Below are 115,343 nucleotides of genomic sequence, written 5' to 3'. Positions count from 1 at the left end.
AGGGAATGTTTTTGATAAATTGGAGATAAATATAGATTTGCACAACATCTGCTCCGATATAAAGGATGATAGGTGCCGAAAGCGTGTTAAATAAATGGAGACTATGGATAATAGAAAATACGGCAACCTGTGTCGTAATGGTAGGAATAATGGTGGCAACAAGAAAAGATATAATAATGATTTTCTTGCCTCTGAAATCAAATCGCCCAATTGCATATGCTACCATAGTTCCGAGAATAACATTTCCTATCAGGGACACTGCTGTGATTACAAACGTGTTAAGAAATGCTTCGCCCATATGCGCCCGTTCAAATACGATCCGGAAATTTTCGAAATTCGCAAAGCTTTTCGGTAAAGCAAAGGGGCCCCCAGTACCGAATTCCGATTTATCTTTAAATGCATTAACCAAGACAACATAGGGCGGAAATACAACCACGAAGGTCGCAACTAATAGGATAAGGTATTGAATTCCTCTTAGAAATGGCTGTTTTTGCATACCTTAATCCCCCTTTCGATTAATAACCTTGCTTTGTACACCGAGCACCAGCACTGTTATAAACAGCAAGATGACACTCATTGCAGATGCCAAACCATAGTTATTAAATTGGAATGCTGTTTCAACCGTTTTGAAGACAAAGGTGGTGGATGCACCAGCCGGTCCTCCCCCAGTCAAGACGAAAGGCAAATCAAATACGGACAACGCGCCGCTAATGGTCAAAAACATATTCAACTCGATGATTTTGGTCAAATTAGGCAGCGTCAGATACCAGAATTGCTCAAAACCGCTTGCGCCATCAATTTTAGCAGCTTCGTAAATGTCTCCCGGAATCGCTTGAAGAGCGCCGATATAAATGACCATGTTATATCCCATAAATCTCCAGAAGCCCACAGACGCTAGAGAATAGTTTACAATGTCCGTGTTTCCCAACCAGCTTGTTTTCAGCATTCCGAGACCCAATACGTCAAGAAGGGCGTTCAGGGATCCGTTTGTAGTATCGAATACAAATTGAAACATAAAGGCTACGGCAACCCCATTCATAATAAATGGAAGAAACATCACAACTCGGAAGAAATTGCGCCCTTTCAATTTGCTGTTTAAGATCACAGCGAAGAATAGCGCTGCGATGTTTTGAATGACCCCAACTAGAAAATAGGGGAATTGATTCAGAAAAACACCGAAAATCTTAGGATTTTTAAAAACTTCTACATAGTTATCCCAACCGATAAGTTTTTTTTCAGGACTGATTCCATCCCAGTTTGTAAAGCTCAGGTAGAACAGTTTGACGGCCGGATAAAACGTAAACGTATACAGCAGAGTCATCGGGACACACAAGAAGCCTAAGATGATGATCCACTTCTGGGTTTTGTACGATAAAGTACTGAACATATAAAGCTTCCCTTCCTTCCTCCGAACGGCTTCATTTAGAAAGCAAAATGGATTACCATAAAGTCTGAGATAATCCATTTTGCTTTTTTCAGCCTATTATTTTTCTCTAAACTTTCTTCTTAGAATTAATAACCCAGCGATTTTTTGGCGTCTGCCCACTGCTTGTTATATTTATCAAAGATGGCTTTGCTGTCGCCAAGAACAAAATCCTGAACGATGGCCTGCGGCTCGATTTGCGCTTTGTTCTGAGTTGCTGTTGCTTGATCACTGTCCGCTACACCTTCGAGGAATGTCGGGTTATAACTCTTGAATTCAGCCAACTGTTTCAACTCCGGCTGCTTGTCTTTAAGGACTGGAATGAATCCTGAAAAATTATCATAGCCAGAGTCTACAATAAGCCAGTTCAAAAACGCCTTTGCAGTTTCTAGGTTTTTACTGTTCTTATTGATGCCGTAGAACCAGTCTGGAGACAATGGAGCCATCTGCTTGCCCGAATTATCAAAAGGCATCGGGAAGAAGCCGATATCTTCTGATTTAGCACCGTTTTCAATGATTTGATTAATCACCCAGTTCCCTAGGTAATACATCGCAAATTTACCGGATGCAACATCTTTTTTGGACTGTTCCCAATTGGTGGAGTTAATATCAGGTTCCAGATAGCCCTTCTGATGCATGGTTTTCAAGATGCCCATGGACTTGCCGTACGGACCGTCCAAGGTGTATGGCGTATCGCTTTTAACTCGATCGTTGCCAAGTGCTGCATTACCCGCGATCAATGTCGGCAAATCCCACACCCAGGAACCGAGAGGCCATTTATCCTTAAAATTGGAGGCTAGCGGTACAATGCCCTTCGCTTTCAGCTTTTCACTGGCAGCATAGAACTCATCCAGCGTTTTCGGTATGGCCGTAATGCCCGCGTCCGCAAAAGCTTTCTTGTTGTATACGATACCGGAAGTATTGGTGCCTTGAGCAATACCGAACAACTTGCCGCCGGTGGCTTTGAAGTCTTTGAAGTAGATTTTATCGTTCAAACCCATATCATCCAAAGGCGCAAAATATTTCGGCAAATCAGCGTTCGGGATCGTTGGAATCAGCACGATGTCCGGGTAATCACCAGTAGAGATTCGTACTTTAACATTTTTGTCATAATCCCGTATTGCTTCGAATTCAATGTCGGCGTTCGGATACTTCTCTTTAAAGCGTTTCGCGTAGTCTTTATACTCCTTATCAATCATATCCGTCCTGTTTGTTAAGAATGTCACTTTCCCTTTAATGTTATCCTTCGGGTTAGTGGTCGATTTTGCCGTTTCTGTTGTCACTGGCTTCTTGGTTTCGGAAGCTGTGCCGCTTCCCCCTTCGTTTCCGCACGCAGCTAGAAAAGATAAGGACATAGTCGTGGCAAACGCTACAGTTAAGATTTTTTTCATCTCTTTACTACCCCTCTCACATGTTTTTGGTTCCGCTTACATTTCATATTATAGACCTGCGTCTATGTCTAAAACAGGAGTCTATGTTGTGATTTATAGTCTTCAATTGTTCTATTTGTTTGTGATTTCATTTTTCTGAGCATAAAAGATAGCCTACTATTTTACCAATAATACAACCGTGGAGATAGGGGTTCTGTTGTTAAAAATAGTCCTCAAATGTTATTTCAAAATTTAGCTGCACATCCTGCAAAATGACAATTCAACACCTTTAAACCGCTTTCATTTTTATGTTATGATCCTAATCGAGTAATGCTTGCGGCCGCACATTACCTATTTCGAGTTATAGGAGTGATATAATGAAGCAACGTATTACTTATGTTCTACTGCTTTCAATGTGTTTCGCACTTCTCTCTAGCAGTATAGTTTCCGCACACACTGTAAGCACCTCCAACAGTTCAGCAAACCCGAAAACCAAGGAAGTTTACAACTGGTTGGCACATTTGCCAAACCGAACAACAGACAAAATTGCTTCCGGTTATTTTGGCGGGTACAGCAATAGCGGCTTTTCCACCACCCAGCTAGAAGAGCTAAAAAGCGCGACTGGTCAGTATCCTGCTATATTCGGCTGTGATTACGGATCCGGGTGGGCGACGGCAAGCGATCCCACCACATTAATCGATTATTCCTGCAATTCCACGCTGAAGACATACTGGAGTAATGGAGGTTTAATCACACTGAATACTCATTTTCCAACACCGGGAGCTGCAAATGGTGGAGGATTAAATACAAAACTGACCAATTTCAGCGATCTGTTGAATCCTACGACGGATACCGGGAAGCGCTGGAGAACCTATTTGGATAAAGTCGCCGCAGGATTAGCTGATTTACAAAACGCCGGTGTGATCGTTTTGTGGAGGCCTCTTCATGAGATGAACGGCGACTGGTTCTGGTGGGGAAATCAAGACGCCACCACCTTCAAGAATGTCTGGATCGATATGTATAATTACTTTAAGAACACCAAAGGTCTCAACAATCTGATCTGGGTTTATGCTCCCGATTTCAGCAGAGGTAACCGCACCTCCTATTATCCTGGCAGCAACTATGTAGATATTGTCGGTTTGGACGCTTACGACGATAATCCGGAAGTCAATGTAACAGGTTACGATGAGCTGACTGCGTTAGGCAAACCGTTTGCTTTAGCTGAAATAGGACCAGATACCCTTGGAACTTTCGACTATACGAAATGGATGAGTGCGATCAAGAACAAGTTCCCAAAGGCGGTCTATTTTTATGCATGGAATGACGATTGGTCTCCGCATCGCAATGTGAATGGCAGCAATCTGATGAATGATGCATGGGTTGTCAACCGAGGAGAAATCAACCTCAGCTCCCTGACAGAATCGGGTTCGGGATCTACAGTAACGCCAAAAGTGCTTTACAATTTTGAAGGAACCGCCGAATCATGGACAGGTACTAATCTTACAGGTGGACCTTGGTCGGTAACGGACTGGAAAACGAGCGGAAGCTATTCCTTAAAAGCAGATGTTAATTTGTCGGCCTCCAGCAAAAAATATACATTGAACAGAGCGGCAACCCATAATTTAAGCGGAGGGTATACTACCTTAAAAGCCCGTGTGTCCCACGCTTCCTGGGGTACGATCGGTTCTGGCATGACGGGTAAGCTATACGTTAAAACCGGTAGCACCTATACCTGGGTAGATGGAGGAACGATTTCAATTAACAGCAGTTCGGTCACCACCTTATCCCTTCCACTATCCTCCGTCACCCATTTAACGGATGTTAGGGAAATCGGTATCGAGTTTACCGGCGCATCCAATGGGAGCGGCTCCACGGCCGTTTACGTAGATCAAATAACACTCGAATAAGAACAATTACAAAACAACCCCATCCGCTTATCAAGCAGATGGGGTTGTTTGATTCTTTAAGAAGAATTCCCTGCTTACAGCTTCATCAAAAACTGAAGAGCCAGGTCATGGAACTCAGGCAAATGCTCATGTCCGTAATCCGGATAAATCTCTATCTGTTTGACCGAATTGATTTTATTATAAAGGGCAAATTGGCTTGATGGAGGACATATCGTATCCATCAGTCCAGTTGCCATAAGAACCTCGCCTTGAATCCTGTCCATCAGATGTTGCAGATCAATATATCCAAGCTTGGTAAACACTTCTTTTTCCCGCTTGTGACGAGGGTCGAAAAATCGGAAATATGATTTTAATTCCGCGTAGGCATCCTTCGCCAAATCCATTTCCCACACTCGCTGATAATCGCTTAAGAACGGGTATACCGGAGCCAATCTTCGGATTCTTGGCTCAAGTGCAGCACATGCTAGCGTGAGGGCTCCGCCTTGGGACCAGCCCGTGGCTCCCACCTGGTCCGGGTCTACCTCCGGCATTCCCATAACAATACCGGCTAATTGGGCTGTATCCAGAAAAATGTGGCGGAACAGCATATGATCCGGGTGATCGTCCAGACCACGGACAATATGGCCATTTAAGGTCGTCCCCTTTACGCCTCCCGGATCTTCAGAAAGGCCGCCTTGACCACGGGCGTCCAAGGAGAATACGGAAAAACCAAGGGCTGCATAGAGCAGCTTATCGTTCCAATCTCCACTGTTGTAAGCATAGCCATGGAACTGAAGAAGCGCCGGATGTTTGCCAACTGTATGCTTTGGTCGAACGTATTTTACGTGGATTCTCGCCCCGCGAACCCCGGTAAAATATAAATGGAAGCATTCTGCAAAGGGTACTTTGAATTCACTTGGTATAATCTCCACTTGAGGATCTACCGCTCTCATCTCGGCTAAGGCTCTCTCCCAATAGGCATCAAAATCTTCCGGTTTAGGATTGCGTCCTTTGTACGCATACAACTGTTCTAACGGCAAGTCTATAACTGGCATCTTTTTTCTCCTCTTCTACTCTGCACGGCTCTACCACAGTCTTATTTAAAGCTAATGTCGTCTCCCGGCACCAATTCGGAATTAGTTTTCATATAATCCAACAGTTCATTCAATTGGGCATATGCCACGGCTACATAAGTATCGGCTGCGCCATAATAAATGGCTATGCGGCCCGTCTCCGCGTCATGTAATGTCGCACAAGGAAATGCAACATTAGGGACGAACCCAACAGTTTCGTATGGAAGCTCAGGCGTCAAAAGATAATCACGGGTTCTATATAAGACTTTAGAGGGATCCTCTAGGTCAAGTAAAGCGGCACCTATACTATACACGAACCCATTACAAGTCCCAGATACGCCATGGTAGAACAACAGCCACCCTTCCGTTGTTTCAATAGGAATAGGACCTGCGCCGATCTTAACAGCCTGCCACCAACCGGATCCGCCTTTCGCCATCACGCGACGGTGTTTGCCCCAATGCACGAGGTCAGGGCTTTCGCTCACGAAAATGTCACCGAACGGCGTATGACCGCTGTCGCTTGGACGGCTCAACATGACATACTTATCGTTAATCTTCTTAGGGAACAACACCCCATTTCTGTTAAACGGAATGAACGGATTTTCCAAACGCACAAAATTTACAAAGTCCTTGGTCATTCCAAGTCCTAGAGACGCTCCACCGAAATCGGTGCAGAAAATGATGTAATAGACATCATCAATTCTGACCAACCGCGGGTCGTAGGCATATCCCGGTTGATAAGGATATCCCGCTTCGTCTACCCACTTGATTTCCTCGTTATCGATCTCCCATGCCAGACCGTCCTTGCTGCGGCCCATATGAAGGTGCGGCTTGCCATGTTTGTGATCTGCACGAAATACGCCGATAAAGGAATCCCCATATGGCATGACAGCACTGTTAAAAATACGAGCTGTTTTGGGGCTTGGGTTCCAGTTGATAATCGGATTACCTGTATGTCTCCAAATGATCGATGCATCATTCTCCGTTTTGCTTTGCCATGGTATATTGGGCAGTGATTGACCGATGATTTTTGCTTGGTTAGACATGTGTCTACCTCCATTATTTATAAAATTCATTTCATAGCCTGAGGGGGACAGAATGTTACTCTGCTGTTACATAATCAACATAAACTGTTGCCGTGCCGCTGCTGCCTTCGGGCGCAGATAGCTCCACTCCAACGGATTGAACGAGATTCAGACTCTCCATGGAAGCTTCGTCCAAGTTCAAAGTAAGGGTTGTAAACGAATCTGCAGACAAAACTGTTTCACCGGAATCGTACCACTTCCAACCGCTTCCTGTTTTCATATATAATTTCCCGATAACACCGCTGCCTGCATTCGATGTGCCGCCGTAAACAACCTTCATTCTTGCTTTAATGGAAGTGGACTCGCTCATGTTGATAGGAGCATTTTTGAACAGCTCGTATTTTGGGCCGGTTCCCAACGGAATTTCCACTTTTAAAGATTTCGCCCCATGTTCAGCCGTTACATCGCTGATTGCGACTCCAGATACACCCTCCGAATGGCTCCAAAGTTCCGTGTCACTTTCGAAATCATAGAGGATACCCGCAGTAATAGGCGTATTTCCGCCTCCACCTCCACCTCCATTATTTCCTTCACCGCTGCCGTCTTGCATAACGTGGATATCGTCAAAGTATAGCTGGCTTCTAAGCTTAGCTCCATCCACTGCATTTACATAGATCGAGAATTCTTGTACAGTTTTTCGGTTATTCACATCCAAAACCGCATCGGAGTGGCTTTCCCAGGAAGCAGGTGCAAACTGTCCAAACGGAATCTCCACCCAACGTGCTGTTGTATTACTAATCGAAGGATAAGCCTCAAAATAAATACCGCCCGCCTTAATCTGTATGACCAACTTCTGTCCGCTGCCGTCAGGCTTTAACCAGAACTTTAACTTGTTAAAGGCGGACCAATCTACACCGCCAATGTTTTTGGTTATGCCTCCATATCCGGAGCTACCCAGTGTATAGGTGTATTTCACTCCGTACTGGCCGGCAGCCTTATTCGTCGAATCAAGAGAAATTTGGACAGGATCTCCTCCTGAGCTCACTTGGTACTTCTCTCCTAAGGAACCATCGTTGCCTTGATACCCTTCGAACGTGTCGACCACGGACGGATCGTTGAGATCCTTGTATGCATGTATAAATTTGATATTGTCTACATAAACCGGACCGGAATAATTCATACCGCTTCCCACAATGGAGAGCGCCAAGCTGGTTGCATTCGCCAATTCCGCAGGATTATCCAAATCAATTTCAGCTGAGTACATGCCGTAAACTACATCACTTACCGTCTTTGTTCCTAGCGCTGATAGCTTCTTCGTCGTCTTGTTCATTCCGTATTTATCATTCCAGTTCGGAGGCAGCATAACAACCGCTTGAATGGAGGCGTCGGCATTGCCTGCAATAGGCATCATCAGCTCCACCTTTAATTTATTTACATCAGGAAGATAGACCTGCCCGGTTACATTAGGGAACTCCAACTTTAACTCCTGCCAGGTCTGGCTGGAATCAGGTATTTCCACATTGAGCTTCAGCATCCCATTATCCTGGACCACGGCATGCTCCAAAGAAGTGATGTTCGCTTGCCATCCCCCATTACTTTGTACGCCGTCTATACCTGTGTCAAATGTATATTGGCCCAATACAGCTTCCATTATTTTAGCCGTTGCTGTTTGCTCCATGATGGATCCGTCGATGGCATAAGCTTTGACTTTAAAGCTTACATTCGAACCAACCTGTTCCACCTTAGAAGGAGTCCAGTGAGCCGTATAGTAACCGCTAGCCTCCAACTGCATAGGAAATTCCGTTGGGTTATCTAACACTGAATAGACCACTTTGGTCACCGTCTGATTAAGGACCTTTGCCCTTATAGTGCTTTTATCCGCCGTTACTTTCCCAAGCTCTGTAGGAGACACAATATGCATGAACGGTTGTTCGCTTTGTACCGCTTGAACATTGAGATCATATACACCATGAAGGCGGGAATTAAAGGCCGAGTAGAGATCATTATAATAAAGTACAAAATCATCCAAAAGTTCACTGTCCTGACCCTGATAATTACGGATTGGAAGGTACAGCTTCTCCAATTCAAAATGGGCCCATGTCAGCATATACGCCATTCTCTTGGCATCAGGATCTGATTTAAGGGCGCCAAGAAGATCGGTAAAGAACTGTTTGTTCACATTACCCGTGAATTTAAAGCCGTTCGGGTTATATCCGAATTCTGTCAGAGCCGCGACTTTGTGGTGGATATCCGCCAGTTGGGAAATCAGTTTGGCATCCTGCTGTACCTTCCCCATCCATTCCTTTGCATCTGTTAAAGGACCGTAAGCATCAAACCCCATGATATCGACATAATCATCACCAGGGTATGTCTTCATGTAATTATCGGCATTTTCATTAAAGTGAGCATTTGGCGAATAGGCGTATAAAAAGTTTCGAACACCTTTTTGCTCACGGAGATATTCCACCGTATAGCGGTAAATTTCTTTGTACTGGCTTGGTGTTGTAAAGGCAGCGCCCCACCAAAACCAGCTTCCGTTGTTCTCATGCCACGGCCGGAAAATGACCGGGATGGAATTTCCGTCGGCATCCTTGAGATGATTAGCAAAATCGGCGATCATATCCAGATAATCATTGAATTCCGCATGCTTGCTGCCTCCCGGCAATATATTAGCAACCACGGAACCAGCAGTATCGTTAAAACTGCCTCCTGTCACGAAATTAGGCATGTGAGCGCTTAAAGTCAAAACGCCATCCCGTTCATAGGCCTTCTTCATCACATCGATCAGGTTATCCCGGTTCTGCTCCCGGTTATTTGAAGCTGCTCCGGGCTTCTCTTTTCCTTCAAGACTTAGCGTATCCCAGCCATATAATGCGGGAAAATCACCGACAGCATTGTATACATCGGACTCGGTTCCATCACGTTTCGTAATTGTGATCCCTTCCGTAGTGGCATGCTCCTGCCCCAATAGAATGTTATTACCGCGCAGTCCCTGCAAATAGGCGAACAAGGACCGGGTTTTTGCAGTGGCGTCTTTATCGACTAGATTGACGTCCGAAGTGTCAAACTTGTCAGTGGAGATGATCGGTTGATTATGATTTGGAACAGGTCTGGTACTGGTGCTAGGACTCGAATCGGGATTCCCTGAGCCAGCTGAAGACGGAACCGGCGAAGCTGGTCCATCCAATTTATACGTTCCTTGATCCATCAATTTGCCATTCACCGTTACCCCGTCCGTCTGAAAGATTGCTTCTGTGATTTTACCTTCGCCGGTAATGTTAGTACCTTTTGCTTCTGTACCAACCTTAAGATTGGCTATCATCGCTTCTTTCGATATCTTAACGTCCGTCGGGCTGTTCAAATCAACATTTCTAATGAATGTTCCTTCCGACATCTCAAGCTTGGAAGCACTTTCGATTTGGATAGAGTCAACTTGCGTTTTACCAGTCAACCATACGCGAACCTTACCGTCTTTACGGTTGACGTTAACATCATGAAGAACGGAATCTTTAAACACAACCGTATTTTCACCGCCTCCGGCGATGATCGTACGGCCCTTTACCGTAACCCGCTCCAGCTGAACTTCGCCGTTTCCGATTCCGGCAGTCAAGTACAGATCACCTGGAATCACGGTATCTTTAAGTACTATACCATCAGAGTTCAAGAGCATATTTCCACTGACGGATACAGAAGCATACTCGCCGGATGCCGTTAGAATAACACTTGCCAGCCTATGTAGAAGCGATAAAACCTCAGCTTTGCTAATCGGCGCAAACGGACGGAAGGCTCCGTCTTCATATCCGTTTATGAAGGAAGACAGAGCATTTACGCCTACTTTGGCATACTCCGAAATTTGGGAAGCATCATGAAATCTCGTATCTGATGAAGAAGCTGATTTCATTTCAAAAACCCGGGCCAACAAAACTGCCGCATCCTGACGGGTTATAGAAGAAACCGGATCGGCCATGTTGTTCGGAAATCCCTCATAATAACCCGCTCCCCTTGCAATAAGCAGCTGTTTGCCGAACCAATCGTCAGGCCGCACATCAGCGAACTGTTGTTTTGATTCAAGGGAAAAATTGAAAGCTTTATTGATCAGCGTGACGAATTCTGCCCTAGTAATTTCGCTGTCTGGTCGAAATGTACCATCCGGGTAACCATCAATTAACCCTTGAGACATCCAAACTACCATATCTTTTTCCGCCCAATGACCTGAAATATCCGAAAATACAGGCATAGAGGAAGTGGAAGTAACCTGTGCACCGACCGGTAAAATCAGCGTAAATATCAAAATAAAAACCAAAAGCCCAGCAAACCAACCTTGCAGCTTTAACATCGAAACCCTCCCTTAGATATATTTGTAAGCGATTACCTTCCTTATAATATCGATTTATGACCACACCTTCTATGTCTTCATTTGTGATTTCTGGTCCTGTATTGTTATCATTTTTAAGCGTGACAAACAAAACACCCCGACTTTCTCCCTAAAGGGAAACAGTCGGGGTGTTTTAATGTTGCAAGCTTTAGAGATTTATTTCTGTTCTTTTGTTTCAAATCCTGAGATCGGTAGGCACCATAGTACTGCTCTTGAAAACCGTCTACCAGCATAATCCATTCTTTCTTGCCGTCATGTTCCACCATGTACAAGAATGGACCCTCCGTCAGCGAAGTCGTAAGCAGCCCTGAGATTCGCTGCGTGTCATAAAATCCGAAAAGCTTCACATTCATCAGTGATCGGACCGAAATTCATCGTCCCCAAATAAAGCCTGCTTACCTTTAAATCTGAACGCCCCAAATGTATATCATTCATTTCAGTACTGCCTCTTATCGATTAATCACAGATTCAGAATGCTTGTAATATCGTAGTCGCGCTTAACTGAAGCAGTGTCTATTCCTCTACATGCATACCATTTGCCAACAATTTCTGTGAAACATACAGGCAGCGCACATTAATAAGTTTCTTGTAAAAGCTACTATTTGAAAGATTTCATTTCCTCGATCACCGAATCTTCATATGCGTGCATTTTTCCGTTGATGATATCTTGGACATTAACCGGTTCGCCAATTGTAGCTGACTCCAATGCCGCAAATACCACGCCTAAGGCTTCAAGCCCCCGTTCAGCGCTCGAGATCGGCTCCTTATGATCCGTAATCGCCTCCCATAATTCCACATAAGAATAATCGGTTGGATAACATGAAGACCCTTCCATCTGCATTTGTTTGTGCGAATGATTTTATTGCTATTAACGTGATGAGGATATTAAAAAATAAGAATATACAAATACCAGAGGATATTGTTATCAGCGGGTTTGATAACTCGCCTGAGTCGCAGATCGTAGAACCCCATTTATCAACCGTCCATATATTCCGGGACGAAATAGGAGTTCTGGCTGCTGAAATATTGTTATCCAGGGTCGAGAACCCTCTCAAGCCTCCTCAAATTACTCACGTTCAAACGAAGCCGATATTTCGTAAATCTACGGGTAAGTTAAACTAATCGTAATTTATGGTTTCAATGAAAATATATACTTACACGACTTTTTGGATGGAAAACCTATTTAAATTAAGTAATTATTAAAAATAGGTTTCATAAAAGGGGTTACTAATGAGAGCCACAATAGCAACAAAAAATCTTATTCATGTTCATCGCGGTTGTTCTAACCGGAATATCAACCAATTGTTGTAAGTCACGGAGTGCAAGAGAATCTTCTACAGAAAGCTTTCTGTACAAATTTTGAGCCTCAATAAAAACTTCTGCGAATTCATTCGTTCGAAATAAATTTTATAATCATGCTAATCTTCGACTTTTCCCACCTTCTTTTAACACCTGTTTGATGACTAAATCTGTTTCATATCTCTAATCTCTTTGTGTTTTTCGTGTTTGTTTTCTGTTCCGGAGCGTTTGAAAACTACCAATTTTTTATCTGTTGTTTGCTTTGGCAATTTTAATATACGAACGAATCTATTAGCCAAAAGTTGCAAAAGCCCTTTATCAAAACATTAGTCATTAACTATGAAAATACTGATGTCAACTACAACAACGTCAATTATCTTCTTACAATTTTGCACTCATTATAAGGATTTAGTTGCATAAAATTTTAAATGGAAGCGATAAAAAGGAGGCGGATGTACGTGAGAACGCTACGGCAACATCATCAGCATGTCATTGACAAGCTTACTAATGAGTTACACAATGATGATCGTTATTCGGCCATGATTGTTGGTGGTTCAATTGCTAAAGGATGGGAACAGGAGAATTCCGATGTAGATATTTTTCTGGTCTGTACAGATGAGGAGTTTCACCGCCGTGAGAAGCTCCACGAATTTCACTACTTTCGTACAGACCTATGCAATTATCCAGGAGGATATGTCGACGGTTGGGTAATCAATTCGGATTACCTGAGACGGGTTGCTGAATTCGGCAATGAACCGAGTCGAGCGGCGTTCACCGATGTAATTATTGCTTTCTCGCATTCCACCGAGATTCCGGCACTATTGTCCCGCATCGTGGAGTATCCAGTTACAGAGCAACTACATCGTATTCAAACGTTTTACGCTCACTTTGAGGCCCTTCGATGGTACGTTTCTGAGGCGGGGAAGCGAGACGATCCGTACTTACTCAATTGGGCCATAACCGATTTAGTCCTTTATGGCGGGAGAATGATACTTGCCCACAACAAAATCTTATATCCTTATCACAAGTGGTTTATGAAGACGCTTCAGAGCGCACCCGATAAGCCCGAAAACCTTATGAATCTCACCTTCCAAGTGCTGCAAAACCACAGTGTAGCCAATGCAGAAGCATTCTGCGAATGCGTCCTTGGCTTCAGGGAATGGGAGTCTCCACCTGAAGGATGGCCGAGTGCCTTTCGAGTGGAAAGTGAGTGGCATTGGATGCGGGGTTGTGCACCAGTAAGAGATTGGTAGAGTGGGTAACACTGCAACCAAATTGATGTACCAGTGAAAAGTGAGCGTCAATACTGAAGCGATTCGATTCCAACATATTTGATAATAAGAAACCACTCCATTGTCAGGAGTGGCTTTGTCTTTATATACTGATGTATATTTTGTGATCAAACTGTACTTTGTGTTTAGATACGCCACGGTGAAACGTTTCATAATTACAAGATAAAATTTTCGTAGAGTAAGGGCGTGTCATTATCGCTTGTCTCCTGAAGGAAGCAGCCAAAAGCGACCTTCACGCTGAAACACATCAACCGGATTTTCGAAGAAATCCGTCAATAGTTCGGTCGTCAGCACATCTCGTACGTTGCCTCCCATGAAGATTTCCCCTCTTCTCATCAATATCGCCTTGCGAAAAATGGGTAAAATCTCCTCGGTATGGTGGGTCACATACAATAATGTTGGTGCATCATTGCTCATCGCAAGTGTTTCAATCGCTGCCAAAAGCTGCTCGCGCACAAATAGATCAAGCCCATTGCACGGTTCATCCAGGATGAGCAACTTCGGCGAAGCTATGAGCGCCCTTGCAATCAGCAGCTTTTGCTTCTCCCCCTGAGAGCAAGACTGAAAGGTCCTTCCCTTAAGATGCAAGCAGCCTAGTTGATTCATTAGGGTTTCAACCTGCGTCCAATCTGAATCGTCAGGATTATCATACAATCCGATTGTTGCATACTTTCCACTTACGACAATAAATTCAGCCTTATCATTCATGTGCAGTTTCTCTTGCAGAGACAAGCTTACCCAGCCTATCATAGTCCGCAATTGGCGCAAGTCAATGGATCCAAAAGCTTGGCCAAATACGGAAATCGAACCTGATGTAGGCCAGATGTAGCCAGTTATAACATTTAATAAAGTCGTCTTTCCGGAACCGTTGAGACCTAGAATAGCCCAATGCTCTCCTTTATTGACCGTCCAATTAATGTGTTTGAGGAGTTCATTCTCACCTCTCCGATAGCAAACTTGCTCAATACGAATGACTTCGTCCACGATCTAAATACCTCTTTCTATTCAAAAATCATCATATCATTAGCTGTTTAAAAGTAAAAAAGACCGCCCTCCTGTCTTATTTACAGAGGTTTCAAGTGGTATTATTTACGAATTTGGCTTAATGGCAAATATATGGGATCCTCAGGAAGTTACTTCTCCGCTTGGTTTTTTTCCGATAAGTTTACTGTGGGTCATTAAGTTTACATACGGAAGATTCTTTGTGTACCTCATGATAACCGCCATGGTGGATTTATTATGGGCGTTTGTGATCGCTCCCTTTTTTGAAACAGTTGGTATATTGGGTGTTGATTCCAGAACAGGCTATTATTTGTATGCCATAAGTTTAATACATGCCGCATAAAACCAAAAGTGCACTATGATAAGAAAATGAAAGTAGTTCGTGCAAAAAGCCTAAAATCGCCTCAATTATGATAAAAGGAGAAGATATTTTGAAATGCAATTTTTTAATTAAGGATTCTGAAAATGAAATTGTAGGTTCTACTACAGATCTAGTCCTAAAAAATAAAAAGCCTAGATTTCAAGTGCCCGGGGTTGATATAAGTCATGAATTATCATTTACAGCATGTATAGATGGACATTACTCAGTTGATATGATTATTGATGGTCAAAAAAGTGCAACTTACCTGTTTTCAATTATTAACCACGATATTAATTCTTAATTCTAATTCGAAAGATATAAATGATAAACCATTTCGGGAAATTCTAGAGCATTATACCCAACCTTTGTTGCCCACTAAATGAAAAAATTCATTGATATTAATTAGCATATAATAAAGTTTATTACTACTTAAATCTCCCGATGTATGGGGGATTTTTCGCCTTATCTAGGTCAGTGTTTTTCAGTTCTTGAAGAACTTCTTAAAAAGAATTAAAACCCTCAATCAAAAAGTAAGTTTATATCATAAATATTGTTTATTTAATAGAAATAATTGGTGTCTTCCACAACAAAAAGTAGGGTTTTCTCGGGATTGCAAAACCACCAAGAAGGGCCCCTACTCTATGATAACTCCTGTGCTTCAAATCGAACAATCGCCAGAAGATAAGAAAAATTATCGCAATTGTTAACTATGAACGAACACTAGATACCCGCCATGGCTAATCAATGATCTCATGGTTCCAAGAGACCAAATAACTAGTTTTCAAATGCTGCTTTTCGAGCCTTACCAACGCTGTGAAGGGTTGCTTGAAGAAGAACCTTCAATCCCATATACAAAGACAGTATGAGCCTCAGAGATGTAGCCGGTTTCTTTGAAATTATGTTTGGGACTCAATACTCGCCCGCGGCCGTAAGGAGCATTACGGGCACTTTCCTTGAATATGGTGAAAAGTGGCGAAGACACACATCGAATCCTATTGAACGGACAAATAATGAGCAAGAAAATGTATGCGTCCAATTAATAGTTTGATGAACACGAATGTTGTTGAAAAAATTGTTTATCTCGAAATTCTAGATACTTTTTACAAACTAAAAAAAGAAATCAGAGTTTGAAAAGACTGACTCGTCTGTAGCAAGCTACGTAAGAGGCAGTCCTTTCAGCAAAAGATAATAAATTAAGAGAATTTCTAATACATAGAATTAGTGCAACAAGCTCCTACTGCTCTCTCATTACATCTAACTACTCTTGCAACTATTTGTCCTAAATCGTAACAATTTGAGTATTCATATTCAACTTTATAAAATTGGGAAATACAAACTTGGCTACCAAACTGACAATAGTATCCTGTGAAATCACTTTGAGCTACGGATAAAAGACCACATTTACAAGCCATTTGAATCACTCCTTTAGATTTTTTAATAGTTATATATAGAAGTTGGCCAACACTATATAACACAAAATAACCAAGGGAAATTAGGTTATTTTATAAAATTATAATAGCTTAATAACTTCTAATTTATAAGTATCCACTTGTTGTAATTACTTAATAATATCTCATTCTTACAAATGTGATGTTTCCTTACAATTTCAATAGACAAAAATGAAGATTCAAAAGAACAGAGAGACAAAGTATCCTAAACTTCACATCTCTGTTCAAAATAAGATATATATTTGATGAAAAACTAAGGGAACCTCAATCTATTATCCTTTTCATAAAGATTAATGCAAACTGGAAATTAATAATAGCTGTTACTACTTTGCTTTTATTGTGGAAAATAAAAGAAATATTGTAAATCTATAGATATTATTATAAGATGATTTAATGCGAAGTATAGGTCAAAAATTAATAATAATAAAATTACATTAACAGATTTAAAGACTAAATTATCTATTTGGGTCTTACACAAATGTGAATGTAGATTAGTTTAAATGAATTTATCTATTTATTTCCATAATATCTGTATATTGGTTATATATTTAAATTTTAAGTAATACAAGTTCCATCATAAAGGTCTTTTATATGATCAATTTTGTTTAAATATAAGTAACAAACAAATGTAACGTTGTAGACTCTAGTGTAGTTCAAACTCTCGGATTTTAAATGAAGTATTTGAAACACCAATTAAAAAATCTTCTTATACATTTTTTCTTTTTCACAAATTTCATTTGACATACTAAAACACTATTCTAATCAGGGAGTGTATAATATTGAAAAAAGATACTCTAATTACTGGGACAATAATTCTTACATTTGCCGCTTTTATTGCTCGTTTTCTAGGAATAGTACAGAGAGTTCCGTTAAAGCACCTTTTAGGCGATACTGGTTTGGGTACCTATTCTATAGCATACAATTTATATTTTATTCTATTCACTATAGCCACTGCGGGCTTGCCAAGTGCCGTTAGTAAAATTGTATCTGGGAAAATTGAAAACGGAAAATTTGCAGAAGCAAATCGATTCTTTCAAGCTGCTATTTGGTTTTCTTTAATTTCTGGGTTTATTATGATGATTTTTTTATTTTATTGGGCACCAACACAAGCATCACTAAGTAGAGATGATAATGCGGTAGGAGCAATTAGGGCAATAGCTCCATCGCTTCTAATCCTTCCTTGTGTTGCTATAATTAGGGGATATTTTCAAGGGCAACACATGATGTTGCCTAATGGTTTGTCCCAAGTTATAGAGCAAGTAATACGAGTAACAAGTGCAATTTTATTAGCCTATTGGTTTATTAGAATAGGTTGGGGTCAGGCATGGGGCGTAGTAGGAGCCTCTCTAGGTGGAGTTTTAGGAACACTTGGTGCGCTAGTGGTGATGGTTTATTTTTTAAAACGCATACGCAAAAACTTCACTATTGATGTTGAAGAACAGAAAAATGCTAAATCAATTCGTTTTCGTGAGTTATACAAAGATCTTATTCAGATTTCTTTTCCGATTGTAATATTTTCGATTACAGTTCCAACCATTAATTATATTGATACAACTATAGTTAAACCTCTAATACATGGGTCTATTGGAGATTTAGAAGCACAAGTTATACTAGGTTATTTGGGAGGTAGAGCTCAATCTATTGCAGGTTTACCTATTATTTTGGCAATATCTATTAGTCAGTCAATTATACCGATAATTTCTTCGCATTTTGCAAAAAAAAACTTAGTAGAAGTGAGAGTACAAGCCGAAAGAGCATTACAGCTCTCTATTCTAATGGGACTACCAGTTGTTTTAGTAATTATAACTCAAATAAACCTATTAAATATTTTAATATTTGGCGATACTGGGGGATCTAATATCATTATTATTTTGACAGCAACCTCGATATTTCAGGTTTTCATGCAGACATCAGGTGCTGTACTTATGGGAATAGGCTCAATGAGACCGCTTGTAACCCAAGTAATTATAGGCATTTCTGTAAAACTACTTTTAAGTTATACAATGTCGCCTATATTCGGTATATACGCTATTTTATTTGCAACAACATTTACTTTCATTATAATGTCAATATTAAATTATCAGTCATTGAAGAGGCAGGTGCCTAAGTTGACTGTATTCACATGGAGAAAATGGGTTAATTTATTTTTCATTACTTGCATAATGTTGATAGTTGGGATAATGACCCAATTTATTTTTAGTAAGATGCTGGGACAATTACAGTTCACTTTATTATTTATTGTTATACAAATCAGTATAGCCTCGACAGTACTGTTTCTTATTTACCTTAGTTTGGTAAGTAAATTAAAATTAATTAATAAAATAGATATAAAAAAATATCCAACTTTTATGCAATATATACTTAGAAGATTACATTATTTATTTTAATATTGTAAAACTACATAAAAAAATCGAAAAAGCTCTTACCCTCTTCCAATTTAAGATTGCTAAGTTTCCATTGTTCATCTGTTTTGCTTAGAAGACTCGTTTATCTTTCTGCAATACTCCATTGTTGGTTTAAGGTACACATTCTAACCATTGGATGTAAATCTTAGTCGGTCCGATGCCAACACGGATTCGAACGTTCATGGACGCGGCTACTTTTTTCTGAATCATTAAGGCCAGTTCATCTGGTGTGCAACCGAAATGCTTTATAGAACCAGTAACGTCAAGGAATTGCTCGTCGATCTAAAAAACTTCTACGAGATCTGTATATTCTTCGTAAATATCAGTGATTGCGAGAGATACGTCAATATAGCGCTGCATATTCGACGCATTACGATGTTGTCGGGGCACAATTGGAGAGCCTCCCCAAGTAGTTGAGCGGCTGAATTGTCGAAACTCTTCGCAATGGGACAAGCAGCAAGTATGATGCCGGATCGACGTGCAGGATCACCAGCAACAACTACGGGTAAATTTTCTAAACCGGGATGAGTAGCCTTTTCAACGCTTGCGTAGAACGATTGGCAGTCCGCAAGGAAAATCATCCGTTCCTTTGCCAACATAATCAGCTTCTATATAAGAACATTTGTTTGCATTATATGCTGAAATTTTTCATTGAATAACTCAAAGAAAATAAAACAAACCGGAACCCCTTATTGGGAGTTCCGGTCCTATAAACACTAAACAACTTCATTCTACCGCCCATCCCGAAACCGCACAATCCGCTTCGCCTGCTGAGCAATCAATAAGTCATGCGTAATCAAAATAATCGTCCGACCTTGTGCATTTAATCTCTTTAAAATGTTTAAAATCTCCACACCTGTCTTCGAATCTAACGCTCCCGTAGGTTCATCCGCCAAAATGATCGGAGGATCTCCCGCCAACGTTCGCGCAATCGCAACACGCTGCTGCTGTCCACCAGATAACTCTGATGGAAAATGCTTCTTGCGATCCAGTAAGTCCACCGCTTCCAGTGCATGCAAAACAAGCGGCTCTCTTTCCTTTTTGCTCATTCCCCGATAAATCAAAGGCAACTCCACATTCTCATAGGCACTTAATCTTGGGAGTAGGTTAAAACTCTGAAAAACAAATCCAATCTTCCGATTACGAATCTCAGCAAGTTGAGAATCTTTCAGCACATATATTGCTTGACCATCCAGGTCATAGATACCTTTATCTACAACATCCAAACACCCAATGATGTTCATCAGTGTGGATTTGCCAGAACCTGACGGTCCCATAATAGCCACGAACTCTCCATGATCAATATCTAACGAGACGTCATCTAATGCTTTAATCGTTTCCTCGCCCATCGTATAATATTTGCTAGCCTTTTCGATATGAATTAAGGTCATAATCTTCACCCCCATTACTTGCACAGGGTCCAAATAAATGAAGAATGCGATTCTAATCCTTATCTTTTCGCCTTATAAAACTCATGATACAGCTTCATCAACGCCCGCTTCTCAATGCGCGACACATAGGAACGGCTGATGCCGAGTTCCTTCGCAATCTCCCGTTGCGTCCGCTCTTCTCCACCAAGCTCCAGCCCAAACCAGCCAACGACGACTTCCTTCTCGCGATCATCTAAAATTTCCAAATTACGGTAAATTTTACTTTTCTCTATCTTAAGCTGAACCTTATCCACGACATCATCGGCCTCCGTACCAAGGATGTCAATCAAAGTAATTTCGTTCCCCTCTTTATCCGTTCCAATGGGATCATGCAAGGACACATCTTTCCGCGTTTTCTTCAGCGAACGCAGATGCATCAGGATCTCATTCTCAATAAGCGAGCCGCAAAAGTCGCGAGCTTCGTCCCTTTGTTCGGCGAGAACGGGCAAATTGAAGGATCTGATGGAAAGTTCAATCCTGACGAAACTGTAACTCGTGCGGAAATGGTATCTATGGTTATATGTATGTAGTCCTTCGGTATGAAAGTGAAGTGTGAAGGGGAAAATATGGATAGACAAGCGAAATTGGAATGGAGTGAAATGAATGCAGGTTTCCGAAAAAATTACTGGAACTCAGCTCGGACTCTTGATGTTTACTTCTGTCGTGTCCACAATCATCTTATCCGTTCCCGGTACGATGGTGGCGCTTGCCAAGCAGAATGCTTGGTTATCCGTGTTTCCCGCTATGCTGACAGGAGTGTTGTCCATCTGGCTTATGACGACGCTCGCCGACCGCTATCCGGGATTGACGATTGTTCAATACAGTTCTAAAATTGTCGGGAAATGGCCGGGAAAGCTGTTGGGTCTCTATTACACATATTACTTGTTCTTTTATAATTCGGTTAATCTCCAACAGCATGCCCAGTTTATGAATACGGTTCTTATGCCGACAACTCCGCCATTGATCATTATCTTAGGCCTCGCATTATTGTCAAGTCTGGCTGTTTTCACTGGAATTGAGGTTATCGGAAGATGCAATGAGCTTCTTACGCCTCTCATTATCATCTTTTTGATACCACTCTTTATTATTGCTATTGGTGATTCGGATCCCGGACAACTGAAGCCTGTTTTAAATGAGGGAGTACTTCCTATATTCCAAGGAGCTGTTGTTCCATCTGGATGGATGAATCAGTTCTTTTTTTTGGGGTGGCTCCTACCTTATTTAAATCAACCGCAAAAGGCGCGAAAAATATCGTTGATCATGCTGCTCAGTATTGCAGCCCTTATTCTGGTCATTGATTTGCTGACGATTATGGTCTTTGGTTCGATTGCCGGGAATATGAGCTTTCCATTTCTAAGGGTCATTCAGTATATCGGCATTAGTGGATCTTTTGAGCGTCTTGAGTCGCTGGCTGTTGCATTATGGGTAATAGGGATATTTATAAAGGGCTCGGTTCTGCTTTTTATGTTTTGTCTCACTATCAGTCAGCTTTTCGGGATCAGCAACTCCCGGGAAATTATCTCCCCAGTTACCGTCTTATCCGTCGTGGGATCGATTTGGATCTTCAAAAGCTCAGCTGAATTTCAAGACTGGATGAAATTTACCTTTCCGATCATGGCTTTTTTTACGCACAACCTGGTGCCGTTAGCTCTTCTATCGGTAGATATCGTCAAAAGTAAATTTAGCCGATCACTGCTTTAAAATCATTTGTCCAATAGGTCGAAAAACGATTATATAGGGCAGAACAAAGGATGGTATATCCACCTTCGCCATGAGCAGAGAACCGATAACAGCCGATACTCCCATTAAACTACCGTAGACTGCAGCTTCTTTCTTTTGTTGTTTTTTCCGCAATGCTTGTATTCTAACAAAGGACCATACGAGCAGTATACATACATATACGCCAATTTGAACGTTCATTTCGTGATCTCCTTTTCTTTCAATAGTATAGGAGCTCCTGACATCCCTGATCCTCTTAAAGTTAATTCTACTGATATTGTGACTTCTGCCTGGGGATACTTTCGATCCCATTGATTCTTAATCGATTGCCATTGTTTGAAATGATTTCGGAAAAGATGTCGGCCAAACCCTACACTATCTACCTTGTACTTCTTTTGAAGCTTGAACAAACAAGCTTGGGCTTGTTCTTCAAGCGATTTTTCCAACGCTTTCTCCACAATCTTGAGGTATTTGGGTTGACTGACATCCAACGACGTATTATTTTCAACAAGGCTTCCTCCCCCCTTCAGTAAAATATTGAATTTTACATGATCATCATAAATTTCAGAGGTAATCGTTCGCTCGGCATGACTGATAGACATGCCTACAGTCCCCCCGTGTTCCGGCAAATCTGCAATGATCCTTCCCATTTTCTTCTTGTTCGTCAGCCATAGCAATCCACTCGTTTCTTTATCATCCAGAAAACCGACTAATTTGAAATCTTTAAAAATTGCCGAGCCAGCCAAATTATATAGTTTACTTTTGCTTTCATCCATTCCTTCCGAAGAAACCGAAGGTTCGATGGCCCCCATGATCGGATTCACCCCTTCATTGGATGAAGTCATATAAAGATCCCGGATTGTAACCCCAAGGCCAGTCCCCAGCAGTTCCATTTCCTTGATCGCTTCGGCAGACGCTTCTTCAAAAGGGTAATGAACTTGAAAAATTTTCCTACCCTCAACCCCTTTTGCTACCAAAATATAGGTTTTCAACCGGCTAAGCGGATCGCGGCTAAAATGATCTATCACACCCTCAATGCCATGTTTGGCCAATGATTCTCCAATAATAATCACACTGCGATGAGCGTAATACAGCTTGCGTGATAATTTGTTCTGTATGCCTAGGATCAATTCACTCGAATTTTTTCCAACAGCCGATACAACAAAAAATTTTTCTTTCTCACTTCCTCCCCGTGGAGCGCCCGGACTAGTTCCAGGGATTGAGATTTGTGTTGTTCCCCGTATTTTCCCGTCATCCGTTAAGTCAAAGGCAGAGCCCGTCACGAATGCAAGATCATTAATCTCCTTACGGTCCCAACAACCGGTTGCTGTGAATAATAGTAACAATAATCCGGTGCAGATGAACGGCTTCATTACGCTGTTCCTTTCTTCATCATTCAGTATCTTCATTGTTCCCGATTGGTTGCGATCCATGACTTGGACTAGGTCTCTGTCCTTTTGATAAACGTATCGACTGCATAGATCCGAAGGTCCGAGGGCGCAGCGATTGAGCCCATATTGGCGCCCGGATCAATACATCCTTCAGGTCCTTCAACGTAATTGGGGCAACCGGAGATAAATAGGGAACACCGAACGAGCGAAGAGCTGTGAGATGCAGCGCTATTCCCAAAAATCCAAGCACAATTCCATACAGTCCTAACGTACCCGCCAGTATAATCATTGGAAAGCGAAGCAATCGGATTCCGTTTGCAACATTAAATCGTGGAATCGTAAACCCTGCAATTCCGGTAGTAGAAACGACAATGACAACTGGAGCCGAAATAATTCCAGCCTGAACTGCTGCTTGGCCGATGACTAATGCCCCTACAATGCTGATCGCTTGCCCGATTTGTTTGGGCAAACGAATCCCAGCTTCCTTCAACGCTTCGAATATGATTTCCATTAACAATGCTTCGACCAAAGCAGGGAAAGGAACCGGTTCTCTTGCGGCTCCAATGCTCATTACCAGACTTGTTGGAATCATTTCCTGATGAAAGGTCGTAACGGCCACATAAAGGGACGGAGCAAATATGGCAATAAATACGAAAACAAAACGAATCCAACGAATAAATGTTGCCACAGGCCAACGAATGTAGTAATCTTCGCTTGCCTGCATCCCGGACCAGAATGTCATCGGAACAATTAACGCAAATGGGGAAGAATCGACAAGAATAGCTGCTCTGCCTTCCAGCAGACAAGCAGCTACGACATCCGGCCGCTCCGTAGATTGTATTTGAGGAAAAACTGTAAGAGGAAAATCCTCAATAAATTCCTCGATATAACCGGAATCGAGCACCCCATCAACCTGTATTCCGCTTACCCTCTTGCGAACTTCTTCTACTACAGAGTCAGCAGCTATTCCCTCTATATACGTGATGACCACTCTGGTTTGGGAAAGCTCTCCTAAGGTAATATATTCCATTTTTAACCTTGAAGTTTTCAATCTGCCGCGAAGCAGCTTTATATTAATAGAAATATTCTCGATAAATCCGTCTCTTGAACCGCGAATGACAGGCTCAGAAGGAGGTTCCTCCAAGCTTCTGTGCACATTAATATTTACCGCAAAGGTTAATGCTTTGTTTTCCCCAAACGTCAGCACAGCAACATGGCCATCTAACATATATCGCACAAGATCATTTAGTTTAGATGTTGTATTTGTTATGCCAATGGAAATCATTCGATCGTCCAGAGCTTCAATTTCTTCGGGTATTAAATCACTATCACTGGAACGAGCGAATAATAAGGGTTTTAGCACATGGTCTTCAAGATTTTGTTTGTCGACTAAACTTTCAATGTATACGACCAACCACTGGGTTTGCCCGTTCAGCCGAATCTTACGGTATACGATATCCGAGCAGTTATGGAAAATGTTTTTTAACATCGTTTCATTTTGCTCTATATCCAAGGTTAGACTGACGCTGTCGTCTTCAATAACCGGAAAATCATTTATCTTTTTTTGATACTCCGGTTCCATGCTCATCCATTTCCTTAACCATTTCATTGAATAATCCCCCCCTCCCCGGTAATGAAAAGACGTATATATTTTCCCTTTTTTCCAACATATATATTCAGATATCGGAATTATCACGTTAAGCCGCCTCAAACAGTCGATTTCTAGGTATGGAGAAGGCAGTAAAGGATTTTGAGCAGGGGGTTTGAGCGCTTTTTATGATCAGAGATTAACGACTGAAAGGTTTTGGAGAAACAATAAGCCGAGGTGAACATTTTGTTCCAAGGTAAAAATCTTCTGACTGAAATATTGGGGGCAAGCATCCTAATGTCCTGGGTTAGTTGAATATTCAAAAAAACAATTATTATATGGTCGAACCAAGCATAAATATAATAAATGGTTGTATGGACTTGAATTAAACTCGAAACCAAACCGCCCTTACGAAGATGCAAGGAGTGACTACGATGTCCAACTATTACGAGTTGCCACGCAGCACCCCTGAAGCACAGGGAATTTCCTCATCATCTATTTTGTCTTTTTTAAACGCAGTGGAAGAGCGCAAACTTCAGCTTCATGGGTTTATGTTCCTTCGTCATGGCCATGTCGTAGCTGAGGGTTGGTGGTCACCGTATCACCCCTCTTGTCCTCATTCGGCTTACTCCGTAACTAAAAGTTTTACTTCCACCGCTGTCGGTTTTGCAATACAAGAAGGACTCTTATCCGTTGAAGATCAGGTACTCCCTTTTTTCCCCAATTTACTGACAAAAGGTATTAAACTTAATATGGGAACGTTAAAGGTTAAGCATCTACTCACCATGTCGACCGGACATAATCAAGACCTTCTTCGTTTTAAAGGCTTATTTCAATTTTTGAAAGACAAAACTGTGTTAAGTATAGGGAACGAAAAAAACGAAAACTGGGTGAGGGCTTTCTTCGATTTCCCGATAGAAATTTCACCCGGGACTCAATTTCAATATAATAGCGGGGCTAGTCAAATGTTGTCCGAAATCGTAACAAGAGTGACAGGCCAAACACTGCTTAACTATTTGCAACCTCGGCTATTTGAGCCATTGGGGATTCAACGGCCAATATGGGAATTTTCTCCGCAAGGGACAAACACCGGAGGATGGGGTCTTCGTCTCAAGACAGAGGATCTTGCCCGATTTGGTCTTTTATTTTTACAAAAAGGAGTTTGGGACGGCAAGCGTCTATTATCTCAATCATGGGTTGAAGAAGCGACTTCCAAACAAATCGAAACAACCCCAATCCAAAATAAACCGGATTGGGGTCAAGGATATGGATACCAATTTTGGCGCAGCCGTCATGATACGTATAGAGCCGATGGAGCGTTTGGACAATTTATCATTGTGCTGCCAAATAAAGATGCTGTGATAAGCATAAATAGCGGAGAAAAAGCAATGCAAGAAGTGCTGGAATTAATATGGGAAATGTTGTTACCCTTTATGAAGAGTGAAGCATTGCCCAATGATATTCCATCACATCTCTCGCTTGTCCGCAAACTAAAGTCACTTTCGATACTTCAGAAGCCTTGGAGTGAAGGGCAAACATATATTTCTAAATATTGTTACAAAATGGAACCCAACGACGATGAGGTTGAATCAGTATTATTCGATTTCCACTACGATAAGTGTATTTTCAAGTGGCGGAATCCTTCAGGTGTAAATCAAATTGTTTGCGGCCTGATAGAATGGTATATAGATGACAAAATACTCCCTGGAGAAATAATAGCGATAAAAGGCATATGGTCCAATGAGAAAACTTTTATCATTCATTTGGTCCGCATTTTCAGTGGATATCACGATAAGTTATATTGTCATTTTGAAATAGGCCGAGTGTATCTGGAATATTCCCATAATAATTTTATCTTCTCTAAAGAACGCAAGTTGGTCGGAAACCTTGAATTTTCGTAAGATTTTGATCGACCTAAAGTAAAGCCTCAGGTATTTCTAAATTTATTCATCTTTTATTGTTAAGATAACTTAAGAGCGTTTGAAAACATGTATCACGATAAAATTGATGCAATTCCAAGAGTTCCGAAATGTTAAACCTTACCCAAGGGCTGCCCATAAACCCTTTGAACACCGAATAGTCTTTGAAAGCGAACACAGAACCCGCCAGCGGGATGTACTTGAAAACGATGAGAAAAATAATACCCGGTATGGCTATCACATATCACATACAGAGGTCAATACACCTTCATTCAGATGAGTCAACCTGATTCCTCCTAGAATTGCCTGTTGTATTCGCTTACACCTGCTTAAAATAGTCCCATAATTGAGATTAAAATGGTTCCATTCCCTAAAACTTAATCGTAGTGACATTAAAGTACTCCCATATAACTAACATGTCCCGTGAGTTCAGAACCTTCAATAAGAGTTGTTTATGCCAAACTTATCCATGAGTATCTCTTTGAATAAGTTTTTGTCAATTTCTTTTTTATCTTCTTTTCCATCAATCCATTCGGTGAACGAGGTATCCGTTAGAATTATGTTTCCTCGTTGATTTTGCCTAGTGATTAATGGTTTCTTATTAAAACGTGATTCTGGATGCTCCGCTATTATTCTCTGTACCTCATTCAGTTCCGAAAGATCCTTAACTACAACTGTGGAATCAAACACATACCCTAGTTTCCAACAATCATGTTTGTGTTTCAACTTCATATACAAAAAGTAATCACCGTACTCACTGTCCGCTTTTTCTACTTTAAATTTACCATTATTGGATATAACAATGTCCCCATTTAATGGAACTGGCTTTAACGGTAAGTTCCCTCCAAATCCGGTGTCGACCAAATATTGTTGTCCATCGTGAGTTATGATATTGAGTACATGCGTTCTTCCTGTCGCGCTCCATCGTTCTCCAATATGGTCATAAGTAACACCTCTAACCAGGGTTGTATTAAAGAAATTTTCAGTTAAAAATAAATATAAAATAAAATTTAGCTCATAACAAAGCCCTCCCTCATTTCTTTTGATTATTTTGTCGATTAGATTCTCTTTTGTAATGTCAGTGGTTCTATTTTCAATTACACATAAATTTTCAAATGGGATTTCTCTTGCAGTCTTTTCAAGAACAATGTCTAAGTTTTCAAAAGTTATTATTTCGTTTTTTAAGATACCTATTCTATGACGAAATAGCAAATCTAACTTGTCCATTAATCATTTACCTCCTAACAAACTGTGTACGAAATAATTTTAACATGAACTGAATAGGCTGCCGTTCATTTTTAGCGGCAGCCTTAGTTTGGAGTTGTTTAGCTCAAGCTCAACGGCATTATTTTAACGCTTTTATCCGTTATCACAACTTCATCTTTTTCTTTTAATACCTCTGGTTGTTCTACGAATATCATTACACGCTACACAAGCGTACCATCACACAATATTCTCCCACAGATCTTGGACACCAGCACTGGTGTGAAGAAGCTCACAGTGACCCTATTTGGCAATATCTATATCTTTCTTTCGCCTGCCGCTCCGGCGATTTACAATCGACACTCCCAGCAGCATTAAGGCCGATCCGGCAATTTGCGCAACCGTAAGGACATCGCCGATCATGACGGTCGCCAGCACTAAGCCGGCAACGGGAACGATGTACAGGAAGACCGCCGCTCTGGCAGGCCCGATCCTTTTTACCCCGAGATAATAGAACCAGTTGGCCAGCACGCTCGGAAATAAAGCCATGTAAAATTGACTTACCCAAAAATCCAAGCTCAAGTGGGTCCAATGAACCGCAGCTAAATCGCGTACGGAAAAGGCGCCGATAACAACCGATCCGAACAGCATCGCATACGCTGTCGCAACCAACGGGGAAATTCGCTGAAGGATTTTCTTTCCCATTAGGGTGTAAATGGACCAACAAGCGGCTGCGGCAATAAACATAAAATCGCCTGTGATCCGATGAATGTCTCTTACTTCCCCGAGTACCACACTCAAAAAGAAGACGGCCGATCCGGCCAACGTGATGCCAAGTCCGGTCACCTGCTGCCATCGGAATTTCTCCTTGAGGAAAATCACCGCAAGCACTACTGTTATCGCCGGACTTAAAGTCGGAATGATCATGCTTCCGTCCGACGCCTTGGAGTAGGCCAATCCCCAGAAAAGCAGCAAATTGTACGCCGCCACACCGACAAGCCCGAGGACGAGTACCCCGGCCCAATTTCCGTTCGGCGTAACTTGCACGGTTTTGTCCCTGCTTCGTAATATAATCAAAAGCAATACGGCGAAGAAGGCGCCCAAACCGAAACGGATGAAGGCGGCCGCCGAGGGCGGGACATCGCCCACAACGATTTTCGATGTCACAAAAGCGCTGCCCCAAAAAATTGCCGTCGCGGTAAGCATTGCATATGTCGCGGCTTTGCCGAACGTCGGCGTTTGTGCCGGTACTGCTGCCGTTTTCAAGGTAAACCACTCCCTTTCGGTCATACGCTTGGAGCGTGTTTATATGCTCTTGTGAAGTTCTCTCATCAGCCGCATCCAATTTTCTTTCATGGCTATCGTCGCTATGGGCTGTTATTTATGCATATCATCTTCGCCTCATAACTTTCCGGTTAAAAACTGTGCCTCACCTAGTCCAAAACTCCAGTCAGAATCCGCATTTTCGACGATAGACACCATTAAGTCGCTTGGTGCGATACCACACTCTGCTTCCAGCCTTTTGGATAGTAAGGAATAGAATTCTTGCTTCTTCTCTTTTGGTCTGGCTTTGCTTACAATGGATAAAACAACTAAATTATTGGTGCGGTTAAGTCCTAACCCTGTATCTTCAATAATCATATATTCTGCTGGGTGTTCATGAACAATTTGATAACGGTCACGCTGAGGAACGTCGAAAACTTCTACGACAACAGTATGAACAACTTCTAAAAGTTTTTTCAGACTTGCTTTATCACGACCTTCTATAAGGTCAAAACGAAGTAAAGGCATACATTCTTTTCTCCTTCAATATTGAAATATAAATTTCTGGCGTTTGGTGTTAGATATCATTTCTCTTTAAGAAATCTAAAATTAATTCACCTATTTCATTTGCATGTGTTTCCAATGCAAAATGACCCGTATCTAATAAATGAATCTCGGCATTAGGTAAATCTTTCCTAAAAGCGTTAGCACCCTCTGGAATAAATGAAACATCATTTTTACCCCAAGCTGCCAGAAACGGTGGTTGATATTCGCGAAGATACTGTTGAAAGAGTGGGTACATCTTTACATTATTTTGGTAATCAAAAATTAAATCTAATTGTTTTTCATCATTTCCGAGTCGAGACATATAGGCAATATCTAGCGTATAACCATCAGAAGAAACTTGATTATCTTGTGTTCCATCCAGATATTGATTCTTAATCGTGTCAGGTTCAAATGCTGTCCGATAACTTTCTCTTTTTTCTTGTGTTGGATTATTCCAATATTCTGCTCGGGCAGCCCATTTCTTACCCAAACCCTCGCTATATATATTTCCATTTTGGCTAATTATTGCTGTCACACGATCTGGATGGTTCATTGCTAAACGAAAGCCAATAGGTGCCCCATAATCAAAGACATACAGTGCATACTTAGTAAGTCCCAAGCGGTCAACAAAAGCTTCAATAATTTCAGTAAGATGTTCAAATGTATAGAAAAATGTGCTTCTATCAGGTGATGTTGTTTGCCCGAATCCCGGATAATCAGGAGCAATCACGTGATAGTCTTTTTCTAAAATTGGTATTAGGTCTCGGAACATGTGACTTGAAGTGGGAAAACCATGGAGTAATAAAATTACCGGTTTGTTGGGATCACCAGCCTCACGGTAAAAAACACTTAATCCCTCTACCTCTAAATAATGATATGTCGTCAATTTAAACCCTCCCTTTTACAAATTCTAGTGCTCGAATCAGAATCGTCCACCTGAGTAGAGGAAACTCTTTTTAACAAGGGCATCTGCTTGATCGATGGTTTGTTTGACGATTGCAGCTGCAGATTGGTCGCTGGCTAACCTAAGACCCTGCCCCGCCCAAAGTGACATATATTCAGGGTCATTCGCTTTTGCAGCCGCTTGTCGAATATCTCGCGTCATAGCGTTTTGTATGGGGTAAGGAGGGATTGTTCCTGGATACTGATGCAAGTCATTCATAAATTTTGTTCGAATACCTCTTGCCGCTTTGCCTGAATATGCGCGAGTAATTTCAGTGGAGTCCTCATTGGCTGAGAGGATCTTCTGTTTGTACGTTTCATTGGCGCCGCTCTCCGGGCACGCCAGAAACGCAGAGCCCATCTGCACAGCAGCGGCCCCTAATGCGAGGCTCGCTACAAGTCCCCTTCCATCCATGATGCCCCCCGATGCGATGACCGGAATCGACACATGATCTACAATCTGAGGAACGAGAGCCATGGTTCCAATCAGCGATTCGGAAACATTTTTCAAGAATGAGCCTCGGTGACCTCCTGCCTCACATCCCTGAGCCACAATTGCGTTTACGCCGGCCACTTCCAAATGTTTAGCTTCTTCAACTGTTGTTGCAGTGCCTATTACGACTGTACCACACTGCTTCATGGCTTGGAGCACGTCATGTGATGGTATACCAAACGTAAAACTAAATACCGGGATCTTCTCTTCAAGCAATACTTGAACTTGCTCCTCAAACGATTCCGAAGACTTCAGAATCGTTGGATTTTGAGCAATGCCAAGTTTGACGCGGTAATTATTGAGATAATCTGTCATTTGAACGATTGCTTCTTCTTCTTCCTCTGGTTGTTCAGGTACAAACAAATTTACTCCGAAAGGCTGGTCTGTTAATTCTCTGATCTTTTGAATCGTGCCGCGGAGTTGCTCCGGCGTTAAGTACCCGGCTCCCAGATTACCTAAGCCTCCGGCATTTGAAACTGCTGCTACTAAGTCAGGCGTTGTGGGGCCACCTGCCATCGGCGCTTGGAATATTGGGTATTTAATTTTTAGCGAGCGTGTTAACTCAGTTTTGAACACTGTTGAACGCCTCCTGTTACTGTACTTTGGATGAATACGAAATTTATTAATAGTTTCTTAACAATCCTCTTTTATTTGAATTGACTGCACCGGTTATCAATATCGTAACAGCGATAATGAGCACCAAAGTAGCAAGAATGAGCGACAGGCTGTAACTATGCGCCACTTCCAAAACGATCCCGGCTCCGATCGGACCTAGTATTTGCCCGATTCCATAAAAGCCAGTCATCAGTGCAATTGCTCTATTGCCACTGGATGGTCTCGCCATACGAGCTGCAGCGATTGCGAGCATGGAAATCCCCATAAACGTCCCGCCAAAAAGGATAGACCCAAGCGTTACACCGATTATATTGGGCAGCCATACAGGCATTATGACCCCGAAAGCTTGCAGGATAAACGCAGTAATCAATGGTTTGATGTAACCTGCTTTACTCGTCCACCAAGACCAGAGAACTGTCGATGGTACTGCCGCTATTCCAACGATAATCCAACTATAGTCAGCAAAACTTGACATATGGGGCATTTGTTTGACCATTGCTACTAGAAACGTCGCACTAACAATATAACCAAGCCCCTCAAGTCCATAAGTAACAAGTAGCCAACCAAAGATAGATTCATTTTCGGCTGATGAAGTCGGGGAATCAGTATTTGGAGCTTTCGGCTTCGTTTTATCATCTCGGATAAAAGTCCAAACTGGAGCTAATAAGACGATGCCGATAACCAAAAGACCAATCCAAGTTCCCCTCCAAGAGAAATGGCTCAGAATGGGTGTAAGTAAACCAGTTAAAGCAATACCGGTACCAACCCCGCCATAAAAAATACCTATCCACTTTTGGCGTTTGTCTGAAAGCAGAGCATCCAATACTAAACTTGATGACAAGACGAAAATAAGGCCACTGCTAATTCCAGTTAAGAAGCGCAAAATCATCCACCAAATAAAAGATGAAGCAATTCCCATAAGCCCCGTTGAAATGATGCAAAGTACCAATTGAATCTTAAGATGGTAAGCTCTACGGGTTCCCCAAGCAATAAATCCTGCGCAAAAGGCAGCGATAAGGTAACCCAAGTTATTGCTACCGGCCAAATACCCAGATTCCGTGACGGAAAGATGAGCTTGTGATTGCATCAATGGAAGTATGGAAGTGTATGAAAAACGTCCGATTCCCATTGCAATGATGAGCATAACAAATCCACCTATCATGATCTTGGTGGATTCAAAAATTTTCGTATGTTTAATTCCTGCATTCTCCATAAGACAAGCCCCTTTCTAAATTCATTGTACCCCCCCTAAGATATCGCGTAAAATGAATATAATCGATAGTAAACATTAAAATTTTCAATACCTAAACGAAGGAACGACAGTGAACATCCGGGACTTGCAGATTTTTCTGGCTGTTGCAAACGAGGCGAGTATTTCAAGGGCAGCTGAGAAAATGAAATACGTTCAGTCGAGTATATGTATCCGTATCCAGCAGCTCGAAAGTGAATTGAAAACTGAGTTATTCCGCCGTAGGCAGCAAGGTATTCGGCTAACAATCTCCGATGAGGCATTAAAATCCTATGCTGAGAGAATTATCTTTCTTACGCAATGAACGTGCCGTTGCAGATAACTCGATCCCTAGAGGGACACTTCGGATCGGATCGTTTGAAACCACAGCAGTCACTCGGCTTCCATATATTATCTCCGATTACCATATGTCTTATCCGGAGGGTCGATTTGACATTTAGGTATAGGAGGACTAATATTTCCGATAAAGGAAACAAATCTTAGCTTCGAGCATTGCGATGCGTAAACGTAATGCGCAACTGATCTAAATACGAAGAGAGCCACTCCCTACCGGAGTGGCTCTCCCCACAGAAATCAATAATGAATCACCCACTTGATTGTAAGGACCAAATTGATTTTTATAAGTTTCCAATCGATAAATATTTTGTTTCCAAATATGGTTCGATACCTTCAATTATAGTTATTTCTGAAGAAATAGGCTGCAAGTCCATACGGAGTACTATTCGCAATTTCTACAGCTTCCTCCAGGGTCTTAAAACTAATGATTGGAGCGACCGGCCCAAATGTTTCTTCCTGCTTGATCGCCATATCGAGTTGGACGTTAGTCAATTCGGTATGGTAGACAAAGAAATAGCCTTATTCCTTATCGCATTCCCAACTTTTAGTTTGGCTACTTCTTTGCCGCACTAGGTCTTGTTCCATACGGATACCTATTGATAAGGTTTGGGAACATGGAACTCTCTTGATTTTTTTAATCACCCCGTTGCAGACTACGCAATTCTTTCCAACCAATGAGTTGGATATTTTGTTCGCGGATGATGGATTGAATAAGTGGTTCACGAAATACCATATACTCGAAATGCCTTATTTCCCACGTGTCGGTGATGGCTCTCAGCTCATTAGATTCGACGGATGGATGAAAAACGATTTCCGTGATTCCAGGCTTAAGATTGCGTAGGCACTCTGAAACATATTCAATGACAAAACTGTATCTTTGTGCCTTGCTTGGCAATTGAAACGGTAGGACTACCACATGATCAGGTAATTTGACACCCTTGGTGTCCGCTAAACGAATCAATTTCTCATTGTGTGGAATCGGCGCACTTGGTTGTCTCGGCATCCTAAGCGGTAATCCATAATTCGCACAAAGTTCAATAACAGTACTCATGAAGGGCTCTGCAGAACCAATTTGCAGACTCAACATGTGAATATCCAAATGTGTGACATCAACACCCATCAGCAGCGCACATTCGATTTGTGCAATGCATTCCTGTTTAATGTCATCCACAATCGCCAATCCGATCGGGGATACGTCCTCGGGAAAATTCCCAAACTCGTCGACAAAAGGAACAGGATGTGCAAATGATGAAATCGGCCCCCACTTGTAATCCTTCCATTCACTCGTAAACGTCAAGTGAACTCCTACGTCGAAACGATGTGTATTAGCCAAGTTTGCTGCTTGAGTCATCCAAGGACATGTCATCATAAGCGAAGAAGAAGTGATGGCTTTTTCTTCGAATAAGGTTTCAATCGCTTGATTCGTACTGCAACACATTCCGAAATCGTCCGCATTGATGATTAACAACTTTTGATCTCCATTACCTAATCCCATTTGCTATTACCCCCTACTGTAAACGAACCACTCTAAGAAATCTGAAAATCGGCACTTAGGTTCAATTTCTGCGACCGCTGCGGCCTAACCACATATCACGATCATCCGTTGCGCTTCCTGTAAGAGTCGGTAAAAGTGCAGCATTCGAAAAAGGGGTAACCCAGACATTGCGTGAAGTAGACACTTGAACACTCTCTCCAACAAAGTGACAGGTTAAAGTATCGGAAAATGGCAGTTCAACCATGCATAAGGTCATAATGAACCTACTGCTGTTTATCCATGAACCATTTGCAGAGATCTTTACTAATTTACCCGAAATAAATAGTTCACCTTCACACCATTTTCCTATACCACAAGTAACGGTTTGTACTTTTTGGTCATCCCGCAGCGTAAAAGTGCATTCATCTGAGGAAAATTCAAATGAAATAGCACGAATTCCTAGCAAATTTTCCTCTACCAAATATAATTTACTCGATATAGATTCACCTTTAGGGGAAACATGCTTACCGAGAGATGATTCGATTTCCAGTTCCTCAAGTTGCGAGCATCTTTCTTCAACAACTAAAGAAGCTTCTGTATTCATACCAGGCAGCAAAAATTGCCATACAAGATCTAAAACAGCTTGCATATCCATTTCACCTGCTGTCGTTACTACCACTGCATTTTGCTCTGGTAATATGACGCAAAATTGTCCAAATGCACCGTCGCCCCTATAAGCTCCATAACGGCAGCGCCAAAATTGAAATCCGTAACCTTGAGCCCAATCACTACATTCATCGTCCCCATTAACAACATGCATCTGTGTCGCTTGTTCTATCCATTCTGCAGGCAGGATATTCTGACCGTTCCATTTGCCTTTTTGCAAATACAATTGTCCGAATTTTGCAATATCTTCAGTTCGTATACTTAAACCGAATCCACCTGCAGTTATCCCTTTAGGACAAGATTCCCAAGTATAGTTTTCAATACCCAACGGCTTAAATAATCGAGATTGCAAGTAATCTAGCAAAGTTTGACCAGAAACCTTTTGTACGATTGCAGAAAGAATATACGAAGCACCAGAATTGTATAAAAATTTTGTTCCCGGTTCATGTTTTAGTGGAATTTCAAAAAATACTTTTGCCCAATTATCACTTTGTCTCATCTGGTGAATGGTATCCATGTCATGACCTGTCGACATGGAAAGCAGATGTCTTACTTTTAATGCTGCCATGTTTTCTAAATATGTTTCTGAACTTAATTCGGGAAAGAATTTAATAACTTGATCATCTACTGTCAGCAGCCCTTCTTCCACAGCAAAGCCAATAGCTGTGGAAGTAAAACTCTTACTCAATGAATTTAAAAGATGAACGCTATCTTTTTTATAAGGCTTCCACCAGCCTTCCGCCACTACATGACCATGTCGAAGTACCATGAAACTATGCAATTCCAGCTTCTGCTCCTTTATTGCATGTAAGAATGAATTTATTGAACTAGATGTCATTCCTTGTTCTTCCGGTTTGCAACGAGGCAATGGATAAGATGTATACATCTTTGTACCTCCTCTTAAGCTTCTTTAACTTTAAGTTTTACTTTCTTTTCCCTTCTTTGTATGGAATCAACACCAACGGCTGCAATAAGTACAACACCTTTAATTAATCCCTGCCAATTAGAATCTACATTCATTAACTGAAGACCATTGTTTAGGATGCCAATAATCAGAACCCCTACAACTGCTCCTCCTACTTTTCCTTCACCACCCGCAAAGCTGATTCCCCCCAGCACTGCTGCAGTCATGCAATCAAATGGATATGATGCGCCAGCAGCTGGTTGAGCAGAATTTGTACGGGATAACATAATTAAGGAAGCAATGCTGGTTATAAATCCGCAAAGTGCGTAAACAAGATAGGTCATTTTTTCGATATTAATCCCCGCTAAACGAGCCGCTTCACGACTCCCTCCCATAGCATAAACGTAACGTCCGAAGTATGTTTTCTTTAAAATAAACCAAGCGACTGCTATAACGATTACAAAAATAATGACTGGTATTGGAATGGGTCCAAAGTATCCTTGACCAAGCATGGCAAACCCGCGAGGAAGCCCGAAAACAGGGATTCCTTTAGTAATAACGAAAGCTAGACCCTGTAACGCCAACATTGTACCCAGTGTCACTATGATTGGAAGAATGTTGAATTTTACCGATATTAACCCATTAATGGCCCCTATTAATGTCCCAATAATAATACCTAAAATACAAGCTGGTACTATACCTATACCCATCTTAACCATCAGATTACCGACAATCATACCCGTTACCGCCATTTGCCCGCCGACAGAAAGATCCATACCACCGGAAATCATGACAAATGTAACACCAACGACAACGATGCCAAACATGGATACTTGACGTAATATATTCATTACATTATCTACACTCATGAAATGTGGAGAAAAAGAGCCAAAAAAAGCTAGAACAAACATTAACACAATATATATGCCATATTTTTTGTATATTTGATAAAAGTTCATATAATACTCCCCTTTAGTTCCCTTATGCGTATTAAGAAGCGTGCTGCTCCCCACCTGATGCAAGATCCAAAATTTTAGTTTGATCAAATTCCTCTTTTGAAAGAATACCCGTTTGTTTACCCTCTGCAATAACTACGATACGGTCGCTCATACCAATTAACTCCGGCATCTCTGAAGATACGATAATAATGGCAATTCCTGAACTTGCAAGTTCATTCATTAATTTATATATTTCTTGTTTTGCCTGTACATCGATCCCGCGAGTAGGTTCGTCAAAAATAATGACTTGTGTTTGCGCAGCCATCGTTTTTGCAATGACAACTTTTTGTTGATTACCCCCACTTAGGGTACCTACATGCGTCAGAAGTGTGGGAGCTTTTATCTGGAATTTATTTTTGTAATACTGAGAAAGTTCCAACTCTTTTTTTGTATCAACAACTCCAAATCGACTAATACTTTTAATAGAATTAATGACCGTATTCCATTGAATGGACATCGATAAAAACGCTCCAGATTTTTTTCGATCTTCAGGAATAAGTCCAATTCCCTTTGCAATGGCATCTCCTGGTGATTTGATTTTCTCTTCCTTGCCATTCAAAAATATTTTTCCATGGGTACAGCGAGCAGCACCGTATATTAACTGCATCAACTCTGAACGACCTGCGCCAACTAATCCGGCAAAACCGAGAATTTCTCCCTTATGGAGTGAAAAATTAATATTTTCCACTCCATTACCGCTCAAATGTTCTACCCGCAAAGCTTCTCCGCCAATATCTTTACTTCGTTCAGGATAACTTTCAATTAAATCACGACCTGCCATTAACGAAACTAATTCTCTGCGGCTTGTATCGGAAATATTTTTTGTATCAATATAAGTGCCATCCCTCATAATCGTTACTTTATCTGCAATTTCAAACAGTTCTTCTAACCGGTGGCTGATATAAATAATGGTAACTCCCTTAGATTTTAAATCTCGAACGATATCAAATAACATATCCACTTCCGATACAGTTAAGGGTGCCGTTGGCTCGTCCATGATAAGTACTTTAACTTCTCTGCTAACAGCCTTTGCAATTTCAACAATCTGCTGATATGCAGGAGAAAGGTCACGAACAGGTTTAGTCGGATCAATGTTCACCTTCAGTTGTTTAAAAATCTCAGCAGCACGTTTTCTTCGTGCATGATCATCTACAACAAAAGCCCCGAATTTTTTCTCGCCCAAAAACACATTATCCGCAGCTGAAAGAGATGGAACTAATGTAAACTCTTGATAAATGACTTCTACACCGTTTTCTTTTGCAAATTGCGGTTCCATAGCTTTATGCTTTTTTCCATTAATCATGATTGTGCCGCTATCTGGAGCAATTGCACCGGAAATGATTTTCATCAAGGTCGATTTTCCGGCACCATTCTCACCTACAATCGCATGTACTTCACCCTTGGCAAAATCAATGGATACATTGTCTAGTGCCTTCACACCAGGATAAGATTTACATATATTTTCAATGCTTAACACCATCTGTTCTTCCAATTGTTAAGCCTCCTTTCTTACTATTTTACATACTTGCTTATGTTTTCCTTCGTAACTTTAATACCTGGAACGATAACCTTCTTGCCCATAGAATTGTCTCCGTTAACTAAGCGATAGGCATTATCGGCAGTCATTGTAGGAAAGTTTCCCCAATCAATGGTACCTCGGAATATATCGCCATCAGCAATTTTTTGTAATCCCTGCTTCGTTGCGTCGGCTCCGAATGCAGCAAAACCATCACCAGTCTTGCCTGCTGCTTTAAATACTTCAACTGCTTCCAGGGCCATTGCATCACCATAAGCAACAACTACCTTTGTATCCGGATATTTCTGAAGCAGGTTCTCCGTAAAGGCAGTTCCTTCACCAACATTGATAGCCTCCTGCTTCATAACGATCGTACTGTCCGGAAGAAGCTTCTGAAGGGTGTCCACGATTCCATTGGATCTCAATGTCAAATCTGTATTCTTGGTATTCGTCATAACTCCAATTTGTGTTTTTCCATTAAATTTTTGTTTAACATAATCAGCCGCCATTTCAGCAATATTGTTTCCTACTTGAGTATTATCAGCAACCTCTAGAAAATCATAAAATTTTGTTTCTTTACCTACAGCAAAAATCTTGATTCCCTTATCCATTGCTGCTTTCATTGCTTCGCTGGCGGCATCGTCTTGCAACATGACAATGATTTCATCAACATTGGCTACCGTATAGTTTTCAATAGCAGAAATTTCTTTACTTGAATCAGAGTCAAAAGAAGTAGCTTCAACGGTATAACCTTTTTCTTTAAGCTTATCAGAGACATCTTTAACCAGATTGATAAAAAATTCACCTTGAAGAGTTGGTACTAAGAAACCGATCTTCTTTGTAGGCGTTTTCGTTGGAGCAGAAGAATTAGCAGGCGATGCAGTTGGCTGCATGCTGCAAGCTGTCAAACTAAGACCTAGTAATGCAGTTAATGCAACTGAAATCATTTTTTTCATTGAAAATCTTCCCCTTTTCTATTGGTGATAATTATTAGTGTACAATGGATTTCTCATAATATAAAATGAAGTTAAATGATGTTACCTATCATTAATAATGATTCATTTTGCGAAAGGAGCGTTACTTGTGGATATTCGAGACTTGACCATTTTTGCGACAGTGGCTAAAACGGGTAGTATGACTAGAGCAGCGGAACAATTAGATTACGTTCAATCGAATATTACTGCTCGCATTCAGCATATGGAGAACAAACTCGGCACAACGTTGTTTCATCGGCTCCCGCGTAGATTGACGATGACATCAAGCGGAGAAAAGCTGCTAAAATACGCCGAAAAAATTTTACACCTATACAACGAAGCAGAATATGCGATACAAGATTCGGAGACGCCAAGCGGTTCACTTCGAATAGGAGCTATGGAGACAACAACAGCCACCCGTTTACCAACGATCTTAGCAAAATACCATGAAGCATTCCCAGATGTAGAGTTTTTCTTGTCGACAGGCCCAACAGAACAGTTAATTGATTCTGTCTTAAACTACCATATTGAGGCGGCTTTAGTTGCGGGTCCAGTAAATCACCCATCTCTCGAAGAAGTGGCAGTTATTCAAGAGGAACTTGTGCTGGTTTCCAGCTTGAACAGTATGAACCCCACAATGATGAGGGACCAGCCCACTGCTCTGGTATTTCGAGAAGGATGCTCCTACCGCAAACGACTTGAACAGTATTTAAATCATACAGGGCTTCAATCCAAACATGTAATTGAACTCGGTACGCTCGATGGGATTCTGGGATGCGCCGCTGCGGGACTTGGCGTTTCATTAGTTCCAAGAAACGTCGTCGATAAAGGAAGATTTCAGCTTGCTGTGAATAAAATTCCTGATGAATTTGGCAAAGTACCCACAGTTTTAGTACGGCGTAAAGATGGGTATATATCGTCGGCATTAGCAAAATTCATCGAGACAGTTAAGTTTAATTCTCAATCAGAGACCGTTGATACCTCCATGCCTATGGAACTAAAATCATGACCAAAATTTTTTATCCAAAATAGATTTAGCTTCCAGAATAACATTGTCAACTGCTTCTTTTGCATTTTGAATGCTGTGTATCCTATCAATTCCTTGGCCTGCGAATACGGCAGCAGTATTAAAATCATTAGTTGTCTGAGCATTCTGATATAAAACCTGTACTTCGTTCAATTGCAGCTGCATCTCTTCGACTCGACTATGCCAGCATTCCGTAAATTCATTTTTTAATGCACGCGCGTTATATGGTGCCGGCCAATTTAGCCCGCGTGCAATATCGAAAGTTGGTGTTCGAATGGTATCGGAGCCCTTACCGCGAATCATTCTGGACTTTGCCTCTGTATCGCCGGAAGACTCGACAGAGGCATAAAATCGACTTCCCATGACGACACCGTCTGCGCCAAGCATAAGTGCAGCGGCTAAACCGCGACCGTCACAAACTCCTCCCGCTGCCAATACAGGTGTTGGTGCTACTGCATCAACAATAGATGGAACTATACAGAAAGTTCCTTGATCGTTTGTAGAATGCCCCCCCGCTTCCATTCCTTGCGCGACAATAAAATCAGCACCCTCATCACGAGCAATCAGAGCATCATCAATATTCTGCACTTGACAGACAAGCAGCTTACCCGCCTTTTTAATTTTTGAAGCAAATGGGCGAATATCTCCGAAGGAAAGAAAAAGGATATGCGGGTCATATTCAAGAGCAATGTCTAAAAGAAACGATTTGAGGGAGAGTGACCAAGTGATAAATCCAACACCCCAAGGATGATTAGTCCCATTTGCTACAATTTCCAATTCAATTGAGAGACTTTTCTCGTCACCATAACCTCCACCGACAATACCCACACCTCCTGCCTCGGATACTGCCGCAGCTAGTTTTCCACCTGAGATTCTTGCCATAGGGGCTAAAACAATTGGAAACTGAATATTCAATCTTTTCGTTAGGGCTGTCTCCCATTTTTTCATTGGTTTCATCCCTTTCCATTAATTTATTTAGAACACGCAATTAGTATCGTCCTGTAATCATTTTCTTACGGGTATAGAACTCCACAGCATCCCTCCCGTTCGCATGGAGATCTCCGTAGAAGGAATCCTTCCAACCTGAAAATGGAAAGAATGCCATCGGCGCCGGTACACCAATATTAACTCCCAACATTCCAGCATCCACTTCCTCTCGGAACTTCCGAATCGCATTCGCGCTATTGGTGTAAATACATGCTCCATTTGCAAATTGCGATTGGTTAATGAGATTGATTGCATGATCTAGTGAGCTCACACGCATTACGGAGAGAACAGGTCCAAAAATTTCTTCTTTCCAAATCGTCATCGAAGTGTCTACTTCATCAAAAATTGTAGGCCCGAGGAAAAAACCATCATCATGGGCTTCTGGATCCAAACGTCCATCTCGTACGAGTTGCGCTCCTTCAGATACGCCGGATGCGATATAATCTATAACTTTTTGCTTATGATTCTCTCGAATCAAAGGCCCTAAAAAACTTCCTTCCTTTAACCCATCCCCAATTTTTAATGCGTTTGCTGCAATTCGAAGCTTTTCAATCAAAGCATCTCCAATGTCACCAATAGCTACTGCTACTGCACAAGCCATGCAGCGTTCCCCTGCGGAACCAAAAGCAGCATTAACAATTCCTTTTACTGCATCATCTAAGTTCGCATCCGGCATAATAATGGAGTGATTTTTGGCACCCGCCAACGCCTGAACCCTTTTTCCATAAGCAGCAGCAGTTTCATACACATATTTCGCTACAGGTTGTGAGCCGACGAAGGAAATTGCTTTAATATCAGTGTGTTCTAACAAACCATTTACACAATCGTGGGCTCCATGAACGATGTTTAACACTCCATCTGGAAGTCCAGCTTGAGAAAATAACTCAGCCAAGCGAATCGCGGTTAAAGGAGTACGTTCTGATGGTTTTAAAATAAATGTATTTCCGCATGCAATAGCCATAGGGAACATCCAAGTCGGGACCATCATCGGAAAATTAAATGGCGTGATTCCCGCTACGACTCCGACCGGGTAACGGTACATTGCGGAATCCAGACCTGTTGCGATATCCGAAAGTTGCGTTCCCATCATAAGCGTTGGCGCCCCAGCCGCAAATTCAACATTCTCGATCCCACGTTGTACTTCACCGTAGGCTTCCTCGTAGCTTTTTCCATTTTCTTTGGTAATCAAGGTAGCCAATTCATCCCAGTGTTCTACAAGCAATTGTTGGTACTTAAAGAGGATTCGTGCACGTTTGGGCACCGGTGTTTTGCTCCATGTCTTAAATGCTTCCTTTGCAGCAAGAACAGCTTCATCTATATCTCGTTTGGTTGAGATCGGTACGAATGCCATTGTTTCTCCTGTTGCCGGATTAGGAACTTCCATGCTTTCGGCCTCAGTGGCTTCTTTCCATTGACCACCGATGAGATTCATGAGCATTAACGGAGTTTCGCTCATTTCTTTCCCTCCAATCATTTTTTTCATTCAATATTTGAACATTCATTTCAGTAACCGCTTTCATTGTACATAATAAATACATTTAAATGAAATGATTAAAGTTGATAACATCCATCATTGAATATGATTAATCAGCCAGAGATTACTACCCCTTCACTCCGGAAGTAACGACCCCTTCAACCAGAAAACGTTGGCCGATGAAAAATACGACAACGACCGGAAGCATAAACAAAATGGCTGCGGCTGCAGAAACTTGTTGGATAATAATAGTGGAATTTCCCGAGGAATGATAACCGATCGTCGATAACGCAGTAGCGAGCGGGTATTTCGAGTCGTTCAGAAACATGAACGGCGTGATAAAATCTCCCCAAGACCATTGAAAGGCTAAAATCGATATTGTGGCCATGACAGGCAGGGAAATCGGGAGAAAAATATTCCAATAGGTACGGAAGATGGAGCAGCCATCGATCCTTGCCGCTTCTTCCAGATCTTTCGGAATCGCCGAGAAAAATTGCCGGTACAGGAAAATAAAAAACGCCGAACCGCCAAGTCCCCAAATCAACCAAGGATAAAACGTATTTAACAAACCATATTGATGAAAGAAAATAAATGTCGGTATTTGTATCACAATTCCTGGAAGCATTATCGTGGATAAGATAACCAAAAACAAAAAATTTCTCCCCGGCGCTTGAATTCTCGCAAATGCGAACCCGACCAACCCGCTTGACAAAGTCGTGGTAATGACGGAAATGGCGCTAATGATGAAAGAATTTTTTACATATCTCCAAAAGTCGAGCATGGTTGTCGCAAACAAATAGTTTTCGAGATGAAACCCCTGCGGCAAAAATCCCGAGGTGGAAAACCATGGACTTAGAGAATTGCTTATCGCCAGCCAAATCGGGAGGACGAAAACAATAGATAAAGCAAGCAATAATGAATAAATTCCTATGTTCTTCATCCGTTACCCCTCCTGATCCGTTTCGTAATGAACCCAATGTTTACTTGTTTTGAAGACCAGGATCGTCATCAGTAGGATGACAATAAACATGATCCACAGCAGTGCCATTCCGTAAGCATAACGCTGGTAGGCAAAAATTTGCTGGAAGGCATGAACTGCATAGAAGTAATTGGGCCGGATCGGAGCATCCAAAAGCTTGGTCCCTGTCAGGAGGATCGGTTGAACGTATAATTGCAGCGCCTGAATCATACCCATAATCACATTAAAAAAGATAACTGGTGTCATCAATGGTACCGTAATCCGTATAATCTGATGTAAAGCGGAAGCGCCGTCAATCGAGGCGGCCTCATACAAGTCTCGTGGGATCCCTTTTAAACCAGCAAGATTGATTAGAATTCCCCCGCCTGCTCCCCAGAGCAACATCATGATTAAGGAGAAGGTAGCATGATCGTAATCCAACCAGTTGACTGTCGGAAGATGGAGATAATTCAATATTTCATTAATGATGCCATCTTGACCGGCATACAGAAATCGGAATACTAGACTGATTGAAATAACAGGGACAATCGACGGCAAATAATAAATCGTCCGGTACAACCCAATTCCCCGAATGTTCCGGTTTAACAGCAAAGCCAACAACAATCCAACTGCTGTCGAAGCAGGCACGTAAATGACGGTAAGAATCAACGTTCTCCCAAGGGAGTACATGGCGTCCGTATCTTCAAACACGTTGATATAATTTTGCAGCCCGATTATTCTTAAATTATGAAAATTAAATCCGACATAATTGGTGAAGCTTAAATAAAAACCATAAAGTAAAGGAAATAACCCAAAAATCAGAAAAACGATGAACCAAGGCGATATCATCAAATAAAATGCCCTCGTGCGACGCGCCTTTTCACTTAGGCCCTTTCGAGGTTTGCTCTTGTCAACCACAGTCGCACTATTCTCAGGTGTATTCATTGCAGGTTCTCTCCTTACTGTTTAGAAGGAAGAGTGTACGCGCACTCTCCCATAATAGATCCTTTCCTACTTGCCCGACGATGCGTTTTTACTTTCCTGAATGATTCTGTTTGCGTCGTTATTCATGGCGGCGAGCGCGCTATCCAAATTCGCTTTGCCAAAATAGACCGGAGCCAGCTGCTTCTGCAACAGCGTGTTTCCGTTCATCAAGTACGGATTCATTTCGATAAATTTATCGCTGTATTTCAATTCGTCCTGAAGCACCGCATACTTTTGTTTTTCAAATGCAGTCGCTTGCGGAAGCATAGGAAGTAGATGTTTGAATGCTGGAACTCCCCAGCCGCTTTTCGCGCGGTCTTCAGCCGGTTTGCCGCCAAAGTACCATTCGTACACTTTCCAGGCTTCTTTCGGATGCTTCGTTACCTTGTTTATAATACCGCCAACCGCATATCCGACAGGGGATACCCGCTGTCCGCCGTCAGCGATCGGAGCGGGAATCATGACATAATCGTCCAGATGTGTTTTTGCTTTCTCGTCGCTGTTCAAAAAGCCCAACATAAAATAACCTGCTTGCAACATCGCTAATTTATCCGACGCAAAAAGATATCCACCCCAATCCGTTTTATCCTGATTGATAAGGTTCGGTCCATAGTTGCCTTTTACCCCATCCACCCAGTACTGCAGCGCTGCTTTGACTTCCGGTTTGGCAAAGTCGATTTTGCCGTTGTCGTCCGAAGAAAGCTTGACGCCTTTGCCTAGCATATAGTGCATTAAGTACAATAAATCGGCTTCGCCTTTCATACTACCGGAAAGACCGTATTGTTCGATGGTATCGCCCTTTTTAAGGGTCAATTTTTTCGCAAGCTCGAATAGCTGGCTGTAGGTCATAGGGACGGTTTCACTCGGGAATGGGACGCTCGCTGCCGCAAACAATTTCTTATTGTACCAAATCGCAAGATCGTTGGAAAAATCTTTCGGTATGCCATAGAGCGGACCTTGGCCTTGCACCTTGCCGTCATACCGGAAAACGTTAGCCGCAGGAAGAAGGTCGTCTTCTTTTATCACCGCGCTTGTTTGAATGAATGGCGTTAAATCCATGGCAATTCCGCGAATGACATAAGATGAAAGTTCGCTTACGGCGGATACACGGATAATGTCCGGCGCATCGCCGGTAGCTAATTGGGCGTTCAGCTTCGTCTGATCAGTAATGGTGGATGGCTCGTTTTGAATTTTGATGTTCGGATTGGCTGCCTCAAATTCTGCGATTTGTTCTTTGGATATTTCATTTTGATCTAAATTCATCCTTATCGTAACCGGTTCACCGGCCTTGCCGCTCTCTGTCGCTTTAGGCGACGAACCGGTGCCATCGGCAGTGTTGTTGCCGTTTGTAGACGCTTTGCCGCAAGCCGACAAAATCACCGCAACGGATAGGATAGATGCGAAAAGCTTGGCCATGTTCTTATTCAATGCAGACCCTCCCTAAGTTATTTTTGAGATCAGTATCATCTCTCTATATAAACTATACCCCCTTTAAAAATGACCCTCAATCAGACAAAATAGCGAAATCTATGGTATTTAGATGCTATTCATACGTCTCAGCCGGAAAAGAAACCGTTACCTTCGTCCCCTTCATCGGGCTGCTGCTGATCCTCATAGCCGCTTGCTCCTTATAGCATAAATGAAGACGATGATACACGTTGCTTAAACCGATGCCCCCCTTATTGTCGTGACTACCGAAATTGTTCTTCATGTTACGAATCTCATCATTCACCTTGGCAACCGTTTCCTGATCCATACCAATACCGTTGTCGCTAATTTCAATGTAAAGCAGGGCATCCTTTTCCTCCGCTGTAATCCGTATGAACCCTCCTTCTTCAAAACCGGACAGACCATGCTTAAAACAATTTTCTACGATCGGCTGAAGAATAAATTTCACTACGGCAATGTTTTTTAAATGCATCGGAACATCCAATTCAACCCAGAACACCCCGCCATATCGGATTTGTTGTATGGAAATATAGTTCTCAACATGTGCCAGCTCCATAGCAAGAGGCACTTTTCCAACCTCATTGCTTACACTATAACGGAACATTTCGGCTAATGAACCGACGATCTGACTGATTTCTCTGTTACCGTCCTTCTTGCTGCGCATATTGATCGCTTCAAGCGTATTGTATAGAAAATGAGGATTAATTTGAGCTTGAAGCATCTTCAATTCAGCCTGAGTTTTTAAGGATATCAGTTCATTTTCCCTTAGTTTATTGTTCGCATTTTCCTCCGTGATCCTCATGTTTTCACGAATCATCTCGTTGAGTCTATAAATCATTTCGTTATAGTTTCGTATAATCTCCCCAATCTCGTTTTTCGCGTTATAGCTTATCACCCGGCTGAAATCTCCCTCTCCTGCCATTAGGATGGTTCGTTTCAACAGCTCGATCGGCTTGAGCAGAAAGGAAGTGATGATATAAGAAATGACAATGGACACTGCCAGGATGAGAACGATAATAAATGCAAAACTGTAATAGTATTGTCTGGTTTTTAGCACAATATCCTCTATGGAGAATTCGATATTCAGTTGCCATTTCGTGTTGGGTATTTGACCTGACCAAAGTGCGGAACGATTCAAATGCTCCGTAGAATAAGGATTGAACGCATAAATTTGCCGGCCATTTAAATCTGAAATTTGAACAATCGATTCAATCGGGCTTATTTCCGAAAAAAGTGAAACTCTGGGAACAAGCATCAAATAGTATGAGGTCAAACTGCCATTCCGCCAATGTTGTATGCGCTGGATAAGAGCCGGAGTCGTATGATTGTAAACATCCTTATACCCGGAAATCCAGTTAGGCCCGTCTGAATGCTTCACATCTTCGGTATCGATCTTGAACAGATCAAGGTTGTTGGGAAAAATAGAAGAATAGATCCCTTGTCCACTCGAGTCGAATAAGACAAAATACTGGACTTCATTCCAGCTGGGGAACATGGATAGGGTTACAGGTGAATTCGTACCCTGTACTTCAGAAAGTCGGAGGGAATCCAAAACCTCCCGTTTGGCTAGATATTGCTGCAGCTGCTGGCTTACCGATATCTGGCTCATTAATAGATTCATGGAATTCATGCGATTTAAGATAGAAACGTTCATAAAGTCCCCAACTTCATTCACTGCCACTTTCATTTGGCTTTGAATGGCTTGATTGAAGACTCTCGAATATAGATAACCGTTCGAAATGGTCGGAATTATAACGGAAATCGTAAAAAACACAATCAACTTGTTGCGAAGCGATAACGAATCCAAGCCCTTTCGGAGCCATTCATTTGAAATATATTTGAATACCAGTTCATTTGACTTTGACTGATCTTTCAATTTCTTGGCCAGCATCAGGAAAGGATATACGATTTTTTTGGCATAATAATAACTGATCAAGCAGGTAGCGAAAGCAGTCAGACAAGATAACAAAATAAAAAGGAATAGAACCGACTTTGTGGAGAAAGGGACGGAGTCAGAGGATTGGATGTAGATGATCCGGTAGGGGTATGGCTTCAATGCTTTCTCCGTTTGGATGCAATGGCTGCAGTATGGTTGGAAGGCATTGTACGTCGGTGGCTGTTTCACCCCATCAGATGACCAGATCGATTCATCTTTGGCATTAACTATAGAGAAATGAAAATAACCGGAATATGCGTCTGGCAAGCCGCTTCGGAACATATCCTGATTCAGCTCCATAATAATCAGCACGCCATTGATATTTCCGTTCGTAATGATCGGTTTGTTAACGATGTTATCGATGAATGCATTCAACTCGGCTTTACTTTCTTTATTCATATCGGCCTCGGTGTTCCTATCAAGATGCTCAAAATCATGTCTTGAATAGTTGGCCAATTGATTATTGTCTCTCAAAAAAATTTGGTCTATGTGGAGATTTTCGAGCATTTCCATCCGCAGATAAGGAAGCTCGGTAAATATTTCATTATCTGTGTCCTTAATCAACGCCGCTTGATTCACATCGCTGCCGATAAAATAAATCCGCTTCACCATCCCGGATGGTAATTGGAGTCCGTTCATTCTTTGTAATAATTCGGCTTTCCTCGAAGCGACCGTGCGATCATCCCGGATATTCATGAAGCCTTTAAAGAAATCGATATAGTCGGGCGTCTGCAAAACCTGCATCAAATTGTTGAGTTCTCCGAACTTTGTTAACGTATTCTTGTAAAATTGATTCGATACATTGGATTCCCTTTTTTCCCGGACAATTTCATTCATATTATTTAAATAGGATAAGCCAATAAAAATGGATACAATTTGGGCCAATACTGTTAGCAGCACAGATACCATAACGATTTGCTTGCGAGTCGGGCCAAGCTTGCTGAAATACGTGGCTGGATTCATGGCTGGATTCTTCCTTCCGTCCTGTCTGACGCCTCTCTATACTCCGTCGGCGTCTTTCCCATATATTTCTTAAAAATCTCTGAAAAATAAGTATGATCCGAATACCCAACCGACTCGGCAATCTCGTATATTTTATACCGGATATCTCCTAGCAGCTCGATCGCTTTATTCACGCGCATAGTTGTCAAATATTGAATATAAGTTTCCCCAGATTCTCTGAAAAGCGCGCTTAAATGGCCCGGCGTCACGTGCACCTCATTGGCAATTTGCTTCAAAGTAATGCTTTGATGGAAGTTTTGTTTGATGAATTGCTTGGCCTCGTGTACAATCGTACGGTCTTTTTTGTTGTCTTTGATATGGATTGCGGAAGTAAGCGGTTCACTGGTCGCATGGCCAGGTGCCTCATGCTGTAGAGCCTCGGTATATACACGAGCGCTATCTTCCTCCTCCGTGTTATCCAACAGCTGCTTGGCTGATCGGGCAGATCTCCAAATATCCGTTGCATGCCGCGCCGATTTTCCAATGCCGATCGAGAGGGTTGATTTGAATAGCCCTCTGAAGCTGGAAAGCTGCTGCTTAAGTTGGATGAAATCCGACTTGGGTGATGCTTTCATACTAAGCAAACACACTTCCGCATTTTCTTTGTTGACAAGATGATATGCCTTTCCATTAGCATCCCACATATCACATAAAATATTATCCAGGGAGAACGTAATCAGCTTTAATTCGCGATCCGGTAAAACTTGCTTGTTTAAAGAGATTCGATCCAGCCGAACCGCCGCCACTGTGTAGTCGGGACCATCCAGAATAATTTCACTCTCCGAGCAGCCGAGTTCGATATCTTCTACCGACATTCCGCATTTGAATAATTCGGATAAAAATTCTTCCCGCAGTCGCTTGGACAACAGTTTTTCTTTGCGGAGAAGAGCGGATTTCCTCAGTTCCTCCTGTTTCTCCTCATCTAGTTTCCGAACCAATCTCTCGAAGGTTTTTAGCAGAACATCAAATTGTGTGGGTTTCAGCAAATAATCAAATGCGCCGTTTGCGACCGCTTGCTGCGCATAACCAAAGTCGCTGTGGCCCGATAAAATGACAACGCGAATGTAAGGGTGCTGCCGCGCTAACGTATTCAGCAATTCGATCCCATCCATAAAGGGCATCCGAATATCTGTCAGTACAATATCGATCGGATGCTCGGAAATAAACTTCAGTGCATCAAGACCATGCTTGGCGCTCCCCATTAGATTAACTCTCATCGTAGGCCATGGAATCGCCGATAACCCTTCGCGAATTTCTTTCTCGTCGTCGACAATAAGCAGATTATACATGGGCAGTATCCCTCTCCGTTTAATGTAAGTATGAAATGTCCAACAAGTCGCGGTAGCTTGACCTCGCTTTGGTAACCGTTTTCATTGAGATGTGCCCCTTTCTAAATTCATTGTATCTCCCTGTATATATCACGTAAAATGAATATAATCGATAGTAAACATTAAAATATTCAATGCCCAAATAAAGGAATGACGGTGGACATCCGAGACTTGCAGATTTATCTGGTTGTTGCAAACGAGGTGGGGTTGAGGAACTTGCACTCATCACAGGAGGACAATTGCCCTCAATTGATCGGCGTGAACAATTGCGAAATCTAACAATACTGGTATTTCGTGCTGGCTTTTACCCCGTTCGGTAGTTGAGAGAGACTTGCTTCAATATAACTTGCGATCTCAATAATCTCGGAATAGCTCTGCAATACATTGGCGCTTTTCATTCGCCGCAAAGATGCTTATGAAACTGCAGCTGATCGTTCTACTTCTCTTTTCGCTGATTGAAGCAGTTAATCCGGCCATTCCTTGCATTTATTTCAATAAAAAAAGAAACTGGAGCCTTTCTGGGGATTTCAAGAATGATAGCCTGAATGATCACGGACGGGATTCCTCCCCCTTTATAATGCGGGGATAGCCTAAAATTCATACAAATGTATTTAAAGTAAATGTAAGACTAAAACAAAAAGCTTCTCCTTCGTCGAGAAAGGGAGAGAAGCTTGTCGTCTTTCCTTATCGTTCATTCCTCCTGGGTTCTTGGGTTGGCGGGTGAAAACTGTGCCGAACTCCAGTTCAATGGCATCGCGTTCCTTGTCAAATGTCCACGTTCCAACCGAAACCGTATGAGACGCTCAGCGCCAGGGAGCGAAAATCTGCTCTTTGACACGTCCCATTCGACCTCGGCCGTACCCGTCAACTGCAAGAGGCTACCAGAATCGAAATCCATGAACAACAGCCCTGCCTGTGGATAGCCATTTAAGTTGCCCAACGTATTGAACATGGCATTCCCTGTATAATCGGGAAATACCAACGTTTTATCATTTTCTGTTTTTATGAATCCCGGCATGCCACCACGGTGCGATACATCCGCACCGTATTCTGGATGGTGGCTAGCGATAAAGCACGTGTCCGCATTTCTCACAATTGCCATGGCTTCATTAGGAAGCGAAATGAAACTGATGTTTGACTGTGCAAGTATAGTACCCTCTTCTTTTGGTGACCACATGCGTGCTTGAATGTATTTTGGACAATTAGCGTAAACCTGTTCCGTTGCGATTTCCAAACGCCCCCGGTCTACAGCGGTAATGATGCCGTTAGCACGCATTCGGCGTCTTCCGGCGAAGTCCATGGCGATAGTCGCGACGGGATAGCCTAAGCGAAGGCCGCAGGTAATCGGATCTGTTACCTCGGTATAGCCATCTAAAGCGATGCTTCGAGGATCCACGACCTTAACGAAGCCGGGGGCACCAAATAGAGCCGAAGCCCACACAGTTCCGTCGTCCTTCGGTGCGCCGATAATTAGAAAAGGCTGCTGCTCGAGAAAGATCTTCGCCACATCCGGAATGTCGGAACGAATCCCTCTGCTCCGTTCGGCGATATGCCTCAAACCCGCACGTTCTTGAACCTGAATTTCCCCGGGATGGTACGTCATCAGAAGAAACCGCAAGCTCTGCCGTGAGCCACGTTGTTCGTGTGCCCGCCTATTCCTTGGCGCACGCAAATTTCTAGCCGGATGCCGTCAGGATCCTCGAAGAAAATGCCTCCTGAATCCCCGCCTTCGGCATGAGCGGTTATGCCATTGTAGATGAACTTGACGCCGTGCTCCTTCAGCCTTGCTTCGTAAGCCTGAATGATTTCAACCGATTCTACTTCAAATGCCAAATGATGCAGACCGGGAGTCTGCTTGGAGAACGAGCCTTCACTTTGTTCCCATAAAGTTACCCGATTCACCTGATCATCGCCCAGAAAAGCGAATTTCCTGCCGGGTTCCTCCGATTTCATACGAAGCGTAAAGCCAAGCACCTCCTTATAAAACTGAATCGAACGGTCCAATTCTGTAACATTCAAACCGACATGTCCTAATACTAGCATCTCCATTCATCTCCTAACCATCAAAATAACGTTACAGGTATTATATTATCCTCAATATTATAATTTGTAAACATAGCCTTAGACGGTTATAATTTATTTGAATCCAAATCATTTAAAAGGAACTAAAAGTCATGGAGCAAACGAATTTTGTATTTATCGGCAATCATTTTGCCACAGATTTCGTGAATTCGCGCAAAAATGTCAAGGGGCAACGCACAGAATTACTGCATTCTTGGGAGGATCTCATGAAATGGCTGGATCGTTCCGGTAAGCGGGACGTTATTACGGGGGATCTTGAACAACTCCCGGCAGCTGAACGAATGAATCTATTTCAAAAGACCCTTGCCTTCCGCGGCAAGTTGGAGCAAGCCTTCATAACGATCGTTGAGGAACGAGCCGTCCCCGTTTTATTCATCGCTGATCTGAATGACGAGTTGTCTCGGTATCGCAGCTATTACCAGATCAAAGAGAAAGAAAATGGTATAACCACTAAACGTTTCTACGATATATCGCAGCTGCCCGCCTTGTTTTTGGAGGAGGCGGCGTTGTTCTTGACGACGTTCAAACCGGATAACCTGAAGAAATGCGAAAATCATAAATGTATTCTGTTTTTCTACGATACGAGCCGAAATCAACAACGACGCTGGTGCAGCATGGAAAGATGCGGCAACCGCGTGAAGGTCAACCAGCATTATCACCGTCATAAATCGGCAACCGAGGAAGCCTGACGCCCTTCTAAGAGGTTTTCATTCTTATGTGGACTAAGTATTACTGAAATTGCTCATCAAGTTCTTGCATGCACTACTCCGGATTGTTCTTGGCTACGATAGTCAATCGTACAGCCCCCGTTGGGACTTTCACCTTGAAGATAACTCCCATGCTGGGCTTACCACATAAAGAGCTAGGTAACAGACCTACTGTTTCCTAGCTCTTTATGTGGCCAAGTTATTCGTCCCCATTACAATGATGAACATAACAAATCCACCTTATCTTTGTTTTGGTGGAATCAAATTTTCGTATGTTTAGTTCATGCATCCTCCATGAGACAAAACCCCTTTATAGATTCATTGTACCCCCAAATATATATCGTGTATAATGAATTCAATCGATAATATACATTAAAATCTTCAATATCATGGACGGAGGAATGACGGTGGACATCCGAGACTTGCAGATTTTTTTGGCAGTTGCAAACGAGGGTAGCATTACCAGGGCAGCCGAGAAATTGGAATACGTTCAGTCGAGTATAAGTATCCGTATCCAGCAGCTCGAAAGTGAACTGAAAACAGAACTTTTCCGTCGTGGGCGGCAAGGGGTTCGACTCACAACATCCGGTGAGGCACTAAAGTCCTATGCTGAGAAAATTGTCTTTCTTACGCAAGAGGCGGAACGTGTCGTGGCAGACAACTCGATCCCAAGAGGGACACTTCGGATCGGATCGCTTGAAACGACAACAGCTATTCGGCTGCCATTTATTCTCACCGATTACCATAAGTCTTATCCAGAGGTCGATTTAACATTAAAAACCGGAACGACGGAAGAACTCATCCATTCAGTGTTAAAGTACGAATTGGATGGAGCTTTTGTAGCTGCGCCTGTTGAACACTCAGAGCTCGATATTATTGAGGTTGGGGTTGAGGAACTTGCACTCATCTCAGGAGGACAATTCCCCTCAATTGATCGGCCGGAACAATTGCGAAATCTAACTTTACTGGTATTTCGTGTTGGTTGTTCTTACCGTCGAAAACTCGAGGATTGGTTACATTTCAAAGGAATTATTCCTGCTAAAATCATGGAATTCGGAACATTGGAGGGAATCCTTGGATGTATTCACGCCGGCCTCGGGGTCTCCCTTTTACCCCGCTCAGTGGTTGAGAGAGCTTTGGTTCAATATAACTTGCGATCTCAAAAAATCTCGGAAGAGCTCTGCAAAACACCGACGCTTTTCATTCGCCGCAAAGATGCCTATGAAACTGTTGCTGTGTCAGAGTTCATCCAGATTGCTAAACGTAGGTTCCACCTGGTGGAATCCGCTTTTATTCAAGCAAAATAATCCTAAACGAGTCGAAAGATGCTTTGGTGTTGGATGGTACATGTCGGACAGGTCTCCCTTACCAGTTGTTTAAGGCTGGTCTAAGTGTTCGCGACCCTCGGTATGAAAGTGAAGTGCGAATGGGAAAATATGTTGGAATGAAGTGAAATGAATGCAGGTTTCCGAAAAAATAACGGGAACTCAGCTCGGACTCTTAATGATTACTTCTGTTGTGTCCACACTCATCTTATCCGGTCCCGGTGCGATGGTAGCACTTGCTAAGCAAAATGCTTGGTTTCATTATAGATTTTCCTAATAATTTCACTTCTTTAGAGAAGATACCCACTACTGAAAATCAATTAATAAATCCCCCGTTTGAATGATATCGCTAACCTCCCTCTTTCATTGAATAAAACAAGACACCACACCCAGGGTGCAATTTCGCAGCCTGGGTGTGGTGTCTTGTTGATTACAATTGCAAACACCTTGAAAGAAATTTATTTTCCATGAAAGATCTTTATTTTCCCTTTTCAAATGATGAAAGAAAATAAAGTTCGTTATTCAATATCAAGTGTTTATGTGGGGAAATGGGATATTCCAAAAAACAGTTTCCAGTGCCAAGTTCATTATGCGTATACGGCCCCTTCGTCATAATTTCCTTTTAGAGTAGTTTCACGCCTGTCATTTCTACTTCTCTCTGGCCACGAAATACCTTAACACGAAAGCTATTCCCTGAAGTGATCGTATTATACAACCCCAATAAATCGTCGACCGTATCCACCTTTTTCCCGTTCAGCTCCAAAATCACGTCCGCAACTTGGAAGCCTTGCTCCATTTGCCAACTGCCCCATGGCATTGTTTCAATGAGTACCCCTGTTTCCGCCGGCAATCCGGCAGCGGACACTTCCCCCATTCCAACGATGTTCTTTACTTTGCACTGCCCCCACCGGGTATGCTGCGGCAGACGGCCAGATTCGCTTGCCATGGTTCCAAGCTCAGGAAGCCTTGGCGTTCGCGCGATCCTTTTCAACTCCGGCTTTTGCACCCCGAATTGATCCATGGGGAAATTGCGGAAGCCTACGCCAAGAGCCGGCGAACCGTCACGCACCTTATAATTTCCAGTGGTAGGATCGACAAACAATGCATCGGAGATCAGCGAATGCACATCCGTACCGCTCTGTTCTTGTAACTGCGAAGCCGGTTTCGGCTCCAATCCGTCGGCCTCGTGAAGCAGATTCCAATCGCATAGTTGTCCCCAAGGTTTCGGTACCCGAATTGGAGCATATTCGGCAAGAACAATATTATGGCGAAAAATATCCCGGCTTCCCCGAAACCAGACATGAGGGTGGAAGGAATTATTCACCATGATGTTATTTTCACATATCCGGTAAAATCCCTCCCGCAGCTTAATCCCGCCGGCCAAACACAAATTGTCGTATATATGGTACCAGGTCGAGCCATCGTCAAGATCGATATCCCACCCATAATCGCAGCGCCATCTGTTATTCCGGAGGGTAATCGGTCTCACCATATCCAAAATGGGCAAAGTACTGATCTCCGATTCGCTGTCCGAATTGATTTGATCCATATCCACATCTTCCAGAAGCCAATATCGATCCCGTCCCCACGAGTTGAACGAACCATGATCGCCTGTCTCCAAAACGGTATCAAATACATCGCAGTGTTCAATCACATGACCGCCGAAGGTCCCTTCAGAAATATTAATCCCCGCTCTGGGCACCTCGTAAATGCTGCAATGACGTACCGTAATGTCCATCGCCATGGATATTTGTACGGGAGCGGACTGTTTTTCCACACGCCCAACTCGATAGATCAAACAATCCTCGACCAAAGCGCCCGCAGGATAATGGTTCGTTTTCGGCCCTGGCGTTTGATCGATGTCCTGAAGCTTCTGACGTTCATTAAATTCAAACAACGGACTGCGAACAGCCTCCGGATCACCGACGAAAGCGATTCCGCTCGCGCCTACATTCGAAATCCGACACCCCTTGATGATGGGGTTTCGATTATAACTGTCTACAAAGACGGCATTCCCTCCCAACTGTTCAAAGGTGCAATCCGCGATCGTACAATCCTCCGTACCGCGCAGCAACGCTGCTCCACCTCGGTACGTGGTCCAATCGCTGCGAAGAAGAGGCTCTTTGTTTTCCATAAAGGTTCTCGCCGCATGCTTAAACGTAAACCCTCTTAGCTGTATATGCCGAACTGGAGCATCCTCGCTGCCGACGAATTCAACCAAATGTGCGAGCCGAACTCCTTCGATTAATGCCTCATGCAAATTCGTTCCCGGATAAGGATATACATAAAGAGTCCCGTTCTTTTCGTTGTGAAACCATTCACCCGGAGCATCCAGTTCCTCGAAAATGTTTTCCACATAACGATAGTTGTCGTGCATGCCCATTTGCCGATTATTTTGCCAACCGCCTTCCAATATCAGTTGGTTGTTTTCATCTTTTCCCTTGATGAGGTAATGGTAGTCCCCCCATAAATGTTTATGCATGGCATGGACGTATCCGCCGGCCGGGCTGGCCCAGCGCCGCACGCGTTCCGCATGAATGCAATCTGCTGCATAACCATTCATGATCCGGATTTCTTCACAGTAATTCGGATATCTCGCCATATGCATTTGCCGACCGTTTACAAAAAGTTGATCCAACTGCAGCCCGTGCGGAACCTCCGCGTGCAGTATCCCTCCGTCATACGTTCTCCATTGAAGCTCCAGTTGCATGCCTCCGCTGATAACGACCTCCTCGCCGGGGACCGCCTCATAAATAACCGGAGCATCTTCCGCTCCGGAGTCCTCCGGTAAAAAACGCAGCGTATCCGGCAGGTAATGCGTGCCGCCAAATACTCGAACACGAACCTGCTTTCCCGCTTTAATGGCGGGCCGGGCCGCCATCTGTGCTCGCTGTAAAGTTGCGAAAGGCCGCTCTTTCGTGCCTTCCCCTCGATCATTTCCCTCAGTTGAGACGTAAATCCATTCCTCTGCTTGTTTCATCTGCAGCTCCCTTTCTCATTACCTTCTATAGGCATCGCCGGAAAACAAGCCCGAAATCAATTCGGACCTGCTTTTATCAATACTTATAAAGCTTATTTTTTGATTCGTCCGTAAGCTGTTTCGAGTTCTACCGTATGATCACTTTGGCACTTACCCGAAGACCGGACGGATCCGGCCTCCATCCCGGCTTACCAAAGTACGGCGTGCCGTCCGGCTTCCACAACAATCGTTGCACGCGCGTATGTCGATTGGGATCATACAGGGGGTCGCTATCGATTTCTTTATAGGGACGCGCATGATAAACGATAAGATCAGCGGAGCCATCCTCCGATACCGTGAAGCTGTTATGTCCTGGACCGTACTCGGAGGCGGCCTCGTTACTGACGAATACCGGCTCTTTTGATTTGGTCCATGAAGCGGGATCCAACAAATCGCTCGTATCGGCCGCCGTCAACAACCCCATACAATAACGGTCGTCCGTAGCGCTGGCGGAATAGGCCAAAAGTAGGCGTCCGTTCCTTTTCAGTATGGCTGGACCTTCATTCACGCGACCCCTTTGGACCTCCCAGTCATACATCGGTGACGAAAGCTTCACCGGTTGGCCTGAAATCGACCACGGTTTATCCATAGGGGCGATATAGAGACAGGAATCCTCAATGGCCTGGGCCCATACCAAGTATCTTCGCCCCTTATGCTCGAATATTGTCGCATCCAGAGAAAAACTATCTACCGGGAACTCGATTTTCCCTTTCTCCACCCAAGTCCCTGTAATGGGATTCTCATCTGCACACTCGAGCACATACGGACGGATGTCCCATTTGTTCTCAGCAGTTCCGGCAGCGAAGTAGATGTACCATTTTCCATCGAGCCTATGAATCTCTGGCGCCCAAATATGGTTGCCCATCTCCCCTACTTCGTGCTTAGTCCAGATGACTGTCTCCTCAGCGGTCGACAGACCGGTGAGGGTTTGGGAACGACGCAGCACCAATCTGTCATACTCCGGTACGGAACCGGTAAAATAATAAAAGCCGTCCGAATGCTTCAGTACGTAGGGGTCGGCACGATTTGGAATGAGCGGGTTCGGATAAACGTCCCCCTTCACTGTCCCTTCAGCAATGGCAACTCCTGGCTTCTCAAGGAACGAAGGATCGATAGGCTCCCAGCTGATTGGAAAACGTTCGACGATTCCTCCTTCCAGCTCGACCTCAACGAGCTGCGGCAAATTTAATGGTTCGCCGACCGCCATATCGATTTGCGGCTCCTTAACATTTACGATTTTCACGTTATTCCACACTCTCTTTGTCTCATATTCTGCTGAATTGCTGTATATAGAAAAATTCCGATTCCGGGCCTCTACTGGAATGGCTTGAGAATGACCTTCTTATTTCACTCTGAAAATAGTAATCGAATGTTTGGGAAAATCGTATAAAAACTGCAGCCATCTGCACTGAACTCCTTCTGTTTCGGCAGCACGCGCATTGGCGAAGCATATGTGTTTTCATCATTCGCGCATAGCCAGACATCTCGTGTACTTCAACGTTCAACGACATTTTATGCAAATCGAGATACGACATATCGCTTTCCGCTTTCAACATGGAACCCGATACTTCCGTCCCCCATATGAGAATAAGTAACTTCTTCGCCATCTTGCGTAATACTCACCTTCTGCTTGGCAAGCACTATGCAAGTCTGCGTTTTTGCAACAGCGATTTCTGCTTTTGAGAATACACCGTTTCTCCACTCTAAGTCGACTTCATAACCTCCCCGGCCCCGCAAGCCTTTCACATACCCGTCTTTCCAGGCATCAGGCAACGCCGGCAGGAGTTCCAGGTATCCTTGATGGGATTGCAGCAGCATTTCTGCGATTCCCGCTGTGACCGCGAAGTTTCCATCGATTTGGAAAGGAGGATGGGCGTCGAACAGATTGGCGTATACGCCGCCTCTTTCATTAATCGGTTCGTTCCCCTTAATGAGCGTCAACAAATTCGAGATTAACCGCTCAGCGCGGTTGCCGTCCTTGAATCTTGCCCATAGGCCGATTTTCCAGCCCAGACTCCAGCCCGTTCCCCCGTCTCCCCTTATTTCAAGCGATGTCTTCGCAGCTTGGAACAGGTCGGGAGCTGACTGCTCCGTAATCAGACGCCCCGGATAAACCCCGACAAGATGGGAGACGTGACGATGATGGACATCTTCCTCCTCGAAATCTTGGAACCATTCCTGCAATCGACCGTGCTTGCCGATTTGAAGCGGCAGCAGCTTTTGCTTCTTCTCTGCCAGTGTCCTTGCAAAATCCTCATCGATCGCAAGCAGCTCCGCAGACTTGATGCAGTTGTCAAAACATTCGCCGATCAGAGACAGATCCATGGTCGCCGACGCACTTACGGAATGGCACTTATCGCCAACACGGAATTTCAGTTCGGGAGAGGTGGACGGCGAAGTAATGAGATATCCGTCTTTGTCCTCTATAAGCCAATCCAAGCAGAATAATGCAGCTTCCTTCATAACGGGGTACGCCGTATCCCGCAAAAAGGCTTTGTCCCCGCCGAAGGCATAATGCTCCCATAAATGCTGGGTCAGCCATACGCCGCCCATCGGCCAGTACGCCCATACCGGGTCTCCATCACCATAATCGCCAACCGGCGCCGTCTGGGCCCACAAATCCGAATTATGGTGCGCCACCCATCCTCTAGCGCCATAATTCGTTTCAGCAGTCTCCTTTCCATTACATGCCAATCTGCGGATAAATTCAAACAACGGCTCATGCAATTCCGCCATATTGCAAGACTCTGCCGGCCAGTAGTTCATCTCGGCATTGATATTAAGCGTGTGGTTGCTGCTCCATGGCGCTCTCATTTCCTCATTCCAGATGCCTTGCAGATTGGCAGGCTGGGTTCCCGGGCGGGAGCTTGCAATCATCAGGTACCGGCCATAATGGAACAAGAGCTCCACCAGCCCCGGATCGCTGCTGCCATATTCAGCAATTCGCCGATCGGTCGGCATATCGGAGGGAGCTTTGGACTCTCCCAAAGACAAGCCAACTCTGTCAAACAGCTTGCGATGATCGTCAAGATGCCGGTTTCGAATCTCCTCATACGTCATACCGCTAACAGCCTGGATCGCATCCGTTGTGATTTTCCGCAGATCGTGTTCGGAATGGCTTGCGCCCATGCTTGCGTCAAAGGAGGTGGCTGCGCTGAAAAACAAGGTCGCGCTGGTCGCTCCAACAACGTGCAAGCCGTCTGCATTAACCTTCATCGTCCCGCCTTCATGCACCACAGCCAATCCGCCGTGGAACTTCAAGGCTTTTGATGACTCAGGCGCGCCGTAAACAATGGGATTTTCCGAGTTGTAGTAGCTGGGCCATACTTGCTCAGGAGCTGTACCGGATATCATATATTGTTTTTGATCGGCATCAAAGGACGATGCATAATGAATGGGACTGTCCAGCCAGGCCCGAAAATCGAGCATCCCTTCCTTGCTCGACGTCAGACGTACAACAATGGATTGATCGGGATAAGAAGCAAATGTTTCTCGGGTATACTGAACGCCGCCAACGTTATAGGTAACTGTCACGATGCCGGTTGACAGATCAAGCTTCCGGATGTATTGGTGGTTCACATCGCCATGATGCATCACGAAACGCAAGTCTCCGAAAGGCAAATAGGATTGCGTATAGGGACCCATCATTTCCTTGCAGAGACGATCCGCTTCCTCATATTTCGCTTGGGAAATAAGCTCTCTCACCTTCGGCAACACTTCTTTGGCCCCCGGATTATTCCAATCTTTAGGGTGACCGGACCAAAGCGTGTCCTCATTCAATGCAATGCGTTCTTTCTCAACTCCGCCAAATATCATCGCGCCAAGTCTTCCGTTTCCAACGGGAAGGGCTTCCGTCCAATAAACGGCGGGGGACTGAAATTGTATTTTCATGTTGATTTCCTTTTCTTCTATTATTAAGACTTTCTTTATTGAAAGCGGCCCTATCATTCTTCCGCTCTTAGATTTAATTCGAACTCCTTGTCACGGTCACAGATCAGCACACCGTCCACAACTTCCAGCTTGGCAACCTGAATGGACGAGCGACGCGTTTCATAGCCCGAATCTTCATTATGCCCATGAACACGGCCCGGATGAGTGAAATAAAAGATATACCCCTCCTCTCCTTGTACGATCACATCTGCGTGCAGGCCGATCGTCCCGTCATCCTCACGCTTGCCAGGTTGGTCGAGAATGAGGCCGTTTCGTTCCCACGTCTCAAGATCATTCGAGCGGTACGCACCCAGCCCGTGCCACTCATCCACGATCATCCAATAGTAGCCGCCCAAGCGAAACACGTTCGGTCCTTCCTGGGAACGCTCGGTAATGACCGGACCCGTAACCTCCCAGTGGTAGAGATCGCTGCTGTCTGCTGCATACATATGAGAGTGGTGGCCCTCATCCTTGTACCACATCCGGAAGCGGCCGTCCGGCAACGGGTAGACGCAAGCATCTATGACATTTCCCGAGCTCAAGCCGAGCTTGGAAACTAAGTGCCATTCCAGCAAATTCGGGCTGGTATAATGCAGCATGTCCCTCGGATGCCCCCAATGATCAGGTACTCCCTGAATATAACTGACGTACATGTGATACAATCCGTCGTGCCAGATGATTTCCGGCGCCCAGAACGTATTTCTTCCCCATTCAAAATCCAGCCCCTGAAGTACACCACGATAAACCCACTCCTTGCCGCCGTCGCGGGAAACCGCCACGCCGAGGTCGGTTCCGTGAACCCACGCCACACTTGTTCCCTGTGCGGTCGCACGGCGGTTCGTATAAATCATCCACCATTCCTTGGTCAGACGATTCCAAATGATGACAGGATCTGCCGCTCCATCATAGATGGGATCCCTAAACAATGGCGATTTCATTCCTTCTCCACTCCCACTATTAAGTCTGTTCAAACGTCATGTGTACTTACCTTCCTGCAACCTCATGAATAAATTGGTCCACATCGATATAACCCTGTTCACTCTCGCAGTTATAGCTGTATAACCCGATCCGGTCTCCCCTATAATTCCCCCACCCTAGCTGATAAGCGTCGCCAAAGCTTGTGAAATGGTCCCCATCGACGCTGTATTCGAACCTGTTGATTCCGTCTATGTTCCAAACAGACCTTAACCAAAGGGTGCTTCCTGATAATTCCAGGCCCCACTCCAACGTTCCCGAATGATTAAACTTCAGAACCCTTTTCCCATTCTGTTGGTGGACGCCAATCGTGCAATAGGTTTGTGCAAAATGGCAAAGCCCCGCTTGTTGCCCGTCTGCCATGCCGCTGATGTCTATTTTAACGGTTGCCTCATTGTGAACCGTTCTAAACGCTCTTTGCGAAAGGATGTTGCATACGGTAAAAAAATCGTCCTTCTCGATGGGTTGGCATGCCCATAGACGCAAATAACCGGGCCGGGCCGTTAACGACCATTTGTCGGCTCTCGGCTGATGGTTCCATTCCCATAACGGTTCAAGCACCGTCCGGTCAAAATCGTCATTCATAGAAAGAACCGTCACGGGATGTCCGTTTATGGGCTTACTGCCTCCCCATACCATCTCTCCGATTCCGTCGCCGTCCGTATCGTTGCCGATGATCGGCCATCCGTCCACCCACGTTACGGGCAGCAAGTGAAGCGTCCTCCCTTCGAAATACCCGCCGGTTCCTTGATGCGAAATGAAATACCACTCCCCGGAAACGGTATCGACAAGTCCACCTTGATTCGGCTCCCGGTCTACCTCCATGCCGTGAGTATGGATAATTTCCTTCTCTTCATAGGGCCCGTATATATGTTCGGACCTTAACATCATGACGACTCTGACTTCAACGCCTTCCTCGCGACGGACCTCACTGTGAAAAAAATAGTAATACCCATTTATTTTATAGAGCTTATTGGCTTCGCTCCCTTTGTACTGATGAATAATCTTATCGCTGTCATGCAATAGTTCTTTGCCGTCTTCGCTTAGTTTAAATACATGGATATTATAGTTATCGGCAAAATTAGTGGCAACGAAGTAGCCTTGTCCGTCATCGTCCCAAAACGGACAGCAGTCATCCCAGCCGCTAACCGCCCAAACTTGATGAAGCGGCTCCCAAGGTCCCGCCGGATCGGCAGCCGTGCTCATAAACAATCCTTCATCGGGCGTGAAAAAATAGACCCAATATTTATCTTTGTGGAATCGGATCGCGCCCGCCCAGACTCCTCTGCCATAGCGGTTCATCCGATTGTAGTTATATTCAGGGCCGATGCTAGTCAAATCATTTACAACATGCCCGATCATTCGCCAATTAACAAGATCTTTGGAATGCAATACCGCCATCCCCGGTGAGCAATGCAGAGTTGAGGAAATACCGTAATAATTATCTCCGACTCGAATTACATCCGGATCGCTAAAATCCCCCGGCAAGACAGGATTAACATAGGTGCCATCCCCCTGATCTCCCCAAGCTCCCTTCTTCGATAAGAGATTGTAGTTATCTTCCATAAATAATCGTCCTTTCCGAATCCATGACGGAAAGTCCGGAACACGCCGTTCGTGTTCCGGACCCCCGCTAGTTCATTCACTGTCACTGCAATCGCGATAGACCAGTCGCATTAGCGTTTCGCAGCTTGATCAATTTCCTACCATGAAAAAAATTGCAAACTCTTTACCGCTGAAGCAACTGAAATATTCTAAATTAATTTGCTTTGCTGATCTGCCACTGCAGATTGTTGCTGGTGATATCCGACCACTCCGTGACGTTGGATCCTTCCGTGCCGCTGCCTCCGTTCAACACCTTTCCGTCCGTATGATTCTTGATCTTGTAGTAACCGTTGCCCAGATCGGTGATCTGCCACTGCAGATTGTTGCTGGTGATATCCGACCACTCCGTGACATTGGACCCGTTCGTGCCGCCACCTCCGTTCAACACCAGTCCGTCCGTACGATTCTTGATTTTGAAGTAACCGTTGCCCAGATCGGTGATCTGCCATTGCGAATTGGTGCTGGTTGTATTCGACGTCTCCGTGACATTGGACCCGTTCGAGCCGCCTCCTCCGCTCATTGCCAAACCGTCCGTATGGTTCTTGAAGGTGTAGTAGGCATTGGGATCAAAGATGTTATTGTTAGGATTAAAGGCATCGACAAGCATATACGTACCCGTTTTTTTGACAACTTTTATCGTATGCGTCCCGCTTGCCAGACCCGTAATGCTGTATACCAATTGCTGCGCCAATCTGGTCGAACTGCTGCAATCCACTGTCGTCTGGTAAACCCCGTCGATGTAAATATCCACTTGGCCCTGATCGCTGTTCTTTTCAGTAATATAATCGACTCCTCTTCCCGTAAATGTGTATTCGGCCGAGGCATTGTTCGTCGTCGTATAGTGAACATCATCCTGATGATCGCCTAAACTTCTGCCACCGGAGTAGCTCCAGCTGCCGTTGTAAACAATGTTGGAGTCTGTATCGTTCACATAAGTATTGGGGAATCCAAACACCTTGAACTCGTTGATGCTCGCATTAGCACCGCTTGGCAAACCGGTCGAGGTAACACGGACATAACGGGCGGTGCCGGTAAAGTACTGGTTGTAGACCTGGGCATTGCTGAGATTGACAGTCCGGTCAATCACTGTCGTCCAATTAATATTATCCGTTGAGGTTTCAATCTTATACAAATAGATGGAACTAGGCTGTTGCCACATCACCTGGATACCATTGGTGATATTCATGGTTGTGCCAAGGTCTACCATCCACCAGTGGCCAGTACTTCCGTCATTCGCCGTCCAGTTGGTTGTCATATTGCCGTCGTTACCATTGCTGGCCGGATTCGTTGTCTGGGAGCTATCGCTGCTTGAGGCCTTGTTCAATGCTAGGTTCGTTGGATCTCCAAATATTTTGAAATCGTAGATACTGGCATTCGCACCGCTTGGCAATCCAGTCACGGTAATACGGACATACCGGGCGATACCGGTAAAGTAATCGTTTTGAACCTGGTCCGTGCTGGAATTGGCCGTCTTGTCAATGACGGTAGTCCAGTTGGTATTATCCGTTGATTTTTCAATCTTGTATTGATATACGCCGCTCTTCTCCCACGCCACCTGGGTACCATTGGTGATATTCATGCTTGCTCCAAGGTCTACCGTCAACGAATGGCCGGTATTGGCATCATTCGCAATCCAGCGGGTTGCAGCATTGCCGTCTGCCCCGAAGGAGGCTGGATTGGATGACTGCGAGCTATCGCTACTTGCAGTCTTGTTCAACGCAAGATTGGCTTGATCTCCAAACACCTTGAAATCGTAGAAGCTGGCATTCGCACCGCTTGGCAGTCCGGTCACGGTAATACGGACATAACGAGCGGTATCGTAGAAGACATCGGATTGAACCTGATCCGTGCTAGTATTCGAAGTTTTGTCGACCTTTAATTTCCAGTTGGTATTGTCATTTGAGGTTTCAATCTTGTATTGATATCCGCCGCCTGCGTTCTGCCACTTTACCTGAGTTCCGTGGGTGATATTCTTGCTGGAGCCAAGGTCTACCGTCCACGAATGACCGGTATTTCCATCATTCGCAGACCAGCGGGTCGTCGTATCGTTACTGTCGTTTCCGCTGGAAGCCGGATTGCCTGCCTGCGAGCTATCCGCGCTGGCGGTCCGATTCAAGGCCAGATTGATTGGAGTATAATGCGGAATCGGTGTCGTTGACGGCGGAGTACCGCCGGAAGTGATGAAATTAATGTTGTTGGCATAGTTGCCGATTGTAATATTCCCGGCACTGGCAGACAAAACCGGAGTCCCGTTTACGGTCAAATTTTCAAATGTAACGTTCTGAGTCAATTGAGTGGAGCTAGTGCCGTAAATTTGGTTCGCGTTGGTATTCGTGCCGTTATAGGAGATATTCTTGAAGTAGACGTTATTGATTCCACGCCCCACTGCAAGGCCGTAACCCGGATTTTTAAAAGTAATGACATCGATGAACTTATTTACAACGGCGTCGTCTATCCGAATATCCGTGAAATTGGCATCGGAGATCAGACTGCCATCGCTGGCGGTGAAGGAAATGGCTAATGGTAAACCGGCAGCTGCCGTGTTGTACGTCAAGATGTCCAGATTCGAAAAGTTGAGTGTATCAATGTTATCGCCACCACCTTCAGCACCCGGATTGCCATGGGTTCCGATATTGATCGGATGGGCTTTTCCCGGCATGAGAATCGAGTTGGTGACACTGATATTGGACGAATTTCCTGAGTATCCGAAACGAGAAGCGTATACAGCAATAGAATCATCACCTGAGCGAACAAATACGTCATTGATAGAAACATTCGTAGAGCAGAAATTATCGATACCATCGGTCCATTTCAGGTAAGCCATTAATTTCACATTATTTACGGTGACGTTGGTGGAATTTCCAATTTGAATACCGGCATTGAATCTGTTGAGGATGACACCGTCAAGAGTGACATTGTTGGCAAAACTGAGATAAACGGCGGCATCTGGTGAGCTTTCAATAACACCGCGCCCGATAACCTTGGCATTCGTGGCATTGTTTAGATTCACACCGCCTCTGACGACCGCTCCGCCGGCAATGTAAAGCGTCTGACCGCTAGAGAGGTTGTAAGTCTGATTATAAACACCGGGACCCAGGTAAATGACATTGGGATCAGTAGGACTTGGAGGATTCACTTCTACCGGGTTGGCAAAAATCATCAGATCATTGTCCACATTGCCGTTCACATCAAAGACAAGCTTCTGAGGACCGGAAATACTAAAGGTCATGGTATTGCCGCTGATGGCAGGAGTAATACCAAGGTTGTTAGGCTTGACGGTAGCCGTTGTTACCGTTCCGGCATTATAGGTCACAGATAGATCTACTGGACCATCGGTATCGAAGTAAACAAATGAGGCAAAAGTAGCTCTGTTCGGCGCACCGATCCTCGTTTGATACTCGTCCAGATCCTGCCAAGTGCCACCCGGCACACGCACTTTTACGGTAAAGTCAGTGGACAATGTGGTACCCGAGGGGGCCGGATAGGTCTTCAAAGTAGTAGCCGCTTGAACATTTGTCGGGAAAATTGGGATGAAAGATACTAACATCGCCATCAACAAAAATAACGCATTAAACCTTTTTTTACTTCTGATCAAAAACAGACCTTTAAACATTTCTTTCACTCCTTCTTTTTTCAAAAATTAGCAATCCTACTCAATCTTAGTTATCCTAAGCTAAACTTTGTTAATCCCCCCCTCTCACAGGTTTAACTCGGAGATGCTTGAATACGAAACTTGACACGAAGGAAGCTTCGCAAACATGGTATCTATAAGTTCGGAAGCTTCCCTGCGTCACCGCTTTGTCATTGAAATTTAATTATTACTTAATGTTTCTCTTGGCTGCCTCATCGTTCACTTCTTTAATCGCTTCTTGCACGCCTTTGGCATCATATCCCTTGACGATTTCTTTCCACTGTGCAACCGGGTCGTCTTTGCTCAAGATCACTTTCACGACGTCATCCATGATATTGGAGTTCAGCCCGCCCAGTTTATTTTTGGCCGGTGTCGACATCAGGAAGATATCAAAGTTGACGGGCACTGGCGTATACTCTTTTGCACGGTTTTTGTTCGTATCGATTTGAACCTTTTGAAGTGCCGCTACATCTGGTTTGTTTGACAGAACGGTTTGACCGCGATAAAAGCTGTTGCCCCATGCCCCAACCCAACCGATACCCCATGTGGCCGGGTATTTGTCGCCAAGATTTTCGCCTTCTTTGAGCAGAGAAACGAACTGCCCGTTATCTACTTTATAATCGATGTTCTCAATTCCATTATCCCTGAGGATCTGGAACTTCTCTGACACCAGGTAATCCATCAAGCGAAGCGCCCGATCAAACTTTTCGTCGCTCAGAGAGCCCGGGAAAAACGTCTCGGACCAATAAGGAGTTAAATTGAAATAATAGTGTTTGCCGTCGGCTGCCGGCCACATATCCAGATAACTCACTGCCTTGGAAGGCTCTACACCCGGATTTGCTTTTTTGAATTGATCTACGTTAGCGTCAGTAACATTTTCAAGCCCGTACAGCGCAAAGCTTTGACCCGACAGGAACTTGTTTACACCATCGCCGTCTTTTTGAATAGCGAAGTCTTTGTCCAGGATACTGTCAGCATAGAGCGACCGAAGCTGCCCAATGCCGGTATAGGTTTTGGGGGACGTGAAGGCCGGAATCCACTTGCCATCTTCTTTCACCCAGCTGTTGGGAACTTCAAATTCAGGGAAGCTTCCAAGAAATTGGGTCAGGAGATAGTCTTTATTGTTAACCGACAAGCCGGCAATGCCGGGATGCTGTTTCATGACGGCCTTGGTCATGGCTGCGAAATCCTCAAAGCTCTTGGGCGCTGACGTAAAGCCGGCTTGCTCCGCCCAATCCTTCCGGTAACGGATCGGCCGTGTAAATGTGATAGGTGTGTCATCACCGCTGTTGCGTGGAATCATGTAGAATTTCCCATCCACTTTGAGCGGTTGTACGGCCGGCGTCGACATGAGCTTCTTCAAATTCGGATATGCACTCAGATCATCAGGGAGCGCCTTGATGACACCTTGCTTCGCCCATGTTGTGTACAATGCGGTATTGTCCGTAGCGATCGGGTTGGCGAACATGTCAGGAAGCTGATTGGACGCAGCCCAAACCTTCACTTTTTCCGTCCAGTCGTTCCAGGTAACCTGTACGGGCTTGATAGTAATGTTGAATTTCTTGGCGATGTCGTTATAGATCGCATCGTTTTTTGCATTAGGCTTATCAAAGCTCGTCTGGATGTCCCAGGCTGCAATACTGAGCTCCAATTGCTTGTCCATTGCCTTTGCATCTGACTTCTGTGGCGTAGTGCTCGGGGATGTGGTTGACTTGCTCTCCCCATTACCGCAGGCGGATAGCACCATCCCTGCAAGCAGAAGCAGCGCCGAGGATACTAGTACTCTTTGTTTGAACATCTTCACTCTGAAAACCCTCCTTGTTTTTTTGAAACTCAAGATATCTATAATAAAGGCCGAAGCCATTATTATCACTCCTTCACAGAACCGATCATGACTCCCGCATTGAAGTGTTTCTGTACAAATGGATAAACCATTACTATGGGAAGGGCGGAGACGATGATCATCGCTGACTTCACTGCTTCTGGGTAAACGTTTGGCATTTGTGCGGCTAGCTGTTGACCTATCGCGCTATTCATCGAATGACTCATATTGGTTATCGTGTCTCTTAATACAAGCTGCAAGGGATGCAAGTTCGCATCGTTGATAAACAACATCGGGAGCCACCATTCATTCCAACGATCAACCGCATAAAACAAGGTCATAGTCGCCATGATCGGCAACGAAACGGGCATGACGATGCGGATGAGGATACTCAGATCGTTGGCCCCGTCAATCTTGGCCGACTCTTCAAGAGCAGGGCTAATGGTTCCAAAGAAATTCTTCATCAGGATTAGGTTGAAGGCGTTTACAGCGACCGGTAATACCATGACAAGCAAATTATTCTGCAAGTGCAGGGCTTGAATCGTCAAATAATAGGGAATAAGACCGCCTGAAAAAAACATCGTAAAGATGATGCAAGTAAGGATCACGTTTCGGCCTGGCATCGAATTCTTGGATAACGCGTAAGCGCCTGTCGTCGTTACTACCAAATTCACCAATGTGCCTAACACGGTCACGATGACCGATATAAGCAAACCATTGACCACCTTGCCTTCATGAAAAATATACCGATACGAAGAGAGATCAATGGATCTCGGAAACAACGTGACTCCTCCGGCTTTCCAGTCTAATATGGTAGAGAAGGACAGAACGAGCGTTTGATAAAATGGGAATACAGCCGCGATCGCGCACAGCCCCAGGATGATCGCGACCAGCGCATTGGAAACTGATAACCGTTTCAATAGAGGCCCCCCTCCTTCATAACATGTTTCACAAAAAGGTTTGATCCGAAAAGCAACAAGCAACTGATGACGGATTTCAGTAAACCAACCGTAGTGGAATAGCCGAACCCCGTTGCGTCTACAAAAGCGCTGCGATACACGTAGGTATCGAGAATATCGGCGCGTTCATAAACGGCTGGGTTATACAAATTGAAGATCTGGTCGAATCCGCCATTCATAATACCGCCGACTGCCAGAATAAGTAGAATAGCTGCCGTGGTACGAATCACCGGCCATGTAATCGCCTTCATTTGCTGATAACGGTTTGCGCCGTCTATGGCCGCCGCCTCATAAAGCTCGGGATTGATACCGGCGATGGCTGCCAGATAAATAATGGAGGACCAGCCTGCTTCTTTCCATATGTTCGACGTGAACAGCAGCGCCAGAAAACTTCCGTCGTGGATCAGGATCGTATTTTTCCCCCACCCGAATAGCTGCAGGATCTGATTGAGCACGCCCTGATCGCTCAGGATACTCGTTATGATTCCGCTTAACACAACCCAGCTAATGAAATGCGGAAATGTAAATACGGTTTGATAGATTCGCTTCAATCTTCTGTGTCGCATTTCATTCAGCAGGATCGCCAATACGATGGGAATCGGAAATTCGATAAGCAAACGCCCGAAGCTGATAAACAAGGTGTTGTTGAACGCATGCAGGAATTTCGGATCGCCCAGCACATCCCGAAAGTTTTGAAAGTTATTCCATGGACTGTTCATGATGCCCAGAGAATAATTGAAATCCTTAAAAGCCAAGATCACGCCGTACATTGGCACATACGCGAAGATCAGAAAGAACAGCACCGTAGGGAATACCATCAAGTAGAAGTACTTATGCTTGATAACCTCCTGCCATCGGCGACGGTTGACCTCTGCCCCCAAACGCTTGCTGTATTTCGTGTGACTTACTGTGTTTTGCATCTCTATCGCCTCCTTATCTCGTCTATAACTTTAGTATAGAGGAAGCGCTTTCTCAGGGGTATGTCATTCAGCAAGGGTTTTGTTTACTTACAAACAACTTTTTTCGATTATGAGTCGAATTATGACGAAAATCTAACTCAGGAACAAGTTCCAGGTAATAGAAAAGAAAAAAACTCCTTTATTCAGGAGTCGAAAAGGATCCGTTCTGGTTTCGATAAGTTTTGGGTGAAATGCCCATCGTTTTTTTGAACAATTTACTGAAAGAAAAATAATCCTTACATCCTACCTGATCTGCAATTTCGTAGATCGGAATGGAGCTTGACCTGAGTAGCACGGAAGCGCGGTTCATTCGCAGACCGGTTAAGTATTCGATAAAGGTTTTATCCAGTTCCTTTCGGAATAATTGCGAGATATATTTGGGGTGAAAGTTGAATTGGTTACTCAAGCCTAGAATAGTAATGTCCTCGCTGAAGTGATCGTTGATGTATTTCAGCATGGCAGAGAATGTATTACTGCGTCCGTGCTGCATGAAAACATGCTGATATTCGGTCCGCTCCTCCAGGAACAAATGTTTCAGATAATGAATCATATCCCGGACATCTTTAAACTGATCTGCCAATTGTTCGATCGAAATGAGGTATAAATCGTCCAATTCCCTGCTCATTCGGCATAATTGCGATATGCAATCGTTATACAACAACAAGGCATGCCGGATATTAAGAAGACCGCTCTGAAACATCGATAACAGGGGATCCAACTGTTCCGCTAATGCCGCCTGATTGTTTCCTTCAGTCAACACAATAAAAGCAGACTTCAAATCATTCGTTTTCCATGAGCCTTCCCATGTGTACGTTTCGGCTAAAGTGAAATATTGATAGGCTTGATGCTCTGCATCCTGGATAGCCTGCGCAATTCCCTCCGGTCCGACTCCCTTTTTGCTGAACCCGATTCCCTTCAAGAAATCACGGCTCTCGGAAGATAAGCCGGACATGAATACAGCCGCATCTCTGTCCGACATCACGTAAATAAACTTGCGGTAACCGACACGCACCGTCAGGCAAGGTGTTTTTTCATGGATCGGCAGCCTCTCCCTTCTTACTGTTAGCATAATGCGCAAGTCATCTTTACCGGACCCGACTATTCCCGCCAAAGCCAACTCATGCCGCAATCTTGTGATCGCCTCTGGCGTTCCGCTTTCGATCAAATCAAGGATTTCCCCTTCAGGCAGCAGACGACGGGCGTCCAATTCCCGTTTGAGTTTTTTCAAATACCCCATGATTTCCATCTCGTCGAAAGGTTTCAGGCAATAACCGGATATGCCGTTCTGGATCGCTTTCTGAACGAGGGCAAATTCCGCCAGACCGCTCACGACTACAAATTTGGCGGATATACCGGCGTCGTCCAATCGTTTTTTTAGTTCTAGCCCGTTCATTCCAGGCATCTTGATATCGGAAAAAATCACATCAGGATGAAGTTGTTTTACGGCTTCCATGGCCTCCTCCCCACTTAGTGCATATCCGATAACCTCATAACCGCATTCCGTCCAATCCACTGTAGCCTTCAGGCTATCTATAACCAATTCCTCATCGTCCACAATTAAAACTTTATACATGACCTTCACCCCTGACTGGAATTGTAAGCGAGACTGTTGTTCCGCATAAGAGACTGCTTGTCATCCTGATTCCGTATGGATCTCCGAAGTTGATGCGGATTCTGTCATGAACATTCGCCAGTCCGATGCCGGATTTGGAATCACTATCATAGTCATCAGTTTCAGATCTTCGTTCAATCGATTGATTAATCTCCTTTAATTTTCCCGAACTTATTCCTGTACCGTTATCTTCTACGGAGAGATGCAGGTTCTCCCCGTGCCTATTTCCTTTAATGACCAATAATCCGGTTCGTTCGAGCGGCTCAATACCATGTTTGATGGCGTTCTCCACGATGGGTTGAAGGATCATTTTTGGGACAAGACATCCAAGGCATTCCGTGCGAATGTCATATTCCACTTGTAATCGATTCCCAAACCGGATTTGATGAATGAAGATATAGTTTTTAATAATGCTCAATTCTTCTTCCAGCGAAATCATATCGGGTCCCTTGATACTGTAACGAAAAAACAAGGAGAGCGCTTTTGTAAGTTCGAATATTTGTGAAGAATTCTGTCTCACAGCAAGCCCTTTAATCGATTCCAGCGTATTGTATAAAAAATGGGGGTTGATTTGGCTTTGCAAAAAGCTGAGTTCCGCTCTCCGTTTAATCAATTCCGTCTCGTAGAGGACACGCTTGCTTTCCAGCAAATGATCCGTCAACTTCTCAATTTCCGCCAACATTTCATTGAAACGAGAAGCCATAATAATCATTTCTGCATAACCATCTACTGCGATTCGTTTGCTGAGATGTTTTTTTTCACCGAGACTGATTTCTCCCATCAGCCTCATAAATTTCTTCACAGGCTGAAGAATGTTATTGCTTACGATGAGAAGCGGAATGACCATCAGAACGAGTGCGATGGCTACCATGATAAGCTGCTGTTGACGGATATCGTTAAGACCATGGAGGAGCACACGATTCGGCATGGCAATAACAATTTCACCGTCCATATCCGGAATAGCTTCTCTCTGAATCATATATTGACGGTTATAATTCAACAATTTATCTTTTGGAATCGGCTCTCCCAGGTTACTTGAATCATCATTCGTATAAAAGAGGCTTCCGTTGCGATCAGCCATATAGATTAAGGCACCCTCGGGTAAATTGATAGGGTTGCCGTCGCCGAAGAGCAGTCGATTGTCCATTATCAAAAGCAGAGTTCCAAGTTCACTTCTGCCGGCCTCAAAATCAGTTGTTGAATAGATAGGTGCTCCCGCCACCAATACCGCTGTTTTAGCATTAGATAAATCAATCATTTTATGCCCCAAAAAATAGGACAAGTTATTTCTCGGAATCTCCCGGGAAATTGCTGCGAGTTCATCTTTATTGGCCAGGAGGTTGAATACGGCGCCGTTTTTTTCAACCAATACAATATCCAGAATAGCCTTTTTCATTTTCCTCATATCTGACAAATAAGCTTTTAACTGGTTGTACATTTCAAACTTTTGGGCTGGATTTGTCTCAGAAGAAAAATTTTGTACGGTTTGTTTGTTGTAGGCAATCGTTTCCATAATTGTTTTAATATCATTACTATTCGAGGAAATGGACTGGTTCAGTTGCGAAATAACACCTTTGATGTAATCGCTGTTATTCTTCTTTACGACATTGACGGCACGGTAATAATTCACAGACATGATCGAAATCATAACCATAACAATTAATAAACCCAGTAAAGATAACTGCAACATGATGGGAAGTTTTTTCAAATAGGATAGTTTCATGTGACATGTCCTTTCTGGATTTCGAAACATTTGTAAAGGTGCGTCAAACCAGCCAAGAAACGCAAAATCATCCACCAAAAAAAACGATGAAGCGATTCCCATAAGCCCAGTTGAAAGCGGAAATAAGGTAACCAAGTTATTACTTCCGGCCAAATACCCGGATTCCGTGACGGAAAGATGGGCTTGTGATTGCACCAATGGAAGTACGGAAATGTATGAAAAACGTCCGATCCCCATTGCAATGATGAGCATACCAAAGTCCACCTATCATGGTCTTGGTGGATTCAAACATTTTCGTATGTTTAGTTCCTGCATTCTCCATGAGATAATCCCCATTCTAAATTCATTGTATCTCTCCGTTGATCTCGTGTAAAATGAATCTAAATGATATCAAACATTAAAATCTTCAATATCTTGAACGGAGGAACGACAGTGGACATCCGAGACTTGCAGATTTTTCTGGCTGTTGCAAACGAGGGGAGTATTACCAGGGCAGCCGAGAAATTGGAATGAAGTGTAGAGGACATCTCGAGGTCTTTTTAGGGAATAAAACCAAGAATCTGCAAAGAAGGGATTGATCAAGTGGAACTCCCGAAAGTTAGTGTCGAAAATATGAACCTCAAAATTTCGTTAGGCGGGTTATTATTAAACCTTCTGTATGTCAGATTCGGGATTTTTTATCAATCCTTTCTCGAACACAGCCATAGCATGAAAAGCTATGAACTGCATTATATTCCTCGGGGACAGGGGATTTTGGTAGCAAACGGCAGCCAATATCCGATACAGCCTGGCACACTTTACATGACTGGCCCGGATATTGTGCACGAGCAAATTACGGATCTTTCCGACCCTATGGCGGAATACTGCATATGCTTTGAAGTGTTGGCCAATCAGGATAACGATGATCCGGATCTTTCCTTCATTGCAGACCAATTCGTTCAAACAACCTTTTGGTTCGGTCAGGACATGCAGAATATGATGCAATTGTTCGAGCAACTCTCCTATGAAACGACCAACCAGTATATCGGCTGCTACCTGACGATTCAACATATTATCGAGCAGATCGTCATCAAGCTGGTCAGAAACTACACCAACAATGTTCCGACCTCTTCTGCGATGCCGCTTAAAACTTTAGACGACGAGAGAGTCGTTATCATTGAAGACAGCTTTCGGTCAAACTTTCAAGATTTAACTATACAGAAGCTCGCTCAAAAACTGGGGCTAAGCGTCAGACAGGCGGAGAGAACAATCGGGCAGTATTTTGGCATATCGTTTACGCAAAAAAAGACCCAGGCAAGAATGTCGGCTGCCGTTCACCTTCTTACTACGACCTCAATGTCCATTAGCGAAATAGCGCGACATGTCGGTTTTTCTTCACTGGAACATTTTTGTGCCGCCTTTAAGAAATACTACAATATCTCGGCAGGGGAATATCGCTCCTTACGCAAGCCCTCTGATCTCAATGTGAAATCCCAATGAAGACACATTACAAACCGAGGCTATCCTGAATTATTTACATGATTTCAACATAGCCTCGATCTGCCTTTGCTGTTTTTGGAACGTCCTGGTACACCTCATTCAAAAATTATCTACCTTGAACATCACAACTATCGGACAAAATAAATTCAACTGTAACGTCTAAACCGGAATGCAGCGTTAAGCGAATATGTTTACCATATTCATCGCAAAGAGCCTTTGTTTCTTGGGCGTTAACCATGGCTTTTATCCACGGAATGCCTGCTTTTAATTTGATTTCATTATGATCTACAACTGATTTTAATGTAACACGTACAACGTTGGTGTCCCATATTAACTCTTTAATTTCCAATCGAGCCCTTGCCATCAATCCGTTTATGGACCCCGATTTCCATCCGGAAGGCAGCGCCGGAAGGACTTCAATTTCACCTGTATTGGAAAATAGCAGCGCTTCATTTACCGCTCCCACAGTACCGAATAACGTATCCGTGCAATAGCAATCGCTTCTTCTGTTTGTGTCATGGTCCGTCATTAAGGAAGTGTAGTAACCGGAATCTGCCATCATCGGCAGAAGTGAAGAGACGACCCCGTCCCCGTTTTTTAACCTCGCGTAAACAAGAGCCTTGTGCATCCAGCCGTGCCCCGCTGTCGCGTCCCCTGTATTATATTCATTTCTGTTCTCAACAGCGATATTGGCAGCTTTCATCAAATCCATATTGTTCTGCGTTTCATACGCAGGCCATGCCAGGTAGAGATGGCTCAAATGGCGGTGATTGTTATTTTCGGTGTATTCATTCATCGCCCATTCGCGTAATGCGCCGTCCTTATCGACTTTATAATCCGGCAACAGCGCCAGCAACGCTTCCCATTTGGCAACTGCGTCTTCATATCCGTCGCGCTTTATTGCTTTCTCCATGGTAATGACCATATACAGACCATCTCGCGCCGCCGAAATATCCATTGTGGCATTTGCCGTAATCGTACTGTTGTAACCGATTGGGTTATTCTCCGGCGAATAGGTAGGGATCAACATATATTTCTCGCCTGGATTTAGCGCTGTCTTCCCTTTCTCATAGCAAGCATTACCGTTTTTATCCGTATAATATTCCGGCGTACATAGCTGCTCCCAGAAATTAGCCTGCTTTGTCAGCAGCGGAAGCAAAATATCCTTTTCCAGATCCAAATATCCCTTTTCGATTAATTGACCGAATTCTTTATCCGTCAGCCCACCGTCCTTTACACTGAGAAGCGGTTTCAGATCATGGATTCTCATGTTGTCATGGATTGGAATCTGACGGTTGCCGTAACACTGCCAATACTCGAAAATGGGAAGCAAACACCAGCTTGCCCCAGCATTCCAGTATTGAAATGGATAATCATTGTCGTACTCCACATGCATTCCGCGATCGATATCCGAGTTTACTGATACCTGCAGTGCATCATGCATCCCGTAAGCCATTCGCGCATTGTATTCGAAGTCGGGTGCATTTCTCAAGAAGAATGAGATATACCCAAGCTGCGCTTGCGTTAAGTGGCTAGTATTCATGGGGGAAACCTGCAAATTCACGTTGGCGTCTAGAGTATAGATAGCGCGCCAGCCGGGATTCCACTCCCCGGTCCACATTCCATACAAGCGTGGTGCGCTTGAACCGCTGCAGCAAATCAAGGCATATCGTCCCTGTTTGTACACCTGTTCCATAAAAGCATGATTGATTCTGGTTTTGGATGCCTTTTGTGTGTTGATTAGCGTTACATTGTCTGCGCTCTTGTCATCCTCGTCGCCTTTAAGCGTGAAACAAACAGCGTTATATTCTGCGGAGTGTTTTTGAGCGTGCGGCGCAAGGGCGGCGTTATAATCGAAATTACCGTCGGGATCTTTATATTTTTCCGCTATCGCATTCGTATTTTTGAAAAGCTTGTCGACTAAAGCGTATCGCGTCATAGCGGCAAAATCTTCGATTTTGCTCATATCAAAAGTCCTGTTCGATTCCGTTATTAAATATACGGCATCGGCTTCGATTACTTGAATCGCAGGATTCCGCTCAGTTCCAACATTTATCGGTTCGTTCGTGTCAGCAAGCACTACTCTCTTCTTGGTTCCATTAACGACAATAACCTGAGTTAGGCCGGCGTACCCCCCATCGATCAACTCGCTGCCCGGATAGGACGGGTAATGGGCAACCTGTGCGATATATTCCGCATCCGGGTCCACCAGCTTTTTGTATTGGAGTGCCGAAATCTCTGACGCGCCATCCCGCGCTTTGTACATACCCGAGATGTCGTCAATGGAGATAATCATGTTGATCTTTGCGCCGGCTGAGGATTGTTCAATCTTCGTAATTGAGACATTGTCTTCTCTCGATGTAAACGAGGTTCGAATCCACTCACCGAATTCATCGGTGTAACGCACACCAGTTTCCGCCGTCTCATAATTCGTCCATCTTTCATAACCGGACACGGTTCCCTTATCCGTCAAGCTCAATCTGAGCTGGTGTCCCGGATGGTAGCTGTAAAAAAAGGTTCTTTCCCTCGTTTTACCGTCCGAAAAAGTAACCTTCCATTGATCATTCAGATGAAAAACATTCCATCTGGCATCGGCAAGCTGCCCTGTTAATTCTTCCGGGATCACTCTTGGATCTCGGGATGGATAGTTATACCACATATATTGAAAAATAAAACTGTCCGTATACGGCGAACCTGACGTGATATACCCGTTTTCGCCATTTCCGCTAATCATGCCTTCCCGCCACGCTAATCCGGGATTTATTGTTGGCACTTCTTTATAGGTGTTAGCGTAATTTCCTTTTTCGTACATTCGTGCGCTTCCCGATGCTTTTATCATGCTATTACTCTCCTAATCTGCTCGTTATAGTAATTATTATATCGAGTAGGAGAAGCTCCATGAATCGTTCAGAGCGACATATTAGAACACAAATATGTCGCAATTGTGCAGGGGCGCAGAGGAAGCCCTATTCAAGCTATCGGTTTACGAACCGGATTGTCAATTACGAGAATTGGGACGGATAAATTCACGACAAGAAAATACCTTGAATATGAAAACCCTTCTATTCAACTCTTCTGCCGTCTAGGTGAGCAAAGGCTGCCCTCAGAAAGAATATCCGCTGGCAGCCTAGTTTTTATTATTCAACTCTTGTTTCCACTAATTTAAATAACCTACTTAAAATAGATCGCGAGCGCAATAAGTCATTAAAACTAATTATTTCTTGATATAGTTAGAGCCTTAACTCCATTTAAGCTTGACTTCATGTCCCGTACGGGAAGATTCATAGATCGCATCCAGTACCAAGTTATTCGTGAAACCACTCAATGCAGAGCAAATTGGCTCTTTCCCTTCCCGTATACATGACAAGAAGTGACGGCACATCCGAATCCGATCACCTTCATCGTTCTCAGGTGTATATAGGTCCAAATCGATTGGTCGGTCAAACTTCTCTGTAAACAGCTTTCCATGTGGTCCTCTATAGCTTGCACCACCTTCTGTACCCATTAGATGAATGAATGGTTGGTTATCCGTATCCAAATGTGCTGCCCAACTCACATCGAGCGATAAAGTGCTGCCATCCTCCATTTTGATCAATGCTGTAGCCAAATCTTCCACATCAAAAACACCATCCCAATTAGGCTTACCCCATTTACCAATCCCTTTCTTTTGAGGTCCGAATTCCGCGTATGTTGAGCCAAATACGGTTACCGGCTTCGGATTGCCCATAAGATAGAGCGCTAGATCTAACATGTGCACACCAATATCGATTAAAGGCCCTCCACCGGCTTGGTCCATACGTGTAAACCATGTTCCCCAACCTGGAATTCCTTTACGCCGGAACCAGCCAGCTTTTGCAGTATAAATGCGCCCCAATTCGCCTCTTTCTACCTGCTCTCTAATCTGTAATGGAATTGACTGCCAGCGTCTTTGGTGGGCTACCATGAGAATGTTGTCTGACTTATTGCTCACCTCTAAAATATAACGAGCGCTCTCAGGATTTAGACCCATCGGCTTTTCCAGTAAAACATGTTTTCCTGCCTCGATAGCCTGAATGGCCAATGGAGCATGGAACTGATTCGGTGTGGCGATGATAACCGCATCGACTTCCATGCTTTCGATGAGCTCTTCCGGACTTTTAGCAACATTTCCAATTCCATGCTCTTGCGCTCGGGATTCTGCCAATGGTAAATACGTATCCGTAATGGTTGTAATTTCACACTCATCTGGTAGCTTCAAGAATTCGTTGATATGAACATTACCAATATTGCCTGCGCCGATGACACCGATTTTAATTTTGCGTGTACTGCCCATAATTATTAAACTCCTCTCAACTAGTCCTACTCTTAATCAAAATTATCAATCTTCACCCAAGTTTTGGTACGATGGCTTTCCAAAACAGCATCAATAATTTTCATGATCTGATGTCCGTCTGCAATAGAAGCAAATAGCGGATTTCCTTGGATATGCTGCTGTCTTCTCTTCCTTTTAACTTCATTATAGAAATCGATAAGCAGATTCTTGAATCCATCAGGCCATCCTTCTTGATGTCCGCCTGGGAAATGAGCTAACTCAGCGGCTTGAGGTAAGAGTAACGAAGGATCACGTAAAATCTCTATATTAGGCCTGTTCCTTTTGCCTTCCCATAATCGATTCGAATTCTCTTGGTCCCAATATAAACTTGATTCATACGCTGAAATTTCAAAGTGCAATTTATTTTTACGTCCGGCACTTACTTGGGACACGGTAAATACACCTGTTATTCCATCTTCAAAATGGACTAAAACCGAACCACAGTCTTCCGTGCTAACATCTATAACTTCGTACTCACTATCCTCATCCTTCGCATAGGTGGTACTACTTGTTATTGGCTTCTTCCTAGTCGGATGAATTGTCTTTAGATCAGCAAACACTTCGATTATTTGTTTTCCAAGAACAAACTGTAGGGTATCACACCAATGAGAACCAATATCTGCAATTGCTCTAGATGGTCCGCTTTTGCCAGGCTCAAGTCTCCAACTGTAATCTGTATCGTATAACAGCCAATCTTGCAAATATCCTCCAGTTACTAAATGTACTTGGCCGCAGATGGTATCTTGTACCATCTGCTTAGCCTGCATAACCATTGGGAAATGTCTGTAGTTAAAACAAATGCCATTTATGATCTCGTTTTTCTCCACCAGCGCTACTAACTCCGCGGATTCGGAGCTGTTCATTGCAAGCGGCTTCTCTGACATCAGATCCTTGCCTGCTAAAATTGCTGATTTATTAATATCAAAATGAAGAAAATTTGGCGTACAATTATGAATTACTTCGATAAGAGGATTGGACAGCATTTCTTCGTAGCTGCCATAGGCTAACGGAATCCCGTAAATGTTAGCAACGCAATTTGCCTTTTCCTGTGTGCTCCCGGCAATAGCAACAATTTCTACGCCCGGAATACGTCTAAGTGATTCAATATGAAAATTTGCCGAAAATCCTGTACCAATTATTCCTACTTTAATCGTTTCCATGTTGTAACACTCCATTATTGAAGGATTCCAGCGGCTAGTATCTCGCTTCGTCACCAACATATTGTTTCAATAGCTTTAAATCATTTTCCAGACTTCTATATTTATCTTCTCGATCGCCATCACTTTCTACGATAGTATATTTGACATATCCAAGTTCTTGGATTTTGCCATAGACACGTTCGAAATCGAAAGATCCGGCGCCCAAGTCTACGAACATATCAGGCTTCCTGTATTTCATATGAACCTCATGATAAGCTAACTTGTAATCCACTTCAGTTAGTTCTTCAAAAATGTTTAAAGGATAGTTCAGGTGTTTGTTGATGTCTCGTTGGTGAACAAGATCACACCGTTCTCCTAACTGATTCAGCAGATGAATCGGATCACAATTTCCCCGTAATACCCAGGCCAAGTCTAGTTCTACTTTCAAATACTTTGGATCTGTATGATCTAGCAACAAATGAAACAGTGTGCTTTCACCTTCTGGCTTAAACTCAAGAGCATGATTGTGAATATAGAATTGAATCCCTTCATTATGACATTTTGTTCCAATTATGTTTAACTTCTCTGCCATTCTTAATGCTTCTTCACGGCTTGTTATTCGAAGAGAAGGAAGCACAATTCTTTGGATACCCACTTCCACATTGTATGGAATGATAAACTCCCAATTTAAGTCTTCTAGCTTCAAACCTGGAGCAAGTCCTTCATGGCTAGCAATCGGTGTCAAATTCAAATTAGCCAGCTTCTTCTTAAGTTCTTTAGCCGTAATCGTATCACTGAACCGTTTTTTCGACATATCCGTAGCGATTAATTCCACATACCTGTATCCGATTCGAGCTAACCCCTCTAAGGTGCCGAAGTAATCTTCATTTAATTGTTTATTTACTGAAAATACGTTAATTGCTACATTCATACTCATTCATCTTTATCCTCCCATTCATGCAATTCTTAAAATTCATCTCTTATCTGAAATCGGGGGGAATCCGCCGAGCTGTCCCTGTCAATATCGCAGCTTCAATCACAGAATTTCTTACTCTAGCAACAACTTGTTCGTTAAAAATGCTAGGAATGATATACTGTTCATTCACACGTTCGGATACGACAGATGCTATAGCTCTTGAAGCAGCTAGCTTCATCGGCTCATTAATTGTTCGTGCACGACAATCCAGAGCCCCTCTAAAAATCCCCGGAAACACCAATACATTGTTAATTTGATTAGGATAATCGCTCCGCCCGGTTGCAAATACACGAACATGAGGGAGTGCTTCTTCCGGATCTATCTCAGGATTAGGATTGGCCATTGCAAACACAATTCGGTCGGACGACATGGTCTGTACGTCGTTAGCATTCAAAACTCCGCCTCGTGATACGCCAATAAATACATCTGCTCCGCGAAGAACCTCTTGTAAATTCCCACTCTGATTCTCAACTTGTGGTTGTTGCGCCAACCATTGCCACATGGCATGATCTGGATAGCTGCCTCCTCTCACTATGGCTCCCTCTTTATCAACCGGGACTAACCGCTTAACTCCTGCCGCTAAGAGCATCTTGCAAATAGAAACTCCCGCTGCACCGATGCCATTGACGACAATTCGAATATGCTCAATCCGTTTGCCAACAACCTTCAAGGCATTCAATAGTCCAGCTATGACGACAATAGCCGTTCCGTGCTGGTCGTCATGAAAGACTGGGATATCCAATTCCTCCGATAGCCGCTGTTCAATTTCAAAGCATCGTGGCGAGCTGATGTCCTCCAAGTTGATTCCGCCAAATATCGGACTCATTGCCTTGATGATACTGACAAGCTCATCGGTGTCTTTGGTGTCCAAGCAAATAGGGAAGGCATCGACTCCTGCTAACTGCTTGAACAGCATAGCTTTTCCTTCCATTACGGGTGCTGCCGCATGAGGTCCAATATCACCTAGCCCTAAGACAGCCGTGCCATCTGTCACGACTGCAACGGTATTTCTCTTTATGGTCAATGAATATGCTTTATCTTTTTGTTCATGAATGGCCATACAAACGCGTGCTACGCCAGGCGTATATACTCTAGATAAATCATCCCTATTCTTAATAGGAAGATTAGGCTGAATTGAAATTTTGCCTCCCAAGTGCACGAGGAATACCCGGTCGGATACGTTAATTAATTGAACACCATCCAATGACTTTATGGAATCAATGACCTGCTTCTCGGCCGTATCAGCTACTTGTACAGTGATATCTCGTACGGAGGATTCTTGACTGTGACGAATGACGTCGATGGAGACGATATCTCCGCCTGATCGACTGATCGTGGAAGCTACATCACCAAAAGTCAGCTGATCGTGGATGAGTTCAAGCCGTAGAATAATACTGTTATACGCCAATTATTTCACTTCCTAAGGGGATGTCTTTTTTTTTGAAAAGCCCACTATGTTCGAACATACTGGGCACATCATACTCACATGCTATTTATTACTTTTAGCCCATTCGTCCAATTGCGTTTGCTTTTCAGCAACGATCTTATCAATCCCAGCAGCTTTCAGCGCCGCAATGAACTTCGGCAAGTTGATTTCAGGGTCGATCGTACCTGTCTCTAAACCAATCTTGTACTGATTGATAACATTCGTCGAAGCGGCTGTCTCTGTTTTTACTGGATCTACATTGAAAGTAAAGCCTAATGCTTTGGATTTCTTAGCCTCTTTGTTAAATTTGGCCATTTTGTTCCAAATTTCTGGATCTTCAGTTGACCATAAATAGTTGAGTAATTGGTTTCCGAACATCCAACCCTGTCTTAGATTATAACCACTATTCGTTGCCGTAACTCCAGACGGATAATCGATAGAATTCTCGGATTTTTTGACATAGTGCTTGCCTTCAATTCCCCAAGCTAACAGATTAATCAGTTGTTTATCGGAATACAATAAGTTCAGTAACATCATCGCCCGCTCTGGATTTTCCGAATTCTTAGCAATGGAAAGCATCGTACCAGTTACACTACGGGTTGTAGAAATAGCGGGAGTCAAATCTACACTGACCATTGGTTGGCCAGAAAGTTCGCTAGCTTGCGATTCGATGCCCGGTTTACCTTTAACAATGAGGCCAAATCCTTTGTTCGCCTTGACTAGATCATATCCGCTCTCTTTACTTGTTGCCGCATCTTTGGAAATGTATCCTGCTTGGTACCATTTTCTTACTCTTTTCAGAGCTTCGGCGTACTGTGATGTTTCATACCAATTCACCACTTTGAGTTCATCCAGATTTGGCATGACACCCAAACCATTGCCTAAGTCATCCATGGAACCTAACATATAGTACTCCATGATTGACGTTCCCGGCAGGAGTGGTCCTAAGAGTGTCATGTTAGGTTCGCCTTCTTTTATTGTTTTGAAGGCAGACTCTAAATCGTCTAAGCTTTTAATTTTCGTTGCATCAATTTTATATTTATCCAAAATATCCTTTCGCATAACAAGACTGGCAAAAGAAGCAAAATCCCTAACACTAGGAACACCATATGTTTTGCCATTAACCTTTGTGGCAGCCATAATTTGCGGATCAACAGCCTTAAGAATATCTGGCCCTGCCTTTTTCAGTAAATCGTCGAGGGAGAGAAGTTGGCCCTTGGAAATTTGTGAGCTATACGTTTGAGCACGAGTATAAATTAAGTCTACCTTTTCATTACTCGCTAACATCAGTGTTGATTGTTGATCCCAAGCGGCTGAATCAATGGAAACCAGTTTTACCGTTGCATTCATTTTTTCCTTCGTAATTTTGCTCATCGCTTGCTCTACTTCTTTTAAATCTTTCTGACTAGAGCCTCTAAATACGAGTGATACTTCATATGGAGGCAGTTGACTTTCATTCACTGTTGGCTTGGCCCCTTGATCTTTGACAGGATCTGATGTCTTGGAACAACCTGCTACAACCATGCTTGTGGCTAACACCAACACGACTGCCCATTTGGATTTTTTTATCAAACTCATACCTATGACCTCCTGATATTTTTTTATATGCATTCAGTATGGAACTGAAAACAGCCTTATCCTTTTACAGCACCAACCGTAAGTCCTTTAACGAAGTACTTTTGGAAAAACGGATACGCCACAAGAATAGGGATGACTCCCATAACCGCAATAGCCATACGAACACTTTCACTGGGTATCGCAGCAAGCTCGCCTACTTGACCAGAATCGGCTGCTGAGTTTTTCAAATATTGAATATCGAGCAGAATGCGGTTCAGCAAATTTTGAATGCTATAATATTTGCTATCTGTGATATAAATCAAACCATTGAACCAATCATTCCAGTAAGCAATTGTTTGAAATAGACCTACTGAGGCAAGCACAGGTAAAGAAAGAGGGAGAATAATCTTGTAAAATATTTTGAACTCTCCTGCTCCATCAATATAAGCGGATTCAATAACCGGCGCTGGAATGGATGTTGCGAAAAAGGTTCGCATCAGAATGACATAGAATGCGTTGAGCAGTAAGCTAGGAATGATTAAAGCTAATAACGAATTCTTTATATCGAAGATATACGTATAGACTAAATAAGTTGGCACTAAGCCGCCGTTAAACAACATCGTGAAGAAAACGAAAAAGGATAAAAAGTTACGATACGGCATTTCACTTCTCGAAATGGGATAAGCTAATAAGGCCGTGATGATAAGACTTATAACAGTTCCGATGACCGTAACCAGAATTGACACCCCATACGCATGTAAAATGGTGTTCGAGTCCCTTAACAAAAAGTCGTAAGCCTCCCAACTGATCTTGGTTGGGAATAGGGAATACCCGTGTTGAATGATGGATTGTTCATCCGTAATGGACGCCGTAAACAATAGTATAAGCGGGATTAGACAAGCACATGTAATCAAGATAAATAAAATATGGATGAGCCACTGCTCCAGGTTGTTTGTTTTCATTTGCGCTCGCTCCTTTTTAGAATAAGGCGTTTTCCCGATTCAGTTTTCTTACCACGACATTAGATACGAGCACTAATACGAATCCGACAACAGATTGATATAGGCCAGCTGCAGATGACATTCCGATGTCGCCATTTTTCAGCAATGCACGATACACATACGTATCGATAACGTTCGTTGTCGGCATCAGCATACCTGAATCGAGAGGTACCTGATAAAACAATCCAAACTCGGAATGAAAAATCTTCCCAATCTGTAATAATGTCATGATGACAATAACCGGTGTGATTAATGGAATTGTTACCCGAATGATCTGTTGAAATTTATTGGCTCCGTCAATAGTAGCAGCTTCGTAATATTCTTGATCGATTCCAATAATTGCCGCCAAATAGATCACACACAGATAACCTGCATGCTTCCAGACTTGCACCAATGTAAGGATATAAGGCCAATATTTCGGTTCGTTATACCAGTTCATTTCACCAAGGCCCAGCATCGGCAAAATGCTCTTATTAATAAAACCACTCTCCATACTGAGCAGCGAGAAAACGAGGTAACCAACGATAACCGAGGAGATCAAATACGGTAGCAATAGCACGCTTTGATAAAAACGTGATAGCACCTTTTTTCTTAATTCGTTCAAAAGAATGGCCAAAGATACGGCAACAATTAAATCCAAAACAATAAAAACCATGTTATAAAGGATAGTATTTCTAGTGATAATATAAGCATCGTTCGTTTTGAATAAGTATTCAAAATTTTTAAGCCCAATCCAGTCGCTTCCTAGAATACCTTTTGCAAAATTAAGATCCTTAAAAGCAATAATCATACCGAACATGGGTAAGTAATTGTTAATCACCAGATAAATAATACCCGGCAGAACCATAAGAAATAGTGCTCTATATTTTTTTATTTTGCTGAAATGGCCCCTGCTTGACAATGATGTCATGTCATTTCTCCCTTCCAAGTTAGCCTTTCGTAATAACCTAAGAATACAAAATTCGACAATCCGTACCCACCAAGTTTCTGACCTCTGACTAACACGATTCTGACTTTTTAAAATAAAAAACATCCCGTCATGGACGAGATGTTGATTGATGGCTCGATGTTATATATTCGCGAAACTCTTGAGGATTCATCTGTGTTGCTCTTTTGAACATTTTGGCAAAATAAGAAAAGTTGCTATATCCTATGCTAATGGCTATACCGCTGACTGACATATCCGTCTTGGCCAGCAGCTCCTTAGCAATATGAATGCGTTCCTCAAAGATATAGTCAACAAGTGACTTGCCCGTCTCTTTCTTGAAAAATCTCGATAAGTAATCTGGGTGTAGATGTACATGCTTCGCTATGTCTTCTCGAGAAATATCTTGTCCTAAATGTTGTTTAATGTACCACTTCACTTTATCCGTTACTGTCTCCTTCTCTTCTAAAGTACGACAGTAGTTAACAGCCTGTTGCAAGGAAACTTTGACCCAGTTCTGAAGATCTGTCACGGAACGCACCGCGGCCGCCATTTGCTCCGCTGATATATGCTCGGTAAGAACATCATGAGCCTGCAAACCTTTTACCTGTATGAAATGATACAAAATCTGAGTAAAGCTTTGATGAAACTCTATTAATAAACGAGCATCAAGCCCTGGTATTTGTCGCCAAGTATTTAAATAAGACTCTGTTTCATGGAATATGGCTTCATAGGCCCCCTGCTTCAACAATTCCAACCAACTGTCCATGGATATGATGTTCATAGATTCCTGATTTTTTGTAGTTTCGTTGGCAGCAAATACTTTATTGTTTTGAGTGACATTGTTCGTCTCCATCTGCAGTAATAAGTCAACGCTACTGACGATTTCCCAAATCTTCATCGGTTTTCCGATATAACAGGACAAGTCACAATAAAAATATCGGTTGCAGGAAGCAATGTACAATTCAAGTTCTTTCTTTAGCTCATTCGGCTCAAAACCCATTCCTTGCAGCAAATCGTTCGAAAGTAAGGCTAATAGAGTTCCATTCTTAATATGGATAATTTGACTGTTGGGATAACACTTCAATATCATTTCTTCTGCTGCGTTGCGAAGCGCGTACTCCATAATTTTAAGATCGCGCATGGTCAATTCCTTGTACCAACGCTGTACACTAATTAAAACGGGGAGAAAGTGCTGCTCCTTCTGATACGGGATGTTTTGTTTCTCCAAAATCTCTTGGATTAGATGCGGATTGGAAGGAGTGATCCGATTAAATAAATCCTGCCAGAACCGTTCTATCAGTATAGGCTGGCTCACAGACCACAAATTGTAGTACTGCATGTAGGATTCATTGAAAGCGCGTTGTTCTCTATTCTCTTCAATTTTCTCCGTTGCTTTTTGAATGACCTCTTCAAGCTCATGATATCGTACAGGCTTTAACATATAATCAATACTGCCTAGTTGTAGCGCCTTCTTGGCATAAACGAAATCAGAATGACACGTTAAAAAAATGGATTCCGTGGATGGATATTGCTCCTTTACCCATGTCAACAATTCCAAACCATTAGCCTGCGGCATCTCAATATCACAGATCAGCACATCGATTTCGTGTTGATTGAATACTTCTTTGGCTTGGTTCACACTATATGCCACGTGTACGTCTCTAACCGAAAGCTTGTCCCAGTCAACACCGGATCGTACAGCGCTGACCGCAGTAACCTCATCATCAACAATCAAAATGCTATACATAGCGATTTCCTCCTAAAATTCATTTATTCCTTCAATCTCAATGGAAGATAGATCTCTACCCTCGCTCCACCATGTTCGTTGTTAGACAAAACGAGCTTCGCTTGATCTTGGTACAATAATTTCAATCGACGTCTGACATTCCAAATTCCGATGTGCTCTTCTTGCCCATCCGTCATGTCAGCTTCTGTTTTCGTACCCTCTAGTACATCAGGCGGAAACCCTACTCCAGTATCCGTTATAACAACCCTTAAGTAAGGTTGTCCTTCCTCTTCAATGCGCTCAATCTGAATACCAAGTTGAATCCGTTCTTCCATGCTAACGGCGTATTTAATCGTATTTTCAACAAAGGTTTGAATAGATAATGGCGGAACAAGAGCCTCCATCAAAGAATCCGCAACCACGATGTTGTAATTAAAGTTTTCTGGGAATCTCATCACTTGAATTCTCAAATAATTATTCGTATGTTCTATTTCTTCAATAAGAGTTATGAATTTCAAATTACTTCGGAACATAAACCGCAAGTATTGGACCAAACATAATGACATTTCCTGAATGACTTCATAATCTTTGAGTTGAGCAAGACTATAGATAATATTTAATGAATTAAGGAAAAAGTGAGGATTAATCTGAAGCTGCAAATGCTTTAGCTCCGCTTTTTGACTAATTAATTGCTCCTCATAGACATTAATTTTTAAATCAGTAATTTGCGAAATCATGGTATTAAAGGTTTCGTGCATGAGTTCGAACTCAGAGGACGTAGTATACAGCTCGATTCGGTCCTCCAAATAACCATCACGTACCTTACGCATAGCCACCACAATCCGATTAATTGGAAGTAGGATGACCTTACGAATGAAGACATAGCAAACAGGTAGGAGTACGAATAATCCTAACAGGATGAGAGACGAAATTTTCAAAAGATCAGGAAGACGCTCCAAAATGGTGCTGACTGGAACCAATATTAATAACGAAAATTGGCCTTTCGTAGATTTTTCCGAGACTTGTAAATAATCATTCGACTCACCGACAAGTTTATAGGTATTGGTTTGATCCTCCAATTGAATATGATTATCCTTAATAAATTCCTCATTGCTCATGGGTTCATATTTATCTGTCATAAGGAGAGATACCCCAGATTTACCCAGTTCGATCAAGTTAAGAGGAACCATGATTCGTGAAGATTCAACCATTGCACCAATATAAGAATTCCCTGTCTTAATCAAATGGTACAAATAATACTGGTTGTTTATTTTTTGAACCAGCCATTTCTCATTCGATATGCTATTCATCGTCTGGCTGTTCTGTATGAGTTGAAGAATTCCACTCTCAAGTATTCTTCGTTCATTGTAAGTTTCTCCAGGAATCTTTGTCGTAATAAGCTCCTGATTAATACCAGAGTAAATGAAGAAAAGGTCAATAGATTTATAATTATTAATGTCGGTATCCATTTTATTCTGCAGCCTAATTTTCGAAAAATAATACCATGCATTTATATCTTCAGCTGGATAATCTAGACTGATGATATCCGTTTCAAGTGATGCATTATTCAGGAGATAGTTATCCACTTCATCTAAATTCCGATCAATTTGGTTCAAATATAACGACAGAAGGCTCTTATTTGAGTTCGCAACCTGATTGCGAACCACATTCATTGCATAATAATTATTGTAAAATAACAAACCAAGTAATGGAACAATCAGGATAACAATGCCAAAAATGAGTTTGAATCTTATAGATTTAAATATGGGCCTATTTGCATATTTCATCATTAAAGTTCCCTTCATCAAGCGGTTCAACTATTTTAAATGCAGTGTACATAAGTAGGAATGAAACTTCAACTAATTATTTTTCTGCTATATTAAACTTTTGAAGGGAACTTCACGTTTAATGAAATAAATTGATGATAAGCATTGCCGATCTGGTGATATTGCTTTACTTTGTTCTGGAAATTTAGTAACACTTGAATTCATCCTAATTGACAAAATTTTGATTAGTATTACAACAAAAATTTCACCTCATACAAAATTGCTTATTCTATAGGGAGTTTCTTGTCGTTGGCATAGTTTGTAGGGATATTCTTGTCGCCAAAAAAACGACAAAATATCGCTACAGAAGCAAAAAAGCCTTGATTTAACAAGGTTTGGTTGTAGGTACTTTCATGAAGTTAGACTTTTCACCCGAGTCACCTTGTCGAACGTCATTTTCTAAATTCATCTCATTTTTTTAAAATTTTTCATTGAATACTCAAAGAAAATAAAACAAACCGGAACCCCTTGTTTGGAGTTCCGGCCTAATAAACACTAAACAACTTCATTCAACTGCCCATCCCGAAACCGCACAATCCGCTTCGCCTGCTGAGCAATCGAAAAGTCATGCGTAATCAGAATGATCGTCCGACCTTGCGCATTTAATCTCTTTAAAATGTTTAAAATCTCCACACCTGTCTTAGAATCTAACGCTCCCGTAGGCTCATCTGCCAAAATAATCGGAGGATCTCCTGCCAATGTTCGCGCAATAGCAACACGCTGCTGCTGCCCACCAGATAACTCTGGTGGAAAATGCTCCTTGCGATCCAGCAAGTCCACCGATTCAAGGGCATCTAAAACCAGTGGCTCTCTTTCCTTTTTGCTCAGCCCCCGATAAATCAAAGGCAACTCCACATTCTCATAGGCACTTAATCTCGGCAGCAGGTTAAAACTCTGAAAAACAAATCCAATCTTCTGATTGCGAATCTCAGCTAGCTGTGAATCCTTAAGCACGTTTATTGCTTGACCATCAAGGTCATAAACACCTTTATCTACAATATCCAAACACCCTATGATGTTCATTAGTGTGGATTTGCCGGAACCTGACGGTCCCATGATGGCCACGAATTCTCCATGATCAATATCTAACGAGACATCATCTAATGCTTTAATCGTTTCCTCGCCCATCGTATAGTATTTACTAGCCTTCTCGATATGGATTAACGACATAACCTTCACCTCCATTACTTGCACAGGGTCCAAATAAATGAAGTATCTGATTCATATCCCTTACCGCTTCGCCTTATAAAACTCATGATACAGCTTCATCAACGCCCGCTTCTCAATCCGCGATACATAAGACCGCGAAATGCCCAACTCCTTCGCTATCTCCCGCTGCGTCCGCTCTTCCCCGCCAAGTTCCAGCCCAAACCGCCCGACAACAACTTCCTTCTCGCGATCATCCAAAATCTCTAAATTCCTATAGATCTTGCTCTTCTCTATCTTGAGCTGCACCTTATCCACCACATCATCCGCTTCCGTGCCGAGGATGTCGATCAACGTGATTTCATTCCCCTCTTTGTCCGTTCCGATGGGATCATGCAAGGACACGTCTTTGCGCGTTTTCTTCAGCGAGCGCAGATGCATAAGGATCTCGTTCTCGATACAGCGAGCAGCGAACGTCGCGAGCTTGGTCCCTTTGTTCGGCGAAAACGACTCGATGGCTTTGATCAATCCGATCGTACCAATCGAGATCAAATCCTCCAAATCTTCTCCTGTATTGTCGAATTTTTTGACTATATGGGCAACTAATCTTAAATTATGCTCAATCAATTTATTTCTGGAATGATCATTTCCTTCAGCCATGAGCCTAAGATGTTTTTCTTCTTCTTCCTCGGTAAGAGGTTGTGGAAACGCATTGTTCTTGACATAGGATACGAGCAAAGTTAATTGTTTGATTAATAAAGCAATTGCACTAAACAATCCAGGCATTCCAGCCACCCCCTTCAGTGTAGCGGATCATAGCTGTTTAGGAAGCATCCGCTTATAGATTAGTATTAGTGTATGTGGGTGTGAGCCTAGAAGTGCCTGTACTTGCTTTTTCTCTCACATCAACTTTTCTCTTCATCCAGTAATAAAAACTCAAGTCGTTAATTTTGCGTATACGATAAAAAACACCATTATCTCTCCAATGATTGCATAATTAGGTACATGAATAATCAAGTCCAACGCGATAAAACATCCAATTATCCCTAATAATATCCCCAAATGATTGTGCTTCAAGCGTAGACGTTCTTGTCTATATCGGTGGAATACCAGTGATGTAGAAATAAAATAAAGCAGTACGGATCCAAAAATAAAACCCAACATGAATGGATAATTGAGTTGTTCCTTAAATAACAATTGGATCGAAGCAGCTATCGTACTCATGGATAAATAAATGAAAAGATGGCCATAAATAATCGTTTGGCCGGCAGTTTGTATTTCTTTACTCACTTTCCGTTCAATATGATCAAAATATTGCCACCACATGGCAATAACGAATATACATGTAAATGAGGCAAACAAAATGGATGGCAAAGTCCAGTCACTTGACTGCAAAACAGCAAGTATACTGATCACTGATTCACCAAGAAGAATAAGTGTAAACAAGGCAAAGCGTTCCAATAAGTGATGGGTATGTATGGGTGTTTTCACCAGGTACCGCCGGCCGAGTAACGGCAGCAAAATATCTACAGCAATTCCCGCATACAGAATCGCGTAACGGATCCATGAATCAAAGAATAGCGAGCAGGAAGATATCAATATTCCGATCCAAAAGCGAGTCCCCAAGTATTGAGCGGTCTTTTGTTGATGTGTGCCTGTTGCTTTGTGTACAGTTAGATATTGAATAGCTGTCAGTGCTCTCGAACCAATATAGCCTACAAAAAAGGGAATATAGAAGTGATCAAAATTAACGGATAGGCTTGCCGTCATAATTAAAACAAAGAATAGTTGTAGGAACATGAATATCCTATGAGTAACGATATCTTGGCCAAAACGATTATTAAAGAGAGTTTGTCCTACCCATGCCCACCAGATTGGAATGAAAATTAAAACAAATTTGGTTAAGTATTCAATGGAAATGCTCCCATGATCGACATGCAGTAAAACGTGGTTTGCTTTTGATACGGCTGCTACAAAAAGCAGATCGTAAAAAAGCTCCAACCAGGTTACCTTTTTCTCAACCATAACCTCAAAACTCCCTTTATTTGATTTCATATTCACTAAATAACGAGGTAAAGGACTATCGGTCATGTTCGATAGCCCTAAATGTCATCTTATTTATGGATATTATCACTATCACTTATTTACTAGATAAGCCGCTACTTCAGCTAATCGTGAAGCGTAACCCCATTCATTATCGTACCATGTTGCAACGGACAGGAGTTCACCCTGTACTTGAGTCAATGGTAGGTCAATGATGGAGGAATGGGAATCGCCAACGATACGAGATGATGCCCATTCGCCTTCTAAAACATCCAGGACTCCCTTCAACTGTCCCTCTGTTGCGGCATTGCGGAAAATATCGTTGACCTGTTGTGCCGTACACGGCTTTTCCGTAACAAGATTTAATTCTGCAATACTTCCGGTACGCGTTGGAATTCGGTATGCCTTACCTGTTATCTGTAAATCGTTCCAGATGAATTTAAGGGCTCTTGCGGCTCCAGATGAAGAAGGAATGATATTTTCCGCAGCGGCCCATGAATCCCGTCGATCCTTCATAGGCTGATCCGTTAGCGATTGCGTGTTTGTATAGGAATGGACGGTCGAGAATAGACCATACTTGATTCCGAAGTTTTCTCTTACGATTTTGACGACAGGAGCTAGTGCATTCGTCGTGCAACTCGCCATACTAATGATTTTGTGCTTTTCCGGGTCGAAGCTATCCAGATTGATTCCTTTAAGCAATACTGCATCACAATCTTCAAGACTCTTGCTAGGACCGCTAACCAGTACTCTATTTGCTCCTCGATCCAAATGGATTTGAGCAATAGCACGGGTAACGGCTCGGCCTGTACAGTCGATGACCAGATCTACATCTAAGGCCTTCCAATCCGGAACTTCTTTCGACGAATTGATGAACTGAATTTCCCGCCCGCCGATAACCATAAGACCTTCATGTCCTGAGACCTCTTCTTGCCAGCGTTTATAGTTGGTGTCCACTTCGAATAGAGCGGCAAGCGTCGCTTCATCTTTAATATCTGAAATGGAAACCGGTACGAAAAGTTGATCCTGCAAAGCGACTCTTAATAATTGCCTTCCAATACGTCCAAATCCAAATATGGCTATTTTACCCATCGTTACCCCTCCGTTGAAAATGATTTAACATTTTCTTAGTCATCCTTGCTTATATGCCAAATTCATTCGGAATATACTCGATCCGAGATTCGGCGAAAATCGTAAGCTGCTTGAGCTGAACGTCGTACGTCACAGGACCTTCTTTGACATAAAACCAAATTTTATGCGTAGGTTGATCCTCATATTCCCGAAAAAGAAACACATTCAATTCCTGTTTCCAACGGAGAATCTCTTGAATATCCACGTCCTGTGTAAGGATTAAAGCAATTCTCCAACCCTGATCCATACGCGTCACCGAATATTCCATGGGTTGTTGTTCGGTATGAATAAATGTTCTACCGCCAACCGAGTGCCTAACCACAAGTGCCTCTTTCATACAAACAAACCCTCCTATTCGTTCTTATGGAAGGTCAATCAGCATTAGAAATGCATTTTCCTCCGCCATGATGCTCAAGTGAGACAAAGATTCGATTCGAGCCGTATCCCCTTCACCTAACTGAGTATGATTCACTGCAATTCGTCCCTCAATAACGAAAAGGAATATCTTGCGTCCCTCTTCCTGCCGAAAGGTAATCTCTTTATCCTTGTCCAATTTGCATAAATAGAGAGTTAGGTCTTGATGGATTTTAACAATCTGCTCTGATCCCTGCGAATCAACGACGGGAAGCAAGGCATTCTTCAACTTCTCTGAATTGTACCTGCGGGTTTCGTAGGAAGGATCTAATCCCCGTTCATTTGGCATGAACCATAATTGAAGAATTCTCATCGGCTCATCCTGCGAAGCGTTGTATTCAGCATGAACAACTCCGGATCCCGCGCTCATTCGCTGCACTTCCCCAATCCTCGTTACTTCCGTGTTGCCCAAATTGTCCTCATGACGGACGGATCCTGAAAGTACGATTGTCACGATCTCCATATCACTATGCGGGTGGGCGCCAAATCCTTTGCCGGGATCTACGTCATCGTCATTGCATACTCGCAAAACCCCAAATTCGGTGTTATTAGGGTCATAATAATTGCCGAACGAGAAGCTTAAACGGCTGCGCAGCCATCCATGATCTACGTTAAACCGGGAGTCTGCCGGGAATACCTGGATCATTTTAGAACTCTCCTTATCAGCTATTTAAATTGATTAAAACTAACAAACTCACGAACAGGTTTACGATAACCTCGAGGCCGCTGTTTGGCCGTATCCTCCTTACCTATTGCAACTAATAGGACAGGCACATATCGATCAGGAATATGGAGTGCTTGCCGCATCAATTCAGGATCAAAACCGATCATCGGACATGTATCCCAACCTTTTTCCTTTGCGGCGAGCATAAATAACTGTGCAGATAAGGAAGCGTTACGAATCGCCTCATCCCGCATAAAGCTTTCTCCTCTATCTTCATAAAATGCTGTAACCGATTCGACAGTCATATTGTATTCTTGTTTATTCATGACCCCTAGATTAAGAAAACCCTCATTTATTCTTGCTGCATCCTTATAAGCATCCATGGAGCCAAGTACTAGAATTGCTGCGGATGCCGACTGGACCTTATATTGTTTAAATGCAGCTTGATATACTTCTTCTTTGATAACGGGGTCTTTCACCACCAAATAATGAGTATGCTGTAAATTAAATGCCGAAGGGGAAAATTTTACAAGATTAAAAATCTCGTCAAGATCTCGTTCAGATATTTCTGTTCCAGGGATAAATTTATTTGCAGATCTTCGCTCTTTAACCACTGAAATAAAATCGGTCAATTGAACACGCTCCTTTCAACAAAAAATATCAAAATCAATATCTCATTTTAATAATACGTCATCATAATCTTGATGTTGGTCAAATTGACTTTTGGTGAAAGGACATAGTGGCATAATCTTTAACCTTTCCTTCCGAGCAAACTCGACTACGCGCCTAACCAATTCTTGTCCTATCCCTTGTCCTCGCAGACGATCGGAAACAAACGTGTGATCTACGATTATAATTCCATGCCCAGATGGAACATAATGTAATTCTGCCTCTCTTTTATCCTGATCTCCTACATAAAAACTGTTCGTATCTTTATTAATTTCAATCATTATTGTTACCCCATTCATGCTTGATGGTCTTTTCTTATATATTGCAAAGCACCGCTTGGGCATTTATCGATAAGATCTGCGATTTTGTCAGCCGTTTCTCCATCTGCCTGAATCCATGGTTTCTTTTTAACGTTGAACACTCCTGGTAACCCTCTCACGCAATTTGCCGAATGACCGCATTTTCCAGAGTGAAACAAAACATCAATATCTTTCCCTTTATATATTTTGAATTCTTCACTTTTCATTTATCTGACTCCATCGCACGTACTTGGATAGGTGATAAACCTTTTGCGATTTCTGCACGGTCAGCTTCAAACCATTCCGGAAGCATCAGTTTTTCACCTAATACATCTGATTGCTCATCTACTGCAAAACCTGGTGGATCCGTAGCAATTTCAAACAGGATGCCGCCTTCTTCACGAAAATAAATCGCATTGAAATATTGTCGGTCGATAACGTCTGTGGGATGGAAGCCATGTTGCTCTACATGTGTTCTCCATGAAGCATGATCTTCATCATCCTTTGCGCGCCATGCAATATGATGAACAGTACCGGCTCCACTTATGCCCCACTCCATTGCCGCAATGTTTACGTCAATAACATTACCAATACTCGCTGTCGATTTATAGCGAATAAAATCCCCTTCTTGGTTCACCTTTTGAAGACCCAAGACTTGCTCTAGGACATTCATCGTTTTTTCGGGTGCGGTACTATACAGGACAGCGCCGCCAAAACCTTTGATAGCTTTATCTATTGAAACACCACCAAACGACCACTGACTCAAATCTCCTTCCTCGCGCTCTACAATCTCTAGCTGTAAACCATCCGGATCTGAAAATGTTAAGTAATTCTCATCAAACCTCGTCTTCAAAGAATAAGGAACATGAAAGCTTTCTAGGCGTTCTTTCCAAAAATCGAGTGCACCTAAAGGAACGACATATGTTGTTATACCGACCTGTCCTCCACCAATACGCCCTTTACGACCCAACTCAAATGGAAAGAATGTGATTACGGTACCTGGACGACCTGATTCATTACCGAAATACAAATGATAAACTTCCGGAGCGTCAAAGTTGATCGTTTTTTTTACAAGTCTCAGACCTAGTACCCCTGCATAAAAGTCCACATTTTTTTGAGCATTCTTTACAAAAGCCGTTATATGGTGAATTCCTTCTGTTTGTTTTTCCATTTTGTAAACACTCCTTGTATGATCTTTAACTGTTTATGTTCTATCATATTGAAATTATCCTTCATGAACAATTCCATTATTTCTATATCATGTATAGTCATTAACTATATCTTCAAGTGCGAAGCTAATATAAGTCCCCAGATTTAGAGTTTGAAAACCGAAAAGAAAAGAGCAGATATTCCTAAGATATATCCCGAAAGAGGCTGTCATAGTCTGCCAACTTTTTCGATTGTTCTAGAAAAAAGTTGATACATGTTTGAACCGAAGGATTGTTGTAATGATGTTTTTTAAAAATAAGCTTGATCTCACGAACAGGCGTCGGATCTACAAGACGAATCATTTTCAATTTCTGACCAAAAAAGCTTTCAATTAAAGAAGCAGGTAAAATAGCTACCCCCATCTTATGCAGTACCATAAAAAGAATAATTTCCGCAGAAGTTGACTCAAACTTTGATTGCAAAGACTTGGTGATCTTATCACTGAATGTATGAAATTGCTCGATTACACTTATATCCCTAACAAATAAGGCAGATTCTAAATCTTCTAGCTCCTGAAAAGAAATAACGGTTCGATCTGCCCATGGATGATCCTCATAAACGACCAATGCTTGTTCTTCTTTATATAGGTGCATCATATGAATTTCTTTGTTTGGTTCATGATTGTCAGTAATGCCAATATCGATACTACTATTCAATAATTGCTGTGATGTATTCTCTGCACTGGCAAATTTTAATGTGATACCAGGATACTGTTCATGGAATTTCAAAAACCGGGGTATTAAACAAAAAAAGTCCATAGACGAGATGCCTATCAAAAGTTTATTTGTTCGAGCATTACGTAACTCGTAAGTTTCTTTCTTCGATTCTTCAATGAGCCTCATCACGAAAAGAGCTTTTTGGTAAAGTATTTCCCCGGCAGCTGTAATCTTTACCCCTCTACCAACTCTCTCAAACAAAGGAGTTCCAACTTCTCCCTCTAAAAATCGGATCTGCTGACTTAAAGTAGGTTGAGAAATCATTAAAACATCTGCAGCCTTAGTATAACTTCCTTCTTTGCAAATTTGAATGAAATATTCTAATTGCCTGAACATGGAAATCTCACTCCTGTTTTCACAATAAAGTTGTAACGCACTTAAGTATTTGCTGGTTTGTTTTTCCTTCGGTTTCTTGAACATGGCGATTCCCAGACACCTAAACTCACCTGGCTTGCCTGTCCCGTTTAAGAAGTTTCAGCTTGGCCGGTTCTGTTATTCGTTAGCATAGGGTACTTTTCTTGGTGCTTCCCGTACTGGGTGTTCACCCGCGGGTAGTGATGAGCGTGATCGGGGTGATTGCTGGACTTTGTAAACATTATATCAAGTAACCTGTCATGTAATATATCCGTTAGATTTCAGGTAAAGGTTGCTGGATTTTAGGGTTGGTGCGTTGGGAACACTATGTGTGTAGTCTGAAAATATGAAGAGCCCGCTTCTCGCTTAGTTTATTTATACAGAAAAAAGGTACAGTCTCTTCAAAAAATGAAGAAATCTGTACCTTACTTTTATACAGGGGACTTTTTCAGCGGCCTCCAAGAGATTACGTGAGTTTTATGACAAGAAGCGCGAAGCCGGAAAGGCTTATCGCGTTGCTCTCATCGCCTGCATTAACAAGCAGCAATCTCCGTTACCGATGAGGGTCCTGCTAAGTTCAGTTCAATCATAGCTCACTTGGATTCAAACAGCCTTCGCTGGCTTCGGTATTCCAGCGCTGTGATGCCTTCGGTATCCTTGAATATTCTCGTAAAATGCTTCACATTTTCGAATCCAACCTGATCACTGATTTCGTACACCTTCAAATCGGAGTGCACCAGCAGCTCCTTCGCCTTGTCCAGCCTTAACCGGCGAACATAGTTCGAGAAACTCTCACCGTAATATTCTTGGAAGGCTTGGCTGAAATACGAGTAATTGAGTGAGAAATGGTTGGACACGACCGCCATGTTCAAATCGTCGGCATAATGCGTCTGCAAGTAGGCGAGAACTTTTTGCATCGTATTTGGCTCCGTAGGCGCTTGCTCTCTCCGATCTTGGATGAACCGATCCAGACTATCGAGAAGCTGCTCAACAACCGCATAATAATGTTCAAATCGTTCGAAATTCCCAATATGGCCAACAGAGGCGTATTGACTTAATAGGTCAAGCACTCTATTTCCGTATATGCGGAACACATTGTCGAATAGCTCTTCATTGAGCAGCTGGCTGATCCGTTCCAGGTAGCCGATTTCGCAGCAGCTAATGATACGAAAATCTAGAATTTGATCGAGAATCTGCTTCATTTCGTTACCGCGTCCCATTCCCAACAGATTCGATAATCGCCCAATCAACTCAACAGGAACGACATGCCGCTCATTGCGCTCTCTTATGCTGGTGTAGTTCAGCACATCGAGTTCTGGAAGCACAATACTGTATTTCAAGGTTTGCTTCGTTTGGCTATATGCCCACCTTATCTGCTCTATCCCTTGAACAGACTCGCTAATCGCGATTCGCAGCTGTGACTCAAATACACTCAACCTCCACCGTTCCGCCAACTGGTAGAACATAACCGGATCGCGTGCGATCATAATCGTTCCGCCTTTTCCATCACGCGTGAGCAACCAATCCATATGCCCTTGTAATAGCTCAGCAATTTGATTCCTGAAAGAAGCAGCATCCGTACTGCTAGCCTGTGATCTCGTAAGCAAGCCCACCGTATATCCTGCATCCAACCAGCCAAAGCCGGCCTGGTCTAGCTTGTTCTGTATTATCGAATCACCAACATCCTTCTGGGTCAAATGCTGGGTAATTAGCTCGGCAGCAACAAGGCTGGCATCTTCGCCCGCCTTGTCTGCTCGCTCTTCTCTCATCCTTATGTCCCGCATTAATCGCTCCAGGACGGCAAACAAGTCCTCCCGTATCACAGGCTTCACGAGATAATCCTTCACAGCATAGCGAATTGCTTTCTGCGCATATACGAACTGATTAAAGCCAGACAGCAATACAATCTCGGGCCTTACGGGATGCTCTTGCAGTTGCTCGAGCAGTTCGATCCCATCCATAATTGGCATTCGGATATCTGTGAACATAATATCCGCAGGCTCCTGGCTAAGCAGCTCAAGCGCTTCTTGTCCATTCTCGGCAAATCGGTAGTTGAACAGATTAGGAAACTGCCTCTCAATCACTGATTGCAAGCCCCTCCGAATGATCTTCTCGTCGTCGACGATCAGCAGGCTAATCATAGATGTCTACTTCCCCTCCCATGACCCGATACGGCAAAGTCATAATTATGCGTGTATAGCTTCCTTCCTGACTTTCGATCTGAATCCCATATTCCGTCCCATAGCTCATTACTAAGCGTTGGTCCACATTACGCAGACCGATTCCATTGCTGTCCTGGCTATTTTTGCGAACGACTAATTGCCGGACATCCTGGTATGAGGACTCTTCCATTCTTAGCATTCGGTTCAATATGCCCAGCTTCTCTTCCGGTATGCCGCAGCCGCTGTCAGTGATCTCTATGACACAAGCTTGATCACGCAGGACAGCAGAGATCGTAATGACAAGATTTCCGTCGCTGGAATGCATCATGCTCATCCCATGCTTGATTGCATTCTCGACTGCGGGCTGCAGTGACATTTTGAGCGATTCCTGCTTGAGGCATTCCGGTGCAATCGACAATCGGAGATCAAGTTTTCCATCATAACGGATGTTCATGACGGATACATAATGCTGGACCTGCTTAATCTCATCGCTAAGCATCACGTGATCCTGCTTCCATTCCATCGAATACCGCATCATACCGCCTAGCGAGGTCATTATGTCCGATATAAGGTACTGCCCTTCAATCTCCGCCAGCATCTTGACGTTCTCCAGCGTATTGTAGAGGAAGTGGGAATCAATCTGGTTCTTCAGCGCTCGAAGCTCCGCTTCTTTCCCTGCCGCCTGCCTAGCTGCCTGCTCTTGAATAAGCTCGTTAATCTTCAGAATGAGCTTATGGTAATGCAGGCCCAACTCTCCTACCTCATCGGTACCAGTTATCGGGGGCAGCTCGACGTTGAAGTTACCGCTTCTTACCTGTTGCATCGATTCTCTTAACGCCTTAAGCCTGCGCAAAATTATCGCCTGCATCGAGTAAGATAGCAGCACGAGAAATGCCACTAGTAACGAAATGAGTACAATATAAAGAACTCTCGAATGGTTAATGCCTTCCATCGTGTCCGCAAGACTAACCATATTGACCAGATGTACGTTGATCGAAGGAATGTAGCTCTGAAATGCCAAGTAGGACTGGCCATTAACCTTGAACTGTATCGTCTCGATATCTGTATTACTCGTCAGCTTCACGCTGTTCATCAATTGCTCCGCACTGTGCTGTTCGAACACAGATGAAGCCTTCAAGCTGAATACCTGTCCGTTCCTTGCTACTACGATCAGCTGGGAGTTCTTGTCCTGCACACTACTGAACGTTCGAGAGAAGAAATTCGACAGCTTCATCGATATCTCTAGAATCCCGTTATGTTTTGCGTTGTCCGCATATTTAAATTCCTGCAAGTACGTCATGAAGGGCTCATTCGGCGATGGTTCGGATGGCATACCGGTGAGTGCGACGTTCTCCTGTATCTGCCACAAGGGCAAACCGCTCTGCTTCATCACCTCATCATGCCAAGGCTTGTCTTGAATACGTGATTCCTTTAGAATGACTGGCCAAATCTCATTCACATAAGGGTTGTCCGTGAACAACCGGACATTCGCAATTCGTGGATTGTTGAACAGAAAATATTGAAAGTTGTTGACAACATCATGCTTAATATGAAGAACACGCGCTGTATCCTGAATATGTTCAATTTGGAGATAATTGTTCATTTCCCGATTGGATAACGCAAGCTGATCGGTCCATCCCATCAGCTCCATGTTATTCTCAATGTTTATTTTCTCGACCGCCAGCACATTCTCGTTGTTCTTCGTCAATTCTTCCATTGCCTTGGTGGACTCTTCATTGAGCGTATACCAGGAGAACAGAACAACCGGTATGAAGATAACGAACACAAATGACAGAATCAGTTTGACTTGAAGCGAAAGTTTAAACGTCAATGCACGCATCCCCAATAACCAACGGATTGCCGCGAATCCCATTTCCTGTTTCACATCCTGCTGTTTCCTCTATATAACTATTGATTGAGCGCCGACTTCAGCTTCTGTACATTTCGTTCATAGGCTGCTTGGCGGCTAGCTACAAGGGCTCCATACGCTGGATCCTCGGTAATGCTTTTCATGAATTCGGTGAACAGTTGATCGAATTCAGCATCCGACTTGGACATCAGCAGCTTCGGCAGCGTCTCGGCCCAGAGCCGCACGTTTTGGTCTTCCGCAATACCTTCCTTCGTCGTCGGGTCCGGATCCAGATTGTCGAACTCGGTCATGCTGATCGTCTTGCCCCTCGTCCAATCGGCAATTTGTTTGGCAGGCTCAGCATCCATTCCCGTCATCCATGCTAGATTCATGTTCGTATCCATTAACATCCAGTACATATAAGAACCGCCATATTTTCTATCGAACGCTTTGCGGTCGGTGTTGAGCAGATGCATGACCTCCGGCAGGAACTGATCTTTGCCGTCTATCGTATCGTAGGTAATGCCCTTCTCTCCTAAGTAAAGATCCTTGTTTCCCTCTTCGCTGAGCAAATAGCTAAGGAATGCAATTGCCCGTTTCTTATCCTTGACATTCTTCGAGATGAGCGTCACCGTCCAACCGGAGACACCATTTCCTGCAAGTGTTGGCGCATCATTCGCATCATTCGCCGGACCATCAATCGCGATATACACCTTATTTGGGTCCTTCTGATACAACGCTTGATTAATCTCTGTAAAATCAGACCACTGATACAGCATGGCAAAATAGCGCCCTTGCGATATTTTTTCATCCTTTTCCAGTCGTTTTTCATCAATATAGACATCTGTCGGCATCAGTCCGTCCTCATTCGCTTGGCGGAACACCTTCAGCCATTTCAGATAGGTTGGATCGCTTCGACGGTCGTACAGTTTGCCGTTTTTCTGCTGCGGTATGGCTAGGAAGTTCTGAAGATACGTATCCAGCGAAAAGTTGCCGGTTTCCGTAAATTCATGCAGGCCAATCGGAATGAGCGGTTGGCCGTCCACTTCCGGAAATCTCTCCTTCGCAGCCTTCAGCGCGCCGAGAAACCCTTCCGGCGTGCTCATATCCGGCTTCCCAAGTGCTTCATACATGTCTTTCCGAACAACAAAAGTCTGATTAGACGTAATAAGCTGACCATATTTTCGATAATCCGCAGGGGATGAAGATGCATTCGGGTAGCCATACACATTGCCGTCAGCCTGTGTATACCAGCTAAGCTTTGCAGGGTCTGCGACTTTAATGAAATAAGGATCATACTGATCCGCTAGCTTATTCAATGGAAGCACCATATCTCCCTTGATCATCTTCAACACGGCATCCTCGTACCAACCTAGCGTAATAAAGTCAGGGAGCGTCCTTGCTGCCATCATCGTGTTGAGCTTCTCGCTGGCGTCGCCAGCAGGCATGATAAAGTTCAAGCTGACGCCCGTCTTTTTCGTTATATAATCGGAAACGACGTTTCCTCCCCACTTGCTGGTGAACCAATCAAAATTGATATACCAGTCAAACGTAATCGGTGTCGTGTCCAGCTTCCAGGCAGGCTCATCCCGAGAAGGCTTCGTTTGAGTAGCACCTGCCTGCATAAGATTGGCGTTGGAGTTCGTATGATCCTCAGCAGTGTTCCCAAAACAAGCCGCTAACGTCAAACACATCATCATAGCTAGCAACATCATTGCTGATTTACGCATTTTACCCATTCATAATGCTCCTTCGTCTGTGTAGTGGTCTACTTAATATCATATATATAGGAAAGTGGTGATCTTGTCATACGCAAACAAGTCTTCAGCTGCACAGAACCCTCCTGTTAGTATAAAGGTTACTGCAAGAAAAAGAAAGAAAGCTTACATGTTAGGTAGGGTTACTCAGGTTTCCTAAGCCGCCAACGCAATAAGCGAGCACGACAAGGAAATAATCCTTCGTCTTGCTCGCGTTCGTTAGCTATGATGTTCTAGTTTGATTCATTACGCAATAGATCATCGCAGCTGCTATAGGGCAAAATAATTATTGCAGCACCGCTTGGACATATGAATTCATCTCTTGAATGAATTTGCGTACAGTGGACCTCGTATTAACGGAATTAAGATATACAAGAGATATATCCCAACATGGAACATTGCCTTCTAATTTTACAATACGCAAAGAATCGTCCCTTAGACCTTCGAGCAAAGATGTTGGTATTAGAGCTACTCCAAGTCCATGGCGAACCCCATGAATCAATACTGAAATGGAGGACGTTTCTATTATCGACTCCAAGGTAAACCCATAAGAGAAACAATACATTTCAATTAATGATTTGTTTTGTTCTCGAAACATGATCGCATTCATTTGCTTCAAGGATCGAAAAGGAATCGAAGATTTATCGGCCAAAGGATGTTCGGAATGAATCAATAGCGCCATTTCTTGTCTATACAAATGAGTCGAAATGACCGAAGCATCAGAAATCGGATTTGCAGTGATTCCAATGTCTACCCTTTGCTCCAAAACTTTATTCTCGGCATCCTCTGCAGCGATAATTTTCAATAAAATATTCGGGTACTTTTCGCGAAATCTCATGAAATAAGGAGCAAGATATCTAAGCTCAGCAGGACAACATCCAATAGAAATTGTTTCTCTAGATATTTTGTTTCGGCCATATATTTCATTTCGCGCCTCTTCAAGAAGATTCATAATAGCGTTGCCCTTATTCAAGAGAATTTTTCCCGCTTCTGTTACTTCAACTCCCCTGCTTACCCGATCGAACAATGGAATATTATACTCATCTTCCAAAACCCGAATTTGCTGACTTAGTGTAGGCTGAGTCACACCTAATTCTTCTTTAGCTTTGGTGAAACTTCCCGATTTGCATATTTGAATAAAATATTCAAGCTGGCGAAGCTCTATATAGATCACCCCGATCATCCCAGAATAGGAAAGTACTGATGTATGAAACCGCCCCCAAGTGCCTATCCCTGTTCTCAAGGCACTTGCGTATTTTGCATCCAAAATTCCCGTATCGGTGATTGCTGGACTTCGTAAACATTATATCAAGGAACCTGTCATGTAATATATCCGCTAGATTTCAGGTGAAGGTTGCTAGATTTTAGGGTTGGTGCATTGGGAACACTATGTGTGTAGTCTGAAAATATGAAAAGCCCGCTTCTCAAATAGGAAGCAGGCTCTTCTTTTACTAGGTTTTTTATTCGGAGGCAGTTCGGCCAGTCGGGAAGTGTAGCCCCAGCCAAGCGTTCGCAAGTGGCATAGGTAACATCTTCTTAACCCTGCGTTTTTAGTTTGGCATCCTATTGGGCCTACTGAGGCCGCTTTATTGAAAATCGTTCTCCGAGCTTCGAATAGGAATCTCCTGCTAGCCGACTTACTGGCTGAAGTTTATTAGGATCAATCCGGCCTTCCTGATATAAAGATTCATGAATATGGAAGTGAACGATGCGCCCGATCAATAGATCGCAACCTGGCATTGCTGTATTCCCTCCAAGAGGTATCGCCTGCTCGAGGACACACTCCATTCTAATCTTGGCTTCAGCTACACCTGGAACATCAATTGCTGTACTAGGAACAGGAGTTAAGCGGGCCCATTCGACTTCACTTTCGTGTGACGGCAGGTTGACCGCCGTTTGATTGACGGCCTCAATATTCGACTCATCTGAGATGTGAACGACAAACGCTCCCTTTTCTATCGCATTTCTTGAGGTGTCTTTCTGTTTGCCCTGTTGCCGTTGTACGGAAATCGAGAGCATGGGAGGATTCGAAGTAACGATATTAAAATAGCTGTAAGGGGCAGCATTCAGTATACCGTCTGTCGATAGAGTCGTCACAAACGCAATCGGCCGAGGAAGAATGCTCCCGCTTAGCAGCTTATAATTGTCCCGTTCCGTTTGATTGTTGGGATTGATCGATATCAATGTTACCCTTCTTCCACATATAAAGTATGAGAACAGGTTAGGAATAGAAATGCTTTTTGAACCATTGAGCTGCCGCATTGACTTCTTGGTGCGTTAACTGATGACCCGCATGTTCCCAGTGTATTTCAACGGAAGAGCCTGCACCTTCCAATAGCGACTGCAGTTCTCTGGTTTCTTGTTGAGAAGAGATCGGATCATTCGTTCCGGCACCAATAAATATAGGGATTTGAGCTAATTCGGGAAGTATTATACCCCGACGAGGAACCATAGGATGGAATAGAATCGCACCTCTTAATGCATTCTTACAATGAAACAAGAGGCTCCCTCCAATGTTCGCACCGTTAGAATACCCTACGGCCACGACATTCTGGCGGTCGAATTCATATTGGTTCGCTGCTTGATCAATGAATCCGTTCAACTCTTCCGTTCGAAACAAAAGGTCCTCCTCGTCAAACACACCCTCAGCCAATCTCCTGAAAAATCGAGCCATGCCATTCTCCTGAACGTTGCCTCTGATACTTAGAGCATTGGAGTCTGGGGCGATCCTTTGAGCAATCGGCAATAAATCGTATTCCGTCCCGCCCGTGCCATGTAATAAAAGAAGCGTCGGCAGCTTCGGACTTGAGCCTTTTCGAAAAATATATTTCATGGCTTGAACGACTCCAATTCACGCACTTGAATGGGAGGCAAGTTCTTTTCAATTTCACCACGATTGCTTTCGAACCATTCTGGCAGCATTAATGCCTCACCTAAATGATCTTGAGGCTCATCCTTAGCAAAACCTGGCGGGTCTGTCGCGATTTCAAACAAGATGCCGCCTTCTTCCCTAAAATAAATGGCATGGAAATACTGCCGATCAATGATCGGTGTAGGGTGGAAGCCGCTATTCTCAACATGGCTTCTCCATGCTTCGTGGTCTTCATAATCCTTTGCGCGCCATGCAATATGATGAACCGTACCAGCTCCACTTATGCCCCACTCCATTGCCGCAATGTTTACGTCAATAACATTACCAACACTCCCTGTCGATCTATAGCGAATAAAATCCCCTTCTTGGTTCACCTTTTGAAGACCCAAGACTTGCTCTAGGACATTCATCGTTTTTTCGGGTGCGGTACTATACAGGACAGCGCCGCCAAAACCTTTGATAGCTTTATCAATTGAAACACCACCGAACGACCACTGACTCAAATCCCCTTCCTCACGCTCTACAATCTCTAGCTGTAAGCCATCTGGATCTGAAAATGTTAAGTAATTCTCATCAAACCTCGTCTTCAAAGAATAAGGAACATGATAGCTTTCAAGGCGCTCTTTCCAAAAATCGAGTGCACCTAAAGGAATGACATATGTTGTTACACCTACCTGCCCTCCGCCAATACGCCCTTTATGACCTTCATAGGGAAAGAATGTAATTATGGTGCCTGGACTGCCTGCTTCATTACCGAAATATAAATGGTAAACTTCCGGAGCGTCGAAGTTGATCGTTTTTTTTACAAGTCTCAAACCTAGTACCCCTGCATAAAAGTCCACATTTTTTTGGGCATTCTTTACAAAAGCCGTTATATGGTGAATTCCTTCTGTTTGTTTTTCCATTTTGCAAACACTCCTCGCATGTTTATGTCCTATCATATTGAAATTATTATTCATGAACAATTCCATTATTTCTATATCATGTATAGTCATTAGCTATATCTTCAAGGGCGAAGCTAATATAAGCAATATCTATATGAGATATAGTCAGATTCATATTGATAGTTGCCTATCAGTGCTTATAAGATAAAGTTGAATAAACTTCCAATTGAAAGAAGTTTAAGTTTTAGGATAATTCCCGGCCGGATGAATTGTTCTTTATCACATTAACAAGGGGGAAATTCTATGGGAGTACGTTTTTTAAAAATGGCAGTCGTTTATATTTTGATTGGTATTTGCATCGGTATTTACATGGGTACAACACTTAACTTTGCATTAACAAGCGTACATGCTCATGCAAATCTTTTCGGGTGGGCAACATTGGCTCTTTGCGGATTTACCTATCTTCGATTTCCCAAAGCAGCAGAATCGCCTCTAGCGAAGTGGCACTTCTGGTTGCAAGGTATCGGCCTGCCCATCATGCTTATTACCCTCACGTTAATGGCTCATGGCTACGCTCCAGATTGGATTACCACGTTAAAGCGTATCGGTGAAGCAGTAGCTGGAACCGGTATCTTGATATTTGCGGTCAATGTTTTTACTAACGTAAAAGCAATGGACATTCATAATAACCATACGCATGATGTTTCCATGTAATACTCAGAAACGTTCTTAATAAGGTTCAAAACTATCCTCGAAGGGGATGATGCTCAAAAAATAGCCGCTTGGTTAGCTGAACATAAATAATCCATTTAAAAAATTTGAAGAACAAGGGGGTAGGATCTTGGCTAACGAACCGTTGTCCAACTCGTCAAATTTCTCATTCATTACCATTGTCCTTTTCTGGTGTAGTTTAGTTGTAGTATCTTGTGTGTATTTAACGATCCCGTTAATTACGGTTTTTGCAGACGTATTCAAGGTGTCGTCTTCTCAAGCTGCTTGGGCTGGCAGTGCCTTTTCGTTTGCTTTTGCAGGTGGAGGTCTGTTCTTTGGCGTTTTGTCCGATCGTTTTGGGCGAAAAAAAATGATGTTGTCAGGGTTACTATTGCTAACTGTAATAACTCCTCTAATCGGTAGTGTCAGCAGCTTTTCTTGGCTTGTTGCCCTTCGAGCCATCCAGGGTTTAGCAGCATCCATGTTCCCTCCGTCTGTCTTGGCCTACGCCATGGAAATGTTTCCAATAAAAAGAAGAATAACCATTATTGGGTTCATCAGTACGGCATTTTTAATGGCAAGTATCGTTGGACAAATATATAGCAGCTATATTGTTTTATTCTTTAGTTGGTCTTATATTTTCTATATTCTTTTTGCGGTGTATTTAATATCCTTTATCTTGATTATCTTTTTTGTTCCAAACGATAAAACACAACAACCAGATGGCAGCTTTCTTTCTGCCTTTTTGCGAATAGGCTATATATTTAAAAGGAAGAGTTTACCTCTTTGCTACATCATTTCTGCTACGCTCTTTATTTCGCTTGTTGGTTTTTTCACGACACTTGGAAGTTATTTAAACAGTTCGCTCTTCGGATTAAGTCACCAAGATATTCTATGGGTCCGTGCGGTTGGTATTATCGGAATGCTTGTAGCACCGTTTGATGGAAAATTGGTTGCGAAAATGGGAGTCAAAAACGTTTTATGGTGTGGATTGATCTTTGGTGGAATCGGCTTGGGATTGTTAGGCCTCTGGCCTAACCTCATTTTTTTAGTTTCGATGAGCGTCGTGTTTATTATTGGAATTTCTATGGCTCTTCCCGCATTGATCTCACTAATTGGTCAAATTGCTGGGGAGATCCGGGCGATCGCGGTTTCGTTCCACATGTTTATGGTGTTCATAGGTGCATCACTTGGGCCGATTCTTTCGATTTATCTAATCAATCACGGAGGCTATTTACTCTCTTTTGAGGTATTAGCTGGATTGTTAGGGTTGAGCTTGATTGTCCCCTTGTTTATTCGTTTAGAAGAACCACGCAGTTACTCAGCATCATCCCAAAACGAGACCTACGCGAAATCAGCGAAATGATTCGGGATCGTATCCGGTTCACCAAGGCTCATCGTTGTACTCATTTATTACTTTGGAGGTTTGTACATGGAAGCTCAAAATGGCCATTTAACAACAAGTTGGGGCGCTCCTGTTGGAGATAACCAGAACTCCTTGACTGCCGGCTCACGCGGTCCAACCCTTATTCAAGACGTCCACCTTCTGGAAAAGCTTGCCCATTTCAACCGGGAACGCGTCCCCGAACGTGTTGTGCATGCCAAAGGTGCCGGCGCACACGGATATTTTGAAGTAACCAACGATGTTTCCACCTATACAAAGGCCCGCTTTTTGTCTGAGGTTGGCAAACGTACACCGATTTTTATACGCTTCTCCACGGTAGCAGGTGAACTGGGATCGGCAGATACCGTACGTGACCCGCGTGGCTTTGCTGTAAAATTTTATACGGAAGAAGGAAACTATGATTTGGTGGGTAATAACACGCCTGTCTTCTTCATTCGGGATGCCATTAAATTTCCGGATTTCATTCATACCCAGAAACGCCACCCTCAAACTCATCTAAAAAACCCCAATGCTGTTTGGGATTTCTGGTCCTTGTCTCCCGAATCCTTGCATCAAGTCACTATCTTGATGTCCGATCGTGGTATTCCTGCGACTCTCCGTCATATGCATGGCTTCGGAAGCCATACGTTTAAGTGGGTCAATGCGGACGGACAAGGCATTTGGGTCAAATATCATTTTAAAACGGAACAAGGCGTGAAGAACCTGGATGTCGAGCTTGCCGCCAAGCTGGCCGGTGAAAACCCAGATTATCATATCGAGGATTTATTTAACGCCATTGACAAAGGTGACTTCCCCGCATGGAAGCTGTATGTACAAATAATGCCGCTGGAAGATGCCGATACCTATCGTTTCGATCCTTTCGATGTAACGAAAGTGTGGTCGCAGAAAGATTACCCTCTTATCGAGGTTGGACGCATGGTCCTCAACCGAAACCCGGACAATTATTTTGCCGAAGTAGAGCAAGCAACCTTCTCCCCCGGAGCGTTCGTATCCGGTATTGAGGCTTCTCCGGATAAAATGCTTCAAGGCCGTTTATTCGCCTATGCCGATGCTCATCGCTATCGGGTCGGCACGAACCATCATACACTGCCTATCAATAAACCTATCGTCGAAGTGAATAATAACCAGCGTGACGGACAGATGCGTTCCGATCGTAATGGGGGAAATTCGATATACTATGAACCAAATAGTTATGGCGGAGCTGCCGAATCGGAAACGTACAAGACAGCCCCGTTTGAAGTAACTGGTTCAGCCGATAGCGTCCCATATGACCAGGATGATCATTACACGCAAGCAGGCGACCTGTATCGATTGCTTAGTGTTGAAGAACGCGGACGATTAGTATATAACATAGTAAATGCTATGAAGCCGGTGGAGAAAGATGAAATCAAACTCCGCCAAATCTCTCACTTCTTTCAAGCAGATCCCGAATGGGGGCAAGCGATCGCCGAGGGACTTGGTTTGAGAGTTCCACAGTTGACTTAATACGATCTGTCAAAAAAAGAGCAGTTCACACAGCAAATGATAGCTGGGGAACTGCTCTTTTTTTTGCTATTAGCAATGTGTAAGTCACATTAGAAGGAAAAGACCTGCAAGAAAGGCAGCTTTTTAAGGCTGCTCTCTTTCAGGTCTTCCAGTAATCCATTATTCTTTGGAAAAATCACAATTATCCTAAGTACGATTTCAACATCCATACATGCTTTTCCAGGGAGCTATGAATGGCCAAAAGCATATCCCCAGTTGTCTCATCGCCTTCACGGTCTGCAATACTCATACCCTCTTTAAGCTCACCCACAATGATCCCGAAATCAGCAACAAGCGTGCGGACCATCTCATTTGCATTCTCATTGCCTGCTGCATCTTTTAATGTAGTTTTTTCGATAATTTCATGAAGTGTAGCTACCGGGCTACCGCCTAATGCCAGCAGACGCTCGGCAAGATTGTCCACATGAAGTGCAGCTTCCGTATAAAGTTCTTCGAACTTCAAATGCAAAGTGAAGAACTGCGCCCCTTTAACATACCAGTGATAGTTATGAATTTTGGTGAACAACAGACTCCAGTTAGCGATCTGGGTATTAAGCACTTTTGTTAGTTTTTCTGTCATCAAAAAGCTCCTTTCGAATTTAGCAACATTTCCAACTATAAGCTTAGGCTATACGAAATATAGACAGATCAATATTGATCTTTTAATCTAAGCTCGAGGAGCGCTTTCAAACTTACCTTTATGAGTCAAATCGCAGAACGGTTTTTGACTGGATAAACCGCACCGGCAAAGAATAAAACTTTCCTTGGTCTCAAAACGGTTGCCCACCGCATCCACCATTTCTACTTTGCCTGTAATACGCAATGGCCCATTATCGTTTACTTTGATCGTAACTTCAGACATGATGATCTCGCCCCTATTGGATTATTTTGGTGAAGCATACTTAGAAAACGAAGCAATCCAGGTCACAGAAGCCGCTGCCATGGTGATGGTTGCATCCATGATGATGGTGCGCCTTTTGAGGTGCATGAACTCCCGCTCCGCCTCCTCCGTAATTTGATCCATTGTAGTAACCTCCAAAGATATTATGCGGAGACCAGTCTGGACTTGCTTGGGGAGCTGGCGGCGACAAAGGCTGAAATTCGTTAGTACCATAGACAATCTTGCCTCCTACAACAGTGAAGACAGATTCAATTTTTTTGATAGCTTCTTCGGAGACAAGAAAGAAGTTATCAGAAAGAATCGATAAATCAGCATATTGACCCGCTTTGATTTGCCCTTTCACATTTTCTTCCTTGGAAAACCATGCATTTCCTGATGTATACATGCGAAGCGCTTCATGCCTCTCTACACGATTGGAAGCAGGGTATAAGACTAGCCCACCAAGTGTCTTACCCGTTACTAACCAGTATAAGGCAACCCAAGGATTATAACTGGCTACTCTGGTTGCATCTGTCCCTACCCCAACACGCAATCCGGCTTTAATC

93 protein-coding genes and 5 pseudogenes (2 of these 98 cut by a window edge) are annotated in these 115,343 nt (G+C 43.2%); 19 read left to right on the top strand and 79 right to left on the bottom strand.

Features of this window, described 5'->3' with window-relative positions; genetic code table 11:
• From NYR53_RS10020 to NYR53_RS10010, 3 genes are all read right to left on the bottom strand, one after another.
• Positions 1-496 carry the 5' portion of a carbohydrate ABC transporter permease gene (locus tag NYR53_RS10020; RefSeq protein WP_261305030.1) on the bottom strand. 335 nt of this gene lie to the left of the window's left edge, so only the first 496 of its 831 coding nucleotides appear in the window; the start codon lies at positions 494-496; the stop codon falls past the left edge of the window.
• Positions 497-499: 3 nt separating this feature from the next.
• Positions 500-1,387, bottom strand: coding sequence for a carbohydrate ABC transporter permease (locus NYR53_RS10015; protein WP_261305029.1), 888 nt, complete (start codon positions 1,385-1,387; stop codon positions 500-502).
• Positions 1,388-1,512: 125 nt separating this feature from the next.
• Positions 1,513-2,814 carry an ABC transporter substrate-binding protein gene (locus NYR53_RS10010; protein ID WP_261305028.1) on the bottom strand — a complete coding sequence of 434 codons (1,302 nt, stop codon included), beginning with the start codon at positions 2,812-2,814 and terminating at the stop codon, positions 1,513-1,515.
• 356 nt (positions 2,815-3,170) lie between these two features.
• On the opposite strand from NYR53_RS10010, the gene NYR53_RS10005 reads away from it, so the two are divergent.
• A complete protein-coding gene (locus NYR53_RS10005; protein WP_261305027.1) occupies positions 3,171-4,700 on the top strand; it encodes a glycosyl hydrolase in 1,530 nt (509 codons plus the stop codon).
• Positions 4,701-4,774: 74 nt separating this feature from the next.
• Here NYR53_RS10005 and NYR53_RS10000 read toward each other — a convergent pair whose 3' ends face one another.
• The 6 genes and pseudogenes from NYR53_RS10000 to NYR53_RS09975 form a co-directional block, all read right to left on the bottom strand.
• Positions 4,775-5,734, bottom strand: coding sequence for an alpha/beta fold hydrolase (locus tag NYR53_RS10000; RefSeq protein ID WP_261305026.1), 960 nt, complete (start codon positions 5,732-5,734; stop codon positions 4,775-4,777).
• Between the two features lie 41 nt (positions 5,735-5,775).
• Positions 5,776-6,798, bottom strand: a complete 1,023-nt coding sequence (locus NYR53_RS09995) for a glycoside hydrolase family 130 protein (protein WP_261305025.1) — start codon at positions 6,796-6,798, stop codon at positions 5,776-5,778.
• A gap of 55 nt (positions 6,799-6,853) precedes the next feature.
• Positions 6,854-11,113 carry a glycosyl hydrolase gene (locus tag NYR53_RS09990; protein ID WP_261305024.1) on the bottom strand — a complete coding sequence of 1,420 codons (4,260 nt, stop codon included), beginning with the start codon at positions 11,111-11,113 and terminating at the stop codon, positions 6,854-6,856.
• A 113-nt stretch (positions 11,114-11,226) separates the two neighbouring features.
• Positions 11,227-11,505, bottom strand: coding sequence for a glycoside hydrolase family protein (locus NYR53_RS09985; RefSeq protein ID WP_261305023.1), 279 nt, complete (start codon positions 11,503-11,505; stop codon positions 11,227-11,229).
• Positions 11,480-11,587, bottom strand: a pseudogene (locus NYR53_RS09980) (aldo/keto reductase); the annotation flags it as partial. The pseudogene NYR53_RS09980 and the gene NYR53_RS09985, both read right to left, overlap by 26 nt.
• A 163-nt stretch (positions 11,588-11,750) precedes the next feature.
• Positions 11,751-11,948 (bottom strand): hypothetical protein, encoded by a 198-nt coding sequence (locus NYR53_RS09975; protein ID WP_261305022.1) that lies wholly within the window; start codon positions 11,946-11,948, stop codon positions 11,751-11,753.
• Positions 11,949-11,959: 11 nt separating this feature from the next.
• On the opposite strand from NYR53_RS09975, the pseudogene NYR53_RS09970 reads away from it, so the two are divergent.
• Both NYR53_RS09970 and NYR53_RS09965 read left to right on the top strand, forming a co-directional pair.
• Positions 11,960-12,274, top strand: a pseudogene (locus NYR53_RS09970) (substrate-binding domain-containing protein); the annotation flags it as partial.
• A gap of 635 nt (positions 12,275-12,909) precedes the next feature.
• Positions 12,910-13,704, top strand: a complete 795-nt coding sequence (locus tag NYR53_RS09965) for a nucleotidyltransferase domain-containing protein (protein ID WP_261305021.1) — start codon at positions 12,910-12,912, stop codon at positions 13,702-13,704.
• A gap of 231 nt (positions 13,705-13,935) precedes the next feature.
• Here the strand turns inward: NYR53_RS09965 and NYR53_RS09960 are convergent, their stop codons facing one another.
• Positions 13,936-14,727 carry an ABC transporter ATP-binding protein gene (locus NYR53_RS09960; protein ID WP_261305020.1) on the bottom strand — a complete coding sequence of 264 codons (792 nt, stop codon included), beginning with the start codon at positions 14,725-14,727 and terminating at the stop codon, positions 13,936-13,938.
• A 121-nt stretch (positions 14,728-14,848) separates the two neighbouring features.
• Between NYR53_RS09960 and NYR53_RS09955 the strand changes: the two genes are divergently transcribed.
• The 3 genes from NYR53_RS09955 (at position 14,849) to NYR53_RS09945 (ending at position 18,941) form a co-directional block, all read left to right on the top strand.
• On the top strand, positions 14,849-15,088 hold the full coding sequence (locus tag NYR53_RS09955) for a hypothetical protein (RefSeq protein ID WP_261305019.1): 240 nt from the start codon (positions 14,849-14,851) through the stop codon (positions 15,086-15,088).
• 67 nt (positions 15,089-15,155) lie between these two features.
• Positions 15,156-15,407, top strand: coding sequence for a hypothetical protein (locus NYR53_RS09950; RefSeq protein WP_261305018.1), 252 nt, complete (start codon positions 15,156-15,158; stop codon positions 15,405-15,407).
• A 1,926-nt stretch (positions 15,408-17,333) separates the two neighbouring features.
• On the top strand, positions 17,334-18,941 hold the full coding sequence (locus tag NYR53_RS09945) for a putative polysaccharide biosynthesis protein (RefSeq protein ID WP_261305017.1): 1,608 nt from the start codon (positions 17,334-17,336) through the stop codon (positions 18,939-18,941).
• 159 nt (positions 18,942-19,100) lie between these two features.
• Here NYR53_RS09945 and NYR53_RS09940 read toward each other — a convergent pair.
• The 3 genes and pseudogenes from NYR53_RS09940 to NYR53_RS09930 form a co-directional block, all read right to left on the bottom strand.
• Positions 19,101-19,558: pseudogene (locus NYR53_RS09940) on the bottom strand (Y-family DNA polymerase); the annotation flags it as partial.
• Between the two features lie 132 nt (positions 19,559-19,690).
• Positions 19,691-20,350 carry an ABC transporter ATP-binding protein gene (locus NYR53_RS09935; RefSeq protein ID WP_261305016.1) on the bottom strand — a complete coding sequence of 220 codons (660 nt, stop codon included), beginning with the start codon at positions 20,348-20,350 and terminating at the stop codon, positions 19,691-19,693.
• A gap of 59 nt (positions 20,351-20,409) precedes the next feature.
• A pseudogene (locus NYR53_RS09930) lies at positions 20,410-20,831 on the bottom strand (sigma-70 family RNA polymerase sigma factor); the annotation flags it as partial.
• Positions 20,832-20,992: 161 nt separating this feature from the next.
• On the opposite strand from NYR53_RS09930, the gene NYR53_RS09925 reads away from it, so the two are divergent.
• Positions 20,993-22,090: a GerAB/ArcD/ProY family transporter gene (locus NYR53_RS09925; protein ID WP_261305015.1), complete on the top strand. Its 1,098-nt coding sequence runs from the start codon at positions 20,993-20,995 to the stop codon at positions 22,088-22,090.
• Here the strand turns inward: NYR53_RS09925 and NYR53_RS09920 are convergent.
• From NYR53_RS09920 to NYR53_RS09910, 3 genes are read right to left on the bottom strand one after another with little or no spacing between them, the layout of a single operon-like run.
• A complete protein-coding gene (locus tag NYR53_RS09920) occupies positions 22,079-22,309 on the bottom strand; it encodes a hypothetical protein (RefSeq protein ID WP_261305014.1) in 231 nt (76 codons plus the stop codon). The two genes, NYR53_RS09925 and NYR53_RS09920, sit on opposite strands and share 12 nt — an antisense overlap.
• Positions 22,306-23,517 (bottom strand): Ger(x)C family spore germination protein, encoded by a 1,212-nt coding sequence (locus tag NYR53_RS09915; protein WP_261305013.1) that lies wholly within the window; start codon positions 23,515-23,517, stop codon positions 22,306-22,308. Before NYR53_RS09915 ends, NYR53_RS09920 begins: the two co-directional genes overlap by 4 nt.
• The gene (locus NYR53_RS09910; protein ID WP_261305012.1) at positions 23,501-25,108 is read right to left on the bottom strand and encodes a spore germination protein; all 1,608 of its coding nucleotides are present in this window, start codon (positions 25,106-25,108) and stop codon (positions 23,501-23,503) included. The genes NYR53_RS09915 and NYR53_RS09910 overlap by 17 nt, the downstream gene beginning before the upstream one ends.
• 413 nt (positions 25,109-25,521) lie before the next feature.
• On the opposite strand from NYR53_RS09910, the gene NYR53_RS09905 reads away from it, so the two are divergent.
• On the top strand, positions 25,522-26,988 hold the full coding sequence (locus NYR53_RS09905; RefSeq protein WP_261305011.1) for a serine hydrolase domain-containing protein: 1,467 nt from the start codon (positions 25,522-25,524) through the stop codon (positions 26,986-26,988).
• Between the two features lie 456 nt (positions 26,989-27,444).
• Here the strand turns inward: NYR53_RS09905 and NYR53_RS09895 are convergent, their stop codons facing one another.
• The 6 genes from NYR53_RS09895 to NYR53_RS09870 all read right to left on the bottom strand — a co-directional run bounded on the left by NYR53_RS09895 (position 27,445) and on the right by NYR53_RS09870 (position 33,281).
• Positions 27,445-28,233 carry an arylamine N-acetyltransferase family protein gene (locus NYR53_RS09895; RefSeq protein ID WP_261305010.1) on the bottom strand — a complete coding sequence of 263 codons (789 nt, stop codon included), beginning with the start codon at positions 28,231-28,233 and terminating at the stop codon, positions 27,445-27,447.
• A 279-nt stretch (positions 28,234-28,512) separates the two neighbouring features.
• Positions 28,513-29,499 carry a DMT family transporter gene (locus NYR53_RS09890; protein WP_261305009.1) on the bottom strand — a complete coding sequence of 329 codons (987 nt, stop codon included), beginning with the start codon at positions 29,497-29,499 and terminating at the stop codon, positions 28,513-28,515.
• Between the two features lie 111 nt (positions 29,500-29,610).
• On the bottom strand, positions 29,611-30,000 hold the full coding sequence (locus NYR53_RS09885; protein WP_261305008.1) for a tautomerase family protein: 390 nt from the start codon (positions 29,998-30,000) through the stop codon (positions 29,611-29,613).
• Positions 30,001-30,049: 49 nt separating this feature from the next.
• On the bottom strand, positions 30,050-30,904 hold the full coding sequence (locus tag NYR53_RS09880; protein WP_261305007.1) for an alpha/beta fold hydrolase: 855 nt from the start codon (positions 30,902-30,904) through the stop codon (positions 30,050-30,052).
• Between the two features lie 36 nt (positions 30,905-30,940).
• Positions 30,941-32,029 (bottom strand): NAD(P)H-dependent flavin oxidoreductase, encoded by a 1,089-nt coding sequence (locus NYR53_RS09875; RefSeq protein ID WP_261305006.1) that lies wholly within the window; start codon positions 32,027-32,029, stop codon positions 30,941-30,943.
• Between the two features lie 46 nt (positions 32,030-32,075).
• On the bottom strand, positions 32,076-33,281 hold the full coding sequence (locus tag NYR53_RS09870; RefSeq protein ID WP_261305005.1) for a YbfB/YjiJ family MFS transporter: 1,206 nt from the start codon (positions 33,279-33,281) through the stop codon (positions 32,076-32,078).
• 109 nt (positions 33,282-33,390) lie between these two features.
• On the opposite strand from NYR53_RS09870, the gene NYR53_RS09865 reads away from it, so the two are divergent.
• Both NYR53_RS09865 and NYR53_RS09860 read left to right on the top strand, forming a co-directional pair.
• Positions 33,391-33,621, top strand: a complete 231-nt coding sequence (locus NYR53_RS09865) for a LysR family transcriptional regulator (RefSeq protein WP_261305004.1) — start codon at positions 33,391-33,393, stop codon at positions 33,619-33,621.
• Positions 33,590-33,757 carry a hypothetical protein gene (locus NYR53_RS09860; RefSeq protein WP_261306626.1) on the top strand — a complete coding sequence of 56 codons (168 nt, stop codon included), beginning with the start codon at positions 33,590-33,592 and terminating at the stop codon, positions 33,755-33,757. Before NYR53_RS09865 ends, NYR53_RS09860 begins: the two co-directional genes overlap by 32 nt.
• 177 nt (positions 33,758-33,934) lie before the next feature.
• Here the strand turns inward: NYR53_RS09860 and NYR53_RS09855 are convergent.
• The 6 genes and pseudogenes from NYR53_RS09855 to NYR53_RS09830 form a co-directional block, all read right to left on the bottom strand.
• Positions 33,935-34,172 (bottom strand): annotated as a pseudogene (locus tag NYR53_RS09855) (aldehyde dehydrogenase family protein); the annotation flags it as partial.
• A gap of 115 nt (positions 34,173-34,287) precedes the next feature.
• The gene (locus NYR53_RS09850) at positions 34,288-35,148 is read right to left on the bottom strand and encodes a polysaccharide deacetylase family protein (RefSeq protein WP_261305003.1); all 861 of its coding nucleotides are present in this window, start codon (positions 35,146-35,148) and stop codon (positions 34,288-34,290) included.
• 61 nt (positions 35,149-35,209) lie between these two features.
• Entirely contained in the window at positions 35,210-36,679 is a 1,470-nt protein-coding gene (locus NYR53_RS09845) for a serine hydrolase domain-containing protein (protein WP_261305002.1), read from the bottom strand.
• A gap of 14 nt (positions 36,680-36,693) precedes the next feature.
• The gene (locus tag NYR53_RS09840; protein ID WP_261305001.1) at positions 36,694-37,656 is read right to left on the bottom strand and encodes an ABC transporter permease; all 963 of its coding nucleotides are present in this window, start codon (positions 37,654-37,656) and stop codon (positions 36,694-36,696) included.
• 31 nt (positions 37,657-37,687) lie between these two features.
• Complete coding sequence (locus NYR53_RS09835) at positions 37,688-39,187, bottom strand: sugar ABC transporter ATP-binding protein (RefSeq protein ID WP_261305000.1); 1,500 nt, start codon at positions 39,185-39,187, stop codon at positions 37,688-37,690.
• A gap of 20 nt (positions 39,188-39,207) precedes the next feature.
• A complete protein-coding gene (locus NYR53_RS09830; protein ID WP_261304999.1) occupies positions 39,208-40,167 on the bottom strand; it encodes a sugar ABC transporter substrate-binding protein in 960 nt (319 codons plus the stop codon).
• 127 nt (positions 40,168-40,294) lie between these two features.
• Here NYR53_RS09830 and NYR53_RS09825 point away from each other — a divergent pair, with 127 nt between their 5' ends.
• Positions 40,295-41,194 (top strand): LysR substrate-binding domain-containing protein, encoded by a 900-nt coding sequence (locus tag NYR53_RS09825; RefSeq protein ID WP_261304998.1) that lies wholly within the window; start codon positions 40,295-40,297, stop codon positions 41,192-41,194.
• On the opposite strand, the gene NYR53_RS09820 is transcribed toward NYR53_RS09825, so the two are convergent.
• From NYR53_RS09820 to NYR53_RS09780, 9 genes are all read right to left on the bottom strand, one after another.
• The gene (locus NYR53_RS09820) at positions 41,189-42,160 is read right to left on the bottom strand and encodes an NAD(P)H-dependent flavin oxidoreductase (RefSeq protein ID WP_261304997.1); all 972 of its coding nucleotides are present in this window, start codon (positions 42,158-42,160) and stop codon (positions 41,189-41,191) included. The two genes, NYR53_RS09825 and NYR53_RS09820, sit on opposite strands and share 6 nt — an antisense overlap.
• A 40-nt stretch (positions 42,161-42,200) precedes the next feature.
• A complete protein-coding gene (locus NYR53_RS09815) occupies positions 42,201-43,655 on the bottom strand; it encodes a CoA-acylating methylmalonate-semialdehyde dehydrogenase (protein ID WP_261304996.1) in 1,455 nt (484 codons plus the stop codon).
• Between the two features lie 145 nt (positions 43,656-43,800).
• Complete coding sequence (locus NYR53_RS09810) at positions 43,801-44,613, bottom strand: carbohydrate ABC transporter permease (RefSeq protein WP_261304995.1); 813 nt, start codon at positions 44,611-44,613, stop codon at positions 43,801-43,803.
• Positions 44,614-44,616: 3 nt separating this feature from the next.
• Positions 44,617-45,576 (bottom strand): carbohydrate ABC transporter permease, encoded by a 960-nt coding sequence (locus tag NYR53_RS09805; protein ID WP_261304994.1) that lies wholly within the window; start codon positions 45,574-45,576, stop codon positions 44,617-44,619.
• Between the two features lie 66 nt (positions 45,577-45,642).
• A complete protein-coding gene (locus tag NYR53_RS09800) occupies positions 45,643-47,043 on the bottom strand; it encodes an ABC transporter substrate-binding protein (RefSeq protein WP_261304993.1) in 1,401 nt (466 codons plus the stop codon).
• A 115-nt stretch (positions 47,044-47,158) separates the two neighbouring features.
• Positions 47,159-49,963, bottom strand: a complete 2,805-nt coding sequence (locus NYR53_RS09795) for a sensor histidine kinase (RefSeq protein ID WP_261304992.1) — start codon at positions 49,961-49,963, stop codon at positions 47,159-47,161.
• Positions 49,960-51,291 carry a response regulator gene (locus NYR53_RS09790; protein WP_261304991.1) on the bottom strand — a complete coding sequence of 444 codons (1,332 nt, stop codon included), beginning with the start codon at positions 51,289-51,291 and terminating at the stop codon, positions 49,960-49,962. Before NYR53_RS09790 ends, NYR53_RS09795 begins: the two co-directional genes overlap by 4 nt.
• Before the next feature lie 730 nt (positions 51,292-52,021).
• Entirely contained in the window at positions 52,022-52,933 is a 912-nt protein-coding gene (locus NYR53_RS09785; RefSeq protein ID WP_261304990.1) for a pyridoxamine 5'-phosphate oxidase family protein, read from the bottom strand.
• Positions 52,933-53,373, bottom strand: a complete 441-nt coding sequence (locus NYR53_RS09780) for a VOC family protein (protein WP_261304989.1) — start codon at positions 53,371-53,373, stop codon at positions 52,933-52,935. The genes NYR53_RS09785 and NYR53_RS09780 overlap by 1 nt, the downstream gene beginning before the upstream one ends.
• A gap of 131 nt (positions 53,374-53,504) precedes the next feature.
• Between NYR53_RS09780 and NYR53_RS09775 the strand changes: the two genes are divergently transcribed.
• From NYR53_RS09775 to NYR53_RS09765, 3 genes are all read left to right on the top strand, one after another.
• Entirely contained in the window at positions 53,505-54,101 is a 597-nt protein-coding gene (locus NYR53_RS09775) for a CGNR zinc finger domain-containing protein (protein WP_261304988.1), read from the top strand.
• 407 nt (positions 54,102-54,508) lie between these two features.
• Positions 54,509-55,426, top strand: a complete 918-nt coding sequence (locus tag NYR53_RS09770; RefSeq protein ID WP_261304987.1) for a LysR family transcriptional regulator — start codon at positions 54,509-54,511, stop codon at positions 55,424-55,426.
• Between the two features lie 151 nt (positions 55,427-55,577).
• The gene (locus NYR53_RS09765; RefSeq protein WP_261304986.1) at positions 55,578-55,721 is read left to right on the top strand and encodes a hypothetical protein; all 144 of its coding nucleotides are present in this window, start codon (positions 55,578-55,580) and stop codon (positions 55,719-55,721) included.
• Positions 55,722-56,066: 345 nt separating this feature from the next.
• Here NYR53_RS09765 and NYR53_RS09760 read toward each other — a convergent pair whose 3' ends face one another.
• The 11 genes from NYR53_RS09760 to NYR53_RS09710 all read right to left on the bottom strand — a co-directional run bounded on the left by NYR53_RS09760 (position 56,067) and on the right by NYR53_RS09710 (position 75,931).
• Complete coding sequence (locus NYR53_RS09760) at positions 56,067-58,424, bottom strand: right-handed parallel beta-helix repeat-containing protein (RefSeq protein ID WP_261304985.1); 2,358 nt, start codon at positions 58,422-58,424, stop codon at positions 56,067-56,069.
• A gap of 127 nt (positions 58,425-58,551) precedes the next feature.
• Positions 58,552-59,706 carry a family 43 glycosylhydrolase gene (locus tag NYR53_RS09755; RefSeq protein ID WP_261304984.1) on the bottom strand — a complete coding sequence of 385 codons (1,155 nt, stop codon included), beginning with the start codon at positions 59,704-59,706 and terminating at the stop codon, positions 58,552-58,554.
• Between the two features lie 269 nt (positions 59,707-59,975).
• Positions 59,976-62,354, bottom strand: coding sequence for a glycoside hydrolase family 95 protein (locus NYR53_RS09750; RefSeq protein ID WP_261304983.1), 2,379 nt, complete (start codon positions 62,352-62,354; stop codon positions 59,976-59,978).
• Between the two features lie 53 nt (positions 62,355-62,407).
• Positions 62,408-63,331 (bottom strand): family 43 glycosylhydrolase, encoded by a 924-nt coding sequence (locus NYR53_RS09745; RefSeq protein ID WP_261304982.1) that lies wholly within the window; start codon positions 63,329-63,331, stop codon positions 62,408-62,410.
• Between the two features lie 46 nt (positions 63,332-63,377).
• Complete coding sequence (locus NYR53_RS09740; RefSeq protein WP_261304981.1) at positions 63,378-64,934, bottom strand: glycoside hydrolase family 43 protein; 1,557 nt, start codon at positions 64,932-64,934, stop codon at positions 63,378-63,380.
• A gap of 193 nt (positions 64,935-65,127) precedes the next feature.
• Positions 65,128-68,586, bottom strand: a complete 3,459-nt coding sequence (locus NYR53_RS09735; protein ID WP_261304980.1) for a discoidin domain-containing protein — start codon at positions 68,584-68,586, stop codon at positions 65,128-65,130.
• 205 nt (positions 68,587-68,791) lie between these two features.
• On the bottom strand, positions 68,792-70,402 hold the full coding sequence (locus NYR53_RS09730; RefSeq protein ID WP_261306313.1) for an extracellular solute-binding protein: 1,611 nt from the start codon (positions 70,400-70,402) through the stop codon (positions 68,792-68,794).
• Positions 70,403-70,473: 71 nt separating this feature from the next.
• On the bottom strand, positions 70,474-71,346 hold the full coding sequence (locus tag NYR53_RS09725; RefSeq protein ID WP_261304979.1) for a carbohydrate ABC transporter permease: 873 nt from the start codon (positions 71,344-71,346) through the stop codon (positions 70,474-70,476).
• On the bottom strand, positions 71,343-72,305 hold the full coding sequence (locus NYR53_RS09720; protein WP_261304978.1) for an ABC transporter permease: 963 nt from the start codon (positions 72,303-72,305) through the stop codon (positions 71,343-71,345). The genes NYR53_RS09725 and NYR53_RS09720 overlap by 4 nt, the downstream gene beginning before the upstream one ends.
• A gap of 178 nt (positions 72,306-72,483) precedes the next feature.
• Positions 72,484-73,917 carry a response regulator gene (locus NYR53_RS09715; RefSeq protein ID WP_261304977.1) on the bottom strand — a complete coding sequence of 478 codons (1,434 nt, stop codon included), beginning with the start codon at positions 73,915-73,917 and terminating at the stop codon, positions 72,484-72,486.
• On the bottom strand, positions 73,910-75,931 hold the full coding sequence (locus tag NYR53_RS09710; protein ID WP_261304976.1) for a sensor histidine kinase: 2,022 nt from the start codon (positions 75,929-75,931) through the stop codon (positions 73,910-73,912). Before NYR53_RS09710 ends, NYR53_RS09715 begins: the two co-directional genes overlap by 8 nt.
• Positions 75,932-76,063: 132 nt before the next feature.
• On the opposite strand from NYR53_RS09710, the gene NYR53_RS34410 reads away from it, so the two are divergent.
• The gene (locus NYR53_RS34410; protein WP_367618636.1) at positions 76,064-76,192 is read left to right on the top strand and encodes a LysR family transcriptional regulator; all 129 of its coding nucleotides are present in this window, start codon (positions 76,064-76,066) and stop codon (positions 76,190-76,192) included.
• A 99-nt stretch (positions 76,193-76,291) separates the two neighbouring features.
• Positions 76,292-77,158: an AraC family transcriptional regulator gene (locus NYR53_RS09705; RefSeq protein WP_261306312.1), complete on the top strand. Its 867-nt coding sequence runs from the start codon at positions 76,292-76,294 to the stop codon at positions 77,156-77,158.
• A 106-nt stretch (positions 77,159-77,264) separates the two neighbouring features.
• Here NYR53_RS09705 and NYR53_RS09700 read toward each other — a convergent pair whose 3' ends face one another.
• The 28 genes from NYR53_RS09700 to NYR53_RS09565 all read right to left on the bottom strand — a co-directional run bounded on the left by NYR53_RS09700 (position 77,265) and on the right by NYR53_RS09565 (position 110,278).
• Positions 77,265-79,997: a glycosyl hydrolase family 95 catalytic domain-containing protein gene (locus NYR53_RS09700; protein WP_261304975.1), complete on the bottom strand. Its 2,733-nt coding sequence runs from the start codon at positions 79,995-79,997 to the stop codon at positions 77,265-77,267.
• Positions 79,998-80,396: 399 nt separating this feature from the next.
• Positions 80,397-81,470, bottom strand: a complete 1,074-nt coding sequence (locus NYR53_RS09695; RefSeq protein ID WP_261304974.1) for a Gfo/Idh/MocA family protein — start codon at positions 81,468-81,470, stop codon at positions 80,397-80,399.
• A gap of 32 nt (positions 81,471-81,502) precedes the next feature.
• A complete protein-coding gene (locus NYR53_RS09690; RefSeq protein ID WP_261304973.1) occupies positions 81,503-82,669 on the bottom strand; it encodes a Gfo/Idh/MocA family protein in 1,167 nt (388 codons plus the stop codon).
• A 34-nt stretch (positions 82,670-82,703) separates the two neighbouring features.
• The gene (locus NYR53_RS09685) at positions 82,704-83,585 is read right to left on the bottom strand and encodes a sugar phosphate isomerase/epimerase family protein (protein WP_261304972.1); all 882 of its coding nucleotides are present in this window, start codon (positions 83,583-83,585) and stop codon (positions 82,704-82,706) included.
• A 43-nt stretch (positions 83,586-83,628) separates the two neighbouring features.
• Positions 83,629-85,032 carry an NAD-dependent malic enzyme gene (locus tag NYR53_RS09680; protein ID WP_261304971.1) on the bottom strand — a complete coding sequence of 468 codons (1,404 nt, stop codon included), beginning with the start codon at positions 85,030-85,032 and terminating at the stop codon, positions 83,629-83,631.
• A gap of 81 nt (positions 85,033-85,113) precedes the next feature.
• Positions 85,114-86,628: an ABC transporter substrate-binding protein gene (locus tag NYR53_RS09675; RefSeq protein ID WP_261304970.1), complete on the bottom strand. Its 1,515-nt coding sequence runs from the start codon at positions 86,626-86,628 to the stop codon at positions 85,114-85,116.
• 56 nt (positions 86,629-86,684) lie between these two features.
• A complete protein-coding gene (locus NYR53_RS09670; protein ID WP_261304969.1) occupies positions 86,685-87,569 on the bottom strand; it encodes a carbohydrate ABC transporter permease in 885 nt (294 codons plus the stop codon).
• A gap of 16 nt (positions 87,570-87,585) precedes the next feature.
• The gene (locus NYR53_RS09665; RefSeq protein ID WP_261304968.1) at positions 87,586-88,518 is read right to left on the bottom strand and encodes an ABC transporter permease; all 933 of its coding nucleotides are present in this window, start codon (positions 88,516-88,518) and stop codon (positions 87,586-87,588) included.
• 127 nt (positions 88,519-88,645) lie between these two features.
• Entirely contained in the window at positions 88,646-90,283 is a 1,638-nt protein-coding gene (locus NYR53_RS09660) for a response regulator (protein WP_261304967.1), read from the bottom strand.
• Positions 90,284-90,306: 23 nt separating this feature from the next.
• On the bottom strand, positions 90,307-92,052 hold the full coding sequence (locus NYR53_RS09655) for a sensor histidine kinase (protein WP_261304966.1): 1,746 nt from the start codon (positions 92,050-92,052) through the stop codon (positions 90,307-90,309).
• A 531-nt stretch (positions 92,053-92,583) separates the two neighbouring features.
• Positions 92,584-93,258 (bottom strand): ABC transporter ATP-binding protein, encoded by a 675-nt coding sequence (locus NYR53_RS09650; RefSeq protein WP_261304965.1) that lies wholly within the window; start codon positions 93,256-93,258, stop codon positions 92,584-92,586.
• 60 nt (positions 93,259-93,318) lie between these two features.
• Positions 93,319-94,020 carry an RNA polymerase sporulation sigma factor SigK gene (sigK, locus tag NYR53_RS09645; protein ID WP_047676202.1) on the bottom strand — a complete coding sequence of 234 codons (702 nt, stop codon included), beginning with the start codon at positions 94,018-94,020 and terminating at the stop codon, positions 93,319-93,321.
• Between the two features lie 150 nt (positions 94,021-94,170).
• Entirely contained in the window at positions 94,171-95,259 is a 1,089-nt protein-coding gene (locus NYR53_RS09640; protein ID WP_261304964.1) for a low temperature requirement protein A, read from the bottom strand.
• 111 nt (positions 95,260-95,370) lie between these two features.
• Positions 95,371-96,369 (bottom strand): type I glyceraldehyde-3-phosphate dehydrogenase, encoded by a 999-nt coding sequence (locus NYR53_RS09635; RefSeq protein ID WP_261304963.1) that lies wholly within the window; start codon positions 96,367-96,369, stop codon positions 95,371-95,373.
• A 49-nt stretch (positions 96,370-96,418) separates the two neighbouring features.
• Positions 96,419-96,745: a hypothetical protein gene (locus NYR53_RS09630; protein ID WP_261304962.1), complete on the bottom strand. Its 327-nt coding sequence runs from the start codon at positions 96,743-96,745 to the stop codon at positions 96,419-96,421.
• A gap of 24 nt (positions 96,746-96,769) precedes the next feature.
• Complete coding sequence (locus NYR53_RS09625; RefSeq protein WP_261304961.1) at positions 96,770-97,468, bottom strand: pirin family protein; 699 nt, start codon at positions 97,466-97,468, stop codon at positions 96,770-96,772.
• A 20-nt stretch (positions 97,469-97,488) separates the two neighbouring features.
• Positions 97,489-98,118, bottom strand: a complete 630-nt coding sequence (locus NYR53_RS09620) for a nitroreductase family protein (RefSeq protein ID WP_261304960.1) — start codon at positions 98,116-98,118, stop codon at positions 97,489-97,491.
• Between the two features lie 42 nt (positions 98,119-98,160).
• Positions 98,161-98,436: a GNAT family N-acetyltransferase gene (locus NYR53_RS09615; RefSeq protein WP_261304959.1), complete on the bottom strand. Its 276-nt coding sequence runs from the start codon at positions 98,434-98,436 to the stop codon at positions 98,161-98,163.
• A gap of 14 nt (positions 98,437-98,450) precedes the next feature.
• On the bottom strand, positions 98,451-98,681 hold the full coding sequence (locus tag NYR53_RS09610; protein ID WP_261304958.1) for a (4Fe-4S)-binding protein: 231 nt from the start codon (positions 98,679-98,681) through the stop codon (positions 98,451-98,453).
• Positions 98,678-99,625, bottom strand: a complete 948-nt coding sequence (locus tag NYR53_RS09605) for a ring-cleaving dioxygenase (protein ID WP_261304957.1) — start codon at positions 99,623-99,625, stop codon at positions 98,678-98,680. The genes NYR53_RS09610 and NYR53_RS09605 overlap by 4 nt, the downstream gene beginning before the upstream one ends.
• A gap of 181 nt (positions 99,626-99,806) precedes the next feature.
• Positions 99,807-100,799, bottom strand: coding sequence for a LysR family transcriptional regulator (locus NYR53_RS09600; RefSeq protein ID WP_261304956.1), 993 nt, complete (start codon positions 100,797-100,799; stop codon positions 99,807-99,809).
• Between the two features lie 527 nt (positions 100,800-101,326).
• Complete coding sequence (locus NYR53_RS09595; RefSeq protein ID WP_261304955.1) at positions 101,327-102,874, bottom strand: response regulator; 1,548 nt, start codon at positions 102,872-102,874, stop codon at positions 101,327-101,329.
• Complete coding sequence (locus NYR53_RS09590) at positions 102,867-104,768, bottom strand: sensor histidine kinase (RefSeq protein WP_367618663.1); 1,902 nt, start codon at positions 104,766-104,768, stop codon at positions 102,867-102,869. The genes NYR53_RS09595 and NYR53_RS09590 overlap by 8 nt, the downstream gene beginning before the upstream one ends.
• Positions 104,769-104,803: 35 nt before the next feature.
• The gene (locus tag NYR53_RS09585; protein WP_261304953.1) at positions 104,804-106,483 is read right to left on the bottom strand and encodes an extracellular solute-binding protein; all 1,680 of its coding nucleotides are present in this window, start codon (positions 106,481-106,483) and stop codon (positions 104,804-104,806) included.
• 304 nt (positions 106,484-106,787) lie between these two features.
• On the bottom strand, positions 106,788-107,744 hold the full coding sequence (locus NYR53_RS09580) for a LysR family transcriptional regulator (RefSeq protein WP_261304952.1): 957 nt from the start codon (positions 107,742-107,744) through the stop codon (positions 106,788-106,790).
• 329 nt (positions 107,745-108,073) lie between these two features.
• Positions 108,074-108,685, bottom strand: a complete 612-nt coding sequence (locus NYR53_RS09575) for a flavin reductase family protein (protein ID WP_261304951.1) — start codon at positions 108,683-108,685, stop codon at positions 108,074-108,076.
• Positions 108,686-108,722: 37 nt separating this feature from the next.
• The gene (locus NYR53_RS09570) at positions 108,723-109,334 is read right to left on the bottom strand and encodes an alpha/beta hydrolase (protein WP_261304950.1); all 612 of its coding nucleotides are present in this window, start codon (positions 109,332-109,334) and stop codon (positions 108,723-108,725) included.
• The gene (locus tag NYR53_RS09565; protein WP_261304949.1) at positions 109,331-110,278 is read right to left on the bottom strand and encodes a ring-cleaving dioxygenase; all 948 of its coding nucleotides are present in this window, start codon (positions 110,276-110,278) and stop codon (positions 109,331-109,333) included. The genes NYR53_RS09570 and NYR53_RS09565 overlap by 4 nt, the downstream gene beginning before the upstream one ends.
• A 282-nt stretch (positions 110,279-110,560) precedes the next feature.
• Here NYR53_RS09565 and NYR53_RS09560 point away from each other — a divergent pair, with 282 nt between their 5' ends.
• From NYR53_RS09560 to katA, 3 genes are all read left to right on the top strand, one after another.
• Positions 110,561-110,971 (top strand): heme-copper oxidase family protein, encoded by a 411-nt coding sequence (locus NYR53_RS09560; RefSeq protein ID WP_057305702.1) that lies wholly within the window; start codon positions 110,561-110,563, stop codon positions 110,969-110,971.
• A gap of 127 nt (positions 110,972-111,098) precedes the next feature.
• Entirely contained in the window at positions 111,099-112,334 is a 1,236-nt protein-coding gene (locus tag NYR53_RS09555; RefSeq protein WP_261304948.1) for an MFS transporter, read from the top strand.
• 66 nt (positions 112,335-112,400) lie between these two features.
• Entirely contained in the window at positions 112,401-113,858 is a 1,458-nt protein-coding gene (katA, locus tag NYR53_RS09550) for a catalase KatA (RefSeq protein WP_261304947.1), read from the top strand.
• Positions 113,859-114,039: 181 nt separating this feature from the next.
• Here the strand turns inward: katA and NYR53_RS09545 are convergent, their stop codons facing one another.
• From NYR53_RS09545 to NYR53_RS09535, 3 genes are all read right to left on the bottom strand, one after another.
• Positions 114,040-114,477, bottom strand: coding sequence for a Dps family protein (locus NYR53_RS09545; protein ID WP_261304946.1), 438 nt, complete (start codon positions 114,475-114,477; stop codon positions 114,040-114,042).
• Between the two features lie 87 nt (positions 114,478-114,564).
• Positions 114,565-114,759 carry a CDGSH iron-sulfur domain-containing protein gene (locus NYR53_RS09540; protein ID WP_057305706.1) on the bottom strand — a complete coding sequence of 65 codons (195 nt, stop codon included), beginning with the start codon at positions 114,757-114,759 and terminating at the stop codon, positions 114,565-114,567.
• Positions 114,760-114,799: 40 nt separating this feature from the next.
• Positions 114,800-115,343: the final stretch of an amidohydrolase gene (locus NYR53_RS09535; protein WP_261304945.1), read on the bottom strand. The gene runs 1,289 nt beyond the window's last position; the window shows 544 of its 1,833 coding nt (coding positions 1,290-1,833); its start codon lies beyond the right edge, outside the window — the gene reads right to left on this strand; its stop codon occupies positions 114,800-114,802.

The organism is Paenibacillus andongensis (assembly GCF_025369935.1).
GTDB classification, from domain to species: Bacteria; Bacillota; Bacilli; order Paenibacillales; family NBRC-103111; genus Paenibacillus_E; species Paenibacillus_E andongensis.
The sequence above is the reverse complement of the archived record's forward strand: the minus strand, read 5'-3'. Positions and strand labels throughout refer to the sequence as shown.

What these genes read in the sequence shown, in the direction of transcription:
- NYR53_RS09990 (WP_261305024.1), bottom strand. Translation starts at nt 11,113, where the DNA reads ATGTTAAAGCTGCAAGGTTGGTTTGCTGGGCTTTTGGTTTTTATTTTG.
- NYR53_RS09860 (WP_261306626.1), top strand. Translation starts at nt 33,590, where the DNA reads ATGCTGAGAGAATTATCTTTCTTACGCAATGAACGTGCCGTTGCAGAT.
- NYR53_RS09740 (WP_261304981.1), bottom strand. Translation starts at nt 64,934, where the DNA reads ATGGAAGATAACTACAATCTCTTATCGAAGAAGGGAGCTTGGGGAGAT.
- NYR53_RS09885 (WP_261305008.1), bottom strand. Translation starts at nt 30,000, where the DNA reads ATGCCTTTACTTCGTTTTGACCTTATAGAAGGTCGTGATAAAGCAAGT.
- NYR53_RS09690 (WP_261304973.1), bottom strand. Translation starts at nt 82,669, where the DNA reads ATGGAAACGATTAAAGTAGGAATAATTGGTACAGGATTTTCGGCAAAT.
- NYR53_RS09655 (WP_261304966.1), bottom strand. Translation starts at nt 92,052, where the DNA reads ATGATGAAATATGCAAATAGGCCCATATTTAAATCTATAAGATTCAAA.
- NYR53_RS09665 (WP_261304968.1), bottom strand. Translation starts at nt 88,518, where the DNA reads ATGACATCATTGTCAAGCAGGGGCCATTTCAGCAAAATAAAAAAATAT.
- NYR53_RS09565 (WP_261304949.1), bottom strand. Translation starts at nt 110,278, where the DNA reads ATGGAAAAACAAACAGAAGGAATTCACCATATAACGGCTTTTGTAAAG.
- NYR53_RS09640 (WP_261304964.1), bottom strand. Translation starts at nt 95,259, where the DNA reads ATGGTTGAGAAAAAGGTAACCTGGTTGGAGCTTTTTTACGATCTGCTT.
- NYR53_RS09850 (WP_261305003.1), bottom strand. Translation starts at nt 35,148, where the DNA reads ATGGGATTAGGTAATGGAGATCAAAAGTTGTTAATCATCAATGCGGAC.
- NYR53_RS09760 (WP_261304985.1), bottom strand. Translation starts at nt 58,424, where the DNA reads ATGAAACAAGCAGAGGAATGGATTTACGTCTCAACTGAGGGAAATGAT.
- NYR53_RS09715 (WP_261304977.1), bottom strand. Translation starts at nt 73,917, where the DNA reads ATGTATAAAGTTTTAATTGTGGACGATGAGGAATTGGTTATAGATAGC.
- NYR53_RS09895 (WP_261305010.1), bottom strand. Translation starts at nt 28,233, where the DNA reads ATGGACAAGTTAGATTTGCTATTTCGTCATAGAATAGGTATCTTAAAA.
- NYR53_RS09870 (WP_261305005.1), bottom strand. Translation starts at nt 33,281, where the DNA reads ATGGAGAATGCAGGAATTAAACATACGAAAATTTTTGAATCCACCAAG.
- NYR53_RS09540 (WP_057305706.1), bottom strand. Translation starts at nt 114,759, where the DNA reads ATGTCTGAAGTTACGATCAAAGTAAACGATAATGGGCCATTGCGTATT.
- NYR53_RS09805 (WP_261304994.1), bottom strand. Translation starts at nt 45,576, where the DNA reads ATGAATACACCTGAGAATAGTGCGACTGTGGTTGACAAGAGCAAACCT.
- NYR53_RS09920 (WP_261305014.1), bottom strand. Translation starts at nt 22,309, where the DNA reads ATGAACGTTCAAATTGGCGTATATGTATGTATACTGCTCGTATGGTCC.
- NYR53_RS09710 (WP_261304976.1), bottom strand. Translation starts at nt 75,931, where the DNA reads ATGCTCATCATTGCAATGGGGATCGGACGTTTTTCATACATTTCCGTA.
- NYR53_RS09995 (WP_261305025.1), bottom strand. Translation starts at nt 6,798, where the DNA reads ATGTCTAACCAAGCAAAAATCATCGGTCAATCACTGCCCAATATACCA.
- NYR53_RS09745 (WP_261304982.1), bottom strand. Translation starts at nt 63,331, where the DNA reads ATGAAATCGCCATTGTTTAGGGATCCCATCTATGATGGAGCGGCAGAT.
- NYR53_RS09600 (WP_261304956.1), bottom strand. Translation starts at nt 100,799, where the DNA reads ATGTTCAAGAAACCGAAGGAAAAACAAACCAGCAAATACTTAAGTGCG.
- NYR53_RS09775 (WP_261304988.1), top strand. Translation starts at nt 53,505, where the DNA reads ATGGAGCAAACGAATTTTGTATTTATCGGCAATCATTTTGCCACAGAT.
- NYR53_RS09610 (WP_261304958.1), bottom strand. Translation starts at nt 98,681, where the DNA reads ATGAAAAGTGAAGAATTCAAAATATATAAAGGGAAAGATATTGATGTT.
- NYR53_RS09720 (WP_261304978.1), bottom strand. Translation starts at nt 72,305, where the DNA reads ATGCAAAACACAGTAAGTCACACGAAATACAGCAAGCGTTTGGGGGCA.
- NYR53_RS09955 (WP_261305019.1), top strand. Translation starts at nt 14,849, where the DNA reads ATGGCAAATATATGGGATCCTCAGGAAGTTACTTCTCCGCTTGGTTTT.
- NYR53_RS09810 (WP_261304995.1), bottom strand. Translation starts at nt 44,613, where the DNA reads ATGAAGAACATAGGAATTTATTCATTATTGCTTGCTTTATCTATTGTT.
- NYR53_RS09735 (WP_261304980.1), bottom strand. Translation starts at nt 68,586, where the DNA reads ATGTTTAAAGGTCTGTTTTTGATCAGAAGTAAAAAAAGGTTTAATGCG.
- NYR53_RS09700 (WP_261304975.1), bottom strand. Translation starts at nt 79,997, where the DNA reads ATGATAAAAGCATCGGGAAGCGCACGAATGTACGAAAAAGGAAATTAC.
- katA (WP_261304947.1), top strand. Translation starts at nt 112,401, where the DNA reads ATGGAAGCTCAAAATGGCCATTTAACAACAAGTTGGGGCGCTCCTGTT.
- NYR53_RS09925 (WP_261305015.1), top strand. Translation starts at nt 20,993, where the DNA reads ATGCAGGTTTCCGAAAAAATTACTGGAACTCAGCTCGGACTCTTGATG.
- NYR53_RS10010 (WP_261305028.1), bottom strand. Translation starts at nt 2,814, where the DNA reads ATGAAAAAAATCTTAACTGTAGCGTTTGCCACGACTATGTCCTTATCT.
- NYR53_RS09630 (WP_261304962.1), bottom strand. Translation starts at nt 96,745, where the DNA reads ATGAAAGAGGCACTTGTGGTTAGGCACTCGGTTGGCGGTAGAACATTT.
- NYR53_RS09675 (WP_261304970.1), bottom strand. Translation starts at nt 86,628, where the DNA reads ATGAGTTTGATAAAAAAATCCAAATGGGCAGTCGTGTTGGTGTTAGCC.
- NYR53_RS09935 (WP_261305016.1), bottom strand. Translation starts at nt 20,350, where the DNA reads ATGACCTTAATTCATATCGAAAAGGCTAGCAAATATTATACGATGGGC.
- NYR53_RS09615 (WP_261304959.1), bottom strand. Translation starts at nt 98,436, where the DNA reads ATGATTGAAATTAATAAAGATACGAACAGTTTTTATGTAGGAGATCAG.
- NYR53_RS09790 (WP_261304991.1), bottom strand. Translation starts at nt 51,291, where the DNA reads ATGTATAATCTGCTTATTGTCGACGACGAGAAAGAAATTCGCGAAGGG.
- NYR53_RS09685 (WP_261304972.1), bottom strand. Translation starts at nt 83,585, where the DNA reads ATGAGTATGAATGTAGCAATTAACGTATTTTCAGTAAATAAACAATTA.
- NYR53_RS09635 (WP_261304963.1), bottom strand. Translation starts at nt 96,369, where the DNA reads ATGGGTAAAATAGCCATATTTGGATTTGGACGTATTGGAAGGCAATTA.
- NYR53_RS09750 (WP_261304983.1), bottom strand. Translation starts at nt 62,354, where the DNA reads ATGAAAATACAATTTCAGTCCCCCGCCGTTTATTGGACGGAAGCCCTT.
- NYR53_RS09795 (WP_261304992.1), bottom strand. Translation starts at nt 49,963, where the DNA reads ATGAATCCAGCCACGTATTTCAGCAAGCTTGGCCCGACTCGCAAGCAA.
- NYR53_RS09570 (WP_261304950.1), bottom strand. Translation starts at nt 109,334, where the DNA reads ATGAAATATATTTTTCGAAAAGGCTCAAGTCCGAAGCTGCCGACGCTT.
- NYR53_RS09950 (WP_261305018.1), top strand. Translation starts at nt 15,156, where the DNA reads ATGATAAAAGGAGAAGATATTTTGAAATGCAATTTTTTAATTAAGGAT.
- NYR53_RS09915 (WP_261305013.1), bottom strand. Translation starts at nt 23,517, where the DNA reads ATGAAGATACTGAATGATGAAGAAAGGAACAGCGTAATGAAGCCGTTC.
- sigK (WP_047676202.1), bottom strand. Translation starts at nt 94,020, where the DNA reads ATGCCTGGATTGTTTAGTGCAATTGCTTTATTAATCAAACAATTAACT.
- NYR53_RS09590 (WP_367618663.1), bottom strand. Translation starts at nt 104,768, where the DNA reads ATGGGATTCGCGGCAATCCGTTGGTTATTGGGGATGCGTGCATTGACG.
- NYR53_RS09820 (WP_261304997.1), bottom strand. Translation starts at nt 42,160, where the DNA reads ATGAAAAAATGGGAGACAGCCCTAACGAAAAGATTGAATATTCAGTTT.
- NYR53_RS09670 (WP_261304969.1), bottom strand. Translation starts at nt 87,569, where the DNA reads ATGAAAACAAACAACCTGGAGCAGTGGCTCATCCATATTTTATTTATC.
- NYR53_RS09845 (WP_261305002.1), bottom strand. Translation starts at nt 36,679, where the DNA reads ATGTATACATCTTATCCATTGCCTCGTTGCAAACCGGAAGAACAAGGA.
- NYR53_RS09830 (WP_261304999.1), bottom strand. Translation starts at nt 40,167, where the DNA reads ATGAAAAAAATGATTTCAGTTGCATTAACTGCATTACTAGGTCTTAGT.
- NYR53_RS09650 (WP_261304965.1), bottom strand. Translation starts at nt 93,258, where the DNA reads ATGTCGTTAATCCATATCGAGAAGGCTAGTAAATACTATACGATGGGC.
- NYR53_RS09890 (WP_261305009.1), bottom strand. Translation starts at nt 29,499, where the DNA reads ATGACCGAAAGGGAGTGGTTTACCTTGAAAACGGCAGCAGTACCGGCA.
- NYR53_RS09985 (WP_261305023.1), bottom strand. Translation starts at nt 11,505, where the DNA reads ATGAATGTGAAGCTTTTCGGATTTTATGACACGCAGCGAATCTCAGGG.
- NYR53_RS09705 (WP_261306312.1), top strand. Translation starts at nt 76,292, where the DNA reads ATGAACCTCAAAATTTCGTTAGGCGGGTTATTATTAAACCTTCTGTAT.
- NYR53_RS09730 (WP_261306313.1), bottom strand. Translation starts at nt 70,402, where the DNA reads ATGTTCAAACAAAGAGTACTAGTATCCTCGGCGCTGCTTCTGCTTGCA.
- NYR53_RS09595 (WP_261304955.1), bottom strand. Translation starts at nt 102,874, where the DNA reads ATGATTAGCCTGCTGATCGTCGACGACGAGAAGATCATTCGGAGGGGC.
- NYR53_RS09905 (WP_261305011.1), top strand. Translation starts at nt 25,522, where the DNA reads ATGTCCAACTATTACGAGTTGCCACGCAGCACCCCTGAAGCACAGGGA.
- NYR53_RS34410 (WP_367618636.1), top strand. Translation starts at nt 76,064, where the DNA reads ATGATATCAAACATTAAAATCTTCAATATCTTGAACGGAGGAACGACA.
- NYR53_RS09780 (WP_261304989.1), bottom strand. Translation starts at nt 53,373, where the DNA reads ATGCTAGTATTAGGACATGTCGGTTTGAATGTTACAGAATTGGACCGT.
- NYR53_RS09815 (WP_261304996.1), bottom strand. Translation starts at nt 43,655, where the DNA reads ATGAGCGAAACTCCGTTAATGCTCATGAATCTCATCGGTGGTCAATGG.
- NYR53_RS09910 (WP_261305012.1), bottom strand. Translation starts at nt 25,108, where the DNA reads ATGAAATGGTTAAGGAAATGGATGAGCATGGAACCGGAGTATCAAAAA.
- NYR53_RS09545 (WP_261304946.1), bottom strand. Translation starts at nt 114,477, where the DNA reads ATGACAGAAAAACTAACAAAAGTGCTTAATACCCAGATCGCTAACTGG.
- NYR53_RS09840 (WP_261305001.1), bottom strand. Translation starts at nt 37,656, where the DNA reads ATGAACTTTTATCAAATATACAAAAAATATGGCATATATATTGTGTTA.
- NYR53_RS09560 (WP_057305702.1), top strand. Translation starts at nt 110,561, where the DNA reads ATGGGAGTACGTTTTTTAAAAATGGCAGTCGTTTATATTTTGATTGGT.
- NYR53_RS09770 (WP_261304987.1), top strand. Translation starts at nt 54,509, where the DNA reads ATGGACGGAGGAATGACGGTGGACATCCGAGACTTGCAGATTTTTTTG.
- NYR53_RS09585 (WP_261304953.1), bottom strand. Translation starts at nt 106,483, where the DNA reads ATGGGTAAAATGCGTAAATCAGCAATGATGTTGCTAGCTATGATGATG.
- NYR53_RS10005 (WP_261305027.1), top strand. Translation starts at nt 3,171, where the DNA reads ATGAAGCAACGTATTACTTATGTTCTACTGCTTTCAATGTGTTTCGCA.
- NYR53_RS09785 (WP_261304990.1), bottom strand. Translation starts at nt 52,933, where the DNA reads ATGACGTACCATCCCGGGGAAATTCAGGTTCAAGAACGTGCGGGTTTG.
- NYR53_RS09695 (WP_261304974.1), bottom strand. Translation starts at nt 81,470, where the DNA reads ATGGGCAGTACACGCAAAATTAAAATCGGTGTCATCGGCGCAGGCAAT.
- NYR53_RS09625 (WP_261304961.1), bottom strand. Translation starts at nt 97,468, where the DNA reads ATGATCCAGGTATTCCCGGCAGACTCCCGGTTTAACGTAGATCATGGA.
- NYR53_RS10015 (WP_261305029.1), bottom strand. Translation starts at nt 1,387, where the DNA reads ATGTTCAGTACTTTATCGTACAAAACCCAGAAGTGGATCATCATCTTA.
- NYR53_RS10000 (WP_261305026.1), bottom strand. Translation starts at nt 5,734, where the DNA reads ATGCCAGTTATAGACTTGCCGTTAGAACAGTTGTATGCGTACAAAGGA.
- NYR53_RS09660 (WP_261304967.1), bottom strand. Translation starts at nt 90,283, where the DNA reads ATGTATAGCATTTTGATTGTTGATGATGAGGTTACTGCGGTCAGCGCT.
- NYR53_RS09765 (WP_261304986.1), top strand. Translation starts at nt 55,578, where the DNA reads ATGCAGGTTTCCGAAAAAATAACGGGAACTCAGCTCGGACTCTTAATG.
- NYR53_RS09605 (WP_261304957.1), bottom strand. Translation starts at nt 99,625, where the DNA reads ATGGAAAAACAAACAGAAGGAATTCACCATATAACGGCTTTTGTAAAG.